The organism is Bradyrhizobium sp. 138, assembly GCF_023074075.1.
Lineage (GTDB): Bacteria > Pseudomonadota > Alphaproteobacteria > Rhizobiales > Xanthobacteraceae > Bradyrhizobium.
Window position 1 is genome coordinate 281,780 of the sequence record NZ_JADPKT010000022.1, and the last position, 111,610, is coordinate 393,389.

The window sequence follows — 111,610 nt, forward strand, 5'->3', positions numbered from 1 at the left end:
CGGACCGCGCATCGTCTATGCGCTCGGACTGCTGCTGCTCGGCGCGGCCTTCCTGATCGCGGCCCACGCCCGGCAGCTCTGGCAGTTCCAGCTCTCGATCGGCCTCTGCGTCGGCATCGGCGTCGCCTTCATCGGCATCGTGCCGAATTCGATCCTGCTCGGCCGCTGGTTCGGGCCCCGTCTGCCGACCGCAATGTCAGTGGTGTATTCGGCCATGGGCGGCGGCGTGCTGGCGTTGCTGCCGGCCTCGCAGCTCCTCATCGATCACATCGGCTGGCGCGACACCTATCAGCTGTTCGGCTTCGCAGCGCTGGGCCTGCTGGTCCCGCTGATGCTGCTGCCGTGGCGGCTGTTCGCCGCGGGCTCGCCGCATGTCGTGAAGAAGACCGATCCCGACTTCGTCGACAATGGCTGGACGCTTCTCGGTGCCATGCGCCACCACGCCTTCTGGGCACTGTTCGCGACCTTCTTCTTCACCGCCGTCGGCATGTATGCGATTGCCGCGCAAATCGTGGCCTATCTGATCGATGCTGGCTTCCCGCCGCTGAAAGCCGCCACCGCCTGGGGCTTTTCCGGCGTCGTCCTGGTGTTCGGCATGCTCGGTGTGTCGGCGCTCGACGGGCTGATCGGGCGGCGGCCGTCGGTGCTGCTCAGCTACGCGATCTCGATCCTCGGCATCGTCCTGCTGTGGCTGTTGCAGTATTCGCCGAACCTCCTCCTGCTCACGGGTTTCGTCGTCTGCTTCGGCAGCATGATGGGCTCGCGCGGCCCGCTGATCAGCGCCACAGCAATGCGGATCTTCCAGGGCAAGCGCGTGGGGACCATCTACGGCACGATCTCGATCGGCAGTGGCCTCGGCTCGGCGTTCGGCTCCTGGAGCGGCGGCCTGATCCATGACGCGACCCACGGCTACAACGCGCTGCTCGCCTTCGCCCTTGCGAGCGTCGTGCTCGGGATGATCCCGTTCCTGATCGTGCCCGCCTTGCGGCGGTAGGTGACGCAGAGGTAACCTGCGCGCATCGAGGTCACCGGACAATTACTGATGGGCGCGAGGCGAATAAGCTCAAAAACCGCGGATCGCCTGCGGCTGAGGCCTCAGCCCGCGGTGTTTTGTCCGTCATGACAAAAATGTCAGCGCAAATTGACGCGGAGCCGCTTGCGGGGTCGAACTGAATGCGGTCCTAGTCGCAGCATTGGATGGAGGGCAAACCAATGGACTTTCCCTATCTCACTCGCTTTCAACCGGTTCTCTTGAGCCTGTTTCGCTTCATCACCGGCCTGCTGCTGTTCCAGTACGGCATCGCCAAAATCTTCAAGTTTCCGGTGCTTCCCTACTTCGCCAACATCCCGCCGCTGATCTACGCGGCCGGCGCGCTCGAACTCGTGCTCGGTGCGCTGCTGATGCTCGGCCTGTTCACCCGCCTCAGCGCGTTCATTCTCTCCGGTGAAATGGCCTTCGCCTACTTCATGGGCCATATGTTCAAGGGCGAGACGCCGGTGTTCCTGCCGCTGCTCAATGGCGGCACCGCGGCGATCCTGTTCTGCTTCGCCTGCCTCTATCTGTCGGCAGCCGGCGGCGGCTCGGTCAGTGCCGATACAGCGATGGGCAAGAAATAGCGGCGTGTCCGCGCTGCGCTGACGCGCCCATACTTGACCCGCAAGAAGACGGCATTGGCAGATCGGCCGGTGCCGTCTCAGCGCGCCCCCAGCACGTTCCAGATCAGGACGAGGGCCGCGACGAGCAGCACGGACATGATGATGCGGTGAACGAATCGGTTCACTGCCGCTCCGGCCGCGCTTGATCACCACCAAATTCCCACATCATTTGTCTCCGCGACCTGGCCCGCCACGCGCAGCGAGGCGCGTTCGGCCTGCATGTTTGCGCACGCACCTGCAGACGCCGCGCGTGGCAGCACGTCGCACGCGTCCATTCATGATTGGTAAGAACTTCATGCTACCGACGCGAGCAATAACAACCATTCCATCGAGGCTGCGATGAAGCTGCTGAGTCACCTCAAGATCCGCACCAAGCTTGCCAGCATGGTGTGTCTCGCCGCCCTCACCGTTGCGGCCATCATCGGAGTATCGGCCGTGCTCAGCAAGAGCCGCATGATGGAGGATCGCGTCCAGCAGATGCGGACCGCCGTCGAGCTGCTCTACAACTACGCGCAATCGCTTCAGGATGAGGTCACCGCCGGCAAGCTGCCGCTGGCCGAGGCCAAGGCCCAGTTCCATCAGCGCGGCCGCCGCATGAACTTCAATGGCAGCCAGGGCTATCCGGTGGTCTACAATCAGGACGGCTCCCTGGTCGTGAACGGCGCCAACCAGCAGCTCGAAGGCAAGATCACCGGCGCCAAGGATTCCAACGGCGTGCTGATCGCTGACGCCATCATCAAGGCCGGCGAAAGCCCGCAGGGCGGCGTCACCTCCTATCTCTACCCCCGCCCCGGCCAGACTGAACCGGTCCGCAAGACCGTCTTTGCACGCAAATTCGCCCCCTGGAACGTGACCGTCAGCTACGGCCTCTACGTCGACGACATCGACGCCGATGTGCGCGCCCTGACGCTGGAGCTCGCCGCGATCGGCACTGGCCTAATGCTGCTGATGGCGGCGCTCTCATGGCTGATCGCCCGCGACGTGCTCAGCGCACTCGAGCGCCAGAAGAACCGCATGCAGGAGATTTCCGAAGGCGCCATCGACAAGCCGGTCGAGGAAACCGACCGCGGCGACGAGATCGGCCGCATGGCCGAGACCCTCGAAGTGCTGCGTCAGACGGCTTTGACGGCGCGCGCGCTGGAAGCCGAACAGGTCGCCACCAAGACGCGGACCGAGCAGGAGAAGCGCGAGGCCCTGATCGCGCTCGCCGACCGCTTCGATGCCTCCGTCGGCCAGCTCGTCGGCCTGATGGCCTCCGGCTCCGGTGAGCTCGAGACCACCGCCAAGTCGATGTCCTCGACCGCTGAAGGCACCAACCGCCGCGCCGCATTGGTCGGCTCGGCCGCCACCGAAGCCAGTCAGCGCGTCCAGACCGTCGCGGCTGCCGCCGAGGAGCTCTCCTCCTCCATCACCGAGATCAGTCGCCAGGTCGCCCAGTCCGCAGAAGTCACGGGACGCGCGGTCGACAGCGCGCGCCGCACCGACACCATCGTGCGTGCCCTCTCGGACGGCGCCCAGCAGATCGAACACGTCGCCGAGCTGATCTCCAACATCGCCGCCCAGACCAACCTGCTCGCGCTCAACGCCACCATCGAGGCCGCGCGTGCCGGCGAAGCCGGCCGCGGCTTTGCCGTGGTCGCTTCCGAGGTGAAGTCGCTCGCGAGCCAGACCGCGGAGGCCACCCGCGAGATCGGCGACAAGATCGCCCAGATCCAGGGCGCGACCAAGGAAGCCGTGGACGCCATCGGCGGCATCACCGCCACCATCGAGGAGGTCAGCCGCATCGCGACCTCGATTGGGGCTGCCATCGAGGAGCAAGGCGCCGCGACCGCCGAGATCGCCCGCAGCGTCTCGCAGACCGCGGAGGCGACCCAGGAGGTCACCACCAATATCGGCGGCGTCTCGACCGCCGCGAACGAGACCGGCAATGCCGCCGGCATGGTGCTCGCCGCGGCCTCGAGCCTCTCCAAGCAGGCCGAGCAGCTCTCCGGCGAAGTCGGGACGTTCCTCGCAGGCGTGCGCGCGGCGTAGGCGGCTCGTTCACCTCTCCCGCAAAGCAAGCGGGAGAGGGAGCGCACTGCACCTAATGGCCGCAATCGAATCTGCTACGAACTAGAACGAGCCCGCTGCTATCGCCGCGCGAGGCTGCATCCGCTCGACAGCTGACGCGTCGAGCCGGTCGAGCCGTCGTGGGACTGCGAGGGGAATTCTTCGAATGGCGAGTTCTGCTTGCCAGTGTTGAATTCGAAGATCTTGCGGAACAGGCCGGGCGCCATCGCCGAGATTGGATTGACGCGCATCACGGGCGCCGCCGGCGTGCCGACCACCTCATAGGTCACGCCGATCAATCCTTCATTGTTGCCGCCGCCGAGGAAGATGCCGAACAGCGGGATCTGTCCGAAGATGTTGTTGACGCCATACATCGGCACGAAGGTGCCGCTCATGCACACCTGGTTGCCGGGATAATCGATCGAGCCCTCGATGGTGGCGCCGATCATCGGGCCCTTGACCACGCCGTCGCGGATGGTCAGCGCGCCGTTCTGCCGGGTGAACTCGGCGCGGAGCGCGCTGAAGGAGACGCCGCTGCCGGTGCCGTTGGGCGCGCCGGCGGCGACGCGTTCGAGCTGCGCCTCGCCCCTCACGGTAAAGTCGCGGACGTTGATGAGGCCCTCGCGCGTCGTGTTCGGCTCGGACGTCGGCGGCTCCATCGCCACCACCATCTGGCCGCCGACCGCTTTGGTGTAGGTGTCGGTGAATTTCAGCAGCGAGCCGGCATCGTTGGTCTGGAGGTACATCACCTCGCGGCTGCCTTGCGCGCGACCGCCGCGCAGATCGGCCGCCACCGGCGTATCTTTGCCGATCCTGCCGCTCAGCGTAAAGGTCTTGATAGCGCCGTTGCGCTTCGACATTTTGGCGTCGACGCTGCGCATCGCCTCGCCGTTGAAACCCATTACAGCACCGAGCTTCACGTCGATGTCGAAATCGACGTTCTTCATCTTGTTCTTGGCGTCGTCCTTGGAATTGCCTGAAATCGCCGACTTCAGGAAGCCGCGGCCATCGAACACGTCGCCGCGCATGGTGCCCCTGATGACGCCGTCCTGACCACGCTCAGCCTTCAATGAGGTCTTGTCGCCGTCGGACGGCGAATAGGTCGGGAAGTTCACGTTCATGAGCTCGCCATTCGCGTCGACCTCGAGCGAGCCCTTGATCGAGGCGCCGCCGCCTTCAATGACGATGTCCTCCAGGCGCGTCGATTGCGCCGTCGGCACCACCTTGAAGCTGGCCTTGCCTGATTTGCCCGGCAGCTTGACCCAGCCCGGCAGGATGTTGTCGAGCTTGACCGAGGTCAGGTCGGCCTCGACGCCGAGCTTGGTCGTCTGGTCGGGACCGCCGGCGATCTTGCCCGACAGCTTGATTGGCAACGATCCGCTGACGGCGGGACCGAGATCGAATCCCAATCGCGCCCGGCTCGCATCGTCCAGCGTCGCCTGCAGTCTCACATCGGCATCGCCTTCGGTCGGCTTGCGGTAGTCGAGCGAGGCCGCCTGGCCGTTGATCTTGACGTCGCCCTTGACCTGATAGCCCTGGTTGTTGGCGGCAATCTTGAGATTGTTGGCCTCCAGCTTCTGGTTCATCACCAGCTTGTCGGCTGAGAAGCCGTTGAGATCGGCCGTCACGGCATAGGTCGTGTCAGACTTGGTCAATTCGCCCTTGACCGGCATGCCGAGCTGGATGTTCGCCGTGAATGTCCCCTTGCTGGTGTTGGGATCGACGACTGTCGACGACAGATCGCTCAAGCGATCATTGGCCAGCATTTCGGCAGCCGCGGGCACCGGACCCTCGACGCGGAATCTGGTCCGCGACGGCGACGGCTTGGGCGCCATGTCAGGCACCTCGAACACGAAATCGGAAATCGTGACCTTGCGGCCGGCGGGCGTATCGGCAACACCCTGGCCGATATTCACGGTCGCGGTGCGACCGGTCACGCGCGCCTTCAGATCGGCGTCGTGCACGACAGGCATGCCGTCCACGGGACGGACCGCGACGCCGCTCGCCACGATGTTGACCGACAGGCCGTCGTCGGGAATGGGCGGGCCCTTGCGCGGAAGGTTCTTCGTCGGCGAATTGATGCCGATCTCGATGCGCTGAAGCGTACCGCGCTCGATCCGCTCGATCACCCATTGACGCAACTCGGGAACGACGAGCGTCGGCCACATCCGCTTCAGCGCGGAGGCCGACATCGGCGTTCCCGCAAAGCCCAGCGTCAGCCGCGGCTCGCCCGAATAGTCGATGGCACCGGTGCCGGCGACGCCGATCTCGCCATTGCTGATGTCGGCTTGCGTCAGCAGGAAGCGCTTGTGGTCGGTGTCGAACCGGAAGCCGATCGCGATGCGGTTGAAGACGAGCGGCGGCTCGTTGTCGATGCCGCCGAGCAGGATCGAGCCGCCGCTGAAGCCGAGCTGCCAGTCATTGACGGTGCCGTTGGGTGGCTCGAGATGGGCCAGAAGCGTCAGGCGGTTCGCGCCAGACAACACCTTGAACGGTGCGACCAGCACCCGCCGGTTGGCGTCCCACTCGACGTTGATCTCGGCCTGATCGATCGCCATCGGATAATCCGGCGTGTCGGTATCGATGATATTGCCCGCGCCGACTGCGATCTTGCCGCGGAAGAATGTCGGCACGCCGTCGCGGCCGAGCTCGCCCTTGAGCTCGCCGGTCAGCGGCAAATCGGCGGTATAAGTGAGGTCCTTGACCCGCAGCGCCAAGAGGATGTTGGAGGTCGAGACCTTGTCGGCTTTGATATCGACCGAGCGCACGCCGTTCTCGGCCGGCCCGATCGTGGCGCGGAGCATCCACGGGCGCGCCCCCTCCTCGCCGAGGCTCAGTGTAACGCCACCGCGGCTCGGGCGGCGCAGGCTGAGGGTGATGTTCTCGAACGACCATTTGCTGCCGCGCTGCTGATCGTCGACGATCAGATTGCCGTTCTTCAAACCGATCTCGTTGAGGTTCTGGCCGTCAAGACCGGTCATGCTGAGACTGTCGAGCCAGTCGAGGCCCTGAAGAATGCCGCTCTGTGCGGTCGCCTGGGGCGGGCCTTGAGAGGCGGCTTGAGATGGATCCTGGGTCGCGGGCTGTGTGGCGAATGGCGGCGGCGGGACGCCATTGCGCGGGAATGTCGGCGGCAGGCCCGCGTCCTTCTTCGAGGCGACGCCGGTTGCCAGCGGCTTTGCGGTATCGCCGGCGGATACGGTGACAGTGCCGTCGGGCGCGATCCGGATCGCCAGCTCGGCGTCGACCAGATTGAGGCTTTCGGCACGCAGATGCCCCATCAGCAGGCCCGCACCCGACAGCTTCACCTCGGCCTTCGGCGCGCTGGCGACGACGGCGTGATCGCGATCGCGGACGATGATGTCACGGATACGGACGGCGATGCGGATCCGGCCGGCCCGCTCGATCTGGGTGCCTCCGATCTCAACCGTGTTGCCGTGACCGATATTGTCCTCGATCGCGGCGGCCAGCCATGGCGTTGCGATGTCGAGATTGATGGGACCGGCCCCGAGCCGCCACCACAGCGCACCGAAACAGCCGACGAAGATGATGGCGAGAGTCCCGACGACAAGGACGAAACGCTTCAGCCAGCGATCGGCGGCCAGCCAGCGGCGCAACGCCCCAAACCCGTCACCGACGCGATGAAAGCCCGAATTGGAACGCGACAACAGCCGGCGCGCGCGATAGCCCGCGGCCGCCTCCTGATCCGGGTCCCAATCGGCGTCGTCCCATTCCTGCGGCTGTTGCTCACCGCCGCGCCGATCGAAGTCCCGATTGTAATCCTGGGGCGACTTATTCCTTGCCATTGCCTCTCGATACAGGCGCCCGTCATAGGATTGAGCACCGCCGGGACTGCAGCCGCCCTCGGGAAGCGAAGCTCCCTGCGCCGGCATTGCAGCCATACCTCGAATATTCCTGCTGTTCGTCATTTCGCCCCGGCAGCGCGTTCAACGAGCAGTGGGGTGGTGCGTGGAATTCCTTGTAACCATACTCCGGCGTCGCCAGACTTGCCCAGCCGAGGGCGCGATTCCGGAACGCCGGACGAGAGCTGCAATACCGTTTCGGTTGACCCGCCGAAAGCGTCGAAAGGAAGGCGTATGTCCAAGAAATCCCGAACGAAATCGTCCAAAACGCCCTCCGGCAGTCCGACCGCTAAAAAGAAGCCCCTGAAAACACGGGCATCGACTCAAACAAGGTCCGCGAAGACGCAGCTGACACCGGCGAGCAAATCAACCGGGAGCTTAGCAAAAGCAGGATCACATAAGGCCGCATCGAAACAGTTAATTACCTCCAAATCGGCGTCCGCGCCCGCGACCGCGAAGTCGGGCCTCGCCGAGGGCCACAAGGCCCCCGCCTTCCGCCTGCCCCGCGACGGCGGCGAGGTCGTCACGTTGGCCGACTATGCCGGCCAAAAGCTGGTCCTGTTCTTCTACCCCCGCGCCGACACGCCCGGCTGCACAAGGGAGGCGATCGATTTCACCCGCCTGGCCGACGCATTCGCGGCCGCCGGCACCGCCGTGCTGGGGATCTCCGCCGATCCGTTAAAGGCCCAGGAGAAGTTCCGGGACAAGCACAGTCTCGGTGTCCCGCTGCTTTCGGACGAGCAACATGCGATGCTGGAAGCCTATGGCGCCTGGGGCGAAAAGTCCATGTATGGCAGGAGCTTCCTGGGAATTCTTCGCACCACGATACTGGTCGGGTCCGATGGCAAAGTAGCCAGGATCTGGCGCAATGTCCGGGTCGACGGCCATGCCGACGCGGTGCTGGAAGCGGCAAGAAGTCTTTAACCAATCCCTAGAATTCGCCTGTTCCCGTTTCCGGAAAATTAACCATGACCGGCCCAGATTGCTGCGGCAATTAGGCCGTACGGACTCATCCGACCGGCGCGGGAGTGCCGATGTCGAAAAGTTCTGCCCAATATTCGCAGCACCCCCCACATCATCCTCACGACCACGGACGGGCCTTCCAACGCCGGCCCGCCGTCGCCGCAGCCGCAGCGATCCCCCTTCCCGCGACCGACGACGCCTACACCATCGTCCACGCCGGCAAGCAGGTGCGCTTCGGGCCCGTGGTGTTCTGGATCGTGGTCGGAACGGTGGTGCTGCTCGGTCTCTGGTCGGCGGCGACCGCCACTTATTTTGCTTTCCGTGACGATGTCCTGACCCGGCTGATCGCCCGCCAGGCCGAGATGCAATACGCCTATGAGGACCGCATCGCTGAGCTGCGCGCCAAGGTCGACCGCACCACCAGCCGCCAGCTGCTCGACCAGGAACAGTTCGACCAGAAGCTCGACCAGATCATGAAGCGGCAGACGGCGCTGGAGTCCCGGGCCACGGCGCTCGGGGCCATGCCCGACGTGACCGGCTCGATTCCCCGCGCGACCCCGCAGCGCGGCGATGCGAGTCAGACTGCGCCGAAGCCTTCGCCCATCAGCGACACCGTGATCTTCGTGGCACCGCCGGACCGTGAGGCGCGGCTCGAATCGCGCGCGCCGGCCGTTGCGGCAGCGCCGACCAACCAATTCGCCAAGAACCAAGGTTTAGACAACGTCCTGGTTCGGCTCACGACCTCGCTCGATCAGGTCGAGCGTCGCCAGATGGCGGCGCTCAGCGCCGTCGAGGAAGGCATGGATTCCCGCATGCGCCGGATGCGCGGCGTGGTCAGCGATCTCGGCCTCAATCTCGCCAATCTCGAAGCCGCCGTGCCGCGCACCGCGATGGGCGGGCCTTTCGTCCCCGTCAAGCTGACGGCCAACGCCGGACCGTTCGAGAAGCAGCTCAATCGCATCAACATCACCCGTGCCGAGATGGATCGTCTCAACCGTACGCTGGCGCTGGTGCCCTACCGCAAGCCCGTCATCGGCGAGGTCGAGTTCACTTCCGGATTCGGTGTGCGCAGCGATCCCTTCCTCGGACGGCCCGCGATGCACACCGGGCTCGACTTCCGCGCCGCCAGCGGCGATCCGGTCCGCGTCACCGCCTACGGCAAGGTCGTCTCCGCCGGCTGGTCCGGCGGTTACGGCCGCATGGTCGAGGTCGACCATGGCAATGGGCTTTCGACCCGCTACGGCCATCTCTCCGAGATCAACGTCAAGGTCGGCGAGATCGTGAAGATCGGTCAGGTGATCGGTCTCGTCGGTTCGACCGGCCGTTCGACCGGTCCGCATCTGCACTATGAGACCCGCATCGAGGGCGAAGCGGTCGATCCGCAGAAGTTCTTGCGCGCCGGCGTACGCCTCAGCGCGGGCTAGCGCTGGCTCGCAGCTGGCAATTCACTGTTGCGCTCGTGGCCGACCTCTCGGTGATGACGTCGCCGAACAGCGCGCGGGTCCGAAATCTAAGTGCCGCGTCGCAACAGATTCAGAAGGCGTCCGTCGATCACCAGCAGCGCGCTGCCGATGACGATGGCGCCCTCGATCTCGCGCATCGAGATCGGCTCGCCGAGCACCAGCCATCCCAGCAGAATGGCGGTGACGGGAATGAGCAGCGTCACCAGCATGACGTTGCTCGCGCCCGACCGTCGCAAGACCTGGAAGAAGACGATGTAAGCCAGCGCCGTCGACAGGGCAGCGAGGCCAAGCACTGCAAGCCAGGTCGTAACGCCCGGCATCGGAAAATGCCAAGGCTGCTCCACAGCACCGGCGATGACCGCCATCATCACGGTCGACGCCATCAGCTGAAACGTTGCTGTGCCGAGCGGAGCTGCGTCCTTCAGCATTCGCCGCGCTGCCAGTGCGGCGAATCCATAGCTGACGGCGCCGCCAAGACAAAGCAGGATGCCGAGCCCCTGCCCCGCCCTTGTCTCGAAGCCCCATCCGCGCAAGACGATCACGCCCGCTAGGCCGAGCGCCACGCCGGCCACGCGGCGCATCTGCAAGGTCTCCTCGCCTGCCGCCGCCATCACCAGAACGGTGAACAGCGGCGTCGTCGCATTCAGAATCGAGGCCAGCCCGCTCGGAATGAAGGTCTGCCCGATCACGATCAGTGAGAACGGGATGACATTGTTGAGCAGCCCGATCACAACGAATGGCGTCCAACCCGACATGCTCTTGGGAAAACCGATCCCCTGGACGCGCAGGAACGGCACGAGAATGGCCGCGCCGAGCACGACGCGCAGGAACACCAGCGTCAGCGGCGGCAGTTCTCGCAAGGCGGCACCGTTGAAGAAGAACGAGCCGCCCCAGAGGATCGAGAGCACCGCGAGCAGCGACCAGTCGCGCACGTCGATCCTGTTGTCGCTTGGGGGCATGGGGTCTCACATCGGCGGCCGAGCCCGCTGACCTAGAACGACGCGGCGAACAATGCCACCCGATTTCTGGTGAAACTCCGGCTTACAAAACCGATGCCGGCAATGAATGGGGATCGAATTGCCCCACGCGATACTAGCCGGCTGGCGCGTGGACTCAGAAACCCGATCAGACGGCGCGGAGGCGGCGCCTTGTCCGTTCAGTTTTCAATAGCGGACATGGCCAGCTCGCCCCAGCTGGTTTAAGGGCCAAATGCAGACATGCGAGCAGTTGACGGGCCAGCTGCGTAACGGTCATGATCAACACGACTTCAAAGATGCCAAGCGGCCTCAATCCGGTCAGCATCCGCCAATTTGAAGAAGCAATTTTGAGGAACCCATGACGGGAATAAATCAGGCAGTTCCCCCATCCCTCCCGCCCCACGTACAGCTAATTCAGATGGGGACAGCGGGTGCAGTCGCTAATGTTGTGCATATCGCGGCGGCACTTGGTCTGGCGGACAAATTCGCCGATGGGCCAAAAAGCGCAGGCGAACTGGCTGCTCCCCTCGCTCTACATGCCCCGTCCTTGCACAGATTGATGAGGACCATGGCCGGTATAGGGCTTCTTACCGAAGGCGACGCACAGCGCTTCTCATTGACGACACTCGGAGAGGCATTGAAAACGGACGCACCAGGTTCAGCTAGATCGGCCCTGCTAATGACGGGAAGCAGCTGGGTTGGTAGTGGCTTCGCCAATCTTCTTCACTCTTTGCAGACAGGTCGTACGGGCTTTGAGAAGGCACACGGTATGCCGCTCTTCGATTATCTGGCTCACCATCCCGAAGCCGCATCCGTATTTAGTGGAGCAATGGTTGGCCTTCATGGAGGCGAACCTCCAGCGGTCGCGGCCGCCTACGACTTTTCTGTGTTCCAAACCGTCGTCGATGTCGGCGGCGCGTCCGGCAATATGCTCGCCAACATACTTGTGCGACATCCACAGCCGAGAGGGGTCCTGTTCGACCGGCCGCATGTCGTAGGTGATGCGCAGAAGTTGCTTAGAGAGAAGGGCGTCGCGAGCCGTGTGACCGTAGAGGCAGGAGACTTTTTCCTGTCGGTGCCATCAGGTGGTGACGCTTACGTGTTGTCCCACATCCTGCACGACTGGCATGACGACCTTTGCCTAACGATTCTTAGTCATTGTCGCAAAGCCATGAAACCCGATGGGCGACTATTGATAGTCGAGATGGTCTTGCCTCCCGGTGACGCCCCACATCCGGGGAAAATACTGGATATGGTTATGCTGGTATTGATCGGAGGGCAGGAGCGCACGGAGCGGGAGTATGCCGTTCTGCTGGACAAGGCTGGCTTCCGCCTCAATCGAGTTGTGACAACGGAGTCGCCCGTCAGCGTAATTGAAGCAGTGCTGGCCTAATCGCAGCGATGTCTGCTTCGGGTCAAAAGCGCCGTTTGGACCAGCGGTCGGAAGCTTCCGGTTTACCCCCGCCTCCAGACGACTCGCCGCCGCGGCCTAATGGAAGCGATGGGCCATAAACTGCCGTTGAAGATGAAGGCACGATGTTCTTACTCGATCCCGACCGGCTTTCTTTCCGACGTCTCAAAGCCTATCTTGGTTGAAAGGGCGCGAGAGGCAGCGAAATGCTACCGGCACCAATCACTTATTGCTTCTACCGTTGTCGCGGGCTCTGCCTTCACACTTGGGTCGTCGCGACTTTCGCAATCATGATGGCCTCCACTCCGCTGCAGGCTTCAACAGCACCAAAAACGGCAGCGTGCGGATACCTCGCTGGTCTAATTGATAAGGCTCCGCCATCAGGGCGGTTGTTCCTGCCCAGCTATCCGACCGTCGAATCGGGGCCTCTGCATGGCGCCGCCTACCTCTATGACAATGCGGTAGCCGCCATCGCATTGGTCGGTTGCGGTGAGCAAGACAAAGCATATCGGATTGGCTCGGCGATTCTCTGGGCCATCGACAACGACCGCACCTGGCATGATGGACGGCTCAGGAACGCTTACGCCGCGGGTGTGGCGGCGAATGGCCCCGTCAAACTTCCGGGGTGGTGGGACAATGCTCAGAACAAATGGTTAGAGGATCGATATCAGGTGGGCAGCGACAATGGTAACATGGCATGGGCCATGTTGGCGTTGCTGTCGCTTGATGATGTGAACATCGACTTTCGGTTCCGCGATGGTGCAGCACGGCTTGGCGCCTGGGTCGCGCAATGGGCCGATACGCGCGATACTGGCGGTTTCACGGGCGGTACGTTTGGGCACGAACCGACGCCGGAAGTGCGGACGTGGAAATCGACTGAACATAATACTGACCTCGCCGCCGCGTTTGGCCTTCTTGCGGTCCGTACAGGCGAATCGCGTTGGCGTGACAAGGCAACGGCTGCTGAGCACTTCGTAAATGCGATGTGGGATTCGGCATGCGCCTGTTTCGCCGCAGGGACAGCTGAAGACGGCGTCACGCACAATCCGATTTTGGCTCTGGATGCTCAGATCTGGCCTTTAACAGCGCTTCACGGAGCGGCCGGGAAATTTGCATCAGCAATGACGACCGCCGAACAGCGAATGAGTGTCGGCGGGGGCTTTTCTTACGGTGAAGACCGGGACGGTGTGTGGACCGAAGGGACGGGCCAAATGGCTCTCTTGATGAAATTGCTCGGCAGGACTGAGAGGGCAGAGTCGTTGATCGCTGTAATCGAATCCCAGAGGTCGCCCGATGGTGGGTTCTATGCCACGACTGTCCGCGAGTTACCGACTGGGTTCGTGTTGGACACCGACCCGACCAAGCCGCGACTCTATTTCCGATTGTCACATCTTGGCGCAGCTTCGTGGGCTGCCCTCGCGGAACGTGGGTTCAATCCCTTCACGATGACAAAAGGACTTCCGTAGTTGAGCCGCGATGCTTCTCGTCTCGGCCTCTTTTTTGGTCTTTTTTGATTTCGATATGTCCGCGAAGGGTCATCAGCCGCCGCTACTAGCGACAAAGGAGTTATCGTCTCAGCTAGAGCTATCGCGTCAGCTGCAGTCGCGAACAACAAGGGAAACGTATCCAACCGTGTCGGGCGCTATGAAACGCGCAAAACAGCTTTAGTTGGCTCGGTGCTGTCGATGTCTGTCATCGCAAGCTCAAACTTACTTCCTGTTTTGGCATAAGAGCCTGACGGCAATTCTTTCCTTTGTGGCTATCCTCCCCGTCTTTCTAATTATCGCCCTCGGCCTTCTGAAATTAGCTCGCGATAGATGAGCACCGCCGTATATCCGCTTTGGGTCATTCGCGTCGATTTGGGTTCGTCCTCGCCATGTCGGTTTTGCCCTGGCAGCCGACACGTGAACGCAGGCTCGATGTGGTCGCAATGGGCCAACAAGCGACATGCCCTTGTCCGAAGGCCGTATAGAGAAACGCGCGTTCGAGCAGATCATTGGCGCACTGGACTCTACGTCCAATGCCCCTGTGAAGCCTTGCGCTGAGCGACTCACGATCCCGGCGCGCAGCGGCGTCCACGAGAATCACATGCTGGCGGGCGCGGCGCTTGCTGCTGGAATCTCACGCGCGGATTGATATCGCAATAGCTGGTCCACCGTCCGGATGCCGAGGCCAGGCACTGCTCTCTCGTCTCATACATGCACTCGCCGGGAGCGCCAGCATGGCCACCGAAGACGCACCAGGGATAGTCGCGGCCGGCCTCTGCTGCTGAAGAAAGGCCCAACAGCAGGAACCCAATAAGCAAACCGAGTCGCATTCGACCCTCCATCATGTAAAGCGGACGGATTATAGAACATGCTGAAAGCAAGCGGAGCCTCGAAAGGTAATCCTTAGGCCGCCGGCCATCACCAAGGAGATTTTGCAGTGCAGCCAGTCGCTTTGAACGTCGATTCCTTGGGCTGATGAGCTCCGGGTAGCCGATGCCGTCAGAGCCGACTTCGCTCTTATGAGCATCCGCCCTAGGACGCCTTCTTCGGCCGCGACACCAGCTCGATCATCCTGCCTTCATCATCATCCGGCATCGCAGCCTTCGCCTGCGCGTAGGACTCGACCGCAGCACGCGAGACCAGTGGCTTCTCCGCCAGCAGGCTCTCCGCGAGCCTCACCGCATAGGCGGCATCCTTGTGCCGGAGCGCAGCCGTGAAGGTCGCGCCGCTGAAATCGCGGGCGACCATGCGCTTGGAATGACGCGTGACCTGGGGGCTTGCGGCAACGCCGGCCTGGATCGACTCCAGCACCAGTTTCATGTCGAGCCCGGCCTGCTCGGCGATCGCGAGGCCCTCGGCGAGGCCGGCGATCTGGATCGCGCCCATCAGATTGTTGATGAGCTTGTAGACGGTACCAGTGCCGACCGCGCCGAAATGGCGGATGGTCGAGCCGATTGGTTCGAGAAAAGGCCGCGCGCGCTCGAGATCGGCCGGGTCGGCGCCGGCCAGCAGCGTCAGCTTTCCGCTGGCGGCAGCATCCGGCAATCCCGTCACCGGGCAGTCGATGTAGATCAGCCCGCGCGCATTCAGCTCGCGGCCCATCTCGCGGGCATGGTCATAGGAGACGGTCGAGCATTCGATCGCGATGGTGCCGGCCTTGGCGGTCTTGGCCGCGCCGTTCGGCCCGAGCCACACCGCGCGCGAGGCTTCATCGTCAGCCACCATGGTCACGACCGCGTCGGCATCGATCGCGGCGTCCTCAGGCGAGGTCGCCCAGTGCGCGCCGCGCGCGATCAGGTCTTCAGCCTTGGCCTTGCTGCGATTCCACAGCGTCACCGTGAAGCCGGCATCGAGATAGCGGCCGGCCATACCGTGGCCCATCCGTCCAAGCCCGATGAAGGCGATCCGGGGCATGATCAGTCCACGTCCTCGATGTCGGCACCCGGGGTCCCGAAGGCGCGCTGCGCCAAGGTCGCGGCCATGAAGTCGTCGAGCTCGCCATTGAGAACGCCCGAGGTGTCGGAGGTCTGCACGCCCGTGCGCAGGTCCTTCACCATCTGGTAGGGCTGTAGCACGTAGGAGCGGATCTGGTGGCCCCAGCCGATATCGGTCTTGGCAGCCTGGTCGGCGGCGGCCTTCTCCTCGCGCTTCTTCAGCTCGATTTCATAAAGGCGCGCGCGCAGCATGTCCCATGCCTGCGCCCGGTTCTTGTGCTGGGAGCGGCCGGCCTGGCAGACCACGGCGACGCCGGTCGGAATATGCGTCAACCGCACCGCGGATTCGGTCTTGTTGACGTGCTGGCCGCCGGCGCCGCCCGAGCGCATCGTATCGACGCGAACGTCGGATTCCTTGATGTCGATCTTGATGCTGTCGTCGATGACGGGAAACACCTGCACGCTCGAAAACGAGGTGTGCCGCCGTGCGTTGGAATCGAACGGCGAGATGCGGACGAGGCGGTGCACGCCAGCTTCGGTCTTCAGCCAGCCATAGGCGTTGTGACCGGAGACCTGGATCGTCGCGGACTTGATGCCGGCCTCTTCGCCCTCGGACTCTTCGAGATACTCGACCTTGAAGCCGTGCGTTTCGGCCCAGCGCGTATACATGCGCAGCAGCATCTGCGCCCAGTCCTGGCTCTCGGTGCCGCCGGCGCCGGCATGGACTTCGAGATAGGAATCGAACCGGTCGGCTTCGCCCGACAGCAGCGCCTCGAGCTCGCGCCGCGCGACTTCCTTCTTCAGGTTCTTCAGCGCAGCTTCGGCTTCCGCAACGACACCGTCATCGCCCTCGGCCTCGCCGAGCTCGATCATGCCAATGTCGTCTTCGAGCTCCTGCTCGACCTTGCCGATACCGCCAAGCGAATCCTCAAGCGAGGTCCGCTCCTGCATCAGCTTCTGGGCTTTCTGGGGATCGTTCCAGAGGTTGGGATCTTCTGCGAGCTTGTTCAGCTCAGCGAGGCGCGCCGTCGATTTCTCGACGTCAAAGATGCCTCCTCAGCAGCCCGACTGACTGCTTGATCTCTTCTACCAACCGTTCGATTTCGGCGCGCATGTGGGTCTCTGGTCTAGCGCATGATCCGGGAAAGTGTGCAGCGGTTTCCCGAAAAGATCATGCGCAAACAAAAAGCTGAAGCGATGACAGTTCATCTCATCGCGAATGGGATGTAGCGGCGGCGGCTGCAAAGCGCAACCGCCGGAACCGCGATCGTCCGTGTTATCCGGCCTAGTACAGCCCGCCGGTGCCGGGCCGCATGAAGAAGCCGGAATCCGGCTGCTGCTGCTGCGAGGCCGGCATGCGCCCGTCGGCGTCGGCCACGCCGATGACCGAATAATTGTCCGGCGGCGCCGTGCCCGGCTTGAAGGCTTCGAGGATGGTCCCGCCGGTCTCGCCGGGACCTGCACGCATGCCCGTCTTGGAGGCGACGCGCACGAGCTTGATGCCGGCAGGCACCTTGAACGGAACCGCGGGCTTGTCAGCGAGCGCGAGCTTGAGGAAATCGCGCGCGATGGGAGCCGCCAGATGGCCACCGGTAGCGGCATTGCCCTTGCCCAGCGGACGCGGCTTGTCGTAGCCCATATAGATGGCGACGGCGACGTCGGGCGAGAAGCCGACGAACCAGGCGTCCTTGGCCTCGTTGGTGGTACCGGTCTTGCCGGCAACCGGCTTGCCGACCTCCTTGACCACGGTCGCGGTACCGGCCTGGACCACGCCCTCCATCAGTTCGGTGATCTGATAGGCGGTCATGGAGTCAAGCACCTGCTCGCGGCGGTCGATGAGCTGCGGCTCAGGCTGGCTCTTCCAGCCGCCCGGGGCGTCGCAGCCGCGGCATTCGCGCTGGTCGTGCTTGAAGATGGTGTGGCCATAGCGGTCCTGAATACGGTCGATCAGAGTCGGCTTCACGCGGCGGCCGCCATTGGCGAGCATCGAATACGCAGTGACCATGCGCATCGCCGTCGTTTCGCCGGCGCCGAGCGCGTAAGACAGATAGTTCGGCAGTTCGTCATAGACGCCGAAACGGCGGGCATATTCGCCGATCAGGGGCATGCCGATGTCCTGCGCAAGACGCACCGTCACCGTGTTGAGGGATTGCCGCAGCGCGTTGCGCAGCGTCACCGGTCCCTGGAACTTGCCCGAGGAGAAGTTTTCCGGCCGCCATACGCCGGCGCCCTGCCCTTGGTCGATTTCGATGGGAGCATCGAGCACGACGGTCGAGGGCGTATAGCCGTTGTCGAGTGCAGCCGAATACACGATCGGCTTGAACGACGAACCCGGCTGCCGGTAGGCCTGCGTGGCGCGGTTGAACTGGCTCTGGTCGAACGAGAAGCCGCCGACCATGGCGAGCACGCGGCCGGTCCACGGATCCATCGCGACCATGGCGCCGGACACTTCGGGGATCTGGCGCAGCCGGTACTGGCCTTCGACCGGTTGTCCCTCCTTGCTGTAAAGCGGATCGGCATAGATCACGTCGCCGGGCGCAAGCACCTGCGCTACGGAGGTTGGCGTCTTGCCCCTGGTATTGCCCTGGGCCGCTCGCGCCCAGCGCACGCCATCGAGTGTGACGAGGCCAGTCTCGCGCTGCTTGCTGACGGCGCCGCCGAGCTCGCGGCTCGGCTGGAAGCCGATGCGCGCCGACTGGTCGCTTGTCTCCAGCACCACCGCCATGCGCCATGGCGAGATGTCGGACAGCGATTTGATCTCGGCCAGCTTCACGCCCCAATCGCCCGAAATATCGAGCTTGCTCATGGCGCCGCGATAGCCCTGCTGCTCGTCATAGTTCACGAGGCCAGCGACCATGGCCTTGCGCGCCATGACCTGGATCTTCGGATCGAGCGTGGTGCGGACGGAGAGACCGCCCTCATAGAGCTTCTTCTCGCCATAGCGCTCGAAGATGTCGCGGCGGACTTCCTCGGCAAAATACTCGCCGGCGAAGGTGTGGGCGCCGTTGGAACGGTTGGTGACGGCCAGCGGCTCCTTGCGGGCCTTGTCGGCGTCGGCCTGCTTGATCCAGCCGTTCTCCACCAGACGGTCGATCACGTAATTGCGGCGCTCGATGGCGCGGTCGCGGTTGCGGACGGGATGCAGCGTCGCCGGCATTTTCGGCAGCGCGGCCAGATAGGACGCTTCCGCAACCGTCAGCTCGTTCACCGACTTGTCGAAATAGACCAGCGACGCGGCGGCGATGCCGTAGGCGCCGAGGCCGAGATAGATCTCGTTCAGATACAGCTCGAGGATCTTGTCCTTCGAGTAGGTCTTCTCGATCCGCATCGCCAGCAAGGCTTCCTTGATCTTGCGGGCGAAGGAGACCTCGTTGGTCAGAAGGAAATTCTTGGCGACCTGCTGGGTGATCGTGGAAGCGCCCTGCGGACGGCGGTTGGAACCGTAGTTCTGGATGTAGACCACGCCGGCGCGCGCCATGCCGGTGTAGTCGATGCCGCCGTGCTCGTAGAAATTCTTGTCTTCGGCCGCGAGGAAGGCGTTGATCACGAGCTTGGGCACCGCCTGGATCGGCAGATACAGCCGCCGCTCCTTGGCGTATTCGCCGAGCAGCGAACCATCGACCGCGTGCACGCGGGTCATCACCGGCGGCTCGTAATCCTGAAGCTGAGAGTAGTCCGGCAAGTCCTTGGAGAAATGCCAGATCAGGCCTGCCACGGCCCCGACACCGACAAGGAACACCACTGTTCCCGCGGCGAACAGGAAGCCCATGAACCGCACCAGCAAGCGCATTATCTGTTTATCCGTTCAAACTTTGGATCAGCCCAGTATCAGCCCCTTGGCACCCCAAACAGGCGCCAAATCTCACGTCGCGAATTCACCGGCTTACACAATACATCAGTGCCGGACTTAAGACGCTTGCCGAACAGGATTCTCGCCGATTCCGGAACCCCCTGCGGCATTTTTATAAAGCGCCCGCTGTGGCCAAACTAGGGCTTTTGCGACGGGACGGAAAAACCCTTGCAGTTTGAAGACCTCAGGGTCGCCCAATTGGGCGATCCCGGGTCGTCAATTCGACGATCCCGCGGTGGCCATCCGTTTGGTCAAAAACCCGTCGATGGCCTGCGCCATCGAGCCCACCGCCTTGGACCGCCAGCCCTCGGACACCAGATGCTCGAGGTCGCCCTTGTTGGAGACGTAGCCGATCTCGACCAGCACCGAGGGCACATCGGGCGCCTTCAGGACCCGGAAGCCGGCCGACTTCAGGGGATGCTTGTGCATCCGCACCGTCGACTTCATTTCACCCATCAAAAGGCGGGCGAAACGGTTTGAAAAGGTGCGGGTTTCCCGCTGCGTGAGGTCGATCAGGATGTCGGCGACGTCGGTCGGCTCCTCCGTCAGGTTGAAACCGGCGATCGCATCTGCCCGGTTTTCCGCATCCGCCAGCCGCTGGGCCTCGGCGTCGGAGGCCTTGTCTGACAGCGTATAGATGGTCGCGCCCTGCGCATCGCCCTCGGCGCGAGGCAGCGCATCGGCATGAATCGAGACGAACAAGGCGGCTTTGAGGTTGCGGGCGATCTTGGTCCGGTCATTGAGGGGAATGAAGGTGTCGTCGTCCCGCGTCATGACCACACGGTATTTACCGGCCTTCTCCAGCCTGTCGCGCAGCGCCAGCCCAAAGGCCAGCACCAGATTCTTCTCGCTCTCGCCGCTCGACTGCGTGCCATTGTCGATGCCGCCATGGCCGGGATCGATCACGACCACCGGGCGGCCATCGGTCTTCTGCTGCGCCGTTTCGGGGGCTGTCGTCGCGGGAGCCGTTGCAGGCTGCGCCTCGGCGATGGTGGGCCGTAGTTCGGGGCGATTTTCGGGCGCGAGCGACTGCACGAAGGCGGCGCGGTCAACCTCCTCCAGCTCCAGCACAAGCCGGGCCGGCTGATCGTTGGCCGCCTCCAACACGTAGGATTTGGCGATCTTGGCCGGCCCCGTCAGGTCGAACACGATTCGCGAGCCGCCGGGCATGACGAGCCCGTAGCGGAAAGCCTTGACCAGTCCCCGCCCCCCGGCCCCGGTGCCCGCCGGCAGCTGAAAACTGACCTGCGGCACGTCAACGACCACCCGGTACGGGTCGGCCAGCGTGACAGCGCGGAAGGTGACGGCCTGGTCGATGTCGAGAATGAAGCGGGTCTGCTTGCCGTCGCCGGCCAGCCGGGCAGCCGAGGCAACCGGGAAATTCGCTACGGCAACAGCGGGTTGCGGCTGGCCTTCCGCCGCCCTCAGGCGCGAGGAATCGGCACATGGCAGTGCTGCGGCGCACAGCAGCGCGCCTCCCAGCAGAATCCCTCGATTTGTGCGGCTCGCCACCGATTCCGTGCCTCCGAGCAGCCCTTTTAACGCAATAGAACCACAGGGTTAATTGATCCTTAATGACAGAAACGCGAAACTCGCTGACTGTGACCGCCGTGCGACGCTCCCTTGCACGGATGGCTCATTCCTCGTATGTACGGAATGCTGACGGCCGATATTTCCGGTTGTGTCGCATTCAGCCTCCCGGTGCAGCGCCGGAACTCTCAAGGTTTGAGAATTCCAGCGTTTTCCGTTCCCCTCTAAGACCAGCGCGGTGCGCGGCAGCGAGGTGGAGCGGGTCAAGCGTCGGCGGCGGACGGTCCTGGGTTACCACTCGCGTTACCGGGACGGTTCTGACAGCGACGTAACCCATTACCCGATCCCTTGATCCCAAGGGAGCGGTTCGTGATCCCCAAGGCGAGCGCGCTCGCGCCATGCCTGGCCAGCAGCAACTGATTGAAGGGCGGCCTCCCCGCCCAATGTTTCATACGGGCCGACGCTTGATGCGCCAGACTGTGCCGACGAATTCTGAAGGACCATTCGCGACGCTGCGGAGTGACAATCCCGCGCGTCGCAAGGGTCCTGAAGCTTCCGGTTCGGCAAGGCGCGAGAGACGGCGTTTCGGCCTTCCCCTCACCCCCGAATCAGGTGGACCGTCGCGTCACCCGGCGGCGCGATACGCGCCCACGGTGATTAGCGCCCGCCGCCGCCAAGAGTTAAGACATGCCCAACAAGATGTTGATCGATGCCACCCACCCGGAAGAGACCCGGGTCGTCGTGGTCCGCGGCAATCGCGTCGAAGAGTTTGATTTCGAGACCGCGCAACGCAAGCAACTGCGCGGGAATATCTACCTCGCCAAGGTCACAAGGGTCGAACCCTCGCTCCAGGCCGCCTTCGTCGAATATGGCGGCAACCGCCACGGCTTCCTCGCCTTCAGCGAAATCCATCCCGACTACTATCAGATCCCGGTCGCCGACCGGCAGGCGCTGATCGAGGCCGAGGAGCAGGCCCATCGCGAGGCCGAGGAGGAGAGCGAGAACCGCTCCCACGGGCGCCGCCGTTCGCGCCACCGCAATGCCCGCCGCCGCGGTCATGGCGAGCGCGTGCGGAGCGACATCGTCGAAGGCCTCGATGCCGGCGCCGATCCCGTCGCCCAGCCGATCGAGGGCGCTGCGCTGCCGGAACATGCCGAGGGCGCCCTGCATGAAGGCGAGCATCTGCACGCCGATGCAGAGCACGAAGGCCACGATCACCACGACCACGATCATGGCGAGCATGATCACGACGATCATCATGCCCATGATGTCGAGCACGATCACGACCATAGTCACGATCAGCAGCACGATCACCACGACCATGATCATGTCGGCGAGACCCCCGCGCCCGTCGCAGCCGTCGGCGCCGAGCCCGTGGTCGCGACCGAGATCGTTGCCGAGCCGCAGGAGACCGCCACCTCCGAAGTGCACGCCGAGGCCCTCGCCGAAGCCGTGACCGCTGCCGCCGAACCGGCGGACGCCGTGTATGGTGAGAGCGCCGAAGCGCCGCCTGCCCGGGCTGCGGAAGCAACCGGCGACGACGATGAGGATGAGGACGAGGACGAGGACGGCGAGGAAGCCGAAGATGAAGTCGTCGAATCCGTCGGTGGCGACGATGTGCTGGAGGAAGTGCCGGAGCGCACTTTCCGTCCGCGCCGCCAGTACAAGATCCAGGAAGTCATCAAGCGCCGCCAGGTGATGCTGGTGCAGGTCGTCAAGGAAGAGCGCGGCAACAAGGGCGCGGCGCTGACGACCTATCTGTCGCTCGCCGGCCGCTATGCCGTGTTGATGCCGAACACCGCGCGCGGCGGCGGTATCAGCCGCAAGATCACCAGCGCCCAGGACCGCTCCCGCCTGAAGGAAGTGGTGCAGGACCTCGACGTGCCCGAGGGCATGGGCATCATCCTGCGCACCGCGGGCGCCGCCCGCACCAAGCCCGAGATCAAGCGCGACTTCGAATATCTGATCCGGATGTGGGAGACGGTGCGCGACCTCACGCTGAAGTCGCAGGCCCCGACCCTGGTCTACGAGGAAGGCTCGCTGATCAAGCGCTCGCTGCGCGACCTCTACAACAAGGAGATCGACGAGATTCAGGTCGCCGGCGAATCCGGCTACCGCGAAGCGCGCGACTTCATGAAGATGCTGATGCCCGCCAATGTCAGCGCGGTGAGGCAGTATCGCGACGGCCAGCCGCTGTTCTCGCGCATGGGCGTCGAGAGTCAGCTGGACGCGATGTTCTCGCCGACCGTGCAACTGCGCTCCGGCGGCTACATCGTGATCAACCAGACCGAGGCGCTGGTCTCGATCGACGTCAACTCCGGACGATCGACGCGCGAGCACCATATCGAGGACACCGCGCTCAAGACCAATCTGGAAGCGGCCGAGGAAGTCGCCCGCCAGCTTCGCTTGCGCGACCTCGCCGGCCTGATCGTCATCGACTTCATCGACATGGACGAGAAGCGCAACAATCGCGCGGTCGAGCGCAAGCTGTCCGATTGTCTCAGGCAGGACCGCGCGCGCATCCAGGTCGGCCGCATCTCCCATTTCGGTCTGCTTGAGATGTCGCGCCAGCGCATCCGCGCCAGCGTGCTCGAGAGCTCGACCGATCCGTGCCCGCATTGCGGCGGCACCGGCCATGTCCGCTCGGTGTCGTCGGTGGCGCTCCAGCTGCTGCGCGGCCTCGAAGAGATCCTGATGAAGGGCGCGACCCACAATCTCGTGGTCCGCACCCGCACCGACGTCGCGCTCTATGTGCTCAACCACAAGCGCGGCCATCTGCGCGACCTCGAGAACGGCTTCAAGGTCACCCTCTCGGTCATCGCGGATTCCAGCGTCAGCGGGCCGCAGGCCTACCTCATCGACCGCGGCGAGCAGGTGCATACGCTGGAGGCCGCCAAGGCGCTGCTCCTGGCGCAGGCCGCTGCGAGCCCGCCGCCCCTGGCCGAAGAAGCTTACGACGACGAGGAGTTCGATCCGGAGACCGAATCCGAGGTCGAGACCGAGGAGACCGAAGGCCTCGCGGAAGAGCAGGCCGCAGGCGACGCCGCCTCCGAGCAGGACGGCCAGCGCCGCAAGCGTCGCCGTCGCCGCCGCGGCCGCGGTGGCCAGCGTGACGGCGAGCCGCGTGATGATAGCGCCCCCACCCTTCCCGAGGCGGCCGTCGCGGCCGGCGAAGGCGAGGACGATGCCGAAGCCGAGCAGGACGGCGAAGAAGGCGAGGAACAAGCAGCCCGTGGTGAGCAGCAGGGCAGCGGCGACCGCCGGCGCCGGCGTGGTCGCCGCGGCGGACGTCGCCGTCGCGGTGGCGGCGAGGAAGGTCTTGCCGGCTCCATCGGCGACGAACTCGGTAGCAATCAGCCATCGGAAGCTGCCGACGCGGTTGCCGATTTCGACGGCTTCGGCAATGAGGCTGCGCCCTCGATTGCGCAAGCCGAGCCCAGCGCCGAGCCGCAAGTTGCGCAGCCTGAGCCGCGCGTCGAGGTGCAGACCGAGGTACCGGCCCAGCCCGTCCCCGTTGTTGCCGAGGAAGAGCCCGCCGAAGACAAGGCCGCACGGCGCCGCTCCACGGTGCGCGAAAAGGTGAGCTTCCTGTCGAGCAGCCCGAGCGAGCCGGCAACGCCGGTTGCGCAAGCGACCGAGCCGGTCGCCCCGCCCACGCCGGCGGCCGAGCCGGCGCCGGAAGTGGCAAGCGAAACGCCGGCCGCCCCGCGCCGTGCCGGCTGGTGGTCCCGCCGCTTCGGCGGCGGCGAGTAAAGCCGAACAACCTATGCAAGATGTGACGCCCGGCACTGCCGGGCGTTTTGGTTTCGCGGTCGTCCCGATGTGCTAAGCCGTCTTCGCAATCAGAGAGGGGACCGGCAGTGTCAGAGCTTTGCGATTCCAGTGCCGTTGAGCTGCGCCGCTTATTGGCCGCACGGGCGATCTCACCCGTCGAGCTGCTGGATTCCTGCCTGTCGCGCATCGCCACCGTCAATCCCGCAGTCAACGCCGTCGTGACGCTGGACGAGCCAGGCGCACGTGCCGCGGCCAAGGCGGCCGAAGCCGCCATTCTGCGTGGCGAAGATCGCGGCGCTCTGCACGGTCTTCCCGTTCTCATCAAGGACACCCAGGACACCGCCGGGATGCGGTCCACCTATGGCAGCCCGCTGCTGAAGGACAACGTCCCGGCCGCCGACCAGGGCTCGGTCGCGCGGCTGCGCGCCGCCGGCGCCATCATCTTCGGCAAGACCAACACGCCGGAATGGGCGGCCGGCGCCAACACCCGCAACCCCGTGTTCGGCGCGACCGGCAACCCCTTCGATCCCATGCGTTCGGCGGCTGGCTCCTCCGGCGGCTCGGCGGTGGCGCTCGCCTGCGACATGGCTCCGCTCGCCTCGGGCTCCGACACCGGCGGCTCCTTGCGCAATCCGGCCGGCTTCGCCGGCATTGTCGGCATGCGCCCGTCCTACGGCCTCGTCGCCAGCGAAAAACGTGCGTTCGGCTGGTCCAATCTGTCGACCGACGGGCCGATGGCGCGCAACGTCGCCGACACTGCACTGATGCTGTCGGTGATGGCGAGCGATGATGCCCGCGATCCGCTCGCTTATACACTGCCCGGCGAGCCCCTGCGCGCCCGTGCCGAGCGCTGGGCCGCTCCGCGCCCCGCAGAGCTCGGCAAGTTGCGCCTCGCCTTCACCGAGGATTTCGGCTTCGCCCCGACCGAGCAGGCGATCCGGCGGGTGTTCCGCGCGCGGGTGAAGACGCTCGCGCCGCTGTTCGCAGAGTCCCGCGAAGCGACGCCGGATTGCTCCGGCGCCGACGACGCCTTTGCCGTGCTGCGCGCGGGCATATTCCTGGCGATGCATGGCAAGAACTACAAAGAACGTCGCGAGATGCTCGGCCCCAATGTCCGCGCCAATGTCGAGGAAGGGCTCGGCTACACGCTCGAAGACCATGCGCGGGCCACGACGACGCAGACGCGGATCTATCGCGCCTATCAAAGCTTCTTCGAGACCTGCGACGTGCTGATCAGCCCGACCATCACGCTGAGCCCGCGGCCGTGGTCGGAGCCTTATCCCGCCGAGATCGACGGCGTGCCGACCAAATCCTACTTCCACTGGCTCGCGCTGGCCTACGCCGTCACGCTTCCCGGCCATCCCGCCATCAGCATTCCGCTCGGCCTCGATGAGGCCGGGCTGCCGTTCGGCCTCCAGATCGTCGGCCCGCGCGGCGGCGACGCCATCGTGCTCTCGGTTGCGGCAAGCATCGAGGCGGCGTTGGCAAGCGATGCGCAGACGTGCCGGCCCGTGCCTGACCTGGCGCGGCTCGCCGCGGCACCGGCTCTATCGTCCGCTCCCGGCTTCCTCACTTGGGAATAACCGACAGGAGAATTCTTCCGATGCAAAGCGCAATCGTTCTCGGCGGCGGCATGATCGGCGTGAGTGCAGCGCTGCACCTGCAGCAGCGCGGCTGGACCGTCACGCTCGTTGATCGCAGGGAGCCGGGCCGCGAGACCAGCTACGGCAATGCCGGAATGATCCAGGCCGAAGCGGTCCGCCCCTATCCGATGCCGCGCGACCTTGCGACGCTCGTGAACATCGCGACCGGCCGCACCAACGATGTGCGCTACAGCCTGTCGTCGCTTCACCTCCATATCGAGCCCCTGCTCCGCTACTGGTGGCACTCGGCGCCGAAGCGGCATCGCGAGGCGATCGAGGCCTGGGCACGGCTGATCGCCTACGCGACCGCAGAGCACGACATCCTCATTCGGCAAGCCCATGCCGACAATCTGATCCGCCGCGCCGGCTATCGCATGCTGCATCGCGACGCCGCTTCATTCGATCTCGCGATCAAGACGGCGGAGCAAGATCAAAGCGAATTCGGCGTGAATTTTCGCGTCCTCTCCGGCAGCGAGCTTGCCAAGGCCGAGCCGATCCTGCGCGACGATCTTCCCGGCGCCATCCATTGGCTCGACACCTGGACCGTGTCCGATCCGGGTGCGCTCGTGACGGCCTATGCCGAGTTGTTCGAGCGCCTCGGCGGCACCGTCGTTCTCGGTGATGCGCAGTCGCTGCGGCAGACCGGGACCGGCTGGTCCGTCGATACCGACCAGGGGCGCCTCGACGCCCCCCATGCCGTCGTGACGCTCGGGCCGTGGTCGCCCGATCTGCTGCACAAGTTCGGCTATCGCATTCCACTGGTGCGCAAGCGCGGCTACCACATGCATTACAGCGGCGGCGCCTCGCTCGATTTGCCTCTCGTCGACAAGGGCGGCGGCTACGCCATGGGCCCGATGGCCAAGGGCATCCGCATCACCACAGGCGCCGAGCTGACGAGCCCGGACGCGCTCGCAACGCCGGTGCAGCTTGCCAGCGCGGAAGCCTCCGCACGCGAGCTGATCGATCTCGGCAAGCGCGTCGAGCCCGATCCGTGGTTCGGCACCCGCCCCTGCACGCCCGACATGCTGCCGGTGCTCGGGCAAGCGCCGCGTCATCCCGGCCTCTGGATGAATTTCGGCCACGGCCATCAGGGTTTTACCCTGGGCCCCGCGACCGGTCGCCTGCTCGCCGAGATCATGAGCGGCGAGACGCCGGCGATTGATCCGGTGCCTTATCGGCCGGAGCGGTTTTAGACCCAAAGAAAAGGGCTGATCGAGGATCTCGACCAGCCCTTTTCATTTCTGAGCCCGAGCGCGCCGATCAGTCCGTCGTGATCGCCGTCTCCATGTCGGTCGGATCGATCTGCTTGGCGAGGTTGGCGTTAAGCTTGTCGCGGTCGAGCTCGCCCTCCCACCAGGCGACGATCACGCAGGCGACGCCGTTGCCGCACAGATTGGTCAGCGCGCGGCACTCGCTCATGAACTTGTCGATGCCGAGCACGATCGCCATGCCCGGCACGAGGCGCGGATCGACCACGGCAAGCGTCGCCGCCAGCGTGATGAAGCCCGCGCCGGTGATTCCGGAGGCGCCCTTCGAGGTCAGCATGGCCACGACCAGGATCGTGAGCTGCTGGCTGAAGCTGAGATCGACACCGAGCGCCTGTGCGATGAACAGGGTCGCCAGCGTCATATAGATGTTGGTGCCGTCGAGATTGAACGAATAGCCCGTGGGCACAACGAGACCGACCACCGACTTCGAGCAGCCGAGTCGCTCCAGCTTCTCCATCAAGGACGGCAACGCGCTCTCCGAGGACGAGGTGCCAAGCACGATCAGCAGCTCGTCCTTGATGTAGGACAGGAACTTGAAGATCGAGAAGCCGGCCAGGCGCGCGATGAGGCCGAGCACGACGAACACGAACAGCGCGGCCGTCACGTAGAAGGTCGCGATCAACCCGATCAGATTGAGGATCGCACCGGTCCCGAACTTGCCGATGGTGTAGGCCATCGCGCCGAACGCACCGATCGGCGCCGCGCGCATCACGATCGAGATGACGCCGAACACCGCATGCGCGGCATCGTCGATGAAGCTGCGGATAGTGTGGCCGCGCTCGCCTAGGCTCATGACGGCGAAGCCGAACAGCACCGAGAACAGCAGCACCTGCAGGATCTCGCCTTGCGCGAAGGCGCCGACCACGGTGTCGGGAATGATGTGCAGCACGAAGTCGACGGACTTCTGCGCCTTGGCCTGGTCTGCAAACTTGGAAACCGCCTCCGCACTTGCCGCCGCATTGCCGAAGCCGGAGCCCGGCTTGACCAGATTGCCGACGACGAGACCGATCACCAGGGCGAAGGTTGAGACGACCTCGAAATAGACCAGCGCCTTGACGCCGATGCGGCCGACCTTTTTGGCGTCCTGGATGTGGGCGATGCCGGAGACGACGGTGCAGAAGATGATCGGGGCGATCACCATCTTGATCAGCTTGATGAAGCCGTCGCCGAGCGCCTTGATCCATTCGTTGGTGGCGAATTGTGGCCACAGCCAGCCGACGATGGCGCCGAGCACGATGGCGATCAGCACCTGGACGTAGAGAACCTTGTACCACGGCTTGGCGGCGGGCGGCGCGATCGGCGCCTCCGCCATCGTTGTCGTCGTCATCGTTTCACTCCCCTCAAGACGCTGGGCCAGCCAAGATCAACTTGGCCGGCCCTGTCAATTGGAACCGCTCGGTTCTTGCCTGTTTTACTTTCGGCGTTCGATCAGCCTGCGCGCGGCTGGCATCAGCGTCGCGCCAAGTGCGTTCTTGACCAACGAAGCCGCAACGAACGGCACGATGCCGACCTGCCAGGATTTCGCAACGCCCAGCCCGAGGCCAAACGCCAGCCAGCCGAAGCCGGCGGCCAGAATGATGATATGGCCAACAGCCATTGCTGCAAACAACAGCGCCATGCTGCGATCCCAGCCGCGCTCGGCGAGCCAGCCGGTCACGAAAGCCGCCGCAATGAAACCGAACAGATACCCCGCGGTCGGGCCGAACAGCGGTGCAATGCCACCCACCGGTCCGGCAAACACCGGCGCCCCAAACGCGCCTTCGGCGAGGTAGGCGATCATGGTTGCGCTGCCAAGACGCCAGCCATAGGCAGCACCGATCATCAGCACCACCAGCGTCTGCAACGTCATCGGGACATAGGGCAGCGGCAGGCTGACCTTGGCTGATAGCGCCATCAATGCGGTGCCGAGCGCGATCAGCACGACGGCGCGCACTGCGCCAACGGTTTCACCCGGCCGGGTCGGCCACATCAAAGCGGCGAGAGAAAAATGCGGCGTGGCCGCGGTCGGGGCAGATCGGTCAGGCAAGATGAACTCCGGAAGTGGTCGAAAACTGGCGGCTATTTAAGCCAGTGAGCGATCCGGTCAACTGCCTCGCGCATCTCCGCGGGCGAGCGCGCATAGGAAAGACGAATGAACGAGCTGCCGTGAACGGGATCGAAATCGAGGCCGGGCGTTGCCGCAACGCCTGCCTGCTCCAGCATCTGCTTGGCGAACTCGAAACTGTCGGAGGTGAAGTCCGAGACGTCGGCATAGAGATAAAACGCACCATCAGCCGGCAGGAACTTGGCCAGGCCAGCTTTCGGCAATCCCTCGATCAAGATCCGCCGGTTTTCCTGATAGCCGTGCTTGATCGCCTCCATCTCGGCGGCGCCGTCGAAGGCCGCCTCTGCCGCGATCTGCGACAGCGCCGGCACCGAGATCGACAGGTTCTGCTGCAGCCGCTCGATCGGCCGCACCAGGATTTCGGGTACGACCATCCAGCCGACGCGCCAGCCCGTCATGCAAAAATACTTCGAGAACGAGTTGATCACGAGTGCATGCTCGGAGAGCGCGGCGGCGGTGACGGCCGGAAACGCATAGTCGAGCCCGTGATAGATCTCGTCCGAGATGAAGCGGATGCCCGCGTCTTCGGCCGCCGCAATCAGGCCAGCGAGCGCTTCGCGGGACATCATCGTCCCCGTTGGATTGGCGGGGCTGCCGACCAGCACGCCCTTCAACGGCGCCTTGCGATGGGCCGCGAGCAGCGCCTCGCCGGTGAGCGCATGGCGCGTCTCGTTCGTGGTCTCGATCAGCACCGGCTCGCAACCGAGCGCGGTGAGGATATGGCGATAAGGCGGATAGCCCGGCACCGTCACGGCAACGCGGTCGCCCGGCTCGAACATCGACAGGAAAGCCAAGATGAACCCGCCGGAGGAGCCGGTGGTCACAACGATCCGCTCGGGGCTGACGTCGCAGCCATAGGCATCGCGATAATGCCGTGCGATGCGCTGGCGCAGACCGGGGATGCCGAGCGCGGAGGTATAATCGATCCGCCCGGCCTCGAGCGCCGCATGGGCGGCCGCAATCGCGGTCTTGGGCGCGCCGGCCGCGGGCTGGCCGACCTCCACGTGGATGACATGGCCGCCAGCGGCCTCGATTCGGGCCGCCGCGGCCATGACGTCCATCACCATGAACGGGGGAACGTCGCTCCGGCGCGAGGGCTCGAGCCACTGCCCCAACCGGTTTCTCAATGTCGCATCGTGCATCGATTTCTGCTATTTCGCTGGCGGACCGGCCCGTCCGGTCGGGAAACGGGGCGCTTGCGCCCCAGACTGGCCGCATTGTGCGGCGCATAAGGGGAACGGCCCGCAAGGGCATATCGCGTATCCGGTCCGCCGCCAATCGCCAAAACCAATCACGAAACTGCTTGATCAAGACCGTTTGACCCAGACCGCCTGATGTTGCTCCAGATCGTATTGCGCAAAAAGGCCTCCGCCCTCACCGCCCTCGTCACGGCCGCGGCGATCGCGCTGACGCCGTTCTCGGCCGCGCATGCGCAAGCCAAGGGGCCGCCGGTCCTGCGCGACACCGAGACCGAGCAGCTGCTGCGCGAATACACCCGCCCGATCCTGCGCGTCGCCGGTCTGGAGAAGCACAACATCCAGATGGTGATCATCAACGACGGCTCGTTCAACGCGTTCGTCGCCGACGGCCGCCGCATCTTCGTCAATTACGGCGCGATCCTGCAATCGGAGACGCCGAACCAGATCATCGGCGTGCTCGCGCACGAGACCGGGCATCTGGCCGGCGGCCATCTCTCCAAGCTGCGCGAGCAGCTCGCCGCGGCGCAGACCCAGATGATCATCGCGATGCTGCTCGGCGTCGGCGCGATCGCCGCGGGCAGCACCCAGCGCAGCAGCGCTGGCAACAACGGCCTCGCCAATGCGGGCGCCGCCGCGATCGCCGCTCCGCAGGAGGTGATCCGCCGCACGCTGCTGTCCTACCAGCGCCAGCAGGAGGAGAATGCCGATCGCGCCGGCGTAAAATTCCTGTCCGCGACCCAGCAATCGCCGAAGGGCATGTACGAGACCTTCAAGCGCTTCACCAGCGAGAGCCTGTTCGCCGCGCGCGGCGCCGATCCCTATCTGCAGTCGCATCCGATGCCGGCCGAGCGCGTCGCCGCGCTCCAGGAGTTCGCAAGCTCCAGCCCCTTCTGGAACAAGAAGGACGATCCCGCGCTCCAGCTCCGCCATGACATGGTACGCGCCAAGATCTCCGCCTTCATGGAGCGGCCGGAGACGGTGTACCGCCGCTATCCCCTGTCGAACGACAGCCTGCCGGCGCGCTATGCCCGCGCCATCAGCACCTATCTGCACGGGGATCTGCGCAGCGCGCTCACGCAGATCGACGCGCTGATCCAGGTCCAGCCGAACAACCCGTACTTCTACGAGGTGCGCGGCCAGGCCCTGCTGGAAAGCGGCAAACCGGCCGAGGCGATCCCGGCCCTGCGCAAGGCGGCGCAGCTTTTGAACAATTCGCCCCTCATCGAGATGTTACTTGGGCAGGCTCTGGTTGGAACCGATAATAAGGCCTACACCGACGACGCCGTTCGGATTCTCCGCGCTGCGGTGGCGCGAGAGCCCGAGGCGGCGCTCGGCTATACCCAGCTCGCGATGGCCTATGGCCGGAAGGGCGAATATGCCGAGGCAGATCTCGCCTCGGCCCAGGCCGCCTATCTGCGCGGCGACAACAAGACCGCCCGCGAGCTTGCCACGCGCGCGAAAACCCGTTTCGCCGTCGGCACGCCCGGATGGGTCAAGGCCGACGACATCGTGGCGGCGAAGCCGCCGCGCAATTGACGAGAACGACGCCTGACACACCACGACGTCACGACACCGAGCTTTGAGTCCGCCGGGACGTATCCCAAAACCTGCTTTGGATAAGAGGATTTGCCTATGCCTTCGCTGCGCCTGCTTGCTCCTGCGTTGTTTGCGCTCGCTTTGTTCGGCGCAGCCGCGCCCGCGTCGGCCGACAGTTTCTCCGATAAACAGCGCACCGACATCGAGGCCATCATCAAGAACTATCTCGTCAGCCATCCCGAGGTGCTCGAGGAGGCCATGGCCGAGCTCAGCAAGCGCCAGGCCGCAGCCGAGACCCAGAAGCACGAAGCCAGCGTCGCGCAGAATGCGGACGCGATCTTCAACTCCCCGCGCCAGGTCGTGCTCGGCAACAAGGACGGCGACGTCACCTTCGTCGAGTTCTTCGACTACAATTGCGGCTACTGCAAGCGCGCGATGGACGACATGCTTACGCTCATGAAGAGCGATCCGAAGCTGAAGGTCGTTCTGAAGGAGTTTCCGGTGCTGAGCCAAGGCTCGGTGGAAGCAGCCCAGGTCGCGGTCGCCGTGCGCATGCAGGATCCCTCCGGCAAGAAATATCTCGACTTCCACCAGAAGCTGCTCACTGGCCGCGGTGCCGCCGACAAGGCGCGCGCGCTTCAAGCAGCCAAGGAAGCCGGTCTCGACACCGCGAAGATCGAGAAGGACATCGCCAGCCCCGAGGTGCGCGCCACCATCGAGGAGAACTTCAAGCTCGCCGAAGCGATGGGCATGAACGGCACGCCGAGCTACGTCATCGGCAAGCAGATCGTGATCGGCGCCGTCGGCGTCGAAAGCCTCAAGGAAAAGATCGGCATCGCCCGCTGCGGCAAGGCAACCTGCTGATCGATACGACATTGCGTTGAAAAGGCCGGCTCACCGCCGGCTTTTTTTTGCGCGGTTCGACGGTCGCAGTTTGTCGCGCTCCGGGCGCGACCGTTCATCCGGCGTTCAACAAACAAAGCCTGTCGGAACCTCGTGAATTCGGAACGACTGCGCTCTCCTTTCGTTGTTGGCGCGGGCAATGACGCAAAGAAAATCACCTGAGGAGAGGTTCAAATGACTAATCGCTTTTTGGTCTCGGTTGCAGCTTTGGCGCTGATCACCGGCACCGGTTTCGCCAACGCGCAAGGAACCGGAACCAAGGACTACGGCAGTGGCCAGCAGACCCAGCACAGCACGCAGCCTTCTGGCGAGCGCAGCGGTTCCATGGGCAAGCAAGAGTCCATGGACAAGCAAGACAAGGGAACGGTCGGTCAGGCCGGCGGCATGAAGGATCAGCCGGCTGCTCATGACAAGTCAACTCAGTCCGACAAGATGAACAAGGACCAGCCGGGTGCGACGCGTGAGAAGTCGACGCAGTCGGAGAAGTCATCGACGGTCGGCCAGAGCCCGCGGAGCGACGAGAAGTCCAAGGGTAGCATGAGCAAGGAAACCGAGACCAAGGGCAGCAAGGACATGAAGGCCCAAGGTCAGGAAGACCGCAGCGGCATGAACGCGCCGGGCCACCAGGGTTCGCAAAGCCAGACCCAGACCCAGACCGGGACCGAGCGGTCGCAGACGACGACCGGCCAGGCTGGCGCGGCCGCCAAGCTCTCGACCGAGCAGCGCACGCAGATCACCTCGGTGATCCGCGAGGAGAAGGTGGCGCCCGTGACCAATGTGAACTTCAACATCTCGGTCGGCACCCGCATTCCGCGCGAGGGCATTTCGTTGCACGCCCTGCCGTCCCGGGTCGTGACCATCTATCCGGAGTGGCGGACCTATAAGTACGTTCTCGTCCGCGAGCAGATCGTGATCATCGATCCGGACACCTACGAGATCGTGGCGGTCCTGAACGTCTAAGGCCGGATCACGGGTTAGCCTTGGGGGCGGGCAGCAATGCCCGCCCCCTTTGCGGTTGGCCGGCAGCCATGCTTCGGACTGGTTAACAAGCGATTTCCGTGGTTTCCACACAGGTTTTTGCGCACTGGATGAGGTCCTTGAACCCCTCCGGGAGGCCGTCAAGGCTTCCCCTCAAGCGCTTTGTTACCTATAACCCCCGCCACGCCGAGCACCTCTTCCGGGATTGGAATGGCAGAACCTGCAACCGACACGATCCTCGTTCTGAACGGGCCGAACCTCAACATGTTGGGGACGCGCGAGCCGGAAAAGTATGGCCATGCGACGCTGGCCGACGTCGAGGCGTTGTGCCGGGAGACGGCGGCGACGTTCGGTCTCAAGGCCGATTGCCGCCAGTCCAACCGCGAGGGTGAGCTGATCGACTTCATCCATGAGGCGCATGCGCGCAAGATGAAGGGCATCATCATCAATGCCGGCGGCTATTCGCACACTTCGATCGCGCTACACGACGCGCTGCTGGCGGTGCAGATCCCGACGGTCGAAGTGCATGTGACCAACATCCACGCCCGCGAGAGCTTTCGTCACCACTCCTACACCGCGCGCGCGGCCTTCGCCTCGCTTTGCGGTTTCGGCATCGAGGGCTACCGCCTCGCCATCCAGGGCCTTGCCGCCAAGCTTGCCATCAGGCCCAAAGCCTGAAGCTCCCTCATCAAACAGAACATTCGGATCAAAGAACATGGCGCGCCAGCCAGACGACAAAGCAGCCGCAAAGTTTTCCAGTGAGGATTCCGCGCTCGTCCGCGAGCTCGCACTTCTGCTCGATGAGACCAGTCTCACCGAGATCGAGATCGAACGCGCCGGCCTGCGCCTGCGCGTCGCCCGCAACATCAGTGTTGCTGCGACCATGCCGATGCCGATGGCGGCTGCGCCCGCCGCCCTGCCGGTCGCCTCCGCCGCGCCTGCCGTCGCCGCCGGCCCGGACCTGTCGAAGCATCCTGGCGCGGTCAGCTCGCCGATGGTCGGCACCGCCTATTGGTCGCCGGAGCCGGGCGCCAAGCCGTTCATCGAGGTCGGCAGCAAGGTCTCGGTCGGACAGACGCTGCTGATCATCGAAGCCATGAAGACCATGAACCAGATCCCCTCGCCGCGCGCCGGCACGGTGACGCAGATCCTGGTCGAGGACGGCCAGCCGGTCGAGTACGGCGAGCCGCTGGTGATTATTGAGTAGGCGAATGGGGAGTAGCGAATAGCGAATGGCACCCGCCGTCCCTATTCGCCATTCGCCACTCGCCATTCACTGCAGGACATCATGTTCGACAAGATCCTCATAGCCAATCGCGGCGAGATCGCCCTTCGCATCCTCAGGGCCTGCAAGGAGCTCGGGATCGCGACCGTCGCCGTGCACTCCACCGCCGACGCCGACGCCATGCATGTGCGCCTGTCGGACGAGAGCGTCTGCATCGGACCGCCGGCATCCAAGGACAGCTATCTCAACGTGCCCGCGCTGCTCGCGGCCTGCGAGATCACCGGCGCCGACGCCGTGCATCCCGGCTACGGCTTCCTGTCGGAGAATGCCCGCTTCGCGGAAATCCTGTCCGAGCACAATCTGCACTTCATCGGTCCCAAGGCCGAGCACATCCGTTTGATGGGCGACAAGATCGAGGCGAAGAAGACCGCCAAGCGCCTCGGCATCCCCGTGGTGCCCGGCTCCGACGGCGCGGTCGGCCCCGATGACGACGCGTTGGCGATTGCAAAGAAGATCGGCTTTCCCGTGCTGGTGAAGGCTGCGGCCGGGGGCGGCGGCCGTGGCATGAAGGTCGCCCATAGCGAGGCCGACCTTCAGGTGGCGCTGTCGACGGCGGCCAATGAGGCCAAATCCGCCTTTGGCGATGCCTCCGTCTACCTCGAAAAATACCTCCAGAAGCCGCGCCATATCGAGATCCAGATCCTCGGCGACGGCCGCGGCGGCGCGATCCATCTCGGCGAACGCGACTGCTCGCTGCAACGCCGCCACCAGAAGGTCTGGGAGGAAGGCCCCTCGCCTGTCCTTGCCGCCGCCGCGCGCGCCAAGATTGGCGAGACCTGCGCCAAAGCCATGCGCGAGATGAAATATCTCGGCGTCGGCACCATCGAATTCCTGTTCGAGGACGGCGAGTTCTATTTCATCGAGATGAACACGCGCATCCAGGTCGAGCATCCCGTCACCGAGAGCATCACCGACATCGACCTCGTGCTGGAGCAGATCCGCATCGCCGCCGGCGGCGACCTGCCGGCCAAGCAGGACGAAGTCCAGGTCATCGGCCATGCCATCGAGTGCCGCATCAACGCGGAGAATCCGCAGACCTTCCGCCCCTCGCCCGGCCGGATCCTGCAATACCATCCGCCTGGCGGGCTCGGCGTCCGGATCGATTCCGCCGTCTACCAGGGCTACACGATCCCGCCCTATTACGACTCGCTGGTCGGCAAGCTGATCGTCCACGGCAAGACTCGCGCCGAGTGCCTGATGCGGCTCCGACGTGCGCTGGACGAGATGGTCGTGGAAGGCATCGAGACCACGCTGCCGCTGTTCCGCGCGCTGGTGCGTGAAGACGACATCATCAACGGCGACTACCACATCCACTGGCTGGAGCAGTACTTGGCCGGCAAGGCGGAACCCGCGCCGAGATAATCTCGCCCCTTGGTGGAACCCTTTGGCCTCAATCGCGTTCTGGACGGTTGGGGCCAGTTCCAGGGGGGCGTTTTGAATTCCACTGACTATAGACCGGTGAACCGTTGTGACGGCTGAAGCCCATCGACGGCGCACGTTCTGGCAGATCCTGCTGTTTTCGGCGGGGCTTTTGGTGCTGACCGTGATCAGCGCCGGTTCGGTCTACCTGGTCAACAAGGCCAGGGAAGACAGCAAGTGGGTGATTCACACCATCGAGGTGGAGAACCAGGTCAACGCGTTGCTGCTCGAGGTTCGGCGCGCCGAAAGCGCACTGCGCGGCTACCTCCTGACGCTGGGTCCCGAATTCCAGACGGATTACGAAAAGGCTGTGGCGGCGATCGTTCCGGCGCTCGACAGGGTGAGGCGCCTGAGCGGCGACAACGCCGCGCAACGCGAAAGCACCGAGAAGCTGAGCGCGGCAATCGAGACTCGTCTCGGCCAATTCGCGCGCGAGCTCGACGCCATCAAGCAGGGCCAGCCGGACATGGCGATGGCACTGGCCCGGCAGGCGGCTGCCGAGGGCACCACCACCACGATCGGCAATGTGGCGGTGGCAATGATCGGCGAGGAGGAGCGGCTGTTACGCCTCCGTACGGCCAATGCCGACCGCAGCCAGACGCTTGCCGCATCGATGACGGGCATCGGCTCCGGCCTCGTCGTGCTGCTGGCCCTGATCTCGATCTGGCTGGTGCGGCGCTCGGCACTCGCCCGCGACGAGGCCGAAAATCGCCTGCGCGAGGCCTACGCCAACCTCGAATCCGTCGTCAGCGAACGCACCGCGGATCTGCGCGAAGCCAACGACGAGATCCAGCGCTTTGCCTATATCGTCAGCCACGACCTGCGCTCGCCGCTCGTCAACATCATGGGATTCACCAGCGAGCTCGATGAGCTCGGCAACGACATCTTTCGCCGCATCGGCAGCCTCGCCCAGGTCCCCGCGGACGGACCGACATTGGCGCCCGCAGGGCCAGGAGAGATCGCGCTCGAAGGCGCCGACAAGCAGCTCTCGGAGGATTTTTCCGAAGCGCTCGGCTTCATCAAGTCGTCGATCGCCAAGATGGACCGGCTGATCTCGGCGATCCTCAACCTCACCCGCGAGGGCCGGCGCGAATTCCAGCCCGTGAAGATCGCCACAAGCGAGCTGATCGAGGCCATCGTCTCGACGCTGGCGCACCAGACGGCCGAGGCGCAGGCCGAGATCCATCTCGAGCCACTGCCAAATGTCGTGAGCGACCGGCTCGCACTCGAGCAGATCTTCTCCAACCTGATCGACAATGCGATCAAATATCTGAAGCCCGGCGTGCCCGGCGAGATCAGAATCCGCGGGCGGACCAAGCTCGGTTACGCTATCTTCGAGATCAGCGACAACGGCCGCGGAATCGACGCTAGGGATCACCAGCGGATCTTCGAGCTGTTCCGCCGCGCGGGAACCCAGGACAAGCCCGGCCAGGGCATCGGTCTTGCGCATGTGCGTGCACTTGTGCGTCGCCTCGGCGGCACCATGTCGGTATCATCTGAACTGAACGCGGGCAGCACCTTCACGATCACGCTGCCGATCGCCTGGAACGTAAGCAACCGGAACGCAGATCGATGACCCAGCCTGTCACCATCATCATGATCGAGGACGACGAGGGCCACGCCCGCCTGATCGAGCGCAACATCCGACGGTCCGGCGTCAACAACGAGATCGTCTCCTTCAAGAACGGCACGGACGCGATGCAGCACCTGTTCGGCGCCGACGGCAGCGGGCTCGTGCAGAAGGGCAATGCGCTCTTGATCCTGCTCGATCTCAACCTGCCCGACATGACCGGGATCGACATCCTGAGGCAGATCAAGGAAAACAAATATCTGAAGGCTTCGCCCGTGGTGGTGCTGACCACGACCGACGATTCCCAGGAAATCAAACGCTGCTACGAGCTCGGCTGCAACGTCTACATCACCAAGCCCGTCAACTACGAGAATTTCGCCAATGCCATCCGGCAGCTCGGCCTGTTCTTCTCGGTCATCCAGGTCCCGCCCGCCGCCCCATGAACCAACGCACACCAACACTGCTCTACATCGATGACGACGGTGCGCTGGCGCGCCTGGTCGATCGCGGCCTGACGCGGCGCGGCTACAGGGTCGTCCATGCCGCGAGCGGCGAGGAAGGTCTGGAGCGCATCCGCCGCGCGGGTACTGAGGGCGGCATCGACGTGATCGCGCTCGACCAGTACATGCCAGGCCTCGACGGGCTGGAGACGCTGGAGCAGATCATGGCGATCCCGGGGGCGCCGCCGGTGGTGTTCGTCACGGCCTCGCAGGATTCCAACATCGCGGTCACCGCGCTGAAGGCCGGCGCGGCCGATTATCTCGTCAAGGACGTCACGGGCGATTTCATCCCCCTGCTCCACGTCGCGGCCGAGAGCGCGCTGCGCCAGGCCGAATTGCAGAAGGCGCGCGAGGAAGCCGAAGCCGAGATCCATGCCTCGCGCGACCGCTACGCGGCCCTTGCCGCCGAACGCGAGCTGCTGCTGCGCGAGGTCAACCACCGCGTCGGCAACTCCCTTCAGATCATCGCCTCGCTGCTGCACCTTCAGGCTAGCTCCGCCGCACAGGAAGAGGTCAAGGCGGCACTGACCAATGCGATGGGCCGCGTCGCCGCGGTCGCGCAGGTGCACCGTCGTCTCTACACCTCGCAGGATCTCAAGAGCGTGGTCCTAAACCAATATCTGGACTCGCTGCTCGAGGATCTCCGCCGCTCGGCCGAAGGCAACCGGATGTCGCGCCTGACGCTGAAGGCCGAGCCGATCGAGATTGATCCTGACCGCGCCGTCGCCGTCGGCATCATCGTCAACGAGCTGGTGATGAACGCGGTGAAATATGCCTATCCCGACGGCGCCGGCCCGATCCATGTCGAGCTGAACGCGAAAGGCGACGACCTCCTGCTGTCGATCACCGACGACGGCGTCGGCGACAACGTCAAGGCCGATCCGCGCTCCACCGGCATGGGCCAGCGCATCGTCGCGGCCATGGCCGCCAAGCTCGACGCCTCGGTCGACCGCGATCCCGCACATTCCGGAACCCGGATCACTCTGAAGTTCGGTCGCGTGCCCGCAAGCCCCGGCAAGACCAGCACCGCCGCCGCGAGTTGAGCTCGCGCGCTGCTGCGCACCCCATCGCAACCGCAACGCGATCCTGCTATGATTGCGAACCATGACTTCCCGCGACTCCGCCCCGTCTGAAATCACACCAGCCGTACTGCTGCGCGCCTATGCCTGCGGCATCTTCCCGATGGCGGAAAGCGCCGACGATCCGACCCTGTTCTGGGTCGAGCCGGAATTGCGCGGCGTCATCCCCCTCGATGGATTTCGCGTCGCCTCGCGGCTCGCGCGCACCGTGCGCTCGGATGTGTTTCGCGTGACCGTCAACACCGCGTTCAAGGCGACCATCGCCGGCTGCGCCGCGCCGCAGGTTGGCCGCGAGGACACCTGGATCAACAAGCGCATCCGCGACCTCTATGGCGGCCTCTACGAGCTCGGTCATTGTCACAGCGTCGAGGCCTGGCAGGGCGAGGATCTCGTCGGCGGACTGTACGGCGTCAGCCTGGGACGCGCCTTCTTCGGCGAGAGCATGTTTCACACCGCACGCGATGCCTCGAAGGTCGCGCTGGTGCATCTGGTCGCGCGGCTCATCCATGGCGGCTTCGAGCTGCTCGATACCCAATACGTCACGGAACATCTGAAGAGCTTCGGCGCGGCCGAGATCTCGCGGCGGCGCTACACCGCACTGCTCGACAGAGCGCTCGCCGGCGAGCCCGGCGATTTCCTCAGGCTCTCTTCCGGTGACGCCATCCCTGGCGCACGCGCGCTCGAGATCATCGCCTCGCGGCAATAATGGACAGCTGAGTTAGCAGCCAAACGCTGAGGATTTGGCCTAGCGGCCAAACCCGCGGGATTTGGCCTAGCGGCCAAACCCGGGGATGCCGAACAGGCCTGGCCGCTGCTCCGGTGGCGGCGGCGGCGGTGCCGGTTGCTGCTGCTGGATCGGCGGCAGAGGCTGCGGCGGACGCTGCTGGACCTGCTTGGGCGCGGCCTTCTTCTGCGCGGGCGGCGGCGGAGGCGCAGGCTTGGTCGCGGGATCTGGCGCGGCCGTCGCAATGGTCTGCTGCGGCTCTTTGCAGTCGGTGAGCCAGATGTCGTAGATCGGATGCTCGACACCGTGCAGGCCGGGGCTCGCGGCATACATCCAGCCCGAAAAGATGCGCTTCACCTCGCCCTGCAGGGTGATCTCGTCGACCTCGACGAAGGCGTCGGTGTTGGTGGCCTCGGTCGCCGGCCGCGTGTAGCAGGCGTTGGTCTTGACGCGCAGCGCGCCGAACTGGACGGTCTCGCCGATCTCCTCGTCGAAATTGATGATGCGCCCGGTGATCTTGTCGAGACCGGAGAAGGTCGCCTTCTTGTTCACGATCTTCTGGGCCGGCGGTTCGGTGACGACCTCGTCGCCCGGCTGCAGGCTCGCCGGTGTCTGCGGCACAGCGCCCGGAGCGCCCTTCTGCTGCGGCGGGCGCTGACCGGGCGCACCTGGGGTTTGCGAACCGGGCGGAGGAAGCGCCGCGGAGGGCGGCTGGTTCGGCGGCGCGACCGTGGAGCCCGGCGGCGGCGCCAACGGCTGGGTCTCGACCGGCCCGGGCATGACGTTGCCCTGCCGACCCGGCGGCGGCGGCATCGGGCGCGACGGCAGCACGCGGCCCTGCGGCGGCAGCTCCGGCACCTCTTCATCGTCGTCGGGAATCTGCTGCGGCTGCGGTTGGCCGCGTGGAATGTTGCCGGGCGGCCGCAGCGGCGGCGGATCGGAAAAGATCGTCCCGATCTGCGCCTGAGCCGGCGTCGCAACCGTCAGTGCAGTGGCGGCCAAAAGCGCCGCAAGACCTGTCAGGATAATGGTTCGAAACATCTCGCGCGGCTTCAACAGCGAATCGGGCTTGTTGGACATTCTACAGGGGATACCGCCGCTCGCAGGCCCTCCGGTTAACACGGCGAATACGGCGGGGGAAGGGCGGCATCCCTGCCCTTCCCGGCCCCGTCTGGCCAGACCGGCTCCCGAATGGGATAGTCGATCACCATTCCGGGGATGCGAGGCGGGCATCGCCTTCCGAAACGACGTCCAATCCTGACCGGAACCCCCGAGAGATGCCTTCCATCCTCACAATTGCCCTCGCCATCCCCCTGCGCACCCTGACCTGGCTCGGCAATCAGGGCACCCGCGCAGTGGCAGCCGTCGTCTTCATCGCGGCCGCGGTGCCGCCGCTCGGCGCGCTACTGCGGCCCTACGTCACCGAGGCGATCTTCGTCCTGCTCTGCATCTCCTTCATGCGGGTCGATCTGGCCGCGCTCTACAGCCATCTGCGCAGGCCGGCGCTGATCGCGACCGCTACCGCCTGGACCACGATCGGTGTGCCGCTGATCGTCGGATTGATCGCCCAAGTAACGGGGCTCACGAGCCGCGCGCCTGGCCTTTCGCTGGCGCTCATGCTCCAGAGCATGGCTTCGCCGATGATGGCCTCGCCGGCACTTGCCGCGCTGATGGGCCTCGATGCGACCCTCGTGCTGGTCACGCTGGTGACCTCGACCGCGCTGGTGCCCTTCACGGCATCGCTGTTCGCGGGCCTGTTCCTCGACGGGATGCTCAGCATCTCGCCGCTTGCGCTCGGACTGAAGCTGCTCGGCATTCTCGCCGCATCGCTGCTAACGGCAACGGTCATCCGCCGGGTCTTCGGCGCCGAAGCCATCCAGCGCGCGAAGCAGCCTATCGATGGCTTCAACATCATTATCCTGTTCGTGTTCGCCTCCGCGGTCATGGGCGATGTCGCCAGCGATCTGGTGACCCAGCCGATCTTCACCATCGGCCTCGCAGCTCTGGCCTTCGCGATCTACTTCACCCTGCTCGCGATCACCACGTTGCTGTTCCGCCGCATCGGCACCGAGCGCGCACTGGCGCTCGGGCTGATGGTGTCACAGCGCAATCTCGGTCTGATGCTGGCGGCAACCGCCGGCGCATTGCCGCCCACCACCTGGCTCTATTTCGCGATGACGCAGTTTCCGATTCATCTTGCGCCCTACATGCTGATGCCGATCGCACGGCGTTTGACGGGGCGTGCGGATGCGTCGAGCGAGGCGGCGACAAATAACATTAGCTAGGTGTGCGCTCATAGCCGGGGATGTCTATTGGCGCGTCACTGCGACAACGAACCCGGGCGTTGACCTTAGTTGGTGGCCTCTTTGATCTTCCCCGAGCCGCCACATTTCGTGCAGGGACGAAACTCATTCTTTTCGCCTAAGCGAACCGGATTGCATGCCCCTGTTTTGGCCAGTCCCGTCACACTCAGGACAATTGCGTTCGACTTCCTTCTGGTCAGTCGCATGCAACTCCCGGTTGATGTTCTTGCTTACCAGATCAAGCGGGGAATGTCGCCTCCTCGGCTCAAACGGGACATTCTCCTACCCCGCCCGCGCCGCGCGCCGCAGCGCCTGCGGCGGCTGGCCGAAGGCACGGATGAAGGCGCGCCGCATCCGCTCGGGGTCGCGGAATCCGGTTGCTTCCGCAACGAGCTCGATCCCCTCGCGCGAGGACTGCACGCGCTCGCGTGCGACTTCGAGCCGTAAGCGCTCGATCGCCTTGGAGGGCGTCGTGCCGGTCTCGGCGGCGAAGGCGCGGGCAAAGTGCCGCGCGCTCATGCCGGCGCGATCGGCGAGGTCCTCCACCGTCAGCGGCGCGTCGAGATTTTCGCGCGCCCACGACAACAACGCGCCGAAGCGGCCGTTTGGCGTCTTCAGCTCCAGCAGCGAGGAAAACTGGGACTGCCCGCCGCTGCGGCGGTGATAGAGCACGAGGTGCCGCGCGGCTGCCTGCGCGATCTCCTCGCCGTGATCCTCGGTGACCATCGCGAGCGCCAGATCGATGCCCGCGGTGATGCCGGCCGACGTCCAGACATTGCCGTCGCGGGTGAAAATCTGGTCGGGCTCGAACTTCACCTTCGGATAGCGCGCGACGAAATCGCGCGTCCGGCCCCAATGCGTGGTGGCGCGGCGGCCGTCGAGCAGACCCGCCTCGGCGAGCACATAGGCGCCCGAGCAGACACTCGCGATGCGCACGCCGCGCCGCGCCAGCCGCTGCACGAAGGCGCGCGTGGTCTCGCAGCGCGCGGCATCCGCAACGCCCGCGCCGCCCGCGACCACCAGCGTCGTGATCGCATTCGCCGACTTGAAATCACGCGCCATCATCTCGACGCCCGACGAAGAGCGCACCGGCCCGGCATTCACCGCCAGCACGCGGAGCGCAAGCGGCTTGCCGGCGCAGCGCGCCGCGACCTCGAACACCGAGATCGGGCCGGCGGCGTCGAGCAGCTGGAAATCCGGAAAGATCAGGATGCCGATCATAGCCTATGTCGCCCATGTCCGAAATAGAGGGAATTATGCCATTTCAGACACAAAGGCACCATGCCAATCTTCGCCCGTCAAGCTCATCTTTGGAAGGAACCTGTCGATGTCGTCACCGCTCCAGATCGGAATTTTGGTGTTTCCGCGCGTCACCCAGCTCGACTTCACCGGTCCCTTGCAGGTGTTTTCCATGGTGCCGGGCGCGAAGCTGCACCTGATCTGGAAGCGGATCGAGCCGGTCGCAAGCGATTCCGTGCTCACGCTGACGCCGACCACGACGTTTGCGGATTGCCCGCAGCTCGACGTGATCTGCGTGCCCGGCGGCGGCGGCACCAACGATCTGCTTAACGACGAGGAGGTGCTGGATTTCCTACGCAGGCAGGCCGAAGGCGCCAAATATGTCACCTCGGTCTGCACGGGATCACTGGCGCTCGGCGCCGCTGGCCTGCTCAAGGGCTATCGCGCCGCGACCCATTGGAGCGCGATGGAGATGCTCGGCCAGTTCGGCGCCACGCCAACGAAGGCGCGCGTCTGCGTTGACGGCAACCGCATCACCGGCGGCGGCGTCACCGCGGGAATCGATTTCGCGCTGACGCTGGTGTCCCTCATGGTCGATCGCACCACCGCAGAAGCGATCCAGCTCCAGATGGAATACAACCCGGCCCCGCCGTTCAATTCGGGCTCGCCCGACACCGCACCCGCCGAGGTGCTGGCTCTGCTCAGGGAGCGTGGTGCTCAAAACCAGGCGCGGCGCCTCGAAGCGGTGAAGCGCGCGGCCGAGCGCGTGATGTAGCGCCCTCCCGATGCTCTCGTATCCCGGACGCGCTGCAGCGTGCAACGCTGCTGCGCCGAGCCGGGACCTAGGAGCCACACGGCCCGTTGCAGCATCGGCCCCGGCTCTGCAGCGCATCGTCGAACCGGACGATGCTTCGCATCGCCGGGGAGACGCTGCGCCGCGTCCGGGGCACGAGACCTCCTCAAAGAAAAAGGCCGCTCGGTTTCCCAAGCGGCCTTTCCTGTCTCACGGCGGCTGCACATTTCATCGGGCGATTTCGGAGCTTCCAGACCGGGGGCCTATCTCCCGATCGAGTCCTGGTCGGCGGCCGCTGCATTTCGGGATAGTCGCGAACTGTTGCCCGAACCGAACGCGATGGTCTCCCATCTCCGTAAGATGGGACCATTGAGCCGGATCGCTCGCATGAGCACAACGGCCGCGTAGCCACCGTCCCCGCTGTTCCCGTTGTCCACAGCAAGATGCGGCGGATGCGCATGCATCCAATTTGACGATGAAGATGGCGGAGGCTGGAAGCCTAGCCAGGCGTCCAGGGCTGATAATCGCCGGTTGCCTTCGGCCGCTTGCCGCTGGCAAGAGTCGATCCCGAGGGACGATAGGCCTTGGCCGTGCCGGTGAGATTCGGCTGGTGCGGCTTTTCCCACTCGCGCGGCTGATAGTTGGCCTCGGTCGGCGGCATGTCGACCATGTGATGGATCCAGCCGTGCCAGGACGGCGGGATCCGGCTCGCCTCGGCATAGCCGTTATAGACCACCCAGCGCCGCTCGAAGCCGAGGGTCGGATCAATCGCCCCGCCGCGGGTGCGATAATAGAGATTGCCCTGCTCGTCCTGGCCAACCAGCTCCCCGTACCGCTTGGTCCAGAGTTGGGTGCCAAAAGTCTGGCCATTCCACCAGGTGAAGAACTTGAGGAAGAATTGTTTCATGCGGCAAGGGCCCTGCTTCGTCGGGCCCTGATGCCATCCGGGCGGCGAAATGTCCAGTTCGGCGCAGCGGTGGAGCCCTTCCGCAATGCGCGGCCGCGACACAAGGGCTGCCGCAAATCGGACGCGATCCGTTCATGCCGGGTACAGAGATCGCGAGCGAGGCTTCCGGTCGCACGCAAACCGGCGTGATCCCAGGAACCCCAGCGCTTTCATAGGGTTTGCTTCCGGGAAAAGGAGTTGACCATGAACAATCTGAAAGTTTTGAGTGCCGCCGCAGCGCTGGCGCTCGTTCTACCCATGACCGCACCGAGCTTTGCACAGGGGCCCGGCGGCGGTGGCCGTGGCAGCGGGGGTGGTGCCCACGTCGGAGGTGGTGGTGGCGGCGCTCACATCGGCGGTGGTGGTGGCGGCGCGCACTTCGGTGGTGGCGGCGGCGCGCGCATGGGCGGCGGTGGCTTCAGCGGCGGCGGAGCACGGATTGGCGGCGGCCCTGCATTCCAGGGCGGCAGCGTCGCGGCCGGCGCAGCAGTACGTCCGAGCGGTGGCAGCTTCGCAGCTGGCCCGGCAGCGACCCGCCCCGCCCTCTCGCCATCGATCAGTGGTGGCAGCAGCGTCGCAACGGCCGGCACCTGGCAAGGCGGAAGCAACTGGAGCGGTCGCCACTGGCACCATCGTCGCGGCGGATTCTGGCCCGGCTTCGCGGCGGGTGCCGCGATCGGCGGCCTCGGCTCGTACGCCTATTACGGCGGAGGCTACGGCTATTACGACGACCCCTACTACTACGACAGCTACTATGATGAGCCGACAGTGGCCGTGGTCCCCGATGGCGGCGGCGATGCAGCCTATTGCGCCCAGCGCTACAAATCCTACGATCCGGCCTCGGGCACCTATCTCGGTTATGACGGCCGGCGGCATCCCTGCCCGTAGGACAGCCTGAACGATCGATGCGACAAATTGCATGGGCGGCGCCGGTCATAGCCGGTGCCGCCCTTCGCGCGACAGTGATGTGCTGCGGCCTAGCCCCGATGGAACCCGCCCCTATGCATCGCACCGTGCATATCTACCCCTATCCAATCCAAAATTGACCCGACACACGATTCCCGGATATCACCGATCACAGTGGGGACTTCGATCTGCTGGGAAGTGTCATGCCGCGTGTTCTCGTGGTTGATGACGATCCGATGGTCGGCGCGACCATCGAGGTCCTCCTCCAACGTCAGGGCTTCGACGTCACGCTGGCCGACGGTGGCGAAACAGGACTGGCTGCGCTGGAAGCGCAGGCCTTTGAGGTGATGCTGGTTGACATCTTCATGCCGCATATGCGCGGCTTCGAGTCGATCCGCATCTTTCATGAGCGCGCGCCGGCAACTCCGCTGATCGCGATGTCCGGCTACGCCTTCGCGTCATCCGCCTCACCCTCTCCCGATTTCCTCCGCATGGCGCTGGAGCTCGGCGCAACACGCTGCCTGCGCAAGCCGTTCACGCCCGAAGCGTTGCTGACCACGATCCGGGAATGCCTCGCGGGCGAGAGCGCGCAGCCGAAGGACAAGAAAGAAGCCCCTTGATTCCAACGCAGCGTGTCATTCTCGGTGCCGGACTTGCCATCCTCCTGATCATCACGGCAGCCTCGATCGCCCTCGACGTCAAGTCGCGGTCCGATGCGGCGTGGGTCAATCATACCATCCAGGTGCAGAAGAAGATCTCCGATCTGCGCGTGCTGATGCGCCGCTCCGAGAGTGCCGCGCGCGGCTTTGAGCTCTACCGCAGCCCGGGCTTCAGCGCCGAATTCCAGGCGGTGCGCGCCGAGATCGCGCCGGCCCTCGCCGAGCTCAAGCGCGGCGTGCGCGACAGTCCCGATCAGGTCACGTTGCTGGAGGGCACCGAGCCGTTGGCGCTGCGCCGGATCGAGATCGCGGCCGAAGCGATGCGCCTGCGCGCGGCGAACGACGATGCCGGCATTGCCGCGCTCAACCGCAAGGCCGAAGGCCGCGGCCTCATGGACACCGTGATGAGCAATCTCGACCATCTGAGCGCGGAGGAAGAGCGCCTGCTCGCTGCGCGCTCGCAGGATTCGCGCCGCACCGGCGTCGTGCTGCTCGGCATCGACGTCGCCGGCGCGGTGCTGATCCTGCTGCTGGTCGCGCTGGTGATGCGCGAGAGCCGGCGTGCGACGGTGCAGCTCCAGAGCACCCTGACCGAGACCACGGCCGCCAAGGAAGTCCTCGCCGCGGCGGTGGCCGAGCGCACCGAGCACCTGGTCGCCGCGCATGACGAGCTGCGCCTGTCGGTCAACGTGCTGCAAAGCACGTTTCACAGCATGGCGGAGGCGGTGCTGGTCATCGACGCCGACGGCAATGTCCTGCTGTCCAATCCGGCCGCAGAGCGCATGCTGTTGCATCGCGCCGGCATGAACCTGCGCAATCTGCGCGCGCTGTCGGACGTCTTTCACGGCGACGGCGTCACGCCGCTTAGGGCGGACGAGCTACCTTCCGTGCGCGTGCTGCGCGGCGAGAAGTTCGAGGAACTGGAGATGATCGTCCGCCCGCACAGCGGCAATCCTCCCCGTCATCTCATGATCAGCGGCCGGCCGATGCTGGATGCGCAAGGCGAGATCTCCGGCGCGGTGCTGGTCTATCACGATGCGACCCTGTCGCGGGAGACCGAGCGGCAGCTGTACCAATCGCAAAAGCTGGATGCGATCGGCAAGCTGACCGGCGGCGTCGCGCACGACTTCAACAACATGCTGACCGTGATCTCCGGCAACACCGAGACGCTGGTGGCGAGCCTGACGCAGCAGCCCGAGCTGCAGCGCGCGGCACGGCTGATCGACGATGCCGCCGAGCGCTGCGCCGAGCTGATCCAGCATCTGCTCGCCTTTGCGCGCCGGCAGCCGCTGCAGCCGCGCAATGTCGAGATCAACGCCGCGATCGCGGACATCGCAAAACTCTTGCGTCCCACCCTCGGCGAGCAGATCCAGATCGAGACCGTGCTGGAACAGGGGCCGATGACCGCGCATATCGATCCGTCGCGGCTCACCAATGCCGTGCTCAACATGGCGATCAACGCGCGCGACGCCATGCCGAATGGCGGCAAGCTGCTGCTGGAAACCCACCGCGTCGTGCTGGACCAGGCCTATGCGCAGGCCAATGCCGACGTGGCGGCCGGCCCCTACGTCATGCTCGCCGTCAGCGACACCGGCACCGGCATGGCGCCCGATGTCCAGCTGAAGGCGTTCGAGCCGTTCTTCACCACCAAGGAGGTCGGCAAAGGAAGCGGCCTCGGCCTCTCCATGGTCTACGGCTTCGTCAAGCAGTCCGGCGGTCACATCAAGATCTACAGCGAGGAAGGCCACGGCACCACGATCAAGCTCTATCTGCCGCCGGGCGAAGGCCCGACCGATGTGGCGGCGGCCGTGGCGCCGCAGGCCGAAGGCGGCGCCGAGACCATCTTCGTCGTCGAGGACGACAATCTCGTGCGCAACTTCGTCACCGCGCAGCTCCAGAGCCTGGGCTACCGGACGGTGGCCGCGCCCGACAGCAAGGCCGCGCTCGAATTGATCGACGCCGGCGAGCCGTTCGACCTCTTGTTCACCGACGTCGTCATCCCCGGCGGCATGAGCGGGCGCGAACTCGCCGAGGAGGTCGCCAAGCGCCGGCCAGGCCTCAAGGTGCTCTACACCTCCGGCTACACCGACAACGCCATCGTCCACCACGGCAAGTTGGATGACGGCGTGCTGCTGCTGACAAAGCCGTATCGGAGAAACCAGCTCGCCGAGATGATCCGGAAGGCGCTGGGCGGCTAGCGCGTCGCCAGCACCACCGCCGCCAGCGTGAAGACCAGCGCGGCGATCTGCCCTACCCCCAGCGGCTCGTGCAGCGCGATCGCGGAGGCGACGACGCCGATCACCGGCACCGCCATCGTCCCGATCGCGGCGACCGACGCCGGCAGGCGCGCAAGCGCTGCGAACCAGCTGACATAGGCGATGCAGAACTGCACCACGGTCGAATAGACCAGCAGCCACCAACCGACCGGCGTCACCTTGGAAAGATCCGTGGTCTCGATCCATAGGCCGATGATCGAGATCGGCAGGCAGCCGATACCGATCTGCCAGGCCGCGGCTGTGATCGGCGGCAGATGGATCGGGTACTTCTTGGAGAACACCGTGCCGATGGCAAAGCCCAGCGCGCCGGCGAGCGCCATGACGATTCCCGGCAGCTTCTCGACGCTGGCGCTGATGCCGTTGCCGCCCATGATCGAGGCGAGGCCGACGAAGGCCATCACCAGCCCCAGCGTGCGCAGCAGTGTCGGCCGCTCGCCCAGCACCGGCCAGGCGATGATCGAGGCCCAGACCGGCATGGTGTAGGCGATCAACGCCGCCTCGCTCGCCGGCAGCCAGAGCAGCGCGAGGCCCATCAGCACCATCCAGCCGGTGACGTTGAGCACGGCAGCGGACAGCAGGCGCGGCCAGATGCCCGGCTCCACCTTCAGGCTCTGCCGGCGGAGAATCGCGAGCGCGGCGAGCAGGAGCGCGCCCAGCACGCCTGTGACCCCGCGCAGGGTCAGCGGCGGCAGCTCGGCGAGCAGGAATTTCGTCACCGGCCAATTGAAACCCCAGCCGATCGAGGTGATGGCGAGGAACATCAGGCCGGCCGGGGCGATGCGCGGCCGCAGCACCGGCCGCGTCGAATCAAGCATGAGGGAAGTCCGGCAAAATCGAGCGTCAGCTTGGCGCGGAATCGCCGCCTAAACCACCACCTAGGCGGGCATGCCTGCCCTCACCTTCCGTAGGGCTACGTGAGTCCTGCTGACGCAATCCCAATCCCGAAAAATATACCTGCCCTGTGAACAGCGGGATGAAGCATCCGCAGCACCACCGAATGCAAATTTTTTCAGTTGGGAATCCCTGAGGACTCACTGATACTTGGCTCCACAACAGGTGCGGGCTTGCCCCCTGTTATCCCCCGCAATCCACCATATTTAGTATTTGATTCAGGAACTCGCACTAGTTCTTGACGGGCGCAACGGAGAGTCCTAGCTTCCGGTCCGTTCGGCGCGAGTGAGTTTGCGTCCCGCCGGCACTCCCCCAAAGGGTCTCGCAAATCGACACTCCGCCCAGCCAGCCAAAGGCAGCGGATGAGGGCTTGTCTGCCCTCGGATAGCGGACTTTTCGGGCGCCAGAACGGGCCGGCAACAGGCTCGCATGGCAATGGTTGAAGTGACTGTGGGGGCGTTGAACGCATGTCGGGCCCATCCCCTTGGGGGCGGATGTGTCTGGACATGCCGGCGGATGATCGATGCACGCATCGAAAAATCGCGTCGGGAGAACAAGTGCCGGGTCCACCGGCTGAACTGCGATGCCCTTAAGGCCAAACGGCCGAAGGCACCGCGAAACGAAATGTCGACCCGGCACGCCTTCAACGATGGGCGAGACCGGTCAAAGAAAAGGACGGGGCAAGACCATGCGGATCGAGCGGCGCCACACCACTTCGGGACAGTCACCTTACGCGGGAATCGATTTCCGCCTGACCACGTCGGAGATTCGCAATCCCGACGGCTCGGTCGTGTTCAAGCTTGATGGCGTCGAGGTCCCGACCGAGTGGTCGCAGGTCGCCTCCGACGTGCTCGCCCAGAAATATTTCCGTAAAGCCGGCGTTGCCGCGCGCCTGAAGAAGGTCGAGGAGGAATCCGTCCCCTCCTTCCTGTGGCGCTCCGTGCCCGATACCGAAGCCCTTAGCCTCCTGCCTGAGAAAGAGCGCTATGTCAGCGAGCTCTCGGCCAAGCAGGTGTTCGACCGCCTCGCCGGCTGCTGGACCTATTGGGGCTGGAAGGGCGGCTACTTCACCTCGGACGAGGACGCGCAGGCCTTCTACGACGAGCTCCGCTACATGCTGGCCATGCAGATGGTCGCGCCGAACTCGCCGCAATGGTTCAACACCGGTCTGCACTGGGCCTATGGCATCGACGGCCCCGGCCAGGGCCATTATTACGTCGACCCCTTCACCGGCAAGCTGACCAAGTCCAAGTCGGCTTACGAGCATCCGCAGCCGCACGCCTGCTTCATCCAGGGCGTCGGTGACGACCTCGTCAACGAAGGCGGCATCATGGACCTCTGGGTCCGCGAGGCCCGCCTGTTCAAATACGGCTCCGGCACCGGCTCCAACTTCTCGCGCCTGCGCGGCGAAGGCGAAAAGCTCTCCGGCGGCGGCCGCTCCAGCGGCCTGATGAGCTTTCTCAAGATCGGCGACCGCGCCGCGGGCGCGATCAAGTCGGGCGGCACCACGCGTAGAGCCGCCAAGATGGTCGTCGTCGACGTCGATCACCCCGACATCGAGACCTATATCGACTGGAAGGTGAAGGAGGAGCAGAAGGTCGCGGCCCTCGTCACCGGATCCAAGATCAACCAGAAGCACCTCAAAGCGGTGCTGAAGGCCTGCGTCAACTGCGAAGGCTCGGGCGACGATTGCTTCGACCCCGAGAAGAACCCTGCGCTCCGCCGCGAGATCAAGCTCGCGCGCCGCAGCCTGGTGCCCGACAATTACATCAAGCGCGTCATCCAGTTTGCCAAGCAGGGCTACAAGGACATCGCGTTCGACACCTACGACACCGACTGGGACAGCGAAGCCTACCTCACCGTTTCGGGGCAGAACTCCAACAACTCGGTCTCGCTGAAGGACGACTTCCTCCGCGCTGTCGAGACCGACGGCGACTGGAATCTGAACGCCCGCACCTCCAAGAAGGTGACGAAGACGCTGAAGGCGCGCGACCTCTGGGAAAAAATTGGCTACGCCGCCTGGGCCTCGGCCGATCCGGGCCTGCACTTCAACACCACCATGAACGACTGGCACACCTGCAAGGCGTCCGGCGATATCCGCGCCTCCAATCCGTGCTCGGAATACATGTTCCTGGACGACACGGCGTGCAACCTGGCCTCGGCTAACCTGCTGACGTTCTACAACACCGAGACCAAGCGCTTCGACGTCGAGGGCTACGAGCACCTTTGCCAGCTCTGGACCATCGTGCTCGAAATCTCCGTGATGATGGCGCAATTCCCGTCGAAGGCGATCGCCGAGCTCTCCTACGAGTTCCGCACGCTCGGCCTCGGCTATGCCAATATCGGCGGCCTCTTGATGACCATGGGCCTGCCCTATGACAGCAAGGAAGGCCGCGCGCTCTGCGGCGCGCTGACCGCGGTGATGACCGGCATCACCTACAAGACCTCGGCGGAGATTGCCGCCGAGCTCGGCACCTTCCCCGGCTACAAGAAGAACGCGGCGCACATGCTGCGCGTGATCCGCAACCACCGCCGCGCCGCGCACGGCCAGTCGAACGGTTACGAGGCGCTCAGCGTCAACCCGGTGCCGCTCGACCTCGTCTCCTGCCCGCAAGTTGACCTCGTCAGCCACGCCCAGGCGGCCTGGGATGCGGCGCTCGAGCTCGGCGAGAAGCACGGCTATCGCAACGCCCAGACCACGGTGATCGCGCCGACCGGCACGATCGGCCTCGTCATGGATTGCGACACCACCGGCATCGAACCGGACTTCGCGCTGGTCAAGTTCAAGAAGCTCGCCGGCGGCGGCTACTTCAAGATCATCAACCGCGCGGTCCCCGCGGCGCTGCGCGCGCTCGGCTATCGCGAGAGCGAGATTGCGGAGATCGAAGCTTACGCTGTCGGCCACGGCTCGCTCTCCAACGCCCCCGGCATCAACGCCTCGACCCTCAGGGCCAAGGGCTTCACCGATGAAGCCATCGCCAAGGTCGAGAAGGCCCTGCCGACCGCCTTCGACATCAAGTTCGCCTTCAACAAGTGGACCTTTGGCGAAGACTTCATCCGCGACCAGCTCGGCATCGGCGCTGAAGCCATTGCGGCTCCGGGCTTCGACCTGCTCCAGGCCGTCGGCTTCACCAAGCGCGAGATCGAGGCGGCCAACGTCCACATCTGCGGCGCGATGACGGTGGAAGGTGCCCCGCACCTCAAGGCCGAGCACTATCCGGTGTTCGACTGCGCCAATCCCTGCGGCAAGATCGGCAAGCGCTATCTGTCGGTCGAGAGCCACATCCGCATGATGGCGGCGGCCCAGCCCTTCATCTCGGGTGCGATCTCCAAGACCATCAACATGCCGAACGACGCCACGGTGGAGGACTGCAAGTCCGCCTACATGCTGTCGTGGAAGCTCGCCTTGAAAGCCAACGCGCTCTATCGCGACGGCTCCAAGCTGAGCCAGCCGCTCAACTCGCAGCTCATCAGTGATGATGAGGACGAGGACGATGCGGTCGACCATCTCTACGAGAAGCCGATGGCGGCGCGCACCGCCCAGGTCTCGGAGAAGATCGTCGAGAAGCTGGTCGAGCGCATCATCGTGATGCGCGAGCGCGAGAAGATGCCGGATCGCCGCAAGGGCTACACCCAGAAGGCGGTCGTCGGCGGCCACAAGGTGTATTTGCGGACCGGCGAGTATGATGACGGCCGTCTCGGCGAGATCTTCATCGACATGCACAAGGAAGGCGCGGCGCTCCGCTCCTTCATCAACAACTTCGCGATCGCGGTGTCGCTCGGCCTGCAATACGGCGTACCGCTGGACGAATATGTCGACGCCTTCACCTTCACCCGCTTCGAGCCGGCGGGCCCCGTGCAGGGCAACGACAGCATCAAGTATGCGACCTCGATCCTCGACTACGTCTTCCGCGAGCTGGCGGTGAGCTACATGTCGCGCTTCGACCTCGCCCATGTCGATCCGACCGAATCGAACTTCGACGCGCTCGGCAAGGGCGTCGAGGAAGGCAAGGAGCCGGACGAGGACGGCGGCCACCACGCCACCCGCCTGGTCTCGCGCGGCCTCACCCGCTCCCGGACCGACAACCTCGTCGTGATGCGCGGCGGCTCGACCATCGCCGAGCTCGGAAAGACCTCGGACGGACCGCGGATGGCATTTTCTTCTCCCGAGGCAAGGGCTGAAGGAATGGTAGAAGGTGCGGTCGCACTAAAACAGGGCGCCCAAACAGATCTCTCTCCAACCGACAAGCTCGAGCAACTGCAGTGGAGTAAAGCCGGCACCGCCGCTACCGCCGTCCCCACCAAGGCCGAGCGCCGCGCCGAAGCCAAGGCCAAGGGCTACGAAGGTGAGATGTGCTCAGAGTGTGGGAACTTTACCTTGGTCCGGAACGGAACCTGCATGAAGTGCGACACATGCGGCTCCACGACTGGATGTTCGTGATGGAGTGACAAAAAATGATGGCTCGGGACTACCGCGTCCGGATACTTTCGCGAGAAGACATCGCGAAGATTGCGATCGCGTGGTGGTCCCTTGCCCGCTCGGGTCAGCACTCGTTCAACATCTGCAAGTTCGTACTTAATGTTTTGCCTGACTACATTAAGGGCAAAGGCAAGTTAGTCGTCGAGTTCTATGATCAAAGTCTCGGCGATAGCCAAGCCTATGTCACATTCGGCCCGCTGACGCTTCACGTCGACCGTAAGATCTGGAATGCGGCGGACCGCGGCGAGCCGTATGCTCGTTACATCATCGCTCACGAAGTTGGCCATCTTGTACTGCACGACCGGCACGCGGTCGCCTTCTCTGAAGAGGAGGCTGCCCTCCTAAACTATGTTCAAAACGAAGAATCGGCCGAGTGGCAGGCGCACGTATTTGCTGCCCTCTTCCTGGTACCTGATCACATCGCCCTTAAATTGAACGATGCGGATCTAATTGCTGGTCTTTGTGTAGTGACTGACAGATTGGCGGCTAGCTGTCTCGACGACGCTAAGAACGCCAAACTGATTGCCACCCCTCGCTACGAAGGCGAGATGTGCTCCGGCTGCGGCAACTTCACCCTCTTGCGAGATGGGATCGGCATGAAGTGCGACACCTGCGGCTCCAAGACAGGGTATTCGTGACACGTAGGGCGCGCCACCGTAACTGAGGCTTGGCTAGAAACGCTAAATCGTGGGACATGCTGAGGAGACAACCTCCCCGGGTTGGCTTACTTGCAACAATACTCGTTTTACGAGATCATTCTGACTGTTCGTCGCACTAACAGCGGCTGTTAATCCAGCGTGCTAGCAAGATTCAGATGCCCGCCAGCTAGTCACTAATTTTAGTAGCGCACCTGCCTGACACTAACGCCTTTAAAGGCAACTCGGTCGATCAAACTACCGGACAGACGATTACCCAAATGAACGAACCCAATATCAACGAAATCGCCGCAACGGTCATCCAAGGGCAGATCAGCAATGCCCTCTCTGCCGTCTCAAAGACGTTTAAGTCCGCGGTAGCCAAGGTACTTGAGATAATCACAAAAGATCTAACAAGATACACTGCGTCAAAAATCAAGAAATGCTCACATGTTAAGACCCCAATCATCAATCGCGACCACTCGGTCTACATATTCGACATCTACGTTCAGACACGACTGAAGACGAGAGAACACATCGTCAGAGACGACAGCTTCATCGAGACGCTCGCCAACAATGACAGCGTTGTCGTATCGGGCAGCGCAGGTAGCGGAAAATCGATGTTTATGCGCTACCTATTTTTGAAGTTGTGCAACGAGAGGCGCTCCAAAATTCCGCTCTTCTTTGAGCTGCGAGACATCAACGTCTCCGACAAAAAAGATCTACAGAAATTTCTCTATTACAATCTGATCGGATCGAGCGCGACCATCTCGGAGAGCCAGTTTTTAGATAGTCTAAAGGCCGGCGTCTTTTCTTTAATCCTCGATGGTTTTGACGAAATCAACCACACGGATCGCAAAGAGATCGAGTCACAGATTCGCAAACTGCGCGAGCAATGTCCCGACCTACAGATCATCGTCTCAAGCCGCCCCGACAGCGATCAACGAACTGAGAGCTGGCAAACTTTTCGCACGGTATATGTGCAGCCGATGGAAGAGTATCAATTCACCGAATTGATTGAAAAACTGCAATACGACGCAAAGATCAAGGAGAAATTCCTAAGAGACGCAAAAGGAATTCTCTTTCAAACACACAAGACATTTCTATCGAATCCACTGCTCTGCATAATGATGCTCGTTACCTTCGCACAGACCGGACATATTCCGACCAAGCGACACGTATTTTACGAGCGTGCCTTCGACGCGCTCTTCGCCCTCCATGATACAGCAAAAGAAGGTGTCTATAAACGAAAGACCTATTCGGATCTCTCAATTGACGATTTTCGAAATTGCTTATCAGCCTTCTGCATCATTACGTATTTGAAGGAGCAGCTCGTCTTTTCGCGCAGCGCCCTTCGAGAAGCGTTGCGTCAAGCCCTTGAACTCGAAAAGCTGAAAGTAAACATCGATGACGTCATCAACGATATGGTCGAGTCGACCTGCCTCATCCAAGTTGAAGGCACGGATTTCGTATTCACCCATCGTTCTTTCCAAGAATACTTTGCAGCTGTATTCATCTCGCGCAGTCCCGCAGCCGGGGTTGGCACACTGTTGGATCTGGCGAGCCGCCGACGAACCGACGACGTGGTCAATTTGGCGTTTTCGATCAACCGCGGACTGATAGAACGCGAGTGGATAATACCGACATTGGACCAGTTGCTTGGCTCGTCTACGGCTCGCATGGCTGGGAACGCTCCGATTCCATTTCTCAAAGAACACATCGGCGGAGCAATCCTCGCCACCAACAGCCAGGCTGGCGCCAGCATTGGCATCTTCTTTGCGATGCACGGCACCAAATTCTTGAGCATCGCAAATCTCTACCGCAATTCAGTTCCGGGCATAGCATCCCTAGTTTTCGAAGCCGGCGCTCCGGACCGAGAAAGAGCGAATGCTGCGTACGTTAACATGGTGAGGACTAGAGATCATAGGCTCCTCAAGAGCACCAGAGTTTCCGGCATTAACGTTCATAGCGGAAGCTTAATCCGCGCATCAAATGTATTTGAACTAACGGAGGCTGACGGTGATTGGATTATGGAGACTTCAATTCCAACTCGGGTCATGCAATTTCTAACAGCCGCACAGGAGATTCTTGATCAATGCAAAGCTGAGGCCCAAACCCAAGTAGATGTTCTTCGCATGCTTACGCCACGAGGCCATTGATCCCGACGCATGGAGGCAAGATGGACAACCGTCGAGCAAGTAGGATGCTCATTTGGGAAAATGAATGCTGTTAGCGCTGGCCGCATGCGAAATCCAGCAATTACCAGCAATTACAGTGACAGTGCACTAAATTACTCGCTCGATCCATGCCCCCAAAATTGCCTTTGCGGTCGACCCCTTCCCTCCTAAACTCCTGACCTCACCGGCATAGGTTCCAACGGCCCCGGTAGAAGCGGAGTCGAGTCATGCCCAAACCGGAAAGCTTCCCGATCGAGAAGATCTTCGTTCCCACGAAGCAGAAGAAAGCCATCAAGCCCGAGATCGTCGGGGAGATCGCGGAAAGCATTCTGGACATCGGACAACAGGCTCCCATTTCCGTTCGGCTCGACGGAGACCGCCTCGTTCTGGTCGAAGGACTGCATCGGCTCGAGGCCTGCAAGGCGCTCGGCGAGACGACTATTCTCGGCGTCCTGGTCCCGGCCGAGCTTGCTCACCACAAGCCGCAGCTAGCCGAGCGACCCGAAGTCGAGGCCGAGCGCATCAAGATGGCGCGATTGAAACAGTTGCGCCTGGAAAAGGAAGCCGCGGAGGCATCGATGGCTGCCTTGAAGGGCGCTGGCGCAATGGAAGCGCCGCGCGCCCGTCCGACGAAAGGCGTCCGCGACAATCCGAAGGCATCACTGGGCCGGACTGTGAAATCGAAACCTAAGACATTGTCGGACTGGATCACGCAGCAAAAGGGCAGCGGCGGCCGCTATTGATGGCCGGCTCGTTGCCAAAGAAGCAGCTCGTAGGATGGGTAGAGCCCTTGCGAAACCCATCATTCCGCGACGGCTAGTGATGGGTTTCGCTTCGCTTGACCCATCCTAGGACTTCAGTACCCTGACTTCGTGCTCGAGCCGGTGGTTGGCTTCGTGCTCACGCCGGTGGTTTGACCTGGAGCGTAAGTCGACGCGCCGTGTCCGGCCTTCTTCGAGGCCTTCGGGTGCATCGCGTGACGCATCTTGTGTCCAGGAGCGTAGCTGGAAGCGCCCGGCTGACCTTTCTTGGAACCTGTTTGCTGCATCTCCTGACCTGGCGCCTTGCTCGATACGCCCTGGGCAAACACGGCCGGTGCTGTAGCCATGACAACAGCAGCAGAGAGCGCGATGATCTTTGTTTTCATGATGTCCTCCTCCTCCCAAGAAGCCCCTTAACGCAACAAATGGACCTCATCGCCCGTTCCTCAACGAGTGGTCATGAGTGTGGGATTCCCACCGGCGGGCGCCGCAAGGATGAGCCGACGGTTGGCCCCCAGGACGAGGCGTGGAGCGGCTCGTCCACCGCAGCTCGGCGAGCGAAGGCGGAAGCGAGGCCCATCAAGTGCCACGGCGACTGTGATGGGTTTCGCAGAGGCTCAACCCATCCTGCGGCGCTTGCAGTCGCGGAACCATTCGACCTCCACGGCTTTGAGATATGCTGCCTCCGTTACGGGTGGGCAGTGACAAGTTGAGAGGCGAAAATGTTCCTGACGGGACTTGGCGCGCTGCTCATCTTCGGCGGACTCCTGTACATGCTGCGCGCCACTATCTGGCGGGGCCCCCTTAGCGGTCGGGATTCCTCTCGACCGGTCCGCGGCACGCTGGAGCCGCCTCGCCGTGGCCTGGGATTCCTTGGGATCGCATCGAACTGGCCGGGAATCGTGCTGATGGCCTCCGGTGTCGTGCTGATGGCGTCAGGCGCGAGCTTTTAAGCCAATTGCGCTGACAGTGCACCAAACTCTCAGGATCGATCGGCTCGCGACCGTTACGTCGCGCCGGAGCGATAGCCGCCATCCGTAGATCGCGACTACCTCTCCTCGCCAATCAAGCCGATCGTCTCACGCCGCTTTCGCCTGCTCCGGCGATGCCGTCTCCATCGCGCGCATGTAGAGGTCGAGCAGGCTTTCGCGCTCGTCGCGTTCGTTCTTGTCTTCCTTGCGCAGCTTGATGATCTCCTTGAGGATCTTCACGTCGAAGCCATCGCCCTTGGCTTCCGCGAAGACTTCCTTCTTCTGTTCGCTCAACTCCTGCATTTCGCTGTCGAGGTTCTCGATCCGCTCGACGAAGGAACGGATCTTGCCGCCGGGAATGGTGATGTCGGACATGGTACCTCATTGCTGACTGAGATCGCGAAAATGCCCGCAAAGAAATGACCAATGTGTTAACCTCGGTCTTCCGCGCATTGCCTTGTGGAAAAGCCGGGGGAGCTGTTGCATGGCCGGCCCATCATTCCGCGCGCGGCGCAAGTTTGTGATGATCGCGGGCGAGCGCTGCGGCGATCATCTCGTCGCGGGTCATGTCGGCAGGGTCAACGCGATGAAGCGGCAGTTCGTGCGGCTGGCGGCGGAGGATCTGTAGGGTGGGTTAGCCAGCAGATGCGCGAAGCGCGTCTGGTGGCGTAACCCACCTCTTTACTCTCCGCGGAAACAGAAGCGGTGGGTTACGCCGCGCGAACTGCGCTTCGCGCATTCGCGCAGCTAACCCACCCTACGCGCTGCGGAGGATGGCAGTTAGGACCGCGGTGCCGTAGGGTGGGCAAAGGCGCACTTGCGCCGTGCCCACCATCTCGTGCCTACGATAGCGTTGGTGGGCACGCTTCCGCCTTCGCTCTTCGAGCTACGGCGGATGCTTTGCCCACCCTACAGATTGTCGCTTCCTACCACCAATACGGCCAGCGCCATCCCTCGTAGCGCACATAGGACGGCACCAGCGGCGGGCCGTAGGGATCGACCTTGTCGTCCTCCGGGCGATAGCGATAGCGCGGAACGACATTGTAGTCCCACGGCGTCGGCCGCAGCACGGGCGCGGTGACGATGAGCCTGTCTTGTGGCGCGCGAACGACGACGGCCTTGCGCGTCCGCGCCTCGGCGCCTGATGTTGCAAGGCTGCACAGCACCAGGGCGGTTCCGAGCGCGCAGGCGGCGGTGATTTTTGTCATGCGTTGGTCTCCTTCGCACGAAGAGTGCAAAAGGACGCGGGGCAAGGCAAGCAAATTTCGCGCGAGGCGCGGGATGACGCTGCTGGTTCGACGTCCCGCTCTATCCACCGTCATTGCGAGGAGCCCGCGACAAAATTGCGAAGCAATTTTGCGCTGGTGCGACGAAGCAATCCAGACTGTTTCCGCGGAGACAGCCTGGATTGCTTCGCTGCGCTCGCAATGACGGAGGAAACAGCGGCGAGACCAGCTTACAGTCCCGCCTACGCCGCATCGACCTCCTCAGGCACAGGCCCAGCGACAAGCCCGTCGAGACCGACCATCAACAAGTCCGCGATATGCATCAGCTGGTACAACGGAATGTCCGCCTCGCCCCGCTCGGCCGACGCCACGAAGGCCGGCGTGACGCTGAGGCGCTCGGCGAGCTGGCTTTCCGTGTAGCCGCGCATCTCGCGCGCGCACCTGACGCGCGCGCCGATGCCGAGGCGGTGCCGGGCCTGCTCGTCCGCGGTCATCATCGCCGCCTGCTCGTCCACGCTGGCGTAGCCGTCGGCGAATGCAGCTCCGATCAGCCGCTCCTTGCGCCAGGCGACGCGACAGGCCTTGCGTAGCCCGCTTGTGAAAACAAGCGCGAACGCTTCGGCGACCCATGCCGAGCTATTGAGCGCAAGGCGCGCGCCGGTGCCGGAGACGTCGCGGATCGTGCAGGGCACGCTGACGATGCTGCCGCTGCCATTGTCGAATTCGACGATGCCGGTGCGCAAGGTGTGATGCCTGACGGCGGCGCGATGATCGCTCATGACAGCTCCCGTATGCTCGCGGGCGGCGCCAAATGGCGTATCCGACGCAGCCGCAATCGGGGCGAAGATATCGCAGAACTTTCTCCGCAATTCCTAAGCTTGCAGCGGTTCAGCGGCGACCGGATGCCATGGTAAAGGAATCCCTTTCGCGCGGCGCTTTGCGCCTTGCGACTTGCCGATCACTCCCGCGCGCGGCGCAGGGCCTGCTCCAGCTTGATCCGCTGCTTGTCCCAGCGGGCCTGCTCGGCTTCAGAGCGTTCGTCGAGCGCGGCGCGCTCGGCGTCGATCTCCTCCGCCTTCGCCTCGTGCTGCCGCCTCGCTCTGTCCAGCGCCGCCTCGGCCGCGGCGACCGCCTTGTCGCGACGTGCGCGCGCCTTGGCGCGGGCGGCCTCCTCCTTGCGGCGCTCGGCCTCGCGCCGCCGCTCCTCCTTCTCGAACGCAGCAGCAGCCTTGCGCGCGGCCTGAGCATCGAGCTTGCGCGACGGCTTGTTTGCGGTCTTGGCCGGATGCTTTTTGGGTTTGCGTTTCGGCCTGGCGTCGTCCTCGGCGATATCGGTCGGCAGCTCGGCGCTTTCCGTGAACGGACCATCCGAGCCGACCGGGCGCCTGAGCACGATGCCCGGCTTCGCCATGGTCGCGGCGACGATGTCGGGATCGTCAGTCTCCGTCGCGGCGCCCTGATGAAACAGATTGGAGCTCGCGCCCCACGCCTGAAGCGCCGCCTTCATCGAGGGCGCGGCGATGGCCTGGTCGAAAAAGCCGAGCGAGGTCTGGTAGGTCTTCAGTTTCTTTGGCATGTCGCCTCGTTAGCGCGCGTAGCTCGTAGCGGACTTACGAACTCCCGAGCAGCGCGTCATACCCCTTCTCGCTGAACGCCAGCAGACAAAACCCGTGCCCGAACGGATCGGCCAGCATCGCGATCCGGCCATAGGGCGCATCGCTCGCCGGCACCTCCAGGATCGCACCGGCGCGCAGCGCGCGCTCGACGGCGGCATCGACATCGTCGACGACGACGTCGATATGCACCGGCGTCCAGTGCCGCTCATAGCGGCGGCGGTCGGCGCCGGCGCCTAGCGTGCCGGCCTGCTTGGTCAGGAGATAGACCGGCGCGGGCCAGCCCAGCAGCTCGACGAAAGCGGTGCCGAAGCGGCGGCCGACCGTGAGGCCGAAGGCTTCGGTGTAGAACGTCGTGGCCTGCGCGACGTCGGGGACATCGATGTTGAGGAGGAAGGTCATGAAGGACTCGCTGCGAATTGCGGAGCGAGCCTAGCCCGGATGGAGCGTGCCCGTCATCCGGGATGATGCCGCATGTTCGCGCTGTGTTGCCCGACGCCGCAATCGCATTTCGGCATAAACGAAAAAGCAAGCTTTATCAACGACGTCTCTACTGTGCATGGGGTTGTTTTCGCGAAATCGTGTCGGGGGCACTCCGCTGACATGATCTCGCCCGCCGTTTCGGTGATATTGCACCGTCAGGCCAACGCCAGCAGGGCCGATCCGCAGCTTTCGCTTGCTTTCCTGTTCGTGGTCCCTACGGTCGCGCCGCGAACCAACGCCTGACGAGACAATGATGACCGACGCGATGAAATGCCCCGCCTGCAACTCCGAGCACGCCTATCAGGACCGCGATCTCTGGGTCTGCCCGGAATGCGGCCATGAATGGAGCGGTACGGCGGAGGCGCCTGCGGACACCGCGCCGGACGCCGGCGTGCGCGATGCCAACGGCAATGTGCTCGCCGACGGCGACAGCGTCATCGTGATCAAGGATCTCAAGATCAAGGGCTCATCCTCGGTCGTGAAAGGCGGCACCAAGGTGCGCAACATCCGCCTGCAGGACGCCAGCGACGGACACAACATCGCCTGCAAGATCGACGGGATCGGTGCGATGAACTTGAAATCGGAGTTCGTGCGGAAGGCGTAGCTACCGCTGCCGCTGCGCCAGGTAGAACCCGCACAGCACCGTCACGAGGCCCGCGGTCTGCAATAGCGTCGGCGGCTCGCCGAGCAGCAGCCAGCCGGTGAGCAGCGTCAGCGCGGGCACGCAGGCCGGAAACACCGCGGCGCGGGCAACGCCGAGGCGCTGAACCGAGACGGCGGACAGATACAGCGCGGCGGGGCCGGCGAGCACGCCCTGCGCCAGTGCCTGGATGGCGTTTTCAGTGATGCCGATCGCTGCGACATGGGCAAGGCCGACGGTTGCGATGTAGACCGGCAGCAACAGCAGCGACAGCACGTTGATGACGAGTGCAGCCGACACGGCAGAGACGCGCCAGTGCCGCAGTGCTGCGCCGAAGCCGGCGAACATCAATCCCGTCAGCACGAAGATCAGATCGCCCAGCACGCCGTCGGCACCGATATGGCCGATCGATTCCGCGCCGATCACGCCGAGACCACCGACGATGACGATCGCGCCGGCAAGGCGCGAGGCGGAGATATGCTCCTTCAGCACCACCGCCGCGAGCAGCAGGCCGCCGAGCGTCGCGCAGGAGGGCTGGATCACGCTGCCATGGCCGAGCGGCACGAAGAGGAAGCCGGTATAGGAGATCAGCGACATCACGGGGCCGCCGAGCACCATCAGCACAAGGCCCCTGCTCCAGCCGATGCCGCAGAGATCCTTGATGCCGGCGCGCAGCACCAGCGGCAGGAACGCGATCCCCGACCAGACATAGCGATGCACCAGCAGATCGACCGGCGTGAAGCCGACCTTGAGCCCATGCCGCGTGCCGGCAAAGCCGAGCGCCCAGAACAGCGCCGCGGCAAGGCCGCAGACCACGCCGAGCAGTGCCGGCGCCGCATCGTTGTTGTGAGAGAGAGCGTCAGCACCGCTCGTCCGTTGATCCATGGATCAAGCCTTAGGTCGGCGCGTCCATCGGCTCAACCCACGCAGCTGCAAGGCTGGCACGCGGCGGAATACAAGAGCTCCGTAGCCCGATGAGCGTGGCGACATGCGGGACTTCTCTCGCCACCTTCCCGGATAGCGCTGCGCTCATCCGGGCAACTGGGCTCATCACCCTTCCTCACCAAACACCATCCGCCATCCCTTGCGCGTATCCATGTATTCCCGCACTTGCCTGATCCGGTCGCCCGCCACCGTAAACACGAAGCAGTAATCGTTCTCGTACGGCTTGCCGCCGGGCAATGTCGCGCGCATCCGCTCTTCCACGATCACGACATCGCCATCGGCATACACGCCACGAAACGCGATATCGATGTTGGCGAACATCTTGTGCATCTCGTGGGCGATGAAGCGCGCGATATCGTGCGATCCCCTCATGTGGTCGGTGTGATCGAGCGCGACGGCGGTGGCATTGCCTTTCGGGGCGATCCATTCGGCGTCGTCGGTGAACAGTGCGGCGATGCGCATCGCATCGCGCGACGAAAAGGTCTTCCACGCATTCAGGACAATATCTTTTGGGCTGGACACGATGCGCTCCCCGGCTGGCATTGCGAGCCGCTTTCTAGGCCGCGAGGCGCCTTGCGGGCTCGCCACAATCGGACTCGGTCATCCCGCAGCCTGCCGTCATGCGCTATGATCCGGCCATGCTGAGCTTCGATGTCTGCAACGCCGCGCGCCTGCGTCGGGATCCCCGCTATGACGGCCGCTTCTTCACGGCCGTGAAGACCACCGGCATCTATTGCCGCCCGGTCTGCCCGGCCAAGCAGCCGCTGACGCGCAACGTCGCCTATTATCCGACGGCGGCAGCGGCCGAGGCCGACGGCTTCCGGCCATGCCTGCGCTGTCGTCCCGAGACTGCGCCGTTCTGCCCGGCCTGGAACGGCACGCGCTCCACGGTGGCGCGGGCGATGAAGCTGATCGATGACGGCGCGCTCGACCAAGGCTCGGTGGTCGATCTGGCGATGCGGCTCGGCATCTCCTCGCGTCATCTGGCACGCCTATTCGAGCGCCACGTCGGCGCCACGCCTCAGCAGCTCGCCAAGACGCTACGGGTCCAGCGCGCCAAGCGCCTGATCGATGCCGGCGACGACAGCATGACCGACATCGCATTTCAGGCCGGCTTCGGCAGCTTGCGCAGGTTCAACGCCGCCTTCGCCGAGCTCTACGGCCGCTCGCCGTCAAGCCTGCGCGCGGTGCGCACGCGGAGAGCCTAGAAAAATCCCGGGCTGAGATCGAGGCCGTATGTCAGGCTGAGCACGAACACGAACAGCGCGGCGGCGGCGAACAGAGCGGTATGCTTGAGAATGAACGCACGCGGCGAAGCGGTGGCAACAACGGCTTTCTGCGCAACGGGCATGATGGCCTCGATTATGATTTCAAAATTTGGCCGCGCCGATGCGGCCGCCGCATCAAGCAACGCGACGTGCAAAGCAACTGTTAAAAGGATCACGCCCGTTACGAACGGGGATACATAACCGGCCCATTCACGCGAACTTGTTTCGCGGCCGGATTCTCAATCAGCGCATCGGTGTCAATTCAACGTGCCGAGACATTGCACGATGCGCGCCGGCGCGAGATGCGCACGAGGCAGTTCCAGCGATCTCCGCGCGCGAAATACGCAAGCAGCGTCGACGTCGAAAGTCACGTGAGGCAGTGGATCCCGCCTCTCCGCGGAACCCACCTGCCGTCAGACGATGTCGGATCAGCGAACAGCGCCGGTGGTGACGTCGGCGGTCTTCACCTTGCGCGGGCTGAGCACCTTCACCTGGTGGGCCGAGGCGACCGTGGTCGGCGCAGCAACCTGCTGCTTGACATGCGCGGCACCGAGCACGCGAACCTGCAGCGGCGAAACCGGAAATCCATTGGCCTCGTAAGTCGGCAGCTCGGCGGCGAAAGCCGCGGTGCTGCCCGCGATCGTCAGGATGGCGGCGGCGATCGACAGAGTCTTCTTGTTCATTGGTCATGCTCCGGAAGTGGAAGAGTCGGAGCATATCTAGGCCGGTTTTGCTGCGTTGCGACATACGTTGTCGCATTGCAACATCGCGCGAGGCGCATGGCGATATGTTTAATGCGTACAAGACCTTGGCCGAATCACACCGGTCACGACATGGCGTCTTTATGGGCGGTGCTCAGCCACCGAGCACGTTGCCCCAGCCATCGAAGAGATAGGTCTTCCAGGCCACGGTTCCATCGCCGCCCGGTCGGCTGGCGCGCCGGTAGTCGTCGGCCTGATCAGCGGTCCAGGTGATGATCGTGTCCGTAAGGCGATCGTGCAGGATGGCGGGCTCGGTGGGGTCGAAGGCGTCCATGGGACGAAGCGAGGAATGCGTCATGGCCGACCAAACGCGCCAGCCGCAACAAAGTTGCGCGCAGCACAGCGCAGTTTCGTATTGGGAACTGCGGTGGAACCTGCGTTGCTCCTCGGCAACATGTCCGTGAAAAGCCTGTTTTCACCGATTTGCGCCATTGCGCCGCCACACCGTCCTCCGAACAATCAAGGTGCTGCGTGCCTTTCCGCGCAAGACTGTTTCGTCAGACTGTTTGCATCATGACTGTCCGGACAAGACGGGTTCGGGCAGAACCGTTTGGAGGCAGGGATCATGAACGATCGGCGGTCTCTTCTGGTGGCGGTCTCCTGCCCCTCGGCGGTTCTCGCCGGCTGGCTGGCGCTTTCCCTCTCCTCCTATGCCCCTGCGCTCATCGAGAACAGCGGGGCCAATGCGGCCGCCGTCTCGCGCGCGAAGGATCTCGGCCGGCTCGACCTCGCCGACATGCCGCGCGCTGCAACGATCGAGGACGGCATCGCCTTGACCGCCGACATCGCGGCCGCCGTCGCGGCGTCGCCGGCCCCGACGATCACTGAGACGCCCGCTTCCACCATCAAGCTCGCCGCGGCCGATCCGGCGCTGATCCTGCCGGTCGAGCCACCGCCCGCGCCGCAGATATCGCCTGAACCAGAGTCCGTCGCCAGCGAGGCGGCGCCGGCTGCGGCGCCGGAGCCCGTCAAACTGGCATCTGCCGATCCCACCGAGATCGTGACGACGGAGGCGCTATCCCCCGCGGCGACCGCGAGCGGCCCCGTCACGCCTGCGAGCAAGCCATCACCTCCGGCCGACACCGTCGCCGTGCTCGACGAATGCTTCGTCATGGATGCCTGCATCGATCGCTATCTCTGGGCGCTCTATCAGCGCACCGCAAAGGAGGACTCGATCAAGGTGCAGGAGCGCCGCGCCGTCACCATCAAGCGCAAGGGCAAGACAGTCACGGTCATGCGCAGCTTCACCAAGCTGGTCGATCAGGACTTCACCTGGAAGGATCCGAAGGCGGCCGAGCACGCCGGCATGTCGATGATGGATTACGTCATCGGCGGCATGGACAAGAGCTTCAAGCGAAAGCTGTTTCGCACGCTGCTCGCTGCGGAAGCCGCCGGCCTTTCGCCCGGCATCACCAGCGCGTTCCGTGACGACTATCGCCAGTCGATCGCGAGCGGCCTGAAGGCCGCCTCCGACCGCTCCTATCATGGCGGCAGCTCGCGCGGCGGGTACGGCCACGGCATGGCGGCCGACATCGTCAGCACCCAAGGCAATAACCGCGCGCAGCGCTGGATCTCGACCGAAATCCTGTGGAAGTGGGTCGACGCCAACGGCAAGACCTACGGCATCGGCCGGCCCTATCTCGGCCGCGATCCACCGCATGTCGGCCCCATCGACGGCCAGGAGTACATCTCGCGCCGTGGCACGGGCGACGGAAAGCAAATCGCCAGCGTGAAGTCCAAGAAGGTGGTGCGGGCCGCGGCCCACGCAAAACCGCCCAAGGCCCAGGCCGCACGCGAGCAGAAGAGCCCGGCCAAGCCACAGAAATCGGCGCAATCGGCCGGCAAGCGCGCGACCTAAGGGCGTTAGGGCTGCCGTCCCGGCATCGGTAGCGGCACCAGCCGCATCTCGGCGGTGCCGGCATCCTGCGTGCGCATCAGCACCGCAAAGACGGTCTCGACCGCGAGCCGCACGGCTGCCTCCATCGCCTCGCCCTTGGCCAGATGGGCCGCGATCAGGCCGGTGAGAAGATCGCCGGTGCCGTGGGGGCGGATTGGCAGGCGCGGCGTCGCAAAGCGCGACAACTGCCCGCCGGCACACAGGATCGTCTCCACCTGCCCCTCGGCCGTGTCGGTGAGTGCGCAGCCGGTCGCGACGACGTCGGTGTGGCCGGCCCCCGCCAGCGCCGTACACGCCGCGCGCAGGCCCTGCGCATCCGCGATCGTGAGACCTGAAAGCAGCTCGAGCTCGAACTGGTTCGGCGTCATCAGGTTTGCTGCCGGCAGCAGCCGGTGCCGAACCACGTCCAAAATGCCGTCGGCGACATAGACGCGGCCGTCATCGCCGATCACGGGATCGCAGAGATAGACGAGCTTCGCATTCCGCGTCAGCGCCCGCTCGACGAAATCGGCGATCACGGCAGCATTGCCTGGCGAGCCGAGATAGCCGGTCACCAGCACGGCCGCCTCGTCGACGAGGCCGCGCTCTTCCACGCCCTTCAGGAGATCGGCGACGAGCTCGGTCTCCAACACCCGCCCGTGCAGGCTCGGGTAGCGCGGATGGTTGGACAGCAGCGTCGTCGGCACTGCCGCAACGTTCACGCCCTCTGCCTGCATGGCATAGGCGGCCGCGCTGTTGCCGACATGGCCGTGGATCACCTGGCTTTGAATGGAGATGACGAGCATGAAGAGGTCCGTAGGGTCAAACGCCAGATGTGGCAAGAGTAGCCCGGATGGAGCGCAGCGTAATCCGGGACTCTTGCCGCGACATGGAGCCCCCGGATTTCGCTGCGCTCCATCCGGGCTACAGGCCTCGCGCTTCAGCGTCGCGCCAGCTCACCGAGATAAGCACAGAACATGTCGGCCATGGCATCGGCATAGGCCGCGATCTCCGCCTCGCTCCGCGCCTCTTCCGAAAAATTCTTGCCGACCTCGCTCAAGGTCGTCTTGATCAGCTCGCCGGCAAGCGCACGTGTCGCATCCGATGCCTTGGGCAGCGCCTCCCGCATGAACGTCGCGACAATCCCCTCACCGGCCACTCGCGCGTCGTGCGCCTCGGGCGCGTCGCGATAGAGCGGTGCTGCATCGCTGAGCGCGACGCGGATGGCAGCCTCCTCGCATTCGGACCGGATGAAGGCATGGACCAGCGCGCGTAGCCGCACCAGTGGCGGCTTGGCCCGGTCCGCGAGGATGCCGCGCAAGAGCTCGCTGGTGCGCCGCCACTCGTCGCTCTGGAGACGGAACAGGATCGCGGCCTTGTTCGGAAAATATTGATAGAGCGACCCGACGCTCACTCCGGCCCGCTCCGCCACCCGCGCCGTGGTGAAACGCTGCGCGCCCTCCTTCGCCAGAACCTGAACAGCGGCATCGAGGATGGCCGCCACAAGCTCGCTGGAGCGAGCCTGTTGCGGCTGTTTTCGTGAGGAAACTGAACGGCTTCGACGGTCGGCCATGGCCCACTCCGGCAATGCGAATAGGAAATGCGACGAATTAGTCGTATTTCACGCGGCACGCAAGCATGCGTTCCTCGCCAACCTCTGGAGACCCCGAATGCCTACCCCAACCATCATGACGCTTGCGCCGCTATTGGATCGCCTGTTCGACGAAGCCGAGGCGGCAACCGGCGCAACGCGAGCCGCGGTCGCCGATCTGTCCGACGAAGAGCAAGCGCGGATGATGCGGAGCAAGACCGATTACCGCGACCTCTACGGACGCCTGAAGGACGTGCCGCTCGCAGTCTCGCGCGAAACGGGCACCCTGCTCTACATGCTGGCACGCAGCTCTGGCGCCCGGACAATCGTCGAGTTCGGCACATCGTTCGGCATCTCGACGCTGCACCTTGCCGCAGGCTTGCGCGACAACGGCGGCGGCCGCCTCATCACCAGCGAGTTCGAGCCCTCCAAGGCGGCGCGGGCGCGGAAGAACCTCATCGCCGGCGGCTTGATTGATCTCGTCGAGATCCGCGAAGGCGATGCGCTGAAGACGCTTCAAGCCGATCTGCCCGATACGATCGATCTCGTGCTGCTCGATGGTGCCAAGGCGCTCTACCCGGAGATCCTCGATCTGCTCGAGAGCCATCTCGGGCCAGGCGCGATCATCGTCGCTGACAATGCCGACGACAGTCCGGACTATCTGGCGCGCGTACGCAGGCCTGGAAGCGGCTACATGTCGACGCCCTTCGCCGAAGACGTCGAGCTCTCCGTGCGGATCGACTGACGCCGGTCGAAGCATCGCAGGACTCGGCCGCCGTGCGGTTATCGCGCGGCGGCGTCGTATTGCCTCGCCACGAATCGCCGGGGCCCCGATCACATTCCAATCGATGTCGCAGGTTCGTCACTCACACATGATATCTGCTCGCGGCAAAGGGCGTTCATCGAGTCAAGCTTAGCTGTCCCGCGGTATCTCTCTCACGCCGAGAGGCTCATGACCTCCGCCTTCAATGCCTACGCGGCTCTCGCCGTCGCCATCGTGTTCGAGGTCACCGCGTCGGCGCTGCTGCAGCAGTCCGCGCAGTTCACCCGCCCCGGGCCGACATTGGCGATGGTGATGTTCTACGCCGCCTCGTTCTATGCGCTGTCCGTGGCGATCCGGGTCATTCCGATGAGCATCGCCTACGCGATCTGGGGCGGGGTCGGCATCATCCTGACCACCACCGTCTCCTTCGTGCTGTTCCGCCAGATACTGGACTCCGCGGCCTTCGTCGGTATCGCCCTGATCGTGTCCGGGGTCGTGATCATCAACCTGTTCTCGGAGACCACGGTGCGCTGATTCCGAGAACCTTCGGCGCACGGCCTACTGGCTCTGCACCGGCTTGGGCGGCGGCGCGGATCGCGCGGGCTTCTTGGCGGGCTTGGCCGCAGCGCGCGGCGGCGGTTCATCGACCGACTGCAGATAGGCGGCAAGCGCCTTGGCCGAGTCCGAGCTGGTCGCGTAATGGTCCTTCAGGAACCAGGACAAGGTCAGGGTGAAGCGACCCTTGGCGAGGCCGCGCGGACTGCGATGGCAGGTCGCACAACCGTCAGCGAAGAGCTTGGCGGGCGACTTGCCGGCATCGAGATTTTGCGCGGCTGCAACCGTCGCCGTCAGAACGATGGCGGCGGCTGCAAAAGCCATCACGGGCGCGATCCGGTCGCGCCCCGGTCGAAACAGCGATCGCAAATGTCGTCCCCTCGCCCCGTCCTGCGGTTATGCCGCCGACAGCTGATCGAATTCGGGCGGCGCGTAGGCCTTGCCGTCCTGATCGGTGATGACGACCCGCCACCCCTCGCTGGCCCACACCTTCGCCTTCGCCACGATGAGCAGCCGGCTCTCGCGGGCGAAACTGTACTTCTCGTTGTCGCGTTCTGCGATCATCTTGTAGGCCAATTCGCATCCCCTTGCGTCGCCCTGCACCCGACCTCCTCGTGGCAGCGGGCTTTGGCGGCAATTCGCCGGGAGCGTGGCAATTTGGTGCCTTCCGCAAAGCATGGCGCTGGCGGCCGGCATCGGCGTGCCCCACGGGAAGGCGATTACACCCGTCGCAGGCTTGCCTGCCTGCGACGGCACGGGGCCCGTCTTGATGTCGTGCTGGGTCGGCCGCCGGGGGCGGCCCGTCACTTCAGCAAAGGAACCGATCGTCCCATGCCCGAGCTCCGCTAGTGCACGCGGATGATGTGGGGGCGGCCCAGATCGATCAGCCCCTGCACCGCCGAGAGGCGATCATCGAGGGCTGCGATGGTGAGCAGCAGGTTGTTGCGGCGCTCGTCGAGCATACCCATCTCGGCGCCGGTGAGCTTCATGCTCGTCCGTTCCTTTTGAATCCCTTCGAGGGATTCGCGCAATCCGGCAATCAGGCCGGTCAGCTGCTTGGCCTCTTTCGTCATCGAACGTTTCGCGACATTTTGGCGGCGCGACTCCGCCTGGCTCTGTCTCATGTCATCCTCCCGTGCCCCGCTGCCCCGAGTGGATGCTTACAGCTTTGGGTAGACATGTTACGATCGATGAAATCTGCCCGCGAGAAATCGACTTAAATTATCAATTATCAATTATCAATTATCGCGACCTCGAAAGGGCGAAGGAAAGCCCGGCGCGAGGGCCGGGCTTTCCTGGCTACGCTAGTGCTTCTGATGGCCGCCGCCGGGGCCGCCGGCCGGCGCACCGCCGCCACGGGGCGCGGCATTGATGTGGGGCGCGCCGCCGCCGGGGTGCGGCATAGCAGGTGCCGCCGCGCGCGGCGCCGGCATCTGGGCCCGAGCATTCATCGGCGATCCGTGGCTGACATTCGGCTGAGCGACGTGGGGCATCGCAGGTCGCGCAGCAGGCGCGGCCGACACGCGCGGCGCCTCATGCGCACGCGTCATCGGCTGCGTGCGCACGGCGGCGCGGCTCGCAGCATGGTCGTGCATCAAGCGCCCCTGCGCCTCACGCGGGCTACGGGGCTGCACGGCAGTGCGCTCATTCACGATGCGCTCGTTGCGTCCGGCGCGAGTCCGATCGGCCGTGGCCGCAGCATCGCGCTTGCTGATGGCAGCGTCCGGCCGCGCCGCCGTGGCATCACGTCCGGAGATCGCCGTCCCACCCTTGCCGCGCACGCCGCTGCGTTCGAGCGCGATCGCCGCATCGCGCGTCGCCGCGCGACCGATGCGGGCCGCACGCGGATCAATCGTCATCCGCGTCGCGACGCTCTGATGCGAGCTCCAGTAATTATTCCAATAGGCGTGGCGATGATACCAGGAACGTCCACCATAGTGGCTCGACCAGTACGACGTCAGCACGAAGGGGACGACAGGAACGTCGATCACATCGACATAGTCGGGGAGATAGACGTAGTGGTTGCGATAGAGATATTCGAGATATTGCGACGACACCCAGCCGCGATCGTCGGAGAAGCTGACGTCGCACCAGGCATTGCCGCGCAGGCAGCCGTGGATGTTGACGCGAGCGCCGCCGGGGATGCGATCGACCAGCGGAAAGCCCGTGCCCGGGCCAGCGCGCAAGCCTGTCGAGACGGTGACGATGCCCGGCGCGGCCAGTGCGGCTGTTGGCGCGAGCAGCAATGCGGCAATCAAAACGCTCTTGAATTTCATGGCGTGTTCCTCCTCTTGCGAGTCGGAACGCGCAAGCGGAACGGGCGTTCCGTGTGCGAAGGTCTCATCCGTCGAAAGATTGAGACGCACGCCACTCGCGGTTCAATATTCATTCGCCATTCATCGGCACAGCGCGCGAAGTCGCTGCCGGATCGTCAATTCACCTGCAGCATGAACCCGTCGAAGTACGACGCAAGCGCAGCAAAGTCATCGAGCGGCAGCACGGTCGCGACATACTGATCGGGCCGCACCACCACCATGCAGCCGGCTGTCCGATCGATGCCGCGCATGGCGAAAACGTCGTGGCCGCTCTTGAGGTCTGGACAGAACATCTTTTCGTAGTCGCGCAAACCATAGCGCCCCTTGCGCGGAAGCAGCAGCGCCGGCATCGCCTCGATGGCGAGCTCGCGATGGTCCTGCCGGAACACCGCGCGCAGATCGATCACGCTGTCGATGTCGGCGCCGTCAGGCGTATATCGCCGAACCGGCGACTCCCCGGCCTCAGTGAGGAAATTGCAGAGCGCGCGAATGGCCGAGCCTGCGGCGGCAGGATCTTCGGCGGGCGAAAACGCGTAGATGCGGAAGCGACCATCGGCCTGCGCAGCGTGACCGAGATGGACCGGCTTCGCATCGGCAAGCCGGATCACCGGGGCGGAATGGAAGCGCTTGCCGATGACGAGGCCTTGCGCGAGATGCTGATGCGACGCCGCGCCTGTGAGAATTGATGGCCTGTAATGCGTGGCCGTGCCGGCGGTGTAGCGGCCGTGCCTGACGAAATAGTCCTGCGTCCTGGCGGCATCGGCGCCGCCGGCCTTGGCAGCGGAGGCGAGAATTCCCGACCACTCGCGGTCGAAATCGATCAGCTCCTTGGCAACCGCCTGACGCTCCGCCGAATAGGTATGCAACAGCTGTGGGGCGCACTGCTTCCGCATGACAGCGGCGAGCTTCCAGCCGAGATTGAAGGCGTCCTGCATCGAGACGTTCATGCCCTGCCCCGCCTTCGGGCTGTGGGTGTGGCAGGCATCGCCGGCGATGAAGATGCGCGGCAGGCGGCTGGCAACCTCGGCCTCCGGCACGTCGTCGAACTTGTCGGTCAGGCGCTGGCCGATCTCGTAGACCGACCACCAGGCGATCTCCTTCACCTCGAGCGTATGCGGCTTCAGGATCCGCTGCGCTTTCGCAATCACGTCATCGGCGCTGATGTTGCGGTTCGCGACGCGTTCGCCGGCCTCGAGCTTGGCGAGCTCGACATAGATCCGGACCATGTAGCCGCCTTCCCGCGGAATGATCAGCAGGCTGCCGTCCCTCGCCGACTGGACGAGCGACTTGAAGCGAATGTCCGGAAAATCGATCACCGCCAGCACGTCCATCACGCCCCAGGCGTGGTTGGCGGAATCGCCGTGCAGCTCGCGGCCGATCGACTTGCGCACCGTGCTGCGGGCACCATCGCAGCCGACGACATAGCGCGCCCTGATCGTCTCGATCTTTCCTTCATGCACGGCATCGACGCGTTCGAGCCGCACGGTCACGGCATGATCGTTGGCACTCGCGGACCGATCGACATCGAGGTCGGTCAGGCGGCGGCTGTAATAGGGCTCCAGCTTGGTCGGCGACTTGCGCATGACGTCGAGAAAGCCGTCATGGATGCGGGCCTGGTTGAGGATGACGTGCGGGAATTCGGACAACCCGTCCTCGACGTCCTGCACACGGCCGCTGCGGATGATGGTCTCGGGCGAGCGTTCGTCCGGCTTCCAGAACGTCGTCTCGTTGACCCAATAGGCCTCCTTCAGCACGCGGTCGCTGAAGCCATAGGCGTGAAACATTTCCATGGTGCGGCAGGCGATGCCGTCGGCCTGGCCGACCAGCAGCCGATCCGGCTTCTGCTCGACGATGCAGGTCTTGATGTCAGGGAATTGCGCAAGCTGGGCGGCGAGCGTGAGGCCCGCAGGGCCGCAGCCGACGATGAGGACATCGACCTCGTCGGGCACTGCGCCCACTGCGCCCGAAGCCCGAGTGCGTTCGGCGAGGTCGGCGATTTCAGGATCGCCCGGCTGAAATCCATTGAGATGGAATTGCATGAGCCTCTCCCGTCGACTTCTGTTTTGATATTGCTCAGTATGCTGACTATCAGTATACTTGTCAATGATCCGCGCCGTCCCTGTCCAATCGGAGAATTCGGTGAAAGAGAACAACGAGATGCCCGGGCATCTGGCGCGCCGGTTCCAGCAGATCGCGGTCGCCGTGTTCCTGGCCGAGGTCGGAGATGCCGGCTTCGATCTGACGCCGGTGCAATACGCCGCACTCGCGACCATCAAGGCCAATCCGGGGCTCGATCAAGTCACGCTCGCAGGATTGATCGCCTATGACCGCACCACGATCACTGGTGTGATTGATCGCCTGGTGCAGAAGGGACTTGCCGAGCGCCGCGCCTCCAGCCGTGACCGCCGCGCCCGCGAGCTCGTGATCACCGACGAGGGCCGGCGCACGCTGCGCAAGATCACACCATCTGTGGAATCAGCCCAGCGCATCATGTTGCGTGGCCTCAGCGCGAAGGAGGGTGAGGAATTGATGCGGCTGCTGCGCAAGGCGATTGCCGCCGGGAACGAACTGAGCCGCGCACCGCTCCGCGACATGCAAGCATGATCCGGTATTTTGTCCGTAATTGTCGCAGCATCCCGAAACCAGGAACTAACCTTCGCCTGTTACGGTCGGCAACATTCTGCGCTTTAACGTGCGATTAACTTTGCGGTTCGGGGGTTTCGGATGTTCAGGTTCCTCATTGCGGCCGCGGCCATCGCGCTCTCGACCGGTCATGCGCTTGCAAACGGCCATGGCGGCGGCGAGCCTGCTCCGCCCAAGGTCGAGACACCTGTCGCCCCCGCAAAGGTGATCCTGACCAAGCAGGGTCCCAAACTGGTCGATCTCAAGGGCATGACGCTCTATTATTATGAGCGCGACACCACCGGAAAGTCCTCGACCTGCAACGGCAAGTGCACCGAGAGCTGGGTGCCGCTGGCGGCAAATGCCGAAGCCAGGGCGGTTGGCGACTTCACCGTGATCAACCGCGACGACGGCAGCAAGATGTGGGCCTACCGTTACCGCCCGCTCTACACCTCGGCCGCCGACAAGACGCCGGGCGATGCCAACGGCAATGCCACGACGCTGCAATGGCGCATCGCGCGGCCTGAGAACTAGGGCGAGAGCGGCCCGCGCGCGAGGACCACAGCGCTGGCGTAAGCTTGAGTCATCCGCGCCAGCGCGAACCGGTCTCGGCCTGCGCGTTCTGTCCAGGCGGCAGCACCACCACCATCGAATTGAGCTTCACCCGATCGTACAGATCGATCACGTCCTCGTTGCGCATCCGAATGCAGCCTGACGAGATCGCCTGCCCGATATATTCCGGCTGATTGGTGCCGTGGATGCGGTAGAGCGTGTCCTTGTTGCCGGTGTAAAGATAGATGCCGCGCGCGCCCAGCGGATTGGCCGGACCGCCGGGAACGCGCGCCGGATAAGGTCCGAGCCGCGCCTGGATATCTGCCGTCGGAACCCAGTCCGGCCATTCCGCCAAACGGCCGACCCGCGCAACGCCGGAGAACGCCATGGCTTCCTCGCCGACCGCAACGCCGTAGCGGATCGCCTTGCCTTCGGGCAGCACGTAATAGAGGTAGCGCGCGTCGGTATCGACGAGAATGGTGCCCGGCTGCTCCTTGCGGTGGTAGTCGACGACGTGACGGAGATATTGCTCGGGCACGTTGGCCTTCGCGTAAGGCGTATGCGCGAGCAACTGCCGGTCGCGCGGCGTCATGCTCGCGTCGGTCGACGGCGAAAGCGTTGCCTGCATGCAGCCGCCCAGCGGCAGCAAGGCAACAACGAACAAAGCGATTATGGATCTTGGCACCGCCGGCCCCCGATAGCGGATAGCAGCACCCCCAGCCTCCCCAGATGCTGCCAAAATCGTGCTGAAAACAAGGCAGCGCGGAACACGTGCACGTGTTCAACAAATCGGGTTCCATCACCACAAACGGCGGAAGAGCGTCGCATCATCTCCATCCCCTCGCCTTGCTTTGGTCAAACCCGGCTGGACTCGTGCGTCATCGGCCGGGCTCATCAGTTTGGGGGCTCGCCTCAACCGATCGGCTCGCGCCAATGCGGACGACCAAGACTTAACACCCGGGTTTCGAACACCGGGGCTTCAAAGGAGCTGCGATGCTCGCGACGCTGAACCCTAAGCAAATCGTCGATGAGATCGTGAAGGACACGGTCAGGGACAACGATCCGCACGACGCAATTCAGATCTCGCCCGACATCGTGCTGGCCTCGCGCCCCATCAGCGTTGCGCCCGCGCTGGCGCCTGAGGTCACGACGCGCCCGGAGCCGAAATTCGCGCCGGAGCCCAAATTCTCGCTGGAACGCAAAGTCACTCTGGAGCCCAGGTTCAGTCCTGTCTCGGAGCCGCAGGCGGCACCGCCCCCACCCTCGGTCGATACGGCCATACGCGTCGCAGCGAGCGAGGGTCACGGCCCGCGGAAGCGATCCGCCGTAGGCAGGTGGCTGCGCGGCGCGTTCGTCACGTTCCTGTTTGCGGGAGGAAGCGCAGCCGCCACCATCGCTTGGGAGAAGCACGGCGATACCGCCAAACAGATGCTCGCCGAATGGACTCCGGTGTTGACCCCGGCCTTGGCGTCGCTGCTGCCTTCCTTGACCACCACATCTCAGACCGCGCCGGTCACCACCGCGCAGGCCGCACCGCCCGCGGAGCAAGCTGCCCCGCCTGCGGCAGAAGCGGCGGTCGATCAAACCGCCGATCAACCCGTAGCGCCGCCTGCGACCCAGGTTGCAGCCGCCACGCCTGTGGTAGCACCGCCCGATGCAACGCAGTCGGTGCAAGCGATGACGCGTGACCTCGCCGCGATGGCGCAGCAGATCGAGCAGCTCAAGGCCAACATCGCCGAGTTGAAGGCCGGACAGGAGCAGATGGCGCGCGAGATGGCGAAGCCGCCCGCGCCAAAGCCGATGGCTGAGGTCAAACCCGTCGATCCGCGCGCACGCGCTGCAGCGGTCCCACCACGAGCTCCGTCACCGCCGCCGGTTCGTAAACCGAAACCGGTCGTGTCGCACACTTACATGCCGGCTTATTCGCCTGCGCCGCTCGCGCCTCCACCGCCGCCCTCGCAAGCTGCCGCGGCGCCGCCGCCAGCGGCCGCACCTGTTGCGACGACTCAAGCCGTCGCCGATGACGACGGACCAGTCGTGCGTCCGCCGATGCCGTTGCGCTAGAGCAAGACCCGCGCAACAGCACGGTGCGGCGCTACGACGTCGCGCAGGCTGTCCGAGTCGACGTCATGCGTTGAGTCCGGGCAATTACGGAAAGCGATGCGCAGGTCATCTTTCGCTCAAGAGAAAAGGCCGTCGGGATTCATGCCGGCGGCCTTCTCTTGCAGCTGCCGGTTCCCGGAGCCCGGTTCTGCTGCAATTCCATGCTTCATGATTACTCGACGTATTTAATAAACTCTTAATGGACCAACATGCTGCACATCATTTCTGCGCCATAAGCACAGAGATTGCGCGGCCTGTTCATTCGATAAAGATCGACTCAGTGGTACCATTCCGGACGTGTCGAGATTTCCATTGAAGACTCGTTTTCAAACTTGGGTCGTCACACCGGGGAATTCGGATGCCTTACTACTCCTTCGATCTCGTGGTTGGTGAAGAGTTCAGAAACCAGGGCGGAATCATTCTCGAAGACATCGAGGTTGCTTCCGATCGCGCCGATCAACTCGCATGCGAGCTGTCGCAGGTGAAGCCGGAGTTGCAGCAGAAGGGTTGCGCGGTGCGCGTCACCGATCGCGATCATAACGAACTCTATCGGACGCCGCTCGATCCGGTGCCGGCCTGGCGACGCTGACTATTCATCAAGCGACGGCGGCTCGAACCAGTTCGTCAGCGACAATCCGCCATCGACGACGAAGGCCGCGCCGGTGACGTAACCGGAGAGCTGGTTCGACAGCACCGTGAGCGCCATCGGGGCGAGGTCGTTGGCTTCGCCGAGACGCCCGAGCGGAATGTGTCGCGCCAGTGCGGGATCCGCAACGAACCCGCCGGCCGCGATCGCGCCGGGCACCAGCGCGTTGACGCGGATGCCGTAGCGGCCAAACGTCTTGGCCAGCTCCTTCACCAGCATCGCCATCCCCGCCTTCGCGGTCGAGTAGTGCGGCAGGTTGCGCGGCGTGCCCGCATGTAGCGAGGTGAGAAACAGAAACGAGCCCGGCCGCTTCGCCGCGATCAGCCGCTTTGCGAGCTCGCGCGCCAGGTGAAAGCCGGCATCGAGATTGACGGCATGCATCTGCTGCCAAATCCTGCGATCGACCGCGAGCGCATGATCGGCCTCCCGCCGCTGCGGCGATGCGCTGTGGACGAAATGCGTGATCTCGCCGAACGCTGCGTCCGCGGCGGCAAGCAGCGCGTCGCAGGCATCCAACTCGGCGAGATCGCCAACCCAGGGCACCGCCAGTTCAGGCCTCTCGCTGGCGCTGATCGCGGCAGTCACCCGCTCGGCGTTCACGTCGGCGAACACCGTCCGGACACCCTCGCCGACCAGGGCCTGCGCGATCGCGCGGCCGATGCCGTTGCCCGCGCCGGTGACGAGTGCCGTGTCACGGGCAGGATCGAACGGCGTGCTGAACAGGCTCATGTCTCTCTCCAAGGCCGGGTTGCCGGCAACAATAGCGCACCGCAGCGGGACGCGACAAATTCGCCCCGGCACCATTGCGGTGCGGGCCGCCGGACGCTAGCCTCCCCAAAAATCGGAGGAGATACCTGAGGATGCGCTACGGTTTCCTGATCGCTGGCCTATTGCTGACCGCCGCTCCGGCCCAAGCCGATGACCACCCACGCTCGACCTACGTCACGCTGGTCTTGCAGGCCTTCGCCGCCAAGGTCGAATGCCCGGGCACGGACGTCGTCTACCAGGACCTGGTGCAGAAGGCGGAGCAGATGCACCTGCCCGACGGCACCACTGAGAAGGTGCGCAAGGCGATTGCCTGGATGCACACCGGTGGCAAGATGGGCGAGAAGCAGGACGACGATTTGATGGCCGAGGTCGCGGTGGCGACCCAGGCGACCGATCTCAACCAGCGCCGGCTCGGCATGCCCAGTTGGTGTGAGGCCCAGAAGACCAACCTCGCCGGCCTGATCCGCGCCAAGGGCGGCTAACGCTGCAGGGAAGTTCGGCGCCGGCCAACAATTGTCACAATTCTGAAAAGCATGCGGGGCCTTTTCGAATTCGAACAGGAACCTCTCATGCGGATGATCCATTTCGTTTTCGCCAGCACGCTCGCGGCCGCCACGGTGCTGACCGGCCCTGTGCTGGCGAAGACTTCAGACAGCCAAAAAGCCGAGGGCAATTCGCCCTCCTCAAGCTGCAGCGCCTATCAGCAGGCGCCTGATGGGAGTTGGGAGCAGCTTCGCTGCAAGGAGGCGGGGGACCGCAGCCAATCGCAAACCCGCCGGTCCCCATCGCAGGGAACCGAGCGTGACAGCCGTTGAGGCGGCTTGCTGCTCCGGTGGTCAGCTCTGGTGAGGCCCACGGATGATCTTCATGGCGTCGGCGATGTGGCGCCACTCCTTGGCCTCATCGCCCTCGCCGCGGCCCTCGCAGGCCTGGGCCTGCTCGGCGGCCTTCGCGATCGCAGCAAAACCGTGCTGTTCGAGCATCTGCCGCGCAACGGTATGGACCTGGACCTCGGACATCATGGGCGCTCTCCGTCTGACGAAACCGCGCGGCCTGGCACGGCTCTCCGCGGTCTTCGATAACGATTTCGCCGCAGGTCCCGTTCCGCCGCCGGCGATCACACCGGCAGGCTGCCGTGACGAAACAACAAAGGCGGCCCGCTATGCCCAGCGGACCGCCTTCTCACCCACCCCAAATGGGTCGTCGCCAGCCGCGTCCCCTACGCGACGGCCGCTTTCTTGCGCTCGAAATCGTTGGGCACCTCGATATCGACCTCCAGGGTCGACACCTCGTCGCCGCGATCGAGCCGCACGATGACCTTGGTCGGATCCAGCGTCACATGCTTGGAGACGACAGCGAGAATTTCCTCACGCAGCACGCCGAGCAGATCGGGCTGGCCGCGCATTCCGCGTTCATGGGCAAGCAGGATCTGCAGCCGTTCGCGTGCGACGGGTGCAGTGGCCTTGTTGCCGCGAAGAAGCCGGAGCAGACCCATGCTCATGCCGCCCTCCGTCGCAGCAGTCGATCCATGAAGCCCTTGCGCTCGGTCGGCACCTGCATCGGCACGGTGTCACCGCACAGCCGGCGGGCCGCGTCGATATAGGCCCGCGCCGGTGCGCCGTCCGCGTTCGACAGCGTCACGGGCGTGCCGACGTTGGAGGCGCGCAGCACGTCCTGGCTCTCGGGGATGATGCCGAGCAAGGGGGTCGCGAGGATCTCGAGGATGTCCTCGATCGTCAGCATCTCGCCACGCGCGGCGCGCGAGGGATCGTAGCGGGTGATGAGAATGTGCTTCTCGACCCGCTCGCCCTTCTCGGCCCGCACGGTCTTGGAATCGAGCATGCCGATGATGCGGTCGGAATCGCGCACCGAGGACACTTCCGGATTGGTGACGATCACCGCTTCGTCGGCAAAGCGCATCGCCATGGAGGCGCCGCGCTCGATGCCGGCCGGGCTGTCGCAGATCACCCAGTCGAAACGGCCGCGCAAATCGTCGATGACCTTGCCGACGCCCTCCTCCGTCAGCGCGTCCTTGTCGCGGGTTTGCGAGGCCGGCAGCAGCCACAAATTCTCCAGCCGCTTGTCCTTGATCAGCGCCTGCGGGAGTTTTGCAACGCCCTGCACCACATTGATGAGGTCGAACACGACGCGGCGTTCCGCCCCCATCACGAGGTCGAGGTTGCGCAGGCCGACGTCGAAATCGACGACGACGACCTTGTCGCCGCGCTGCGCCAGCGCGGCCCCCAGCGCGGCGGTGGTCGTGGTCTTGCCGACCCCGCCCTTGCCTGATGTCACGACCAGTACCTTGGCCATTTCTGAAATCTCCTTCTGGTCAGTTCAGCGCGGTAATTCGCATGGTGTTGCCTTGCAGGAAGGCTTGGGCAGGCCGGCCGCGAAGCGCGGCGTCGATATCGTCGGCAGTCTGATAAAACCCATCGATTGCAAGCAGTTCGGCTTCGATCTTCTGACAATAGATGCGCGCGCTGGTGTGACCGTTCACGCCCGCCATGGCGCGGCCGCGCAGTGCGCCGTAGACGTGGATCGAGCCGCCGGCGACGATTTCAGCGCCGGAGCCGACCGAGCCGAGGATAGTGACGTCGCCTTCCGGGAAGATCACGGTCTGGCCCGAGCGCACCGGGTTTTCGAGCAGCAGCGAGGTCGGCTTGGCCTCGGCCTTCGTCTCGGCCTTTATCGGCGCGTTTGGCTCGACCACGCAGCTGCGTCCGCCCGACAGCAGCGGCGGCATCATCGGGGTCAGCCTCGCCTCCTCCACGCCCTCGATGCCGAGCACGCGGATGTTGCGGTCCTGCAGGCTGGTGAGCAGATGGCCAATGCCGGACTGGCTGAGGTCGACCGAGGACAGGTCGATGACCACGGGCCGGCCGGCAAAGAAGCCCGGAGAGCGGGCGATGGTGGCGTCGATCTCGTGCAGCCAGTCCTGGACCGGAACCGTCGGCGTGAACACGAAGGCCACGTAGGAGCGCCCGCGCAGGCGCACCATTTGGCGTTGAGGTTTGACTGCAGCCTCCATAGCGGCCGACTCGTTCCCTGTTATTGAATGGTTAACGATGCGGTGGATATGGTTAATGCCCGGTTAATTCTCCCTGGGATTACGTGAGCGGGATGGGGTTATAGCGGGGCCGCTCTCGTGTCCCGGACGCGCTGCAGCGTGCAACGCTGCTGCGCCGAGCCGGGACCCATGCCGCCAGGGTCGTGCACTTAGCAAGATGGGCCCCGGCTCTGCAGCGCACCGTCGAAGAGACGCTGCGCTGCGTCCGGGGCACGAGGAGAGCGTGTGGTCTCTCCACCCCGTCATTGCGAGGAGCCCTTGCGACGAAGCAATCCAGGGACTCTCAGCGGCGGGATTCTGGATTGCTTCGCTCCGCTCGCAATGACGAGGAGAGAGCGAGCCCCCCCTACTTCTTCACCTTGCCCGCATCCATCTTGATATCAGGATCCAGCATCTTCGTCGTGAACGCGGTCGTAACGTCAAACGGCTTCTCCATGCCGAGATAGGTCTGGACCAGCTCGTAGTCCTTCTTCATCCGCTCGCCGTCGATCCAGCCGAGGCCCTTGGTGGTGGTGAACTCGTCGGTCATCAGAAATTTGATGCGCTCCCACTGGCGCTCCTGGTTCTCCTTGTCGAGGCCGGAGACCTGATCAAGCAGCGCCTTCAAGCACGGCGTGACGTCGGCGACGCAGGCCGCAAAGGCCTTCTGCGTGACGCGGACGAATTCTTCGACGACCTTTGGATTCTTCTGCAGGTACGCGCCATTGACGATCAGTGAGTTGCCGTAAGGGTTGAGCCCGATGTCCTTCCAGTTGACGTAGCCGAGGTCGGGCCCGAACTCGATCACCTTCAGATCGTGCTCATTGTAGAAGTCGCTGATGATGTCGACGGTGTGGCTCTTCAGCGCCGCGATCTTAGCGGTCGGCCCGACATTGACGAAGCCGACGGAGTCCGGTGCCAGGCCTGCGGCCTTGGCAAAGGCCGGCCACATCACGCGCGAGGCATCGCCGGGCGGATTGCCGATCTTGTGGCCGGCGAAATCCTTCACGCCGTTTACGCCGTAGCTCTTCAGCCAGTAGAAGGTCTGTCCGGTATTGGCATAGACGCTCATCACGGCCACAGTGTCGGCGCCCTTGCTCTTGGCCACCAGCATGGTGGCGAGATCGGCGACGCCGAACGGCGAGCCGCCGGAGCCGACCTTGGCGGCGGAGACGCCGGAGCCCTTGCCGACCTCGATGGTCAGATCGATGCCCGCCTTCTCGTACCAGCCCTGCGCCTTGGCGTAATAATAGGGCGAATGATCGGCCGTCGGTGTCCAGTTCAGGATCAGATTGACCGCTTCGCCCGCGCTCGCCGGCGCCGCCGGCAAACCGAGTGCCAAAGCCACAAAAGCCGCCTGCAAACGCTTCATCGCATCTCTCCTCGTGCCAGCGACCCGGCTTGTCGCTCTCCCCGTGTGAGGATACCAATGCAACAAGCCCGCCCTCCACTTGTCAACTGTTTGGTTGGAAATGCCCGCAAAACGATCTGGCGACACCGTGCCGCAGCGCCGTGATCCCGTCGCCACCCGCAAGAAACTGCTGACCGCGGCGCGCCTGGAATTCGCCCGCCACGGTCTTGCGGGCGCCCGCGTCGACGAGATCGCCGAGCGCGCCGGCGTCAACAAGCAGCTCGTCTACCACTATTTCGGCGACAAGGACGCGCTTTACCTTGCCGTGCTCGAATGGGTCTATGAGGACATCCGCGAGCAGGAGCGCAAGCTCAATCTCGAAGGCCTGCCGCCAGAGAAGGCGATCCGCAGGCTGATCGAAGCCTCGTTCGACCATCTGGCCGCGAACCCTGATTTCATCGTGCTTTTGAACGACGAGAACCGCGGCGGCGCCCGCCACGTGCGCGGCTCGACGCGGCTGGAGGCGATGCATTCCCCGCTGGTCAAGAGCGTCTCCCACATCCTCAACGAGGGGGTGCGCGCGGGCGTGTTCCGCAAGGGGATCGATCCGGTCCAGCTCTATATCTCCATTGCGGGCCTCAGCTATTTCTTCTTCTCCAACACGCCGACGCTGTCGGCGATCTTCGGCAAGGACCTGTCGAGCCGCGCCCAGCGCCGCGCCCGCCGCCGGCATGTCGCCGACCTGGTGCTGCAGTCGCTCCGGCCCTAATCAACCAACTGGTTGAAACTTTTCTCGAGGGCGGCTAGGCTGGCGACCTGCGGCATCGCCGCCGCGCGAACTGGGAGCAATCGGTGGCAGGAGACAGGGCACGCGCCTCGCGCACCTTTGCGATCATCCTGATCGTACACCTCGCCGTGCTCGTGCTCTGGCAGGTCGCGGTCGACGCCTTCCACGTGCCGAAATTCATCCTGCCCTCGCCGCTGGCGACGGTGCAGACGCTGGGGACCGCAGGCTATGCCTGGGGCAGCAACACGCTGGTGACGGCGGTCGAGATCCTTGGCGGCTTCGCGCTCGGGGCCTTTGTCGGCGTCGCACTTGCCGTGATCTTCAGCTGGGCGCCACTGCTGAGCCTCCTGCTGCTGCCGCTGTTCGTGACGCTGAACATGATCCCGAAGGTCGCGCTCGGCCCGCTGTTCATCGTGTGGTTCTCCTACGGCATTGTGCCGAACATTCTGATCGCCTTCAGCATCTGCTTCTTCCCGATCCTGCTCACCACCGCGCGGGGCCTGCGCGAGGTCGAGCCGGACCTGCTCGATCTCGTCAAATCGCTGCGCGGCTCGCGCTGGACGCTATTCCGCAAGATCCAACTGCCGGGATCGCTGCCTTACATCTTCTCCGGCATGAAGGTCGGCGCCATCCTTGCGGTCGCCGGCGCCATCGTCGGCGAGTTCATCGCCTCTGAGCGCGGGCTCGGTTACCTCATGATCCAGGTGCAGTCCTCGCTCGATACGCCCGCGATGGTGATGGCGGTCGTGCTGCTGACACTGCTCGGGGTCGCTCTCTACGGACTAGTGCTCGTCCTCGAACGCATGTTCGTGGTCGACGACGCCAGACAGAACTAGGACCAGGGACCAAATCCATGCTGCTCACACGCCAGACGCTGCCCAAGACCATCCCTGACATCGCAGCCCTCGATGAGCTCCTGTGCCGACCGACGCAAGCGCTGATCGACGATCTCAAGAAGGTCGAGGGCGACATCATGATCCTCGGCGTCGCCGGCAAGATGGGCCCGACGCTGGCGGGCCTCGCGAAGGCCGCCGCGCCCGATCGCCGGATCATCGGCGTCGCCCGCTTCAGCGATGCCAGCGTGAAGGACTGGCTGCACGCGTGCGGGGTCGAAACGATCAACTGCGACCTGATGGATGAGACGGCGATCGCGGCGCTGCCGAAGGCGCCGAACATCGTCTTCATGGCCGGCCGCAAGTTCGGCGCTGAGGGTGATCTGTCGCTGACCTGGGCGATGAACGCGCATGTGCCCGCCCTCGTCGCCCAGGCCTTCCCGTCCTCGCGCATCGTCGCATTCTCGACCGGCTGCATCTATCCGTTCGTGCCTGTCGACGGCAAAGGCTCGACCGAGGACATGGCGCCGAACCCGCCCGGGGAATACGCGCAATCTTGCGTCGGTCGCGAGCGGATGTTCGAGTATTTCTCGCACAAATTCGCCACGCCGGGGCGGCTGTTCCGCCTCAATTACGCGATCGACATGCGTTACGGCGTGCTGCACGACATCGCCACAAAGGTGCTCACGGGCGCGCCGATCGACGTCAGCCTCGGCCACGTCAATTTCATCTGGCAGGGCGATGCGTCCGCGCAGGCGCTGCGCTGCCTCGCGCATTGCACCAGCCCGACTTCGCCGATCAATGTCAGCGGCCACGAGATCCTGGCGGTGCGCGATCTCGCCGAGAAATTCGGCGCGAGGTTCGGCCGCGCGCCGGTGCTGACGGGCAAGGAAGAGCCGACGGCGTGGCTGACCGACACGTCAAAGGCGGTCGAGCTGTTCGGCCTGCCGGTCGTCGACACCGAGCAGCTGGTCGCCTGGACCGCGGACTGGGTCGCGCGCGCGATGCCGAGCCTCGGCAAGCCCACCAAATACGAGGTGCGCGATGGCCGTTACTGATCCCCCGCCTATCCTCAAGCTCGGCGTCGACGATGCGCTGGCCGGGCTGGCGCTGTCGACGGAGGCGCACTGGAATCAGACCGAAGACGATTGGCGCATCTTCCTGCGTGACGGCATCGTGTTCGGCATTCGTGACGGCGTTCGACTGGTCGCAACCGCAGCCCTGCTGCCCTATTCCGGCGGTAACGCCTGGATCAGCATGGTGCTGGTATCGGGCACGCATCGCCGCCGCGGCCTTGCAACCCGTCTCGTCGACGCCTGCTTGGAAACGGCGCGCCAGAACGGCCTGACCAGCTGGCTCGACGCTACGCCCGACGGAGCTGCGGTCTACGGACCGCTGGGGTTCACGCCGACACTGCAATTGCGTCGCCTGAAGCTGACGAAGCTTGCGCGAGCCGAAGCGCCGCCATCCTCATCCGCGACGCTCGATGCGCTTCGCGCGCGGGACCAGCGGGCCACCGGTTTCGATCGGACTACCCTGCTCTCCGCCTTGGCACAGCGCTACAACTCGCGCATCGTCGCCGCGAACGGCGGCATCGCGCTGGTTCGCTGCGGCCGGACCGCCCGCCATATCGGCCCGTTGTTCGCCGACGACGCCGCGGCAGCTCTGGCCTTGGTTGACGCGATCGTGCGCTCCGAGACCAGCCCGCTGCTGCTCGACGCCGTCGCCTCCCAAGCCGCCTTCCTGGAAGGATTGACCGCCGCGAGTTGGACCACCGAACGCCCGTTCCAGCGCATGCGGTTCGGGCCCGCCACCGTCAGGGGTGATGAAATGCCATTCGCCGTAGCCGGCCCCGAATTCGGATAGGACATCATGCATCACAGCCAGATCGACAGCGATATCCGCAAGCTGATTGCCGACGGCACCGTCCTGCCGGCGCATCCCCTCGCCCTCACCGCCGAGCGGCAGCTCGACAAGACCCATCAGCGCGCGCTCACACGCTATTACGTCGACGCAGGTTCAGGCGGCCTTGCCGTCGGCGTGCACACCACGCAGTTCGCCATCCGCGATGTCGGCCTCTACCGTCCCGTGCTCGAGCTCGCCGCCGAGACCGCAGCTGACTGGACCGAGCGTCCGCTGGCGATGGTCGCGGGCCTCGCCGGTCCGACACGGCAGGCCGTCATCGAAGCCCGCACCGCGCGCGACATCGGCTATCACGCCGGGTTGCTCAGCCTCGCCGCGATGAAGAACGCTTCCGAGGACGAGATCATCGCCCACTGCACTTCGGTGGCCGCCGAAATCCCGCTGATCGGCTTCTATCTCCAGCCGGCGGTCGGCGGCGTCGTCCTGTCGAGCCGGTTCTGGCAGCGCTTTGCCTCGATCGACAATGTCATCGCGATCAAGATCGCGCCGTTCAACCGCTATCGGACCCTCGACGTGCTGCGCGGTGTCGCAGCGGCCGGCGCACTCGACCGCGTCGCGCTCTACACCGGCAATGACGACCACATCCTGCTCGACCTGATGCTGCCGTTCGACCTGCGCGACAACGGGGTCACGACCCGCACCTACTTCAAAGGCGGCCTGCTCGGCCATTGGTCGGTTTGGACCGCGAGCGCTATCAAACAGTTCGAGCGTTGCAAGGCCGCGCGGCACAAGGACAGCGTGCCCGCGAACCTGCTGGCACTCGATGCCCGCGTCACCGACTGCAACAGCGCCTTCTTCGATGTCGCCAACAATTTTCACGGCTGCATCGCCGGCTGCCACGAGGTGCTGCGGCGCCAAGGCCTGATGAAAGGTTTGTGGTGCCTCGATCCGAACGAGGGCCTCAGCCCCGGCCAAAAGGAGGAGATCGACCGCGTCACGCGCGAGCATGCCGACCTCAGCGACGATGCCTTCGTCGCCGCGAACCTGAATAAATGGCTGGCATGAGCTCGGCCCCCTTCATCAGCCTACAGGGCGTCCGCAAGGTCTATCGCAGCGGCGGCGCCGAGTTTCTCGCGGTGTCCGACGTCACCATGGACGTGCAGGAAGGTGAGCTGGTCTCGCTGGTCGGCCCCTCCGGTTGCGGCAAGACCACGGTGATGAAGATTCTGGCCGGGCTCCACAGCGCCGACGGCGGCACCGTGCAGATCGGCAATGCCAACAGCCCGTTCGATCCGACCCGCGACATCGGCATGGTGTTCCAGCAGGCACTGCTGCTGAAATGGCGGACGATCCTGGACAACGTGCTGCTGCCGGCCGAGATCGTCGGCCTGCCGATGAAGGCCGCGCGCGATCGGGCGCGCGATCTGCTCAACCTAGTTGGGCTTGCCGGCTATGAGCAGAAATATCCGAGAGAGCTCTCCGGCGGCATGCAGCAGCGCACCGCGATCGCGCGCGCCTTCATCCACGATCCAAAACTGATCCTGATGGACGAGCCGTTCGGCGCGCTGGACGCGCTGACGCGCGAGCAGATGAACCTGGAGATGCTGCGGATCTGGCGCGAGAGCGGCAAAACCATCATCTTCGTCACGCACTCGATCCAGGAAGCCGTGTTCCTGTCCTCGCATTGCGCCGTGCTGACCGCGGGCCCCGCGAAGATGGCCGATTATTTCCCGATCGACCTGCCCTTCCCGCGCGACCTGCCGCTGAAGACGACCGATGCTTTCGGCGCCTATGCAAGGCGGATTTACGCGAAGCTGGGGCTGGGCGCGGCGTAAGACGCTTGCTCGAAACCCGTAGGGTGGGCAAAGCGCAAGCGTGCCCACCATTGCCCGTGAAGCGAGAGAACGTGGGCACGGCGCAAGTGCGCCTTTGCCCACCCTACGAGCGCGCGACGCGATCGCGGCGCCGCGCCCCCTCACGCTCAGCTCTTGTTGCGCATCTTGCTGAGCAGGTAGTTGTCGTAAAAATTCTCCGCGATCTGCGTATAGAACAGCAGCTCCTTCATATACGCGTCGTGGCTCTCCTTGGTCCGCTTGAACAGCTCGCTCTTGGCGGCGAGCTCGTTCAGATGGTCCTGGGTCGCGTTGTAGCAGGCTTCCAGCACCGGTTGCGGGAACGCCTTCAGCTCCGCGCCATTGGCGATCAGCCGCTTCAGCGCCGCGGGATTCACGCTGTCGTATTTCTCGAGCATCCAGGCGCCGGCCGCCGCGCCCGCCTGGTTGACGATCGCCTGGTACTGCTTGGGCAGCGAGGCCCATTTCTCGTCGTTGACGACCATGTGCAGCATGGCGCCGCCTTCCCACCAGCCGGGGAAATAATAGTATTTTGCGACCTTGTGGAAGCCGAGCTTCTCGTCGTCATAGGGACCGACGAACTCGACCGCATCGATCGTGCCCTTCTCCAGCGCCGGATAGATGTCGCCACCCGCGATCTGCTGCGGGACGACCCCGAGCCTTGCCAGCACATGGCCGCCCATGCCGGCGATGCGGAATTTGAGGCCCTTGAGGTCGTCGACGATCTTGATCTCCTTGCGGAACCAGCCGCCCATCTGGGTGCCGGAATTGCCGCAGAGGATGGCGTGCGCCTTGAACGGCTTCAGCGCCTCATTGGTGAGGTCGGCGCCGCCGCCGAAGTGCCACCAGGATTCCTGGTGGCGATGGTTCATGCCGAAGGGCGCGCCGGTGGCATAGGCCAGCGCGGGCTCCTTGCCGATGTAGAAATAGAGCGGGGTCTGCGCCATCTCCACCGAGGCGGTGCTGACGGCATCGAGCGCCTGCAGGCCCGGAACGATCTCGCCGGCGCCGAAGGTCTGGATCTGGAATTTGTTGTCGGTGGCCTCAGCAACATATTTCGCGAAAGTCTGCGCCGTGCCGTAGATGGTGTCGAGCGACTTCGGGAAGCTCGAGGTCAGGCGCCATTTGATCTCGGGCGCACTCTGCGCGATCGCAGGTGCGGCAACCAGCGTCGTTGCGCCGGCGACCGCGCCTCCCTTGAGGAATGTACGGCGTTTCATGATGGGGTCTCTCCCTTGAAGTCAGCTTCGAAACGGGCGGCGCTGTGACCCGGCTTGGCCACGGACCTGGCGGACCGTTTGCCTGTTCCTGGAACGGAGTTCAAGTTGTGAAAGGGCCGTAGCCTATAGCCCGGATGGAGCGCCGCTAGAGCAGCTTTGCACTGACGAACAGCGCGCGCACGGCGTTGGTCGCCTGCACCGCCAGCATTGCGTTACCAGCCGCGCCTTCCAGGGCCGCGACCGCGTCCTCGTGCAGGGAGCGGAATTCCATCCACTCGACCGACTTGAAGTTGGTGAGGAATTGATAGGCCTGGCCGACAGTCGCGATCGCCAGCGTGTCACCGTTCAACTTGATCTTGAACGTCGTACGCAGCGGGGTCTCGGAATTTGTTGGATCACTCATGGGCTGCTTCTGGAGGATGACGGCTTAACGAAGGGGAAACGGCAGCCCCGCCGCAGCAGGCGAATATCAGGAGTCGGTGCTCGCGCGCTGCGAGGCGGTCGCCGATCCGCTCAGGCTCGGTACCACGACAAGACGGTTGAACTCGCCATTGTCGTAAGCTTTGAGGAAACGATCATAGTCCTTGATCGAGACGCAGCCGTTGGAATCGCCGCGCGGCCCGAGCATGTAGTTGTGCGTGAGCAGACCGACGCGGCCAAGCGCACTGGTGCCTTCGACCGGGGTCATACGCAGCGCACGGACACCGTGAAATAGCTTTTCGCGCGGCTTCAGATCATAGGTTGCCGGCGGCGTCGCGCCGACCATCCGCCGGTCGACATGATCAGGGTCGTCCATCAGCGCGCCCAAGCCTGAATGGGCTTCCAGCGCCACGCCGCTCGGCAGGTAGAGCGCCTTGGCCTTGATGTCATAGACCGCCGTCCGCGAATCGTAGCCGAGGGCGGCGAGATCCGGTGCCCTGCCGAGCAGGCCATCGCCGGGTGTCAGCGAGGCCAGTCTGATCTTGTCGGTAAACTTCTCGAAGAAGTTGCGGTTGTCGACTTTGAGACTGGTGTCGGCATAGGCCTGGCTCGAGGCGACCTGGGAGGCTAAATCGGCCTGGATCGGGCGCGAGCGCGGCATCGGGATGGCGTCGGCGCGCTGCGCGGGCCTTGCCTCCTCGGTCACGGACCGGTCGTCCTCAGTCAGGGTCGAACGCCAGTCGTCGCCCTGCAGCTTCTGGGCGAGCATTGCCTTGGCGTCGCGAAGCTTGAGCTGGACCGCATTCAGGGCAGAACGCTCCAGTGTCCTGAGGCCGAGGTCCCGGGCCGGCGGATTGCCGGACGCCGAAGCGAAACGGTCCTCGAAAGACGGCGTATTGGCTGGGGGCAACGCGGCGGAGACCAGCGGGCTCGAAGCGCCCAGATTCGAATCCCCGATGTCAGCGACCCAAGCGGCGGCGCCCAGTGCCAGCGCGACGGCAGCCAGAGACAGCAAAACGCGCTCGGCCCGCCCGACACGGCGGCGCGACAACAGCCTCTCGGCATGTGCTGCGTCGGAAACCATCAGATCCCCAAATCGACCCCGGGGGGCCCAACCCCCACCCGGAGACTCTATACCAGCTACCATATTGGGAGCCAAAAGTTAGGCATAATCGCGGCCGGCAAGGCTCCGACTGGGCATCCCGAGGTATCCAATGACCGATCCTTTCGATCTAGAGCGGTTTGTCCGGGCCCAGGGCCCGGTCTATCGCGCCGTTCGGGGGGAGCTGGCCCGAGGGCGGAAGCAGAGCCACTGGATGTGGTTCGTCTTCCCGCAAATCGCAGGCCTCGGCTTCAGCGCCATGTCCCAGCGCTACGCTATCGGCTCCCGCGCGGAGGCCAAGGCCTATCTCGCCCATCCCACGCTCGGGGTGCGGCTGATCGAATGCACCGGGCTCGTGCTCGCGGTTCAGGGGCGGAGCATCAACGCGATCCTCGGCGCGCCCGATGACGCCAAATTCCACTCGTCGATGACGCTGTTCGGCGCGGTGTCCGACGAGCCCATTTTCGGCGAGGCGCTCGCCCGCTATTTCGCAGGCGAACGCGACGTCGCGACGCTGGAGATCCTGTCGAGGCTGGATCGGCAGGGCTAGCGCGTGATCAGCGCCCCTGGAAGACGGCTGCACGCCGCTCGACGAAGGATTGAATGCCTTCCTTCGCGTCCGCGCTGGCGAGCACGCGGGCGCGAATCTCGGGAATGTAGGCGATCGCCGCCGCCTCGCCGCCCTCGACGTACTTGGCCGCGGCTTCCTTGGTGACCTGGATGCCGAGCGGCGCATTGCGCGCGATGATGGCCGCGAGCGCCATCGCACGCGCGACCTGCTCGCCTGCCGGCACGACCTCCTGCACGAGCCCGATCGCATGAGCGCGCTCGGCCGAGAACCCGTCGCACAGGAACAGATGGTACATCGCATCGCCCCAGCCGGCGCGCGAGAGGAAACGGAAATGCGCGCCGCCAAGTGGCGCAATGCCGCGCCTGGACTCCATCTGGCAGAAGCGTGCGTCGTCGGCCGCAACCACGATGTCACCGGCAAGCATGAGCTCGATGCCGATCGTGAAGACGATGCCCTGCACGGCGGTGACGACAGGCTTGCGGCAGCGCTTGGCAAGGCCGAATGGATCGACATTGCCTTCCCTGATGTTGCGCGTCTCCGCGGAGGGCCCGAAGAATTTCGGCATGTCGAGACCTGCGGTGAAATCCCTGCCCTCGGCGCAGACCACGCCGACGCGGTAGGCCTCGTTGTCGTGCAGTTCGGTCAGCGCATCGGACAATTGCTCCATCATCACCGGCGTGAACGCGTTCTTCTTCGCGGCATTGTCGATGATGATCTTGAGAACGTGGCCGTGCACCTCGGTCCGAATTTGTCCCTCGCTCATGCGTGTCTCTCCATGATTGTCGTTTGGTATGGGCGCGTCAGGCCGGCGGCTGAATCGCCGCGCGGATCGCCTTGATCCGCTCCGGCGTGAACACGCCGGTCTCGAGCAGTTGAAGGATCGAGAGCACGCCGCCCCGCGATCCCCAGCTTCCCTCGTCGATGATCTCGAAAATGACCCACCAGGTCGGCGCCGGCGTCAGCATTCCGCAGGCCTCCGCGAGCCGCGCCAACACGTTGCGGATCACCTCGGCGCGCACCTCTGCCGGCCAGGCCGCGTTCATCACCGCAATCCTGACGGTGATGATGTCGCGCGGGGTGTCCTGATCGGACAGGATCTGGCCGCCGATCGCCATGCAGTCGGCTGGCAGTTCGTGGAAATGGACCTGAAAGCCCATTCGCGCAGCCGGCACGTGCTGGCCGATCTCGGGCTCGAGCACGGCGTCAGTCAGGGTTTCCGCGAGGCGGCGGCGCTGCGTGAGGCTGAGCCGCCCCGCGGGGGCGGTCACGGTGATGATGGTCAAAGGGCGCCTCCTCCAGGATTATGACATACGTCATACTTCAGGCCGCTTGCTTATGTCAAGCGTCATAGTCTAGATCAGAACGCCAACCATGGGACTTCCAATGACCTCCAGCACGCGCGACAAGATGATCGCCGGCGCCGCCGATTTGATGAGCCGCCGCGGCGTCAATGCCACCAGCATGCGCGACGTCGTTCGCCATACCGCGACGCCGCGCGGTTCGATCGGTCACCACTTTCCGGACGGCAAGCGGCAATTGATTGCCGAAGCCGTGACCTTCGCCGGCAAGCAGGTGTCCACTCCCCTGGAGAAGGCCATGAGCGACCGCGGCGCGATCGGCGGCCTGCGGGCTTTCGTTGCGTCCTGGCGCCGCCGGTTGGAGGCGACCGGCTTCGAGGCTGGATGCCCGGTGCTCGCCGTCGCCGTCGATCGCGATGTCGGCGAGGCCTCCGACAAGGACGATGAGGCGACGCGGCAGAATCTGCTCGACCTCGCCGACGGCGTGTTCACCGAGTGGCGGTTGATCATGCGCGCGGCCTTGCTGCGCGAAGGGCTGGCCGCGGAACGCGCGGAGCGGCTTGCGACGCTCGTCATCGCCTCGATCGAAGGCACGGTCGCGATGTGCCGAGCAAGCCGCAGCGCGGACGCGCTCGATCAGGTTCAAGACGAGCTGGAGACGGTGCTGTCCGACGCCCTCGCCCGCGCAGCCGGATAAATGGACGCGGATCGAACTGGACCACGGCAGAGAGCGTAAACCCCGGATTAACATCGCCTGCCTATCTTCCGTGCAACATTAAGGCTCCTCCCGCGCCAATTGCCGGACAGATCATGAAAATCGGAACGCTCCTGACCTCCGCCATCGTCTCGCTCTCGACCGTGGGCGGCGGCCTCGCCGTCTACGTCGCCGTGACGAAGTACCAGACGATGGAGCGGATCACAGAAGCGGAAGGTCGGCTCGCGATTGTTCGCGCCGTCAGCGACATCCCGCGCTACCTCAATCCGGAGCGCGGCTTTTCCACCAACATCCTCTATGGCCCGGCCACCATCGACCCGGCGCAGCTCGCCGGGCAGGACAAGCTGCGCAAACAGACGGACGCTGCGCGCGACAAGATGAACACACTGCGTAAGCAGCTGCCCGGCTCCCTCGACGACGGCAACACCACCGGCGGCAACATCGACGGCATCAATTCGAAATTCACCGCGTTGCGCGAGGCCATCGACAAGGCGCTCGCAGGGCCCGCCGAGGCGCGCAAGGACGCCGCCAAGAAGATCGTCGCCGACAACGCCGTGCTCAACAGCGGCGTGACCGCCCTGCTCAACGAGCAGGTCCGCCGCATGGCGATCCTGAACGGTGACGCCTACCGGCAGGCCAGCTACGCCAACATCGCGATGACGCTGCGCGACGTCGGCGGTTTCAACTCCAGCCTGCACAAGAACCTCGTCGGCGGCAAGAAACCGGCGAGCGACGCCGAGAAGGCCGACATCGCCCGCTCGCAGGGCCGCAACGACCAGATCGTGATGTCGCTGCAGGAGTTGCGCGGCAATCCGACAACGCCGGCGAACGTCGCCGCGGCCCTGGAGAAGTTCAACGCGATCTATGTCGAGGAGTTCGGCCGCGAGCTCAAGCTCGTCAAGGACGGTGCGGTCAGCGGCAAGTACGAACACGACATGGAGACCTATTACGCCGCCACGCAGCGCGGCCTCGGCACCGTCATCGAGGTCCGCGACGCCTTCTACGACAACGCCGAACAGATCCTCGCCGGAGCCTCTTCCGCCGCGCGCACCAGCTTCACCATCGCGCTTGCAGGCCTCGTCGCCGTCCTGATCGCGAGCGTCGGCCTCATCGTGATGGTTCGCCGCCGCGTTTGCGCTCCGATCGTCAACCTGACGACACGGATGTCGCGGCTGGCCGAGGGCGAGGTTGCGGACAGCATCCCCGGCGCCGAGCGCTCCGACGAGATCGGGGCGATGGCCGCGGCGGTTCAGGTCTTCAAGGACAACATGATCCGAGCCGACCGGCTCGCGGCCGAGAAGCAGGCCGAGAACGACGGCAAGATGCGCCGCGCGCAGGCACTCGACGAGCTCACCCGCGCGTTCGAAGCCAAGATCACCGAGCTCGTCGGCGGCCTGTCGCGCGCCTCCTCGACCATGGAAAGCACCGCGCAGTCGATGACCTCGACGGCGGCGCAGACCAACAGCCAGGCCGCAATCGTCGCCGCCGCCTCCGAGCAGACCTCGACCAATGTGCAGACCGTCGCCAGCGCCACCGAAGAGCTGACCTCCTCGATCTCCGAGATCGGCCGTCAGGTCGCACAGAGCACCGAGATCGCGGCCCGCGCCGTCGATAACGCCCGCCGCACCGGCGACACCGCACGCACGCTCGCGGAGGGCGCGCAGAAGATCGGCGACGTCGTCACGCTGATCCAGAGCATCGCCGAGCAGACCAACCTGCTCGCGCTGAACGCGACCATCGAGGCCGCCCGCGCCGGCGATGCCGGCCGCGGCTTTGCGGTGGTTGCTTCCGAAGTGAAGTCGCTGGCGGGCCAGACCGCCAAGGCCACCACCGAAATCTCCGAGCAGATCACGGCGATCCAGACCGCGAGCGACGAGACCGTGGCCGCGATCCGCAACGTCGCCGACGTCATTGGCGAGATCGACCAGATCGGCACCGCGATTGCGGCTGCGATCGAGGAGCAGGGCTCGGCCACCAAGGAGATCGCCCGCAGCGTCCAGGAGGCTGCCCGTGGCACCCAGGAGGTCAATACCAACATCTCCGGCGTGCAACGTGCCGCCGACGACACCGGTGCGGCCGCAAGGGAAGTGCTCGGCGCCGCCAAGCAGCTCTCGACCCAGTCGCGCGATCTCGCCGGACAGTTCGACCGCTTCCTCGGCGAGGTCAGGGCCGCATAGCGCGGCTCAATACGGCGGCGCCTTGCGCGCGCGCTGCGCCTTGGCCGCTTCGATCCACCACTGCAAATCATCAGCAAAGCGCGGGAATGAGCGTTCCAGCGCCTTGCCGCCCTCGCCAACCGGCTCGCCGTCTTCGGACAGGGTCTGCGCGATCGGGCCGACGCCGATGGTGCTCGACACCACCACCATGCCCATCTCCGACAACGTGCCGTGCCAGGCGGTGGCGGCGCGCGCGCCGGAGAGGCGGCCGGCCGAGTAGCTCACGATCGCGGCCGGGCGCCAGAACCACTCTTCGAGGAAGTGGTCGGTGAGATTCTTCAGGCCGGGCTGGATGCCCCAATTATACTCGCCGGTGACGAAGACGAAGCCGTCGGCGCCGCGGATCTGTCCGGCCAGCTTCTCCAGCGCCTCGGGCGCCGCGCCTTTGGGATATTCCTTGTACATGCGATCGAGCATCGGCAGGCCGATCGCCTTGGCGTCGATGAACTCGACGTCCTCGTCGCGGCTGCGCAGCCGATTGATGACGAAATTCGCAAGGCGGACACCCATGCGGTCGGAACGGTAGGAACCGTAGAGGACGAGAATGCGATTGCTCATGATGGCCGCATGCTACCACGAAACCGGAGCGCAGAACGGTTTCCTTTGTCGCAGCGTTGCATGCGAGGGTGCGTTTCAGTGCGTGGCGCGGTAGCTGGTGCGGCGCTGAATCGACCGGCAGGCCAGCCCATCCGCCAGCAGCTTCATGTCCTCATGCCGGCCACTACGAATCAGCCGGCCGAACTCTTCGGGTGTGAAAGGAAGACTTGGATCATCATCGATCGGGCGCCGCATTCGCGGACCGAAGAACCGCCGAACCAGGCTAGCCAGCCGCCGCATGTCAATTCCCTCGCGCCAGCAACAAACCTCTCAGTCTGCATATTGTTCCTCCCGCACCTTCGAGATTGCAAGAGGTCGCTGAGGACTCCGCACCAAAAAAATCGCGAGAGAATAATCTCCTCTTCGTCGTGCTCATCGGCAAAACCCACGTAGCGCACGAACTCCTGATTGTGCTCGCGGTCCGAGCGAACCACGTTCGCGGCGAAGTCGTCGTCGGGATAGCCCATCGCAACGCAGGTCACGATGACCTTGTCTTCAGGAATTCCTGCGACCTCGCGCACGATGTCGGAGCGCATGATGCCCTGCCCGTTGATGACAGAGCCGAGACCGCGATCCCACGCTGCGAGCACGATGCCGTAGCAGAGCGCACCGAGATCGAAGTGGCAGACCGCGCCGGGATCGAGCACGCGGTCGTAGGTCAGGACCAGCGAGACCGGCGCGTCGAACTGGCGGAAGCCGCGCAGCACCTAGTCCTGCCGCATCGGCTTGTCGTCGCGCGCGATCCCCATTGCACCGAACAGCTTCTTGGCGATGTCGACCTGCCGCGTGCGGTGCACGCCCTGATACTCGCCGCGACTGATGATGTCGCGCTTGACTTGGCCCACCAACCATCTCCTCCATGCTGCGGCGGCGCGCACCTCTTCGAGCGGGCTGCCTGTGAGCACGTGGACATGCCAGGGCTGGGTGTTCATCGAGGACGGCGCGCGCTTGGCGCTCTCGATGATCGCCTCGATCACCGCGCGCGGCACCGGCTCGTTCTTGAAGCCACGCACGCTGCGGCGCGACTGGACCAGCGTTTCGAATTCCATCTCTTGAACCTCCCAGCCGCTCGTCCGGCGTTGCTGCACACTGCCGGTTGCCGATGCGGCGCGCAAAATCTATGCTAACCCGCAAGCAAGACCAAGAACCCTGGAGGAGCCGCCATGGCCGCGCCACTCGACCCCGTCATCGCCCAGATCATTCCGCTCATGCCGATGCGCGATGTCGCGGTCATGACGCCACAGAGCGCCCGCGATTCCTTGCGCCAACTGGCTGCCTCGCGCGCCGCCATCCCGCCGCCGCCTGTCGATCACGTGCAGGACATCAAGGTGAAAGGCGGCGCCGGACCGCTCGATGCGCGCGTCTACCGCGTCGACACCACGCCCGCGCCGACCGTGGTGTTCTTCCATGGCGGCGGCTGGGTCGCGGGCGACCTCGAGACCCACGACCGGCAGGCGCGCAACCTTGCGATCGAGACCGGCGCGGTCGTCGTCTCCGTCGACTATCGCCGCCCGCCCGAGACGCACTTTCCCGGCGCCTTCGAGGATGCCTTCACCGCAGTCAGCGACATCTTCAACCGCGTCGCGGAATTTGGCGACGATGCAAAACGTCTCGGCGTTGCCGGCGACAGCGCCGGCGGCAATCTCGCGGCAACCACTGCAATCGCCTGCCGCGATGCCGGCATCAAGCTCGCCGCACAACTGCTGGTCTATCCCGTGACCGACGTCCTCGGCGCTTATGCCGATGCGCGCGAGAACGCACGCTATCCCTCGCGCGCCGAGAACGCCGACGGATACTTTCTGACGCGGGCCACGATGGAATGGTTTTGCGGCCATTATCTCGCCGATCCCAGCCACGCTGCCGACTGGCGGGTCTCGCCGCTGCGCGCGGCATCCCTCGCCGGTGTCGCACCCGCGGTCGTTACCACCGCCTGGTTCGATCCGCTGCGCGACGAAGGGGCGGCCTATGCGCGGGCGCTGGAGGCCGCGGGGGTTCGCGTCAAGCACCATGAGGGTCCCGGCCTGATCCACGGCTATTTCGGCATGGGCGACGCTTCGAACGTCGCGCGCGCCGAGGCGCAGCGCGCGCGGGCCGACTTCAAGGCGCTGCTCGCGCGCGGCGTATGATCACATTGCGATCAGGCCCGACCGATTTGCCCGCTCATCTCGTCCGTCTCTTCATCGGCCTCGTCGTCTCGCTGGTACCGGTCGCGGCCGTCTCTGCCGCACCGCAGACGGTCTATTTTCGCAGCGCCGACAACCGCACCGCGCTCGTCGGCTACCTGTTCCAGCCAACGACGCCGGGCCCCTGGCCTGCCGTCGTCATGCTGCATGGCCGCGGCGGCCCCTACTCCAGCAACAACAATTCCGGCTGCACGTCCGTCGGCGCCGGTATCGCTTCGCTCTGCGACGCCACCACCTTGTCCAAGCGCCACAGGATGTGGGGCGAATATTGGTCGGCGCACGGTTACCTTGCCTTGCTGCCGGACAGTTTCGGCCCACGCGGCAAGGCGCACGGCTTCGGCCGCTTCACCCACGACGATCTTGACCGTGCCGACGTCAACGAACTGACCGTGCGCCCGCTCGATGCCGAGGGGGCGCTCGCTTATCTGCGTGGACGCAACGACGTGATCGGCCGGCAGGTCTTCCTCCAGGGCTGGTCCAATGGCGGCAGCACCGCACTGAACGTGATGATCCGGCAGGGCGACAAGACGGCCGGTTATCGGGGTGCGCTCGTGTTCTATCCGGGCTGCGGACGGAAGGCACTGGTCGCGCCGACCATCTCCAGCGCCGCTCCAGTCGCGATGTTTCTCGGCGCCGACGACGAAGAGGTCTCGCCGCAGACCTGCCGGCAACTCGCCGACCGCTCGCGGCAGGCCGGAAGCCCGATCGACGTCACGGCCTATCGCGGGGCCACCCACGATTTCGACGATCCCTCGTCGCGGCGGCAGTCGACGCCCGGGAATCAGGCGGCGATGAACGACGCGCGCGTCAAGGCCATTGCCGCCCTCGACCGCTGGAAAAATTGAACCGCGCGAAGACGCGTCGGGGCCGATCCTGCTTGATTGCGCCATGATTCCCGGCTCCAATCCGGCCGCCATTTCTGGTTTAGGGAGACACCCATGATGAAGCGGATTTTCCTGGCGGCGATCGTTGCAACCTTCGCGGCGGGCTCGGCCTTGGCGCAAGAAACCTGCGAGAGCAAGGCCGTCGGCAAGGACGGCAAGCCGCTGGCCGGCGCTGCCAAGACCTCGTTCCTGAAGAAGTGCAAGGCCGATGCCTGTACGCCCAAGGCCGTCAGCGCCGACGGCAAGCCGCTCGCCGGTGCCGCCAAGAACAGTTTCATGAAGAAGTGCGAAGTCAGCGCGTAATCGCTCGCTCGATTCGGTGCCCCTGACGCAGCGCAGCGCCCCCGGCTATGCGAAGCATCGTCCGGTGCGATGTGCTGCAGAGCCGTGGCTCATGCAACCGCACAACGCTCCGATAGATGGGTCCCGGCTCTGCGGCGCGTCACCGCGTGCCGCACCGCGTCCGGGGCACGAGCCTGGCGACTAGATCGCTGCCTCACTCCCTCTTGAACCGATAGTCGAACACCCCCCAGCGGCTTGATCCATCCCACCGTCGGCGCCGGAAAATGCACCGGCAGGATCAGCGTGTCGGTGTCCGCCACGGAGGCGAAGAATTTTCGCCGCGAGGCCGCCGACTGCTTCGGGTCCCAGTCCGGCTTCGCCGACCAGTCCGGCTCGCGGCACTGGATCTGGTGATGCATGAGGTCGCCCGCGACCACCGCGCGCTGGCCCTTCGAAAAGAGGTTCACGCAGCAATGGCAGGGCGAATGCCCCGGCGTTGGCGTCAGCGTGACGGTGTCATCGAGCGCGTAATCATCGTCGACCAGTAGCGCCTGCCCGGCCTCGACGATCGGCAGGCAATTGTCGCGAAACACGGTGCCGGGTGGATTGCTGCCCTTGGCGTGCTCGGCCTCCCAGGCCGCGTACTCGCCCTTGTGGAAGACGTATTGTGCGTTCGGGAACGTCGGCACCCAGCGACCGTCGCGCAAGGTCGTGTTCCAGCCGGTGTGATCGATATGCAGATGCGTGCAGAACACATAGTCGATCTGCTTGAAGCCGATGCCGAGCGCGAACAATTCGTTGCGCCAACGCTCCTTGCCGGGGAAATCGAACGGCGGCGGATGCCCCTTGTCCTCGCCGGTGCAGGTGTCGACCAGAATGGTGTAGCGCGGCGTGCGCACCACGAAGGTCTGATAGGTGATCACCATCATGCCGCGCGCGGCATCGAACACTTCCGGCTCCATGGTCGGCAGATGGCGGGCGAACACGCCCTCGTCATAGGCCGGGAAGAAATCCTGCGGCCGCCGCCACGGCCCCTCCCGCTCGATCACCGCATCGATGGTGATGTCGCCGATCCGAAGCTGCCGCATGGTGTTCGCTCCCTTTTTGCGAAAGCGTAGCGAGCACGTGCGGCGCCTTCAAGCGCGAGAACTGATTGCTAGTTTCTCGATCTGGTTGTAGCCCGGATGGAGCGAAGCGTAATCCGGGAAGGTGCCCGCGTGGTCCGATATCGGCGCAACGTTGTCCCTGGTGGGACCTTCTTCTTCACCGTAGCCCTTGGCGATCGACAATCATCCGCGCTCGTCGACCGTATCGACGAACTGCGCGCCGCATTTCGGGTTGCGCGCACCGAAAGACCCTTCACGGTCGATGCAATCGTCATCCTCCCCGACCATCTGCATACCATCATGAGCTACCGGAGGATGACTCAGATTTTTCGGGGCGATGGAAGCGAATCAAAGGCTTATTCACCCATCGGCTGGCTGCTTCAGGTGCATCGCTCCTCCGCAATCACCGCGGTGAGTTCTCGCTATGGCAGAGGCGTTTTTGGGAGCACACCATTCGCGACGAGGCCGATTTCGCACGTTGCGCCGACTACATCCATTACAATCCCGTCAAGCACGGGCTCGTCACCTCGCCGGCTGACTGGCTGTATTCGTCCCTGCATCGCTACGTTCGCGCGGGCATATTTCCCGCCGATTGGGGGGGCGCCGGCGAGATCAATGGCAACTTTGGCGAACGCAAAGACTGATCCCGGATTACGCTTGCGCTCCATCCGGGCTACCGGCCACCCCTACGACCGCAGCCCAGGCGCCTCCTGCCCAGTGCGCGCGACATATTCCGTGTAGCCGCCGCCGAACTGGTGGATGCCCTCCGGCGTCAGCTCCAGCACGCGGTTCGACAGCGTCGCCAGGAAGTGCCGGTCATGCGAGACGAACAGCATGGTGCCCTCGAAATCCGACAGCGCCGTGATCAGCATCTCCTTGGTGGCGAGGTCGAGATGGTTGGTCGGCTCGTCCAGCACCAGAAAGTTCGGCGGATCGAACAGCATCTTGGCCATCACCAGGCGCGCCTTCTCGCCGCCCGACAGCACGCGGCAGCGCTTCTCGACGTCGTCGCCGGAGAAGCCGAAGCAGCCGGCAAGCGCGCGCAGGGATCCCTGCCCCGCGGTTGGAAACGCGTCCTCCAGCGACTGGAATACGGTGCGCTCGCCGTCGAGCAAATCCATCGCGTGCTGGGCGAAATAGCCCATCTTGACACTGCCGCCGACCGCCACTGTGCCCTGATCCGGCTCGCTCGAGCCGGCAACCAGCTTGAGCAGCGTCGACTTGCCAGCACCGTTGACGCCCATCACGCACCAGCGCTCCCTGCGGCGGATCATGAAGTCGAGGCCGTCGTAGATGCGCTTTGAGCCGTACCCCTTGTGCACGTTCTTCAAGGCAACAACGTCCTCGCCCGAGCGCGGCGCCGGTGGGAAGTCGAACGCCACGCTCTGGCGGCGGCGCGGCGGCTCGACGCGCTCGATCTTGTCGAGCTTCTTGACCCGGCTCTGCACCTGCGCCGCATGCGAGGCGCGCGCCTTGAAGCGCTCGATGAACTTGATCTCCTTGGCGAGCATGGCCTGCTGGCGCTCGAACTGGGCCTGCTGCTGCTTCTCGTTCTGCGCGCGCTGCTGCTCGTAAAACTCGTAGTCGCCCGTGTAGGTCGTGAGCGAGCCAGAGTCGATCTCGATCACCTTGGAGATCACACGGTTGATGAACTCGCGGTCATGCGAGGTCATCAGCAGCGTGCCCTCGTAATCGTGCAAAAACTTCTCGAGCCAGATCAGGCTCTCGATATCGAGATGGTTGCTCGGCTCGTCGAGCAGCATGACGTCGGGGCGCATCAGGAGAATCCGGGCCAGCGCCACGCGCATCTTCCAGCCGCCGGAGAGTTTGCCGACATCGCCGTCCATCATCTCCTGGCTGAAGCCGAGACCGGACAGCGCTTCGCGCGCACGGCCGTCAAGCGCGTAGCCGTCGAGCTCCTCGAACCGATGCTGCACCTCGCCGTAACGGGTGATGATCTCGTCCATCTGGTCGGCCTTGTCAGGGTCGGCCATGGCAGCCTCGAGCTCGCGCAGCTCGGCCGCGACCTCGCTGACGGGACCGGCGCCGTTCATCACCTCGGCCACGGCGCTGCGGCCAGACATCTCGCCGACGTCCTGGTTGAAATAGCCGATGGTAATGCCGCGATCGGTCGAGACCTGGCCCTCGTCGGGCAGTTCCTCGCCGGCGATCATCCGGAACAATGTGGTCTTGCCCGCACCGTTCGGCCCGACGAGGCCGATCTTCTCGCCCTTGTTAAGGGCGGCGGAGGCTTCGATGAACAGGATCTGGTGGCCGGCTTGCTTGCTGACGTTGTCGAGGCGGATCATGAGGTCTTTTGGGGGATTTTTTGCGTTGCAGCGTCATAGGCCATGCCGCTCCCAAGGGGAAGCCCGGCGGGGTACGGATTCCGCGCTTGTCGTCGGCCCGGGAGCCGTGTGGCCCGCCGTGGGCCGGCGCCGGAGCCATCAGGCACCAAAGGCCGCAAGCCCTGCCGAGGCGACCTGCGCATCCTGGGTCGACTGCATGCCCGAGACGCCGATCGCTCCGATCACGCTGCCGTCGCGCAGAATGGGAAGGCCGCCCTCCAGGGGCGTCAGGTTGGTCATGCCAAGCAGCCGCCAGTGGAGGCCACCGTCCGCCAGCGCAGATTCGAATGTCCCGGTCGGCCGTCTGAAATCGACGGCTGTCTTCGCCTTCTGCTGCGCCACAAGCACGCTGCCATGCTGCGCCTGATCGAGGCGATACAACAGGACGAGATGGCCGCCGCTGTCAGTAACGGCGATCACCATGGGCCAGCCGTGGCGTTCCGCCTCGGCACGCGCCGCATCGGCCACGCGCGTCGCCTCATCGAGCGTGATCGGGGCGCCATAGAGAGGGGTCAAGGCTGCCAGGGGGGCTTTTGCGGCGCAGATGTCTGGGTTCGTCACAGGAATCTCCTTGTCATTGCGAGCCCATTCACAACACATCGCACTTGTGATGATAATCGCCGCAAATGTGGATAGATTATATCACTTTTCGGGAGTTTCTCACTGACCTCGCTTGCTGATTATGCGGTGTTTCTCGCCGTCATTGATGAGGGTAGCCTGACGTCCGCGGCAACGCGTCTCGGCCGATCGCTGCAGTCGGTCAGCCGTTCGCTTGCGCGACTTGAAGACGATCTTGGCATGGAGCTGGTCTCGCGAACGACGCGCCGCCTGCATCCGACACAAGCGGGCCTCGAATTTGCCGGCCGCATACGCTTCGCGCTCACGACCATCGACGCGGCGCGTGAAGACCTGCTTGCCAGCGACCGGCGGCTTGCCGGCACCATCCGCGTGGGCACGTCGAGCTTGTTCGGCCCCGAATACGTGACTCCGGTTCTGAGTCAATTCCTAACGCGGAATCCGGAGATCGACCTCGAACTTGTGCTGTCCGATGAGCGCGTCGATCTCGTCGCCGAGAAGGTCGATTTTGCCGTTCGCATCGGCAACCTGCCGGACTCCAATTTGCGGATTCGGCAGCTCGGTGGACTGAGCTGGGCCGTGTTCGCTTCACCGGCCTATCTCACCGCTCATGGTCGTCCTGAAAATCCGCGAGACCTTTCCGGCCACGAGTGCGTGTTGCGCGCGAGCGATGACGACCGATGGGCCTTTGGTGACAAGAGGCGGCGCCTCGAAGTGCACGGTCGGTTTCGGTCGGAAAGTGCAGCAGCGCGCAACGCGGCCGTCGCGGCCGGCCTTGGCATCGGGCTCGCTCCGCTCTGGCAGGTTCGCAGACTCATCGATCAGGGCATCGTCGAGCAAATCCTTGTCGGCCACGAACCGCCGCCTATCCCGCTGCAGATTGTCTGGCCGAAGCGCGGAGCGGGCACGATGCCTCGACGGGTACGCGCCGCCATCGAGTTCCTCGTCGCGCGGCTTTCCGCGCTGCGGATATGACGTCTTGCAGCGACGCCCCGCGCATGCGTCCTCGGGCATGACCAGGTGACTGACTTTCACGCCCTTCGCATCATCCTCGAAGCCTTCAAACACGATCTGGTGGCCGCCATGCGTGCTCACGTTATCAAGGCGGATCATGAGGTCTTTTGAGGAGGTTTTTGCATCGCAGCGTCGTAGGCTATGCCAGGCGTGCAGGAAGCCCGCGAGGTACGGATTCATGGTTCGCGAGCGGACATAATCGGCCTAGTCAACCCAACTGAAGACAACTAGAAATAATTGAATCCGATCAGGATTAGCATCACTATCGCGGCCATAGTCGTCGCCTGATCCACTGCCGCTGATGCCGATATCTGCGATACGCTGGCCGCGAGGCACAACTCAATCAGCAACGAACCCAACGATCGAATTGATGAATATTACCTTCGAACGTTTGGCGTCACACGGGATTTAGGCGCAATAGATTTTATCCGGCGGATGCGCCGCAAATGGGATCAGGTTCTGTGTTTTTCCGTTCCGTCATTGCCGCAGTCGTCATTTTGGCCCTTTCCGCGGCCTCAGGACCCGCCACGGCCGCCCGCGCGGCCAAGCCAAAATTGGATCCGATCACCGACTTCATGCGCATCCACGGCCGGCCCGATTCCGTCGATCTCGTCGGCAAGCACAACCGCGCCTACCATTGGCGCTTGACCACAGACGTCAGCTTCTCGGACGATGCGTTGGTGACCCACGAGAAATTCACCTGCAACGTGACGGTGCTGGCTTCGGCGAGTGGACGTATCCTGCGCATAGCTGTCGAACCGCTCAATCCCGGCGCGGCGGCGATCGCTTCGGTCGGCGCGTTCGGCCCGCTCTGCGAAAAGAACTTCGGCATGCGGCCGCACGCCTCGCGGGGCACGGCATTGCGCGCCAGGGCGCGATGAGGGTTCGCGCTCGTCGCGCCGGAATTCGCGCTGACGTTGCGGCACTTTCAGCACACGGCGCAATGGAGAGGTCGTTTGATGACCATAAAGCCTGACGTTCAGGTTACGGGTCCCGTGGCACAGACAATAATCGACGAGGCATTGCCGGGAGAGTTCGTCCGAAGCGTGTCGAAGCTGCACGGCGGCGCGATAGCGGCAATCTACGAGATCGCCCTGACCTCGAACCGAGCCCCCGTCATTCTCAAGGTCTATCCGCAGTTACTCCATTGGAAAATGCGCAAGGAGGCGAACATGCTCGCGCTGGTGCAAGATCGCCTTCGCGTGCCGACGCCACGGGTGCTGGCCGTGGACGACACAAAGCGGCACCTGAAGCTCAACTACTTGCTGGTGACGAAACTTGAAGGGACTCTGCTGGGATCAATGGAGAAGACGCTTGGTGCCGAGCAGTATCTTACTGCCTACCGCCAGATCGGTGGAGTACTCCGCGACATTCACGGGATTCCAATGCCGGCCTTCGGCTCCATCGGCGCAGATGGCATCATGACGCCGCACGTAAGCAACCGCGCGTATCTGACAACACAGTTCGAGCGAAAGCTCGAGGAATACACGCGGCGGGGAGGTGATGGTTCGCACGCGCGCAGCATCGCCGCCATAGCCAGCAGCTACGCCCACCTGCTCGACCACTGCATGGCGGCGGTGTTGTGCCACAACGATCTGCATGCCAGCAACGTGCTGGCCGAGGTCGCAGCGGACGGCACCGTCGAGCTTTCAGGTGTACTTGACCTCGAAAACGCACAGGCTGCAGATCCTCTGATGGACCTCGCCAAGGCCGCGTATTACTTAGGGCCGAGCGAGCGTCGGGCGCTCATTCAAGGCTACGGTGACACCGGCCGCCCGCAAGTCGGGTTAACGCTGCGCTACTATCATCTCTATTTCGCGCTCGTGCTATGGTGTTGGATGGCTGAAATCGGGGACACGGCAGCCTTGCCCGGACTAACGCGGGACCTGCAGCGGGCGACACACGTAGACAGTGATTTGTAGGTCGGCGGACATCCGCCGTCTAATCAGCACACGCTCTAGGCCCGCCGCATCAGCTTGAGCGAGGCCGCGAGGCGCAGGCTGCGCTTGCCGGCGAGCGCGATGCCTTCGAGCTCGCCGCTATCCTCGTTGCAGGTCCCGGAGAATCCGATCCCGACCTCGAAGCCGCCAAAGACGGGGTTTTCGCCTTTCGCCGGCGTGTGCTCCTGGTTCAGCATCTCGCCCTTCCAGCGGCCATCCGCGGAGGAATAGGAGCCGAGATAATAGAAGAACGCATCGCCGCCGAGGATGCGGCCGTCGATCAGCAGCATCACGCCGGAGAGGCCGGCATCGACGCCGTCGAGCGCGCGCAGGCTCATCCCGTAGAGCCCGTTGGCGATGCCGCCCCGCCCGATCGTGCCGCGCGGCGGCAGCGCCCCATCATCGAGCCGGGTGAGATTGGCCCAAAAACTGGCGCCCGGCATGGTGTCGGCGCCGCCCTGGAGACGGATCTGATCACCGATCAGCCGTCCTCGCGCACCGATTCTGGCGACGTCGGCGCCCATCAGCGGCTTGTAGTTGGGATCGTAATTGTGCCGCTCGGTGATCACCTCGGCGACGATCTCGCCGTCACGCTCGGCATAGGTGCCGAGATGCGCAAAGCCCGAATTGCCGCCCAGCATCTTGCCGTCATGCAGGCACATGATGCTGCGCCCGAACGCATCGTTGACGCCGTATTCAACCTTGTAGAGTCCGTCCAGCAACGCAATGAGCCCGCAAAATCGGAAAAGAACCGCCAGCTACCTAGCATTGCCGCCGCATCTCGGCCACCCGGCTTTTGCGCGCAGGGGTGTTGCGGGATCTCGGCGGGCACGAGCACCTCATGCCTCTGTTTTGCCCAAGTCCGCCATCCGTTTCGCTTATTCCGCAGGCAACGATTTCAAGGACTTGGCTACTGTGCATGGGGTTGTTTTCGCGTTTATTGCTTGCCGCAAGGCCAACAGGTCAGTGACGCTTGAAATACTGAACCTCGCGCTCGTGCTTCTCGGCTGCCGCACGGCTCCTGAAAGTCCCGAGGTTGCGACGCTTGCCGGTCTTGGGGGTCACCTTGCGTGAATAGAGGCGGTATTCGCCCGACGCCAATTTGCGGATCATGATCGCGCTCCGTTGTGTCTCGACATTAACGGCGTGCGCGCGATTGAGGTTCCGTGACATGCTCTTCAGAAGCACAGCGTGGTGACGAGCTTGCCCTGTTTGTCCTTGATTGCGTAGGGGCAGCGCAGCCGCTCCAGCGCCTTCTTGGCATCCTCGTCGCCAAGCGCGGCGGCGCGCTCGTAATAGGCTTTCGCGGCGTCCTTGTCCTTCGGCCCGCCGCGGCCTTCTTGCGCGAAGGCTCCCATCCGCTCCAGCGCGCCGGGATGGTTTTGCGCGGCCGCCTTCTCGAACAGCGCACGCGCAGCGACGTCATCCTTCGTGCCGCCTGCGCCTTCGGAGAGCATCAGGCCGAGCTGGTACTGCGCTTCCGCGTTGGTCTCGGCGGCCTTGCCGAGCAGCGCGCGCGCCTGCGCGGGATCGGCCGGCGCAGCGCCACCTGCGCCGCCGAGAGCTGCGAGATTGCTGACGCCGCGGGGATTGCCTGCTTGCGCCGCCTTCTCGAACAGCTTTCGCGCTTGAGCTTCGTCCTTGGCGATCCCGGAGCCGGTGCCGTAGGCGACACCGAGCTCGACCATGGCCGCGCTCGATCCCTTGTCGGCGGCCTTGCGCCAGGCGGCGATCGCCTCTGCCGTCTGCCGGTTGGCCGCATAGGCGCGGCCAAGCGCGAACATCGCACGGCGCGAGGACGGCGCGGCCTGTTTGCAGAACCTGATCGCGGTCGCCACGTCGGCGGATGCGATCTCGCTGACGCCCCGCACGTCGGCCGGCTTGTCGGGATCGCTGGGATCGGCCGCCACGCGATCGCACAGAACGAGATCGGCCGATTGCGCATGCGCAGTCAGGGGCGCGGCGAGCGCAAAGAGGATGGCAAGCAGATAAGTCCGCATGGACATGACGTTGCGTCCCAGCTCCGGCAAATTCAAGGCTCGAGTCCCGATTGGCGCAGGACGGGCACGACCTCCGGCGATGCCAGATAGCGCAGCAGGCGGTCGGCGGCGTCGGCATGTTTTGCGTTCGCGATGCTGCCGGCGGAGAACACCACCGGCGTCTGCAATTCATGCGGGATCGGTCCCACCACCTCGATGCCCTCGACCTGCTTCAGCTCGCTGATCTGCTGCACGGCAAGATCGGCCTCGCCGCTGGCGAGGCGCTGCGCCGTAAAGCCCTGCTCGACGATGGCGGCCCTGGCGTTGATCTCGGCTGCGATCCCCATCCGTGCGATCAACTGGGCGAAGTAGACGCCGCTCGCGCCAAGCCGCGAATAGGCTACGGACCGCGCCGTAAGCAGCGTCCTGCGCAGCGCCGGTTCGTTTCCGATGTCGGGGTGCGCCTGCCCTGCCCGCACGGCAATGCCGACATA

Annotated in this window: 109 protein-coding genes and 4 pseudogenes (2 of these 113 cut by a window edge); 59 read left to right on the forward strand and 54 right to left on the reverse strand. The window is 64.4% G+C overall.

Features of this window, described 5'->3' with window-relative positions; translation table 11 throughout:
• The 3 genes from IVA79_RS13035 to IVA79_RS13045 form a co-directional block, all read left to right on the forward strand.
• Positions 1-994: the 3' portion of an MFS transporter gene (locus IVA79_RS13035; RefSeq protein WP_247553415.1), read on the forward strand. The gene continues 260 nt to the left of window position 1, outside the view; 994 of the gene's 1,254 nt are visible here — the last part of the coding sequence; the start codon falls outside the window, past its left edge; the stop codon is at positions 992-994.
• Positions 995-1,212: 218 nt separating this feature from the next.
• Positions 1,213-1,617, forward strand: a complete 405-nt coding sequence (locus tag IVA79_RS13040) for a DoxX family protein (RefSeq protein WP_247553417.1) — start codon at positions 1,213-1,215, stop codon at positions 1,615-1,617.
• 378 nt (positions 1,618-1,995) lie between these two features.
• Positions 1,996-3,687: a methyl-accepting chemotaxis protein gene (locus IVA79_RS13045; protein WP_247553418.1), complete on the forward strand. Its 1,692-nt coding sequence runs from the start codon at positions 1,996-1,998 to the stop codon at positions 3,685-3,687.
• Positions 3,688-3,785: 98 nt separating this feature from the next.
• Here IVA79_RS13045 and IVA79_RS13050 read toward each other — a convergent pair whose 3' ends face one another.
• Positions 3,786-7,598, reverse strand: coding sequence for an AsmA-like C-terminal region-containing protein (locus IVA79_RS13050; RefSeq protein WP_247553753.1), 3,813 nt, complete (start codon positions 7,596-7,598; stop codon positions 3,786-3,788).
• A gap of 204 nt (positions 7,599-7,802) precedes the next feature.
• On the opposite strand from IVA79_RS13050, the gene IVA79_RS13055 reads away from it, so the two are divergent.
• Positions 7,803-8,492, forward strand: a complete 690-nt coding sequence (locus IVA79_RS13055) for a peroxiredoxin (RefSeq protein ID WP_247553419.1) — start codon at positions 7,803-7,805, stop codon at positions 8,490-8,492.
• 110 nt (positions 8,493-8,602) lie between these two features.
• Positions 8,603-9,955 (forward strand): M23 family metallopeptidase, encoded by a 1,353-nt coding sequence (locus IVA79_RS13060; RefSeq protein WP_247553420.1) that lies wholly within the window; start codon positions 8,603-8,605, stop codon positions 9,953-9,955.
• An 86-nt stretch (positions 9,956-10,041) separates the two neighbouring features.
• On the opposite strand, the gene IVA79_RS13065 is transcribed toward IVA79_RS13060, so the two are convergent.
• Positions 10,042-10,953 carry a DMT family transporter gene (locus tag IVA79_RS13065; RefSeq protein WP_247553421.1) on the reverse strand — a complete coding sequence of 304 codons (912 nt, stop codon included), beginning with the start codon at positions 10,951-10,953 and terminating at the stop codon, positions 10,042-10,044.
• A gap of 586 nt (positions 10,954-11,539) precedes the next feature.
• Here IVA79_RS13065 and IVA79_RS13070 point away from each other — a divergent pair.
• Positions 11,540-12,364 carry a methyltransferase gene (locus IVA79_RS13070; protein WP_247553422.1) on the forward strand — a complete coding sequence of 275 codons (825 nt, stop codon included), beginning with the start codon at positions 11,540-11,542 and terminating at the stop codon, positions 12,362-12,364.
• Between the two features lie 308 nt (positions 12,365-12,672).
• Complete coding sequence (locus tag IVA79_RS13075; RefSeq protein ID WP_247553423.1) at positions 12,673-13,848, forward strand: hypothetical protein; 1,176 nt, start codon at positions 12,673-12,675, stop codon at positions 13,846-13,848.
• 584 nt (positions 13,849-14,432) lie between these two features.
• On the opposite strand, the gene IVA79_RS13080 is transcribed toward IVA79_RS13075, so the two are convergent.
• From IVA79_RS13080 to IVA79_RS13100, 5 genes are all read right to left on the reverse strand, one after another.
• On the reverse strand, positions 14,433-14,714 hold the full coding sequence (locus tag IVA79_RS13080; RefSeq protein ID WP_247553424.1) for a DUF3551 domain-containing protein: 282 nt from the start codon (positions 14,712-14,714) through the stop codon (positions 14,433-14,435).
• A gap of 187 nt (positions 14,715-14,901) precedes the next feature.
• Entirely contained in the window at positions 14,902-15,783 is an 882-nt protein-coding gene (locus IVA79_RS13085; RefSeq protein ID WP_247553425.1) for an NAD(P)-dependent oxidoreductase, read from the reverse strand.
• A gap of 2 nt (positions 15,784-15,785) precedes the next feature.
• Positions 15,786-16,917 (reverse strand): peptide chain release factor 2 gene (gene prfB / locus IVA79_RS13090; RefSeq protein ID WP_247553426.1). Its coding sequence is split into 2 segments (ribosomal slippage): positions 15,786-16,847 and positions 16,849-16,917, totalling 1,131 coding nucleotides; the frame shifts between segments, so codons are not numbered across the junction.
• Between the two features lie 171 nt (positions 16,918-17,088).
• A complete protein-coding gene (locus IVA79_RS13095) occupies positions 17,089-19,593 on the reverse strand; it encodes a penicillin-binding protein 1A (RefSeq protein ID WP_247553427.1) in 2,505 nt (834 codons plus the stop codon).
• Positions 19,594-19,869: 276 nt separating this feature from the next.
• The gene (locus tag IVA79_RS13100; protein WP_247553429.1) at positions 19,870-21,165 is read right to left on the reverse strand and encodes an N-acetylmuramoyl-L-alanine amidase; all 1,296 of its coding nucleotides are present in this window, start codon (positions 21,163-21,165) and stop codon (positions 19,870-19,872) included.
• 705 nt (positions 21,166-21,870) lie between these two features.
• Between IVA79_RS13100 and IVA79_RS13105 the strand changes: the two genes are divergently transcribed.
• The 3 genes from IVA79_RS13105 to IVA79_RS13115 all read left to right on the forward strand — a co-directional run bounded on the left by IVA79_RS13105 (position 21,871) and on the right by IVA79_RS13115 (position 27,793).
• A complete protein-coding gene (locus IVA79_RS13105) occupies positions 21,871-24,936 on the forward strand; it encodes a ribonuclease E/G (protein WP_247553431.1) in 3,066 nt (1,021 codons plus the stop codon).
• Between the two features lie 107 nt (positions 24,937-25,043).
• A complete protein-coding gene (locus tag IVA79_RS13110) occupies positions 25,044-26,540 on the forward strand; it encodes an amidase family protein (protein ID WP_247553433.1) in 1,497 nt (498 codons plus the stop codon).
• 20 nt (positions 26,541-26,560) lie between these two features.
• Positions 26,561-27,793 (forward strand): FAD-binding oxidoreductase, encoded by a 1,233-nt coding sequence (locus IVA79_RS13115; RefSeq protein ID WP_247553435.1) that lies wholly within the window; start codon positions 26,561-26,563, stop codon positions 27,791-27,793.
• 67 nt (positions 27,794-27,860) lie between these two features.
• On the opposite strand, the gene IVA79_RS13120 is transcribed toward IVA79_RS13115, so the two are convergent.
• From IVA79_RS13120 to IVA79_RS13130, 3 genes are all read right to left on the reverse strand, one after another.
• Positions 27,861-29,195, reverse strand: a complete 1,335-nt coding sequence (locus tag IVA79_RS13120) for a dicarboxylate/amino acid:cation symporter (protein ID WP_247553437.1) — start codon at positions 29,193-29,195, stop codon at positions 27,861-27,863.
• An 84-nt stretch (positions 29,196-29,279) separates the two neighbouring features.
• Positions 29,280-29,837, reverse strand: a complete 558-nt coding sequence (locus IVA79_RS13125; RefSeq protein ID WP_247553754.1) for a biotin transporter BioY — start codon at positions 29,835-29,837, stop codon at positions 29,280-29,282.
• An 89-nt stretch (positions 29,838-29,926) separates the two neighbouring features.
• Complete coding sequence (locus IVA79_RS13130; protein WP_247553439.1) at positions 29,927-31,114, reverse strand: aminotransferase class I/II-fold pyridoxal phosphate-dependent enzyme; 1,188 nt, start codon at positions 31,112-31,114, stop codon at positions 29,927-29,929.
• A 192-nt stretch (positions 31,115-31,306) separates the two neighbouring features.
• Here IVA79_RS13130 and IVA79_RS13135 point away from each other — a divergent pair, with 192 nt between their 5' ends.
• The 10 genes from IVA79_RS13135 to aat all read left to right on the forward strand — a co-directional run bounded on the left by IVA79_RS13135 (position 31,307) and on the right by aat (position 41,147).
• Positions 31,307-32,707 (forward strand): M48 family metalloprotease, encoded by a 1,401-nt coding sequence (locus IVA79_RS13135; protein ID WP_247553441.1) that lies wholly within the window; start codon positions 31,307-31,309, stop codon positions 32,705-32,707.
• Between the two features lie 96 nt (positions 32,708-32,803).
• Positions 32,804-33,571: a DsbA family protein gene (locus IVA79_RS13140; protein WP_247553444.1), complete on the forward strand. Its 768-nt coding sequence runs from the start codon at positions 32,804-32,806 to the stop codon at positions 33,569-33,571.
• Between the two features lie 213 nt (positions 33,572-33,784).
• Positions 33,785-34,570, forward strand: coding sequence for a DUF1236 domain-containing protein (locus tag IVA79_RS13145; RefSeq protein ID WP_247553446.1), 786 nt, complete (start codon positions 33,785-33,787; stop codon positions 34,568-34,570).
• Between the two features lie 228 nt (positions 34,571-34,798).
• Entirely contained in the window at positions 34,799-35,266 is a 468-nt protein-coding gene (aroQ, locus tag IVA79_RS13150; protein WP_247553448.1) for a type II 3-dehydroquinate dehydratase, read from the forward strand.
• 37 nt (positions 35,267-35,303) lie between these two features.
• Positions 35,304-35,795, forward strand: coding sequence for an acetyl-CoA carboxylase biotin carboxyl carrier protein (gene accB, locus IVA79_RS13155; RefSeq protein ID WP_247553449.1), 492 nt, complete (start codon positions 35,304-35,306; stop codon positions 35,793-35,795).
• A gap of 81 nt (positions 35,796-35,876) precedes the next feature.
• Positions 35,877-37,235, forward strand: a complete 1,359-nt coding sequence (gene accC / locus IVA79_RS13160) for an acetyl-CoA carboxylase biotin carboxylase subunit (RefSeq protein WP_247553450.1) — start codon at positions 35,877-35,879, stop codon at positions 37,233-37,235.
• 106 nt (positions 37,236-37,341) lie between these two features.
• Positions 37,342-38,868 carry an ATP-binding protein gene (locus tag IVA79_RS13165; RefSeq protein WP_247553451.1) on the forward strand — a complete coding sequence of 509 codons (1,527 nt, stop codon included), beginning with the start codon at positions 37,342-37,344 and terminating at the stop codon, positions 38,866-38,868.
• On the forward strand, positions 38,865-39,305 hold the full coding sequence (locus IVA79_RS13170; RefSeq protein WP_063194274.1) for a response regulator: 441 nt from the start codon (positions 38,865-38,867) through the stop codon (positions 39,303-39,305). The genes IVA79_RS13165 and IVA79_RS13170 overlap by 4 nt, the downstream gene beginning before the upstream one ends.
• Positions 39,302-40,405, forward strand: coding sequence for a histidine kinase dimerization/phosphoacceptor domain -containing protein (locus IVA79_RS13175; protein WP_247553452.1), 1,104 nt, complete (start codon positions 39,302-39,304; stop codon positions 40,403-40,405). Before IVA79_RS13170 ends, IVA79_RS13175 begins: the two co-directional genes overlap by 4 nt.
• 61 nt (positions 40,406-40,466) lie before the next feature.
• Positions 40,467-41,147: a leucyl/phenylalanyl-tRNA--protein transferase gene (gene aat, locus IVA79_RS13180; protein WP_247553453.1), complete on the forward strand. Its 681-nt coding sequence runs from the start codon at positions 40,467-40,469 to the stop codon at positions 41,145-41,147.
• Positions 41,148-41,213: 66 nt separating this feature from the next.
• Here the strand turns inward: aat and IVA79_RS13185 are convergent, their stop codons facing one another.
• A complete protein-coding gene (locus IVA79_RS13185; protein WP_247553454.1) occupies positions 41,214-42,245 on the reverse strand; it encodes a DUF2155 domain-containing protein in 1,032 nt (343 codons plus the stop codon).
• A gap of 197 nt (positions 42,246-42,442) precedes the next feature.
• Here IVA79_RS13185 and IVA79_RS13190 point away from each other — a divergent pair, with 197 nt between their 5' ends.
• Positions 42,443-43,450: a Na+-dependent transporter gene (locus IVA79_RS13190; protein WP_247553455.1), complete on the forward strand. Its 1,008-nt coding sequence runs from the start codon at positions 42,443-42,445 to the stop codon at positions 43,448-43,450.
• Between the two features lie 300 nt (positions 43,451-43,750).
• Here the strand turns inward: IVA79_RS13190 and IVA79_RS13195 are convergent, their stop codons facing one another.
• Positions 43,751-44,689: a GlxA family transcriptional regulator gene (locus IVA79_RS13195; RefSeq protein ID WP_247553456.1), complete on the reverse strand. Its 939-nt coding sequence runs from the start codon at positions 44,687-44,689 to the stop codon at positions 43,751-43,753.
• 106 nt (positions 44,690-44,795) lie between these two features.
• On the opposite strand from IVA79_RS13195, the gene IVA79_RS13200 reads away from it, so the two are divergent.
• Positions 44,796-45,482, forward strand: coding sequence for a DJ-1/PfpI family protein (locus IVA79_RS13200; protein ID WP_247553459.1), 687 nt, complete (start codon positions 44,796-44,798; stop codon positions 45,480-45,482).
• A 517-nt stretch (positions 45,483-45,999) separates the two neighbouring features.
• On the opposite strand, the gene IVA79_RS13205 is transcribed toward IVA79_RS13200, so the two are convergent.
• Positions 46,000-46,407, reverse strand: coding sequence for an NADH:ubiquinone oxidoreductase subunit NDUFA12 (locus IVA79_RS13205; protein ID WP_247553461.1), 408 nt, complete (start codon positions 46,405-46,407; stop codon positions 46,000-46,002).
• Between the two features lie 243 nt (positions 46,408-46,650).
• Here IVA79_RS13205 and IVA79_RS13210 point away from each other — a divergent pair, with 243 nt between their 5' ends.
• The 3 genes from IVA79_RS13210 to IVA79_RS13220 all read left to right on the forward strand — a co-directional run bounded on the left by IVA79_RS13210 (position 46,651) and on the right by IVA79_RS13220 (position 50,209).
• Entirely contained in the window at positions 46,651-47,334 is a 684-nt protein-coding gene (locus IVA79_RS13210; RefSeq protein ID WP_247553462.1) for a BA14K family protein, read from the forward strand.
• 221 nt (positions 47,335-47,555) lie between these two features.
• On the forward strand, positions 47,556-47,972 hold the full coding sequence (locus IVA79_RS13215) for a response regulator (protein WP_247553463.1): 417 nt from the start codon (positions 47,556-47,558) through the stop codon (positions 47,970-47,972).
• Positions 47,969-50,209, forward strand: coding sequence for a CHASE3 domain-containing protein (locus IVA79_RS13220; RefSeq protein WP_247553464.1), 2,241 nt, complete (start codon positions 47,969-47,971; stop codon positions 50,207-50,209). Before IVA79_RS13215 ends, IVA79_RS13220 begins: the two co-directional genes overlap by 4 nt.
• Here the strand turns inward: IVA79_RS13220 and IVA79_RS13225 are convergent.
• Entirely contained in the window at positions 50,206-51,102 is an 897-nt protein-coding gene (locus IVA79_RS13225) for a DMT family transporter (protein WP_247553465.1), read from the reverse strand. The genes IVA79_RS13220 and IVA79_RS13225 overlap by 4 nt on opposite strands.
• A gap of 764 nt (positions 51,103-51,866) precedes the next feature.
• On the opposite strand from IVA79_RS13225, the gene IVA79_RS13230 reads away from it, so the two are divergent.
• The 4 genes from IVA79_RS13230 to IVA79_RS13245 all read left to right on the forward strand — a co-directional run bounded on the left by IVA79_RS13230 (position 51,867) and on the right by IVA79_RS13245 (position 59,213).
• On the forward strand, positions 51,867-55,619 hold the full coding sequence (locus tag IVA79_RS13230; protein WP_247553466.1) for a vitamin B12-dependent ribonucleotide reductase: 3,753 nt from the start codon (positions 51,867-51,869) through the stop codon (positions 55,617-55,619).
• A 14-nt stretch (positions 55,620-55,633) separates the two neighbouring features.
• Complete coding sequence (locus tag IVA79_RS13235; RefSeq protein ID WP_247553467.1) at positions 55,634-56,296, forward strand: ImmA/IrrE family metallo-endopeptidase; 663 nt, start codon at positions 55,634-55,636, stop codon at positions 56,294-56,296.
• 278 nt (positions 56,297-56,574) lie between these two features.
• On the forward strand, positions 56,575-58,452 hold the full coding sequence (locus tag IVA79_RS13240; protein ID WP_247553468.1) for an NACHT domain-containing protein: 1,878 nt from the start codon (positions 56,575-56,577) through the stop codon (positions 58,450-58,452).
• A 245-nt stretch (positions 58,453-58,697) separates the two neighbouring features.
• Complete coding sequence (locus IVA79_RS13245) at positions 58,698-59,213, forward strand: ParB N-terminal domain-containing protein (RefSeq protein ID WP_247553469.1); 516 nt, start codon at positions 58,698-58,700, stop codon at positions 59,211-59,213.
• A gap of 113 nt (positions 59,214-59,326) precedes the next feature.
• Here IVA79_RS13245 and IVA79_RS13250 read toward each other — a convergent pair whose 3' ends face one another.
• Positions 59,327-59,617: a hypothetical protein gene (locus IVA79_RS13250; protein ID WP_247553470.1), complete on the reverse strand. Its 291-nt coding sequence runs from the start codon at positions 59,615-59,617 to the stop codon at positions 59,327-59,329.
• A 336-nt stretch (positions 59,618-59,953) separates the two neighbouring features.
• On the opposite strand from IVA79_RS13250, the gene IVA79_RS13255 reads away from it, so the two are divergent.
• Positions 59,954-60,184, forward strand: a complete 231-nt coding sequence (locus IVA79_RS13255) for a hypothetical protein (protein WP_247553472.1) — start codon at positions 59,954-59,956, stop codon at positions 60,182-60,184.
• Between the two features lie 126 nt (positions 60,185-60,310).
• Here IVA79_RS13255 and IVA79_RS13260 read toward each other — a convergent pair whose 3' ends face one another.
• Positions 60,311-60,577 carry a DUF2312 domain-containing protein gene (locus IVA79_RS13260; RefSeq protein WP_246927820.1) on the reverse strand — a complete coding sequence of 89 codons (267 nt, stop codon included), beginning with the start codon at positions 60,575-60,577 and terminating at the stop codon, positions 60,311-60,313.
• 106 nt (positions 60,578-60,683) lie between these two features.
• On the opposite strand from IVA79_RS13260, the pseudogene IVA79_RS13265 reads away from it, so the two are divergent.
• Positions 60,684-60,830 (forward strand): annotated as a pseudogene (locus tag IVA79_RS13265) (lytic transglycosylase domain-containing protein); the annotation flags it as partial.
• 298 nt (positions 60,831-61,128) lie between these two features.
• Here the strand turns inward: IVA79_RS13265 and IVA79_RS13270 are convergent.
• The 4 genes from IVA79_RS13270 to IVA79_RS13285 all read right to left on the reverse strand — a co-directional run bounded on the left by IVA79_RS13270 (position 61,129) and on the right by IVA79_RS13285 (position 63,443).
• Complete coding sequence (locus IVA79_RS13270) at positions 61,129-61,410, reverse strand: hypothetical protein (protein WP_247553474.1); 282 nt, start codon at positions 61,408-61,410, stop codon at positions 61,129-61,131.
• 260 nt (positions 61,411-61,670) lie between these two features.
• Complete coding sequence (locus IVA79_RS13275) at positions 61,671-62,207, reverse strand: helix-turn-helix domain-containing protein (RefSeq protein ID WP_247553476.1); 537 nt, start codon at positions 62,205-62,207, stop codon at positions 61,671-61,673.
• 179 nt (positions 62,208-62,386) lie between these two features.
• Positions 62,387-63,004: a cell envelope biogenesis protein TolA gene (locus IVA79_RS13280; RefSeq protein ID WP_247553478.1), complete on the reverse strand. Its 618-nt coding sequence runs from the start codon at positions 63,002-63,004 to the stop codon at positions 62,387-62,389.
• Between the two features lie 34 nt (positions 63,005-63,038).
• Positions 63,039-63,443, reverse strand: a complete 405-nt coding sequence (locus IVA79_RS13285) for a VOC family protein (RefSeq protein ID WP_247553480.1) — start codon at positions 63,441-63,443, stop codon at positions 63,039-63,041.
• Positions 63,444-63,515: 72 nt separating this feature from the next.
• On the opposite strand from IVA79_RS13285, the gene IVA79_RS13290 reads away from it, so the two are divergent.
• Both IVA79_RS13290 and IVA79_RS13295 read left to right on the forward strand, forming a co-directional pair.
• Positions 63,516-63,767, forward strand: coding sequence for a hypothetical protein (locus IVA79_RS13290; RefSeq protein ID WP_247553483.1), 252 nt, complete (start codon positions 63,516-63,518; stop codon positions 63,765-63,767).
• A 10-nt stretch (positions 63,768-63,777) separates the two neighbouring features.
• Entirely contained in the window at positions 63,778-64,128 is a 351-nt protein-coding gene (locus IVA79_RS13295) for a zinc ribbon domain-containing protein YjdM (RefSeq protein WP_247553485.1), read from the forward strand.
• Here the strand turns inward: IVA79_RS13295 and IVA79_RS13300 are convergent, their stop codons facing one another.
• Both IVA79_RS13300 and IVA79_RS13305 read right to left on the reverse strand, forming a co-directional pair.
• Positions 64,129-65,049 carry a DMT family transporter gene (locus IVA79_RS13300; protein WP_247553486.1) on the reverse strand — a complete coding sequence of 307 codons (921 nt, stop codon included), beginning with the start codon at positions 65,047-65,049 and terminating at the stop codon, positions 64,129-64,131.
• A 165-nt stretch (positions 65,050-65,214) separates the two neighbouring features.
• Positions 65,215-65,652 (reverse strand): nuclear transport factor 2 family protein, encoded by a 438-nt coding sequence (locus IVA79_RS13305; RefSeq protein ID WP_247553487.1) that lies wholly within the window; start codon positions 65,650-65,652, stop codon positions 65,215-65,217.
• Between the two features lie 95 nt (positions 65,653-65,747).
• Here IVA79_RS13305 and IVA79_RS13310 point away from each other — a divergent pair, with 95 nt between their 5' ends.
• Positions 65,748-66,317: an Ada metal-binding domain-containing protein gene (locus IVA79_RS13310; protein ID WP_247553488.1), complete on the forward strand. Its 570-nt coding sequence runs from the start codon at positions 65,748-65,750 to the stop codon at positions 66,315-66,317.
• Here IVA79_RS13310 and IVA79_RS13315 read toward each other — a convergent pair.
• The 3 genes from IVA79_RS13315 to IVA79_RS13325 form a co-directional block, all read right to left on the reverse strand.
• A complete protein-coding gene (locus IVA79_RS13315; RefSeq protein ID WP_247553772.1) occupies positions 66,314-66,553 on the reverse strand; it encodes a hypothetical protein in 240 nt (79 codons plus the stop codon). The two genes, IVA79_RS13310 and IVA79_RS13315, sit on opposite strands and share 4 nt — an antisense overlap.
• Positions 66,554-66,805: 252 nt before the next feature.
• Positions 66,806-67,060: a hypothetical protein gene (locus tag IVA79_RS13320; protein ID WP_247553489.1), complete on the reverse strand. Its 255-nt coding sequence runs from the start codon at positions 67,058-67,060 to the stop codon at positions 66,806-66,808.
• Between the two features lie 172 nt (positions 67,061-67,232).
• Positions 67,233-67,436 (reverse strand): hypothetical protein, encoded by a 204-nt coding sequence (locus IVA79_RS13325; RefSeq protein ID WP_247553490.1) that lies wholly within the window; start codon positions 67,434-67,436, stop codon positions 67,233-67,235.
• Between the two features lie 267 nt (positions 67,437-67,703).
• On the opposite strand from IVA79_RS13325, the gene IVA79_RS13330 reads away from it, so the two are divergent.
• Complete coding sequence (locus IVA79_RS13330; RefSeq protein ID WP_247553491.1) at positions 67,704-68,996, forward strand: hypothetical protein; 1,293 nt, start codon at positions 67,704-67,706, stop codon at positions 68,994-68,996.
• Positions 68,997-69,001: 5 nt separating this feature from the next.
• Here IVA79_RS13330 and pdxY read toward each other — a convergent pair whose 3' ends face one another.
• Positions 69,002-69,820 (reverse strand): pyridoxal kinase, encoded by an 819-nt coding sequence (gene pdxY / locus IVA79_RS13335; RefSeq protein WP_247553492.1) that lies wholly within the window; start codon positions 69,818-69,820, stop codon positions 69,002-69,004.
• 134 nt (positions 69,821-69,954) lie between these two features.
• Positions 69,955-70,587: a TetR family transcriptional regulator gene (locus IVA79_RS13340; protein WP_247553493.1), complete on the reverse strand. Its 633-nt coding sequence runs from the start codon at positions 70,585-70,587 to the stop codon at positions 69,955-69,957.
• Positions 70,588-70,684: 97 nt separating this feature from the next.
• Between IVA79_RS13340 and IVA79_RS13345 the strand changes: the two genes are divergently transcribed.
• Both IVA79_RS13345 and IVA79_RS13350 read left to right on the forward strand, forming a co-directional pair.
• On the forward strand, positions 70,685-71,350 hold the full coding sequence (locus IVA79_RS13345; protein ID WP_247553494.1) for an O-methyltransferase: 666 nt from the start codon (positions 70,685-70,687) through the stop codon (positions 71,348-71,350).
• A gap of 207 nt (positions 71,351-71,557) precedes the next feature.
• The gene (locus IVA79_RS13350) at positions 71,558-71,902 is read left to right on the forward strand and encodes a multidrug efflux SMR transporter (RefSeq protein WP_247553496.1); all 345 of its coding nucleotides are present in this window, start codon (positions 71,558-71,560) and stop codon (positions 71,900-71,902) included.
• 24 nt (positions 71,903-71,926) lie between these two features.
• Here IVA79_RS13350 and IVA79_RS13355 read toward each other — a convergent pair whose 3' ends face one another.
• From IVA79_RS13355 to IVA79_RS13375, 5 genes are all read right to left on the reverse strand, one after another.
• Positions 71,927-72,247 (reverse strand): hypothetical protein, encoded by a 321-nt coding sequence (locus IVA79_RS13355; protein ID WP_247553755.1) that lies wholly within the window; start codon positions 72,245-72,247, stop codon positions 71,927-71,929.
• Positions 72,248-72,319: 72 nt separating this feature from the next.
• Complete coding sequence (locus IVA79_RS13360) at positions 72,320-72,526, reverse strand: hypothetical protein (RefSeq protein ID WP_028144895.1); 207 nt, start codon at positions 72,524-72,526, stop codon at positions 72,320-72,322.
• 242 nt (positions 72,527-72,768) lie between these two features.
• Positions 72,769-73,047 carry a hypothetical protein gene (locus IVA79_RS13365; protein WP_247553498.1) on the reverse strand — a complete coding sequence of 93 codons (279 nt, stop codon included), beginning with the start codon at positions 73,045-73,047 and terminating at the stop codon, positions 72,769-72,771.
• A gap of 180 nt (positions 73,048-73,227) precedes the next feature.
• On the reverse strand, positions 73,228-74,199 hold the full coding sequence (locus IVA79_RS13370; RefSeq protein ID WP_247553500.1) for an SH3 domain-containing protein: 972 nt from the start codon (positions 74,197-74,199) through the stop codon (positions 73,228-73,230).
• 155 nt (positions 74,200-74,354) lie between these two features.
• Entirely contained in the window at positions 74,355-76,277 is a 1,923-nt protein-coding gene (locus IVA79_RS13375; RefSeq protein ID WP_247553502.1) for an FAD-binding monooxygenase, read from the reverse strand.
• 100 nt (positions 76,278-76,377) lie between these two features.
• Here IVA79_RS13375 and IVA79_RS13380 point away from each other — a divergent pair, with 100 nt between their 5' ends.
• The gene (locus IVA79_RS13380; protein WP_247553504.1) at positions 76,378-76,842 is read left to right on the forward strand and encodes a MarR family winged helix-turn-helix transcriptional regulator; all 465 of its coding nucleotides are present in this window, start codon (positions 76,378-76,380) and stop codon (positions 76,840-76,842) included.
• 120 nt (positions 76,843-76,962) lie between these two features.
• On the forward strand, positions 76,963-77,394 hold the full coding sequence (locus tag IVA79_RS13385) for a hypothetical protein (protein ID WP_247553506.1): 432 nt from the start codon (positions 76,963-76,965) through the stop codon (positions 77,392-77,394).
• Between the two features lie 49 nt (positions 77,395-77,443).
• Here IVA79_RS13385 and IVA79_RS13390 read toward each other — a convergent pair whose 3' ends face one another.
• On the reverse strand, positions 77,444-78,040 hold the full coding sequence (locus IVA79_RS13390) for a L,D-transpeptidase (RefSeq protein ID WP_247553508.1): 597 nt from the start codon (positions 78,038-78,040) through the stop codon (positions 77,444-77,446).
• Positions 78,041-78,405: 365 nt separating this feature from the next.
• Between IVA79_RS13390 and IVA79_RS13395 the strand changes: the two genes are divergently transcribed.
• A complete protein-coding gene (locus IVA79_RS13395; protein ID WP_247553510.1) occupies positions 78,406-79,476 on the forward strand; it encodes a hypothetical protein in 1,071 nt (356 codons plus the stop codon).
• A gap of 397 nt (positions 79,477-79,873) precedes the next feature.
• Entirely contained in the window at positions 79,874-80,104 is a 231-nt protein-coding gene (locus IVA79_RS13400) for a hypothetical protein (protein ID WP_028136727.1), read from the forward strand.
• Here the strand turns inward: IVA79_RS13400 and IVA79_RS13405 are convergent, their stop codons facing one another.
• Positions 80,105-80,890, reverse strand: coding sequence for an SDR family oxidoreductase (locus IVA79_RS13405; RefSeq protein ID WP_247553512.1), 786 nt, complete (start codon positions 80,888-80,890; stop codon positions 80,105-80,107).
• 131 nt (positions 80,891-81,021) lie between these two features.
• Between IVA79_RS13405 and IVA79_RS13410 the strand changes: the two genes are divergently transcribed.
• On the forward strand, positions 81,022-81,411 hold the full coding sequence (locus IVA79_RS13410; RefSeq protein ID WP_247553514.1) for a hypothetical protein: 390 nt from the start codon (positions 81,022-81,024) through the stop codon (positions 81,409-81,411).
• An 87-nt stretch (positions 81,412-81,498) separates the two neighbouring features.
• On the forward strand, positions 81,499-81,744 hold the full coding sequence (locus tag IVA79_RS13415) for a hypothetical protein (RefSeq protein WP_247553516.1): 246 nt from the start codon (positions 81,499-81,501) through the stop codon (positions 81,742-81,744).
• Positions 81,745-81,765: 21 nt separating this feature from the next.
• Here the strand turns inward: IVA79_RS13415 and IVA79_RS13420 are convergent, their stop codons facing one another.
• The 5 genes from IVA79_RS13420 to IVA79_RS13440 all read right to left on the reverse strand — a co-directional run bounded on the left by IVA79_RS13420 (position 81,766) and on the right by IVA79_RS13440 (position 85,350).
• On the reverse strand, positions 81,766-81,951 hold the full coding sequence (locus tag IVA79_RS13420; RefSeq protein ID WP_247553518.1) for a hypothetical protein: 186 nt from the start codon (positions 81,949-81,951) through the stop codon (positions 81,766-81,768).
• A gap of 197 nt (positions 81,952-82,148) precedes the next feature.
• Positions 82,149-82,430 carry a cell division topological specificity factor MinE gene (gene minE, locus IVA79_RS13425; RefSeq protein ID WP_247553521.1) on the reverse strand — a complete coding sequence of 94 codons (282 nt, stop codon included), beginning with the start codon at positions 82,428-82,430 and terminating at the stop codon, positions 82,149-82,151.
• Complete coding sequence (minD, locus tag IVA79_RS13430; RefSeq protein WP_247553522.1) at positions 82,427-83,242, reverse strand: septum site-determining protein MinD; 816 nt, start codon at positions 83,240-83,242, stop codon at positions 82,427-82,429. Before minD ends, minE begins: the two co-directional genes overlap by 4 nt.
• 19 nt (positions 83,243-83,261) lie before the next feature.
• Complete coding sequence (gene minC / locus IVA79_RS13435; protein ID WP_247553523.1) at positions 83,262-83,960, reverse strand: septum site-determining protein MinC; 699 nt, start codon at positions 83,958-83,960, stop codon at positions 83,262-83,264.
• Between the two features lie 385 nt (positions 83,961-84,345).
• Positions 84,346-85,350 (reverse strand): ABC transporter substrate-binding protein, encoded by a 1,005-nt coding sequence (locus IVA79_RS13440; RefSeq protein WP_247553524.1) that lies wholly within the window; start codon positions 85,348-85,350, stop codon positions 84,346-84,348.
• A gap of 100 nt (positions 85,351-85,450) precedes the next feature.
• Here IVA79_RS13440 and IVA79_RS13445 point away from each other — a divergent pair, with 100 nt between their 5' ends.
• From IVA79_RS13445 to IVA79_RS13470, 6 genes are all read left to right on the forward strand, one after another.
• Positions 85,451-86,098: a TetR/AcrR family transcriptional regulator gene (locus IVA79_RS13445; protein WP_249815984.1), complete on the forward strand. Its 648-nt coding sequence runs from the start codon at positions 85,451-85,453 to the stop codon at positions 86,096-86,098.
• Positions 86,099-86,181: 83 nt separating this feature from the next.
• Entirely contained in the window at positions 86,182-86,952 is a 771-nt protein-coding gene (locus IVA79_RS13450; RefSeq protein ID WP_247553526.1) for an ABC transporter permease, read from the forward strand.
• A 17-nt stretch (positions 86,953-86,969) separates the two neighbouring features.
• Positions 86,970-88,007 (forward strand): NAD(P)-dependent oxidoreductase, encoded by a 1,038-nt coding sequence (locus tag IVA79_RS13455; protein ID WP_247553527.1) that lies wholly within the window; start codon positions 86,970-86,972, stop codon positions 88,005-88,007.
• Positions 87,994-88,815, forward strand: coding sequence for a GNAT family N-acetyltransferase (locus IVA79_RS13460; RefSeq protein ID WP_247553528.1), 822 nt, complete (start codon positions 87,994-87,996; stop codon positions 88,813-88,815). Before IVA79_RS13455 ends, IVA79_RS13460 begins: the two co-directional genes overlap by 14 nt.
• A gap of 6 nt (positions 88,816-88,821) precedes the next feature.
• On the forward strand, positions 88,822-89,877 hold the full coding sequence (locus IVA79_RS13465; RefSeq protein WP_247553529.1) for a dihydrodipicolinate synthase family protein: 1,056 nt from the start codon (positions 88,822-88,824) through the stop codon (positions 89,875-89,877).
• Positions 89,865-90,647 (forward strand): ABC transporter ATP-binding protein, encoded by a 783-nt coding sequence (locus IVA79_RS13470; protein ID WP_247553530.1) that lies wholly within the window; start codon positions 89,865-89,867, stop codon positions 90,645-90,647. Before IVA79_RS13465 ends, IVA79_RS13470 begins: the two co-directional genes overlap by 13 nt.
• Positions 90,648-90,793: 146 nt before the next feature.
• Here IVA79_RS13470 and IVA79_RS13475 read toward each other — a convergent pair whose 3' ends face one another.
• From IVA79_RS13475 to IVA79_RS13485, 3 genes are all read right to left on the reverse strand, one after another.
• Positions 90,794-91,885 carry a substrate-binding domain-containing protein gene (locus IVA79_RS13475; RefSeq protein WP_247553532.1) on the reverse strand — a complete coding sequence of 364 codons (1,092 nt, stop codon included), beginning with the start codon at positions 91,883-91,885 and terminating at the stop codon, positions 90,794-90,796.
• Positions 91,886-92,030: 145 nt separating this feature from the next.
• Entirely contained in the window at positions 92,031-92,288 is a 258-nt protein-coding gene (locus IVA79_RS13480; protein WP_212085905.1) for a hypothetical protein, read from the reverse strand.
• 66 nt (positions 92,289-92,354) lie between these two features.
• Positions 92,355-93,320 (reverse strand): DUF2778 domain-containing protein, encoded by a 966-nt coding sequence (locus IVA79_RS13485; RefSeq protein ID WP_247553756.1) that lies wholly within the window; start codon positions 93,318-93,320, stop codon positions 92,355-92,357.
• A 199-nt stretch (positions 93,321-93,519) separates the two neighbouring features.
• Here IVA79_RS13485 and IVA79_RS13490 point away from each other — a divergent pair, with 199 nt between their 5' ends.
• Positions 93,520-93,957: a DUF1810 domain-containing protein gene (locus tag IVA79_RS13490; protein WP_247553534.1), complete on the forward strand. Its 438-nt coding sequence runs from the start codon at positions 93,520-93,522 to the stop codon at positions 93,955-93,957.
• A 7-nt stretch (positions 93,958-93,964) separates the two neighbouring features.
• Here IVA79_RS13490 and IVA79_RS13495 read toward each other — a convergent pair whose 3' ends face one another.
• Together IVA79_RS13495 and IVA79_RS13500 are read right to left on the reverse strand one after the other, a co-directional pair.
• Positions 93,965-94,741 carry a crotonase/enoyl-CoA hydratase family protein gene (locus tag IVA79_RS13495; RefSeq protein ID WP_247553537.1) on the reverse strand — a complete coding sequence of 259 codons (777 nt, stop codon included), beginning with the start codon at positions 94,739-94,741 and terminating at the stop codon, positions 93,965-93,967.
• Positions 94,742-94,778: 37 nt separating this feature from the next.
• A complete protein-coding gene (locus IVA79_RS13500; protein WP_247553538.1) occupies positions 94,779-95,261 on the reverse strand; it encodes a tautomerase enzyme in 483 nt (160 codons plus the stop codon).
• Positions 95,262-95,361: 100 nt separating this feature from the next.
• Here IVA79_RS13500 and IVA79_RS13505 point away from each other — a divergent pair, with 100 nt between their 5' ends.
• Positions 95,362-95,973 carry a helix-turn-helix domain-containing protein gene (locus tag IVA79_RS13505; protein ID WP_247553539.1) on the forward strand — a complete coding sequence of 204 codons (612 nt, stop codon included), beginning with the start codon at positions 95,362-95,364 and terminating at the stop codon, positions 95,971-95,973.
• Positions 95,974-96,086: 113 nt separating this feature from the next.
• Entirely contained in the window at positions 96,087-98,168 is a 2,082-nt protein-coding gene (locus IVA79_RS13510) for a HAMP domain-containing methyl-accepting chemotaxis protein (RefSeq protein WP_247553540.1), read from the forward strand.
• 6 nt (positions 98,169-98,174) lie between these two features.
• Here IVA79_RS13510 and IVA79_RS13515 read toward each other — a convergent pair whose 3' ends face one another.
• Both IVA79_RS13515 and IVA79_RS13520 read right to left on the reverse strand, forming a co-directional pair.
• Positions 98,175-98,765 carry an NAD(P)H-dependent oxidoreductase gene (locus tag IVA79_RS13515; protein WP_247553541.1) on the reverse strand — a complete coding sequence of 197 codons (591 nt, stop codon included), beginning with the start codon at positions 98,763-98,765 and terminating at the stop codon, positions 98,175-98,177.
• 170 nt (positions 98,766-98,935) lie between these two features.
• Positions 98,936-99,853, reverse strand: a pseudogene (locus IVA79_RS13520) (nitroreductase).
• Between the two features lie 114 nt (positions 99,854-99,967).
• Between IVA79_RS13520 and IVA79_RS13525 the strand changes: the two are divergent.
• The 3 genes from IVA79_RS13525 (at position 99,968) to IVA79_RS13535 (ending at position 102,174) form a co-directional block, all read left to right on the forward strand.
• Positions 99,968-100,930, forward strand: a complete 963-nt coding sequence (locus IVA79_RS13525; RefSeq protein ID WP_247553542.1) for an alpha/beta hydrolase — start codon at positions 99,968-99,970, stop codon at positions 100,928-100,930.
• The gene (locus tag IVA79_RS13530) at positions 100,927-101,832 is read left to right on the forward strand and encodes a dienelactone hydrolase family protein (RefSeq protein ID WP_247553543.1); all 906 of its coding nucleotides are present in this window, start codon (positions 100,927-100,929) and stop codon (positions 101,830-101,832) included. Before IVA79_RS13525 ends, IVA79_RS13530 begins: the two co-directional genes overlap by 4 nt.
• Positions 101,833-101,925: 93 nt before the next feature.
• Complete coding sequence (locus IVA79_RS13535) at positions 101,926-102,174, forward strand: hypothetical protein (protein ID WP_247553544.1); 249 nt, start codon at positions 101,926-101,928, stop codon at positions 102,172-102,174.
• 193 nt (positions 102,175-102,367) lie between these two features.
• Here IVA79_RS13535 and IVA79_RS13540 read toward each other — a convergent pair.
• Positions 102,368-103,241 (reverse strand): annotated as a pseudogene (locus IVA79_RS13540) (MBL fold metallo-hydrolase).
• Positions 103,242-103,289: 48 nt separating this feature from the next.
• Positions 103,290-103,442 (reverse strand): hypothetical protein, encoded by a 153-nt coding sequence (locus IVA79_RS13545; RefSeq protein WP_247553773.1) that lies wholly within the window; start codon positions 103,440-103,442, stop codon positions 103,290-103,292.
• Here IVA79_RS13545 and IVA79_RS13550 point away from each other — a divergent pair.
• A pseudogene (locus IVA79_RS13550) lies at positions 103,371-103,903 on the forward strand (transposase). The gene IVA79_RS13545 and the pseudogene IVA79_RS13550 sit on opposite strands and share 72 nt — an antisense overlap.
• A gap of 42 nt (positions 103,904-103,945) precedes the next feature.
• On the opposite strand, the gene IVA79_RS13555 reads toward IVA79_RS13550, so the two are convergent.
• Positions 103,946-105,568, reverse strand: a complete 1,623-nt coding sequence (locus tag IVA79_RS13555) for an ABC-F family ATP-binding cassette domain-containing protein (RefSeq protein WP_247553546.1) — start codon at positions 105,566-105,568, stop codon at positions 103,946-103,948.
• Positions 105,569-105,706: 138 nt separating this feature from the next.
• Entirely contained in the window at positions 105,707-106,168 is a 462-nt protein-coding gene (locus tag IVA79_RS13560) for a heme-binding protein (protein WP_247553550.1), read from the reverse strand.
• A 126-nt stretch (positions 106,169-106,294) separates the two neighbouring features.
• Between IVA79_RS13560 and IVA79_RS13565 the strand changes: the two genes are divergently transcribed.
• From IVA79_RS13565 to IVA79_RS13575, 3 genes are all read left to right on the forward strand, one after another.
• Complete coding sequence (locus IVA79_RS13565; protein WP_247553552.1) at positions 106,295-107,158, forward strand: LysR family transcriptional regulator; 864 nt, start codon at positions 106,295-106,297, stop codon at positions 107,156-107,158.
• A 500-nt stretch (positions 107,159-107,658) separates the two neighbouring features.
• The gene (locus tag IVA79_RS13570; RefSeq protein ID WP_247553554.1) at positions 107,659-108,078 is read left to right on the forward strand and encodes a hypothetical protein; all 420 of its coding nucleotides are present in this window, start codon (positions 107,659-107,661) and stop codon (positions 108,076-108,078) included.
• A 78-nt stretch (positions 108,079-108,156) separates the two neighbouring features.
• Positions 108,157-109,119 carry an aminoglycoside phosphotransferase family protein gene (locus IVA79_RS13575; RefSeq protein ID WP_247553757.1) on the forward strand — a complete coding sequence of 321 codons (963 nt, stop codon included), beginning with the start codon at positions 108,157-108,159 and terminating at the stop codon, positions 109,117-109,119.
• 35 nt (positions 109,120-109,154) lie between these two features.
• Here the strand turns inward: IVA79_RS13575 and IVA79_RS13580 are convergent, their stop codons facing one another.
• From IVA79_RS13580 to IVA79_RS13595, 4 genes are all read right to left on the reverse strand, one after another.
• The gene (locus tag IVA79_RS13580) at positions 109,155-109,859 is read right to left on the reverse strand and encodes a hypothetical protein (RefSeq protein WP_247553556.1); all 705 of its coding nucleotides are present in this window, start codon (positions 109,857-109,859) and stop codon (positions 109,155-109,157) included.
• Positions 109,860-110,100: 241 nt separating this feature from the next.
• The gene (locus tag IVA79_RS13585) at positions 110,101-110,250 is read right to left on the reverse strand and encodes a hypothetical protein (RefSeq protein WP_247553558.1); all 150 of its coding nucleotides are present in this window, start codon (positions 110,248-110,250) and stop codon (positions 110,101-110,103) included.
• A gap of 65 nt (positions 110,251-110,315) precedes the next feature.
• Positions 110,316-111,137 (reverse strand): tetratricopeptide repeat protein, encoded by an 822-nt coding sequence (locus IVA79_RS13590; RefSeq protein ID WP_247553758.1) that lies wholly within the window; start codon positions 111,135-111,137, stop codon positions 110,316-110,318.
• A gap of 32 nt (positions 111,138-111,169) precedes the next feature.
• Positions 111,170-111,610 carry the 3' portion of a substrate-binding domain-containing protein gene (locus IVA79_RS13595; protein ID WP_247553560.1) on the reverse strand. The gene runs 243 nt beyond the window's last position, so the window shows 441 of its 684 coding nt (coding positions 244-684); its start codon lies off the right edge, out of view; the stop codon is at positions 111,170-111,172.

Bases quoted from the DNA above. Each gene is read 5' to 3' on its own strand.
- IVA79_RS13040 (WP_247553417.1), top strand. From the start codon at position 1,213: ATGGACTTTCCCTATCTCACTCGCTTTCAACCGGTTCTCTTGAGCCTG.
- IVA79_RS13045 (WP_247553418.1), top strand. From the start codon at position 1,996: ATGAAGCTGCTGAGTCACCTCAAGATCCGCACCAAGCTTGCCAGCATG.
- IVA79_RS13050 (WP_247553753.1), bottom strand. From the start codon at position 7,598: ATGCCGGCGCAGGGAGCTTCGCTTCCCGAGGGCGGCTGCAGTCCCGGC.
- IVA79_RS13055 (WP_247553419.1), top strand. From the start codon at position 7,803: ATGTCCAAGAAATCCCGAACGAAATCGTCCAAAACGCCCTCCGGCAGT.
- IVA79_RS13060 (WP_247553420.1), top strand. From the start codon at position 8,603: ATGTCGAAAAGTTCTGCCCAATATTCGCAGCACCCCCCACATCATCCT.
- IVA79_RS13065 (WP_247553421.1), bottom strand. From the start codon at position 10,953: ATGCCCCCAAGCGACAACAGGATCGACGTGCGCGACTGGTCGCTGCTC.
- IVA79_RS13070 (WP_247553422.1), top strand. From the start codon at position 11,540: ATGGCCGGTATAGGGCTTCTTACCGAAGGCGACGCACAGCGCTTCTCA.
- IVA79_RS13075 (WP_247553423.1), top strand. From the start codon at position 12,673: ATGATGGCCTCCACTCCGCTGCAGGCTTCAACAGCACCAAAAACGGCA.
- IVA79_RS13080 (WP_247553424.1), bottom strand. From the start codon at position 14,714: ATGATGGAGGGTCGAATGCGACTCGGTTTGCTTATTGGGTTCCTGCTG.
- IVA79_RS13085 (WP_247553425.1), bottom strand. From the start codon at position 15,783: ATGCCCCGGATCGCCTTCATCGGGCTTGGACGGATGGGCCACGGTATG.
- IVA79_RS13095 (WP_247553427.1), bottom strand. From the start codon at position 19,593: ATGCGCTTGCTGGTGCGGTTCATGGGCTTCCTGTTCGCCGCGGGAACA.
- IVA79_RS13105 (WP_247553431.1), top strand. From the start codon at position 21,871: ATGCCCAACAAGATGTTGATCGATGCCACCCACCCGGAAGAGACCCGG.
- IVA79_RS13115 (WP_247553435.1), top strand. From the start codon at position 26,561: ATGCAAAGCGCAATCGTTCTCGGCGGCGGCATGATCGGCGTGAGTGCA.
- IVA79_RS13120 (WP_247553437.1), bottom strand. From the start codon at position 29,195: ATGACGACGACAACGATGGCGGAGGCGCCGATCGCGCCGCCCGCCGCC.
- IVA79_RS13125 (WP_247553754.1), bottom strand. From the start codon at position 29,837: ATGTGGCCGACCCGGCCGGGTGAAACCGTTGGCGCAGTGCGCGCCGTC.
- IVA79_RS13130 (WP_247553439.1), bottom strand. From the start codon at position 31,114: ATGCACGATGCGACATTGAGAAACCGGTTGGGGCAGTGGCTCGAGCCC.
- IVA79_RS13135 (WP_247553441.1), top strand. From the start codon at position 31,307: ATGTTGCTCCAGATCGTATTGCGCAAAAAGGCCTCCGCCCTCACCGCC.
- IVA79_RS13140 (WP_247553444.1), top strand. From the start codon at position 32,804: ATGCCTTCGCTGCGCCTGCTTGCTCCTGCGTTGTTTGCGCTCGCTTTG.
- IVA79_RS13145 (WP_247553446.1), top strand. From the start codon at position 33,785: ATGACTAATCGCTTTTTGGTCTCGGTTGCAGCTTTGGCGCTGATCACC.
- aroQ (WP_247553448.1), top strand. From the start codon at position 34,799: ATGGCAGAACCTGCAACCGACACGATCCTCGTTCTGAACGGGCCGAAC.
- accB (WP_247553449.1), top strand. From the start codon at position 35,304: ATGGCGCGCCAGCCAGACGACAAAGCAGCCGCAAAGTTTTCCAGTGAG.
- accC (WP_247553450.1), top strand. From the start codon at position 35,877: ATGTTCGACAAGATCCTCATAGCCAATCGCGGCGAGATCGCCCTTCGC.
- IVA79_RS13170 (WP_063194274.1), top strand. From the start codon at position 38,865: ATGACCCAGCCTGTCACCATCATCATGATCGAGGACGACGAGGGCCAC.
- IVA79_RS13175 (WP_247553452.1), top strand. From the start codon at position 39,302: ATGAACCAACGCACACCAACACTGCTCTACATCGATGACGACGGTGCG.
- aat (WP_247553453.1), top strand. From the start codon at position 40,467: ATGACTTCCCGCGACTCCGCCCCGTCTGAAATCACACCAGCCGTACTG.
- IVA79_RS13185 (WP_247553454.1), bottom strand. From the start codon at position 42,245: ATGTCCAACAAGCCCGATTCGCTGTTGAAGCCGCGCGAGATGTTTCGA.
- IVA79_RS13190 (WP_247553455.1), top strand. From the start codon at position 42,443: ATGCCTTCCATCCTCACAATTGCCCTCGCCATCCCCCTGCGCACCCTG.
- IVA79_RS13195 (WP_247553456.1), bottom strand. From the start codon at position 44,689: ATGATCGGCATCCTGATCTTTCCGGATTTCCAGCTGCTCGACGCCGCC.
- IVA79_RS13200 (WP_247553459.1), top strand. From the start codon at position 44,796: ATGTCGTCACCGCTCCAGATCGGAATTTTGGTGTTTCCGCGCGTCACC.
- IVA79_RS13205 (WP_247553461.1), bottom strand. From the start codon at position 46,407: ATGAAACAATTCTTCCTCAAGTTCTTCACCTGGTGGAATGGCCAGACT.
- IVA79_RS13210 (WP_247553462.1), top strand. From the start codon at position 46,651: ATGAACAATCTGAAAGTTTTGAGTGCCGCCGCAGCGCTGGCGCTCGTT.
- IVA79_RS13215 (WP_247553463.1), top strand. From the start codon at position 47,556: ATGCCGCGTGTTCTCGTGGTTGATGACGATCCGATGGTCGGCGCGACC.
- IVA79_RS13225 (WP_247553465.1), bottom strand. From the start codon at position 51,102: ATGCTTGATTCGACGCGGCCGGTGCTGCGGCCGCGCATCGCCCCGGCC.
- IVA79_RS13230 (WP_247553466.1), top strand. From the start codon at position 51,867: ATGCGGATCGAGCGGCGCCACACCACTTCGGGACAGTCACCTTACGCG.
- IVA79_RS13235 (WP_247553467.1), top strand. From the start codon at position 55,634: ATGATGGCTCGGGACTACCGCGTCCGGATACTTTCGCGAGAAGACATC.
- IVA79_RS13240 (WP_247553468.1), top strand. From the start codon at position 56,575: ATGAACGAACCCAATATCAACGAAATCGCCGCAACGGTCATCCAAGGG.
- IVA79_RS13245 (WP_247553469.1), top strand. From the start codon at position 58,698: ATGCCCAAACCGGAAAGCTTCCCGATCGAGAAGATCTTCGTTCCCACG.
- IVA79_RS13250 (WP_247553470.1), bottom strand. From the start codon at position 59,617: ATGAAAACAAAGATCATCGCGCTCTCTGCTGCTGTTGTCATGGCTACA.
- IVA79_RS13255 (WP_247553472.1), top strand. From the start codon at position 59,954: ATGTTCCTGACGGGACTTGGCGCGCTGCTCATCTTCGGCGGACTCCTG.
- IVA79_RS13260 (WP_246927820.1), bottom strand. From the start codon at position 60,577: ATGTCCGACATCACCATTCCCGGCGGCAAGATCCGTTCCTTCGTCGAG.
- IVA79_RS13270 (WP_247553474.1), bottom strand. From the start codon at position 61,410: ATGACAAAAATCACCGCCGCCTGCGCGCTCGGAACCGCCCTGGTGCTG.
- IVA79_RS13275 (WP_247553476.1), bottom strand. From the start codon at position 62,207: ATGAGCGATCATCGCGCCGCCGTCAGGCATCACACCTTGCGCACCGGC.
- IVA79_RS13280 (WP_247553478.1), bottom strand. From the start codon at position 63,004: ATGCCAAAGAAACTGAAGACCTACCAGACCTCGCTCGGCTTTTTCGAC.
- IVA79_RS13285 (WP_247553480.1), bottom strand. From the start codon at position 63,443: ATGACCTTCCTCCTCAACATCGATGTCCCCGACGTCGCGCAGGCCACG.
- IVA79_RS13290 (WP_247553483.1), top strand. From the start codon at position 63,516: ATGTTCGCGCTGTGTTGCCCGACGCCGCAATCGCATTTCGGCATAAAC.
- IVA79_RS13295 (WP_247553485.1), top strand. From the start codon at position 63,778: ATGACCGACGCGATGAAATGCCCCGCCTGCAACTCCGAGCACGCCTAT.
- IVA79_RS13300 (WP_247553486.1), bottom strand. From the start codon at position 65,049: ATGGATCAACGGACGAGCGGTGCTGACGCTCTCTCTCACAACAACGAT.
- IVA79_RS13305 (WP_247553487.1), bottom strand. From the start codon at position 65,652: ATGCCAGCCGGGGAGCGCATCGTGTCCAGCCCAAAAGATATTGTCCTG.
- IVA79_RS13310 (WP_247553488.1), top strand. From the start codon at position 65,748: ATGCTGAGCTTCGATGTCTGCAACGCCGCGCGCCTGCGTCGGGATCCC.
- IVA79_RS13320 (WP_247553489.1), bottom strand. From the start codon at position 67,060: ATGAACAAGAAGACTCTGTCGATCGCCGCCGCCATCCTGACGATCGCG.
- IVA79_RS13325 (WP_247553490.1), bottom strand. From the start codon at position 67,436: ATGACGCATTCCTCGCTTCGTCCCATGGACGCCTTCGACCCCACCGAG.
- IVA79_RS13330 (WP_247553491.1), top strand. From the start codon at position 67,704: ATGAACGATCGGCGGTCTCTTCTGGTGGCGGTCTCCTGCCCCTCGGCG.
- pdxY (WP_247553492.1), bottom strand. From the start codon at position 69,820: ATGCTCGTCATCTCCATTCAAAGCCAGGTGATCCACGGCCATGTCGGC.
- IVA79_RS13340 (WP_247553493.1), bottom strand. From the start codon at position 70,587: ATGGCCGACCGTCGAAGCCGTTCAGTTTCCTCACGAAAACAGCCGCAA.
- IVA79_RS13345 (WP_247553494.1), top strand. From the start codon at position 70,685: ATGCCTACCCCAACCATCATGACGCTTGCGCCGCTATTGGATCGCCTG.
- IVA79_RS13350 (WP_247553496.1), top strand. From the start codon at position 71,558: ATGACCTCCGCCTTCAATGCCTACGCGGCTCTCGCCGTCGCCATCGTG.
- IVA79_RS13355 (WP_247553755.1), bottom strand. From the start codon at position 72,247: ATGGCTTTTGCAGCCGCCGCCATCGTTCTGACGGCGACGGTTGCAGCC.
- IVA79_RS13365 (WP_247553498.1), bottom strand. From the start codon at position 73,047: ATGAGACAGAGCCAGGCGGAGTCGCGCCGCCAAAATGTCGCGAAACGT.
- IVA79_RS13370 (WP_247553500.1), bottom strand. From the start codon at position 74,199: ATGAAATTCAAGAGCGTTTTGATTGCCGCATTGCTGCTCGCGCCAACA.
- IVA79_RS13375 (WP_247553502.1), bottom strand. From the start codon at position 76,277: ATGCAATTCCATCTCAATGGATTTCAGCCGGGCGATCCTGAAATCGCC.
- IVA79_RS13385 (WP_247553506.1), top strand. From the start codon at position 76,963: ATGTTCAGGTTCCTCATTGCGGCCGCGGCCATCGCGCTCTCGACCGGT.
- IVA79_RS13390 (WP_247553508.1), bottom strand. From the start codon at position 78,040: ATGCAGGCAACGCTTTCGCCGTCGACCGACGCGAGCATGACGCCGCGC.
- IVA79_RS13395 (WP_247553510.1), top strand. From the start codon at position 78,406: ATGCTCGCGACGCTGAACCCTAAGCAAATCGTCGATGAGATCGTGAAG.
- IVA79_RS13400 (WP_028136727.1), top strand. From the start codon at position 79,874: ATGCCTTACTACTCCTTCGATCTCGTGGTTGGTGAAGAGTTCAGAAAC.
- IVA79_RS13405 (WP_247553512.1), bottom strand. From the start codon at position 80,890: ATGAGCCTGTTCAGCACGCCGTTCGATCCTGCCCGTGACACGGCACTC.
- IVA79_RS13410 (WP_247553514.1), top strand. From the start codon at position 81,022: ATGCGCTACGGTTTCCTGATCGCTGGCCTATTGCTGACCGCCGCTCCG.
- IVA79_RS13415 (WP_247553516.1), top strand. From the start codon at position 81,499: ATGCGGATGATCCATTTCGTTTTCGCCAGCACGCTCGCGGCCGCCACG.
- IVA79_RS13420 (WP_247553518.1), bottom strand. From the start codon at position 81,951: ATGATGTCCGAGGTCCAGGTCCATACCGTTGCGCGGCAGATGCTCGAA.
- minE (WP_247553521.1), bottom strand. From the start codon at position 82,430: ATGAGCATGGGTCTGCTCCGGCTTCTTCGCGGCAACAAGGCCACTGCA.
- minD (WP_247553522.1), bottom strand. From the start codon at position 83,242: ATGGCCAAGGTACTGGTCGTGACATCAGGCAAGGGCGGGGTCGGCAAG.
- minC (WP_247553523.1), bottom strand. From the start codon at position 83,960: ATGGAGGCTGCAGTCAAACCTCAACGCCAAATGGTGCGCCTGCGCGGG.
- IVA79_RS13440 (WP_247553524.1), bottom strand. From the start codon at position 85,350: ATGAAGCGTTTGCAGGCGGCTTTTGTGGCTTTGGCACTCGGTTTGCCG.
- IVA79_RS13445 (WP_249815984.1), top strand. From the start codon at position 85,451: ATGCCCGCAAAACGATCTGGCGACACCGTGCCGCAGCGCCGTGATCCC.
- IVA79_RS13455 (WP_247553527.1), top strand. From the start codon at position 86,970: ATGCTGCTCACACGCCAGACGCTGCCCAAGACCATCCCTGACATCGCA.
- IVA79_RS13460 (WP_247553528.1), top strand. From the start codon at position 87,994: ATGGCCGTTACTGATCCCCCGCCTATCCTCAAGCTCGGCGTCGACGAT.
- IVA79_RS13465 (WP_247553529.1), top strand. From the start codon at position 88,822: ATGCATCACAGCCAGATCGACAGCGATATCCGCAAGCTGATTGCCGAC.
- IVA79_RS13470 (WP_247553530.1), top strand. From the start codon at position 89,865: ATGGCTGGCATGAGCTCGGCCCCCTTCATCAGCCTACAGGGCGTCCGC.
- IVA79_RS13475 (WP_247553532.1), bottom strand. From the start codon at position 91,885: ATGAAACGCCGTACATTCCTCAAGGGAGGCGCGGTCGCCGGCGCAACG.
- IVA79_RS13480 (WP_212085905.1), bottom strand. From the start codon at position 92,288: ATGAGTGATCCAACAAATTCCGAGACCCCGCTGCGTACGACGTTCAAG.
- IVA79_RS13490 (WP_247553534.1), top strand. From the start codon at position 93,520: ATGACCGATCCTTTCGATCTAGAGCGGTTTGTCCGGGCCCAGGGCCCG.
- IVA79_RS13495 (WP_247553537.1), bottom strand. From the start codon at position 94,741: ATGAGCGAGGGACAAATTCGGACCGAGGTGCACGGCCACGTTCTCAAG.
- IVA79_RS13505 (WP_247553539.1), top strand. From the start codon at position 95,362: ATGACCTCCAGCACGCGCGACAAGATGATCGCCGGCGCCGCCGATTTG.
- IVA79_RS13510 (WP_247553540.1), top strand. From the start codon at position 96,087: ATGAAAATCGGAACGCTCCTGACCTCCGCCATCGTCTCGCTCTCGACC.
- IVA79_RS13515 (WP_247553541.1), bottom strand. From the start codon at position 98,765: ATGAGCAATCGCATTCTCGTCCTCTACGGTTCCTACCGTTCCGACCGC.
- IVA79_RS13525 (WP_247553542.1), top strand. From the start codon at position 99,968: ATGGCCGCGCCACTCGACCCCGTCATCGCCCAGATCATTCCGCTCATG.
- IVA79_RS13530 (WP_247553543.1), top strand. From the start codon at position 100,927: ATGATCACATTGCGATCAGGCCCGACCGATTTGCCCGCTCATCTCGTC.
- IVA79_RS13535 (WP_247553544.1), top strand. From the start codon at position 101,926: ATGATGAAGCGGATTTTCCTGGCGGCGATCGTTGCAACCTTCGCGGCG.
- IVA79_RS13555 (WP_247553546.1), bottom strand. From the start codon at position 105,568: ATGATCCGCCTCGACAACGTCAGCAAGCAAGCCGGCCACCAGATCCTG.
- IVA79_RS13575 (WP_247553757.1), top strand. From the start codon at position 108,157: ATGACCATAAAGCCTGACGTTCAGGTTACGGGTCCCGTGGCACAGACA.
- IVA79_RS13585 (WP_247553558.1), bottom strand. From the start codon at position 110,250: ATGATCCGCAAATTGGCGTCGGGCGAATACCGCCTCTATTCACGCAAG.
- IVA79_RS13590 (WP_247553758.1), bottom strand. From the start codon at position 111,137: ATGCGGACTTATCTGCTTGCCATCCTCTTTGCGCTCGCCGCGCCCCTG.